Source organism: Streptomyces natalensis ATCC 27448, from assembly GCF_000935125.1.
Taxonomy (GTDB): Bacteria; Actinomycetota; Actinomycetes; order Streptomycetales; family Streptomycetaceae; genus Streptomyces; species Streptomyces natalensis.
Map to the genome: position 1 here is coordinate 230,687 of NZ_JRKI01000008.1, position 115,343 is coordinate 346,029.

General features: G+C 71.7%; 91 protein-coding genes, 1 tRNA gene and 2 pseudogenes (2 of these 94 running past the window's edge). 48 read left to right on the forward strand and 46 right to left on the reverse strand.

Annotated elements, in window-relative coordinates; genetic code table 11:
* The 4 genes in view from SNA_RS05915 to SNA_RS05930 are tightly spaced (at most 35 nt apart) and all read right to left on the reverse strand, a layout consistent with a single transcriptional unit that may run on beyond the window.
* Positions 1 to 1,076, reverse strand: the 5' portion of a protein-coding gene (locus SNA_RS05915; protein ID WP_044363630.1) for an acyl-CoA dehydrogenase family protein. Its footprint begins 82 nt before the window's first position; 1,076 of the gene's 1,158 nt are visible here — the first part of the coding sequence; its start codon is at positions 1,074 to 1,076; the stop codon falls past the left edge of the window.
* Between the two features lie 3 nt (positions 1,077 to 1,079).
* On the reverse strand, positions 1,080 to 2,075 hold the full coding sequence (locus tag SNA_RS05920) for a hydroxymethylglutaryl-CoA lyase (RefSeq protein ID WP_044363632.1): 996 nt from the start codon (positions 2,073 to 2,075) through the stop codon (positions 1,080 to 1,082).
* A complete protein-coding gene (locus tag SNA_RS05925) occupies positions 2,072 to 4,045 on the reverse strand; it encodes an acetyl/propionyl/methylcrotonyl-CoA carboxylase subunit alpha (RefSeq protein WP_044363633.1) in 1,974 nt (657 codons plus the stop codon). The genes SNA_RS05920 and SNA_RS05925 overlap by 4 nt, the downstream gene beginning before the upstream one ends.
* Before the next feature lie 35 nt (positions 4,046 to 4,080).
* Positions 4,081 to 5,697, reverse strand: coding sequence for a carboxyl transferase domain-containing protein (locus tag SNA_RS05930; protein ID WP_030067529.1), 1,617 nt, complete (start codon positions 5,695 to 5,697; stop codon positions 4,081 to 4,083).
* A 167-nt stretch (positions 5,698 to 5,864) separates the two neighbouring features.
* Between SNA_RS05930 and SNA_RS05935 the strand changes: the two genes are divergently transcribed.
* The 5 genes from SNA_RS05935 (at position 5,865) to SNA_RS05955 (ending at position 10,483) form a co-directional block, all read left to right on the forward strand.
* Positions 5,865 to 6,491, forward strand: coding sequence for an SACE_7040 family transcriptional regulator (locus tag SNA_RS05935; protein ID WP_044363634.1), 627 nt, complete (start codon positions 5,865 to 5,867; stop codon positions 6,489 to 6,491).
* Positions 6,492 to 6,631: 140 nt separating this feature from the next.
* Positions 6,632 to 7,789, forward strand: coding sequence for an acyl-CoA dehydrogenase family protein (locus SNA_RS05940; protein WP_044363635.1), 1,158 nt, complete (start codon positions 6,632 to 6,634; stop codon positions 7,787 to 7,789).
* A 23-nt stretch (positions 7,790 to 7,812) separates the two neighbouring features.
* Positions 7,813 to 8,700 carry an acyl-CoA thioesterase gene (locus tag SNA_RS05945; protein WP_030067526.1) on the forward strand — a complete coding sequence of 296 codons (888 nt, stop codon included), beginning with the start codon at positions 7,813 to 7,815 and terminating at the stop codon, positions 8,698 to 8,700.
* A 194-nt stretch (positions 8,701 to 8,894) separates the two neighbouring features.
* A complete protein-coding gene (locus tag SNA_RS05950; protein WP_030067525.1) occupies positions 8,895 to 9,359 on the forward strand; it encodes a MerR family transcriptional regulator in 465 nt (154 codons plus the stop codon).
* Positions 9,360 to 9,367: 8 nt separating this feature from the next.
* On the forward strand, positions 9,368 to 10,483 hold the full coding sequence (locus tag SNA_RS05955) for an aldo/keto reductase (protein WP_420823460.1): 1,116 nt from the start codon (positions 9,368 to 9,370) through the stop codon (positions 10,481 to 10,483).
* 282 nt (positions 10,484 to 10,765) lie between these two features.
* On the opposite strand, the gene SNA_RS05960 is transcribed toward SNA_RS05955, so the two are convergent.
* Complete coding sequence (locus SNA_RS05960; RefSeq protein WP_044363636.1) at positions 10,766 to 11,563, reverse strand: phosphatase; 798 nt, start codon at positions 11,561 to 11,563, stop codon at positions 10,766 to 10,768.
* Between the two features lie 205 nt (positions 11,564 to 11,768).
* Between SNA_RS05960 and speB the strand changes: the two genes are divergently transcribed.
* Complete coding sequence (speB, locus tag SNA_RS05965; RefSeq protein WP_030067522.1) at positions 11,769 to 12,752, forward strand: agmatinase; 984 nt, start codon at positions 11,769 to 11,771, stop codon at positions 12,750 to 12,752.
* 84 nt (positions 12,753 to 12,836) lie between these two features.
* On the opposite strand, the gene SNA_RS43630 is transcribed toward speB, so the two are convergent.
* The 3 genes from SNA_RS43630 to SNA_RS05980 form a co-directional block, all read right to left on the reverse strand.
* The gene (locus SNA_RS43630) at positions 12,837 to 13,292 is read right to left on the reverse strand and encodes a hypothetical protein (protein WP_241779555.1); all 456 of its coding nucleotides are present in this window, start codon (positions 13,290 to 13,292) and stop codon (positions 12,837 to 12,839) included.
* Between the two features lie 237 nt (positions 13,293 to 13,529).
* On the reverse strand, positions 13,530 to 15,734 hold the full coding sequence (locus tag SNA_RS05975) for a YhgE/Pip domain-containing protein (protein WP_044363638.1): 2,205 nt from the start codon (positions 15,732 to 15,734) through the stop codon (positions 13,530 to 13,532).
* The gene (locus tag SNA_RS05980) at positions 15,706 to 16,536 is read right to left on the reverse strand and encodes an ATP-binding cassette domain-containing protein (RefSeq protein WP_030067518.1); all 831 of its coding nucleotides are present in this window, start codon (positions 16,534 to 16,536) and stop codon (positions 15,706 to 15,708) included. The genes SNA_RS05975 and SNA_RS05980 overlap by 29 nt, the downstream gene beginning before the upstream one ends.
* A gap of 348 nt (positions 16,537 to 16,884) precedes the next feature.
* Between SNA_RS05980 and SNA_RS05985 the strand changes: the two genes are divergently transcribed.
* The 3 genes from SNA_RS05985 to SNA_RS05995 all read left to right on the forward strand — a co-directional run bounded on the left by SNA_RS05985 (position 16,885) and on the right by SNA_RS05995 (position 25,463).
* Positions 16,885 to 19,704 carry a discoidin domain-containing protein gene (locus SNA_RS05985; protein ID WP_063894067.1) on the forward strand — a complete coding sequence of 940 codons (2,820 nt, stop codon included), beginning with the start codon at positions 16,885 to 16,887 and terminating at the stop codon, positions 19,702 to 19,704.
* 218 nt (positions 19,705 to 19,922) lie between these two features.
* Positions 19,923 to 23,897, forward strand: a complete 3,975-nt coding sequence (locus SNA_RS05990) for an ABC transporter ATP-binding protein (protein WP_044363641.1) — start codon at positions 19,923 to 19,925, stop codon at positions 23,895 to 23,897.
* 81 nt (positions 23,898 to 23,978) lie between these two features.
* Positions 23,979 to 25,463 (forward strand): S28 family serine protease, encoded by a 1,485-nt coding sequence (locus SNA_RS05995; protein ID WP_044363643.1) that lies wholly within the window; start codon positions 23,979 to 23,981, stop codon positions 25,461 to 25,463.
* Positions 25,464 to 25,523: 60 nt separating this feature from the next.
* Here SNA_RS05995 and SNA_RS06000 read toward each other — a convergent pair whose 3' ends face one another.
* Positions 25,524 to 27,374, reverse strand: coding sequence for a glycoside hydrolase family 3 protein (locus tag SNA_RS06000; protein WP_044363646.1), 1,851 nt, complete (start codon positions 27,372 to 27,374; stop codon positions 25,524 to 25,526).
* Between the two features lie 191 nt (positions 27,375 to 27,565).
* Positions 27,566 to 28,408, reverse strand: coding sequence for a sugar phosphate isomerase/epimerase family protein (locus tag SNA_RS06005; RefSeq protein ID WP_044363648.1), 843 nt, complete (start codon positions 28,406 to 28,408; stop codon positions 27,566 to 27,568).
* Between the two features lie 305 nt (positions 28,409 to 28,713).
* Between SNA_RS06005 and SNA_RS06010 the strand changes: the two genes are divergently transcribed.
* The 5 genes from SNA_RS06010 to SNA_RS06030 all read left to right on the forward strand — a co-directional run bounded on the left by SNA_RS06010 (position 28,714) and on the right by SNA_RS06030 (position 35,878).
* Positions 28,714 to 29,865: a Gfo/Idh/MocA family protein gene (locus SNA_RS06010; RefSeq protein ID WP_030067517.1), complete on the forward strand. Its 1,152-nt coding sequence runs from the start codon at positions 28,714 to 28,716 to the stop codon at positions 29,863 to 29,865.
* A complete protein-coding gene (locus tag SNA_RS06015) occupies positions 29,763 to 30,989 on the forward strand; it encodes a dihydrodipicolinate synthase family protein (RefSeq protein WP_078969727.1) in 1,227 nt (408 codons plus the stop codon). Before SNA_RS06010 ends, SNA_RS06015 begins: the two co-directional genes overlap by 103 nt.
* Positions 30,986 to 31,864 carry a sugar phosphate isomerase/epimerase family protein gene (locus tag SNA_RS06020; RefSeq protein ID WP_078969709.1) on the forward strand — a complete coding sequence of 293 codons (879 nt, stop codon included), beginning with the start codon at positions 30,986 to 30,988 and terminating at the stop codon, positions 31,862 to 31,864. The genes SNA_RS06015 and SNA_RS06020 overlap by 4 nt, the downstream gene beginning before the upstream one ends.
* A 265-nt stretch (positions 31,865 to 32,129) precedes the next feature.
* Positions 32,130 to 34,412, forward strand: coding sequence for an SF1B family DNA helicase RecD2 (gene recD2 / locus SNA_RS06025; protein WP_044363652.1), 2,283 nt, complete (start codon positions 32,130 to 32,132; stop codon positions 34,410 to 34,412).
* Positions 34,413 to 34,588: 176 nt separating this feature from the next.
* Positions 34,589 to 35,878 (forward strand): citrate synthase, encoded by a 1,290-nt coding sequence (locus SNA_RS06030; RefSeq protein WP_030067510.1) that lies wholly within the window; start codon positions 34,589 to 34,591, stop codon positions 35,876 to 35,878.
* Positions 35,879 to 36,325: 447 nt separating this feature from the next.
* Here SNA_RS06030 and SNA_RS06035 read toward each other — a convergent pair whose 3' ends face one another.
* Both SNA_RS06035 and SNA_RS06040 read right to left on the reverse strand, forming a co-directional pair.
* Positions 36,326 to 38,635 carry a heavy metal translocating P-type ATPase gene (locus SNA_RS06035; RefSeq protein ID WP_044363654.1) on the reverse strand — a complete coding sequence of 770 codons (2,310 nt, stop codon included), beginning with the start codon at positions 38,633 to 38,635 and terminating at the stop codon, positions 36,326 to 36,328.
* Between the two features lie 5 nt (positions 38,636 to 38,640).
* A complete protein-coding gene (locus tag SNA_RS06040) occupies positions 38,641 to 38,964 on the reverse strand; it encodes a heavy-metal-associated domain-containing protein (protein ID WP_030067509.1) in 324 nt (107 codons plus the stop codon).
* Between the two features lie 149 nt (positions 38,965 to 39,113).
* Between SNA_RS06040 and SNA_RS06045 the strand changes: the two genes are divergently transcribed.
* Both SNA_RS06045 and SNA_RS06050 read left to right on the forward strand, forming a co-directional pair.
* Positions 39,114 to 39,848 (forward strand): DedA family protein, encoded by a 735-nt coding sequence (locus SNA_RS06045; protein WP_078969710.1) that lies wholly within the window; start codon positions 39,114 to 39,116, stop codon positions 39,846 to 39,848.
* A gap of 40 nt (positions 39,849 to 39,888) precedes the next feature.
* Complete coding sequence (locus tag SNA_RS06050; protein WP_030067507.1) at positions 39,889 to 40,467, forward strand: GNAT family N-acetyltransferase; 579 nt, start codon at positions 39,889 to 39,891, stop codon at positions 40,465 to 40,467.
* A 48-nt stretch (positions 40,468 to 40,515) separates the two neighbouring features.
* Here SNA_RS06050 and SNA_RS06055 read toward each other — a convergent pair whose 3' ends face one another.
* Positions 40,516 to 41,553 carry a Gfo/Idh/MocA family protein gene (locus SNA_RS06055; protein ID WP_044363656.1) on the reverse strand — a complete coding sequence of 346 codons (1,038 nt, stop codon included), beginning with the start codon at positions 41,551 to 41,553 and terminating at the stop codon, positions 40,516 to 40,518.
* A 172-nt stretch (positions 41,554 to 41,725) separates the two neighbouring features.
* Between SNA_RS06055 and SNA_RS06060 the strand changes: the two genes are divergently transcribed.
* Positions 41,726 to 42,766 (forward strand): LacI family DNA-binding transcriptional regulator, encoded by a 1,041-nt coding sequence (locus tag SNA_RS06060; RefSeq protein WP_030067506.1) that lies wholly within the window; start codon positions 41,726 to 41,728, stop codon positions 42,764 to 42,766.
* 18 nt (positions 42,767 to 42,784) lie between these two features.
* Here the strand turns inward: SNA_RS06060 and SNA_RS06065 are convergent, their stop codons facing one another.
* The 5 genes from SNA_RS06065 to SNA_RS06085 form a co-directional block, all read right to left on the reverse strand.
* The gene (locus SNA_RS06065) at positions 42,785 to 43,708 is read right to left on the reverse strand and encodes a 2-dehydropantoate 2-reductase (RefSeq protein WP_044363658.1); all 924 of its coding nucleotides are present in this window, start codon (positions 43,706 to 43,708) and stop codon (positions 42,785 to 42,787) included.
* Positions 43,709 to 43,760: 52 nt separating this feature from the next.
* On the reverse strand, positions 43,761 to 43,967 hold the full coding sequence (locus tag SNA_RS06070; protein ID WP_044363659.1) for a helix-turn-helix transcriptional regulator: 207 nt from the start codon (positions 43,965 to 43,967) through the stop codon (positions 43,761 to 43,763).
* A gap of 374 nt (positions 43,968 to 44,341) precedes the next feature.
* The gene (locus tag SNA_RS06075) at positions 44,342 to 45,751 is read right to left on the reverse strand and encodes a sugar porter family MFS transporter (protein ID WP_030067502.1); all 1,410 of its coding nucleotides are present in this window, start codon (positions 45,749 to 45,751) and stop codon (positions 44,342 to 44,344) included.
* Positions 45,752 to 45,753: 2 nt separating this feature from the next.
* Positions 45,754 to 46,773 (reverse strand): Gfo/Idh/MocA family protein, encoded by a 1,020-nt coding sequence (locus tag SNA_RS06080; protein WP_030067501.1) that lies wholly within the window; start codon positions 46,771 to 46,773, stop codon positions 45,754 to 45,756.
* A 60-nt stretch (positions 46,774 to 46,833) separates the two neighbouring features.
* Positions 46,834 to 47,754: a sugar phosphate isomerase/epimerase family protein gene (locus tag SNA_RS06085; RefSeq protein ID WP_030067500.1), complete on the reverse strand. Its 921-nt coding sequence runs from the start codon at positions 47,752 to 47,754 to the stop codon at positions 46,834 to 46,836.
* 307 nt (positions 47,755 to 48,061) lie between these two features.
* Between SNA_RS06085 and iolC the strand changes: the two genes are divergently transcribed.
* The 6 genes from iolC to SNA_RS06115 all read left to right on the forward strand — a co-directional run bounded on the left by iolC (position 48,062) and on the right by SNA_RS06115 (position 55,793).
* A complete protein-coding gene (gene iolC / locus SNA_RS06090; protein WP_044363660.1) occupies positions 48,062 to 49,054 on the forward strand; it encodes a 5-dehydro-2-deoxygluconokinase in 993 nt (330 codons plus the stop codon).
* 127 nt (positions 49,055 to 49,181) lie between these two features.
* Positions 49,182 to 50,069, forward strand: a complete 888-nt coding sequence (locus tag SNA_RS06095; RefSeq protein ID WP_044363662.1) for a Cgl0159 family (beta/alpha)8-fold protein — start codon at positions 49,182 to 49,184, stop codon at positions 50,067 to 50,069.
* A gap of 66 nt (positions 50,070 to 50,135) precedes the next feature.
* Complete coding sequence (gene iolB / locus SNA_RS06100) at positions 50,136 to 51,038, forward strand: 5-deoxy-glucuronate isomerase (RefSeq protein ID WP_030067495.1); 903 nt, start codon at positions 50,136 to 50,138, stop codon at positions 51,036 to 51,038.
* Positions 51,035 to 52,918 carry a 3D-(3,5/4)-trihydroxycyclohexane-1,2-dione acylhydrolase (decyclizing) gene (gene iolD, locus SNA_RS06105; protein ID WP_030067494.1) on the forward strand — a complete coding sequence of 628 codons (1,884 nt, stop codon included), beginning with the start codon at positions 51,035 to 51,037 and terminating at the stop codon, positions 52,916 to 52,918. The genes iolB and iolD overlap by 4 nt, the downstream gene beginning before the upstream one ends.
* A gap of 35 nt (positions 52,919 to 52,953) precedes the next feature.
* Positions 52,954 to 54,447 carry a CoA-acylating methylmalonate-semialdehyde dehydrogenase gene (locus tag SNA_RS06110; protein ID WP_030067493.1) on the forward strand — a complete coding sequence of 498 codons (1,494 nt, stop codon included), beginning with the start codon at positions 52,954 to 52,956 and terminating at the stop codon, positions 54,445 to 54,447.
* Between the two features lie 233 nt (positions 54,448 to 54,680).
* Entirely contained in the window at positions 54,681 to 55,793 is a 1,113-nt protein-coding gene (locus SNA_RS06115; protein WP_030067492.1) for a hypothetical protein, read from the forward strand.
* 387 nt (positions 55,794 to 56,180) lie between these two features.
* Here SNA_RS06115 and SNA_RS06120 read toward each other — a convergent pair whose 3' ends face one another.
* Positions 56,181 to 57,206: an alpha/beta hydrolase gene (locus SNA_RS06120; protein ID WP_030070518.1), complete on the reverse strand. Its 1,026-nt coding sequence runs from the start codon at positions 57,204 to 57,206 to the stop codon at positions 56,181 to 56,183.
* A gap of 232 nt (positions 57,207 to 57,438) precedes the next feature.
* On the opposite strand from SNA_RS06120, the gene SNA_RS06125 reads away from it, so the two are divergent.
* Positions 57,439 to 59,586 carry an FUSC family protein gene (locus SNA_RS06125; protein ID WP_030070519.1) on the forward strand — a complete coding sequence of 716 codons (2,148 nt, stop codon included), beginning with the start codon at positions 57,439 to 57,441 and terminating at the stop codon, positions 59,584 to 59,586.
* A 218-nt stretch (positions 59,587 to 59,804) separates the two neighbouring features.
* Positions 59,805 to 60,956, forward strand: a complete 1,152-nt coding sequence (mreB, locus tag SNA_RS06130) for a rod shape-determining protein (RefSeq protein ID WP_030070520.1) — start codon at positions 59,805 to 59,807, stop codon at positions 60,954 to 60,956.
* 48 nt (positions 60,957 to 61,004) lie between these two features.
* Here mreB and SNA_RS06135 read toward each other — a convergent pair whose 3' ends face one another.
* Positions 61,005 to 61,799: a TetR/AcrR family transcriptional regulator gene (locus tag SNA_RS06135; protein WP_241779556.1), complete on the reverse strand. Its 795-nt coding sequence runs from the start codon at positions 61,797 to 61,799 to the stop codon at positions 61,005 to 61,007.
* A 215-nt stretch (positions 61,800 to 62,014) separates the two neighbouring features.
* Here SNA_RS06135 and SNA_RS06140 point away from each other — a divergent pair, with 215 nt between their 5' ends.
* From SNA_RS06140 to SNA_RS06150, 3 genes are all read left to right on the forward strand, one after another.
* Complete coding sequence (locus SNA_RS06140) at positions 62,015 to 63,298, forward strand: FAD-dependent monooxygenase (protein ID WP_044363667.1); 1,284 nt, start codon at positions 62,015 to 62,017, stop codon at positions 63,296 to 63,298.
* Positions 63,299 to 63,790: 492 nt separating this feature from the next.
* Entirely contained in the window at positions 63,791 to 64,264 is a 474-nt protein-coding gene (locus SNA_RS41065) for a hypothetical protein (protein WP_052808883.1), read from the forward strand.
* Positions 64,265 to 64,395: 131 nt separating this feature from the next.
* On the forward strand, positions 64,396 to 64,740 hold the full coding sequence (locus SNA_RS06150; protein WP_030070523.1) for a hypothetical protein: 345 nt from the start codon (positions 64,396 to 64,398) through the stop codon (positions 64,738 to 64,740).
* Positions 64,741 to 64,971: 231 nt separating this feature from the next.
* Here the strand turns inward: SNA_RS06150 and SNA_RS06155 are convergent, their stop codons facing one another.
* The 5 genes from SNA_RS06155 to SNA_RS06175 all read right to left on the reverse strand — a co-directional run bounded on the left by SNA_RS06155 (position 64,972) and on the right by SNA_RS06175 (position 69,070).
* A complete protein-coding gene (locus tag SNA_RS06155; protein ID WP_044363671.1) occupies positions 64,972 to 65,280 on the reverse strand; it encodes a hypothetical protein in 309 nt (102 codons plus the stop codon).
* 633 nt (positions 65,281 to 65,913) lie between these two features.
* Entirely contained in the window at positions 65,914 to 66,213 is a 300-nt protein-coding gene (locus tag SNA_RS06160; RefSeq protein ID WP_030070525.1) for a hypothetical protein, read from the reverse strand.
* A 221-nt stretch (positions 66,214 to 66,434) separates the two neighbouring features.
* On the reverse strand, positions 66,435 to 66,953 hold the full coding sequence (locus tag SNA_RS06165) for a hypothetical protein (RefSeq protein ID WP_044363674.1): 519 nt from the start codon (positions 66,951 to 66,953) through the stop codon (positions 66,435 to 66,437).
* Between the two features lie 718 nt (positions 66,954 to 67,671).
* A complete protein-coding gene (locus SNA_RS06170) occupies positions 67,672 to 68,391 on the reverse strand; it encodes a chaplin (protein WP_051877484.1) in 720 nt (239 codons plus the stop codon).
* 490 nt (positions 68,392 to 68,881) lie between these two features.
* Positions 68,882 to 69,070: a hypothetical protein gene (locus SNA_RS06175; RefSeq protein ID WP_030070527.1), complete on the reverse strand. Its 189-nt coding sequence runs from the start codon at positions 69,068 to 69,070 to the stop codon at positions 68,882 to 68,884.
* Between the two features lie 1,470 nt (positions 69,071 to 70,540).
* Between SNA_RS06175 and SNA_RS43635 the strand changes: the two genes are divergently transcribed.
* The 3 genes from SNA_RS43635 (at position 70,541) to SNA_RS06190 (ending at position 72,815) form a co-directional block, all read left to right on the forward strand.
* A complete protein-coding gene (locus SNA_RS43635) occupies positions 70,541 to 70,783 on the forward strand; it encodes a hypothetical protein (RefSeq protein ID WP_052808884.1) in 243 nt (80 codons plus the stop codon).
* A 356-nt stretch (positions 70,784 to 71,139) separates the two neighbouring features.
* Positions 71,140 to 71,421: a hypothetical protein gene (locus tag SNA_RS06185; RefSeq protein WP_030070934.1), complete on the forward strand. Its 282-nt coding sequence runs from the start codon at positions 71,140 to 71,142 to the stop codon at positions 71,419 to 71,421.
* A 386-nt stretch (positions 71,422 to 71,807) separates the two neighbouring features.
* Positions 71,808 to 72,815, forward strand: coding sequence for an alpha/beta fold hydrolase (locus SNA_RS06190; RefSeq protein ID WP_078969711.1), 1,008 nt, complete (start codon positions 71,808 to 71,810; stop codon positions 72,813 to 72,815).
* Positions 72,816 to 73,057: 242 nt separating this feature from the next.
* On the opposite strand, the gene SNA_RS06195 is transcribed toward SNA_RS06190, so the two are convergent.
* From SNA_RS06195 to SNA_RS06210, 4 genes are all read right to left on the reverse strand, one after another.
* Complete coding sequence (locus SNA_RS06195; RefSeq protein ID WP_030070930.1) at positions 73,058 to 73,387, reverse strand: hypothetical protein; 330 nt, start codon at positions 73,385 to 73,387, stop codon at positions 73,058 to 73,060.
* A gap of 129 nt (positions 73,388 to 73,516) precedes the next feature.
* Entirely contained in the window at positions 73,517 to 73,804 is a 288-nt protein-coding gene (locus SNA_RS06200; protein WP_044363688.1) for a hypothetical protein, read from the reverse strand.
* 247 nt (positions 73,805 to 74,051) lie between these two features.
* A complete protein-coding gene (locus SNA_RS06205) occupies positions 74,052 to 74,303 on the reverse strand; it encodes a hypothetical protein (RefSeq protein ID WP_030070926.1) in 252 nt (83 codons plus the stop codon).
* Positions 74,304 to 74,696: 393 nt separating this feature from the next.
* Positions 74,697 to 74,769: transfer RNA gene (locus SNA_RS06210), tRNA-Arg, on the reverse strand.
* Between the two features lie 303 nt (positions 74,770 to 75,072).
* Here SNA_RS06210 and SNA_RS06215 point away from each other — a divergent pair.
* The 7 genes from SNA_RS06215 to SNA_RS06245 all read left to right on the forward strand — a co-directional run bounded on the left by SNA_RS06215 (position 75,073) and on the right by SNA_RS06245 (position 84,409).
* The gene (locus tag SNA_RS06215) at positions 75,073 to 76,821 is read left to right on the forward strand and encodes a dynamin family protein (RefSeq protein ID WP_241779557.1); all 1,749 of its coding nucleotides are present in this window, start codon (positions 75,073 to 75,075) and stop codon (positions 76,819 to 76,821) included.
* Positions 76,818 to 78,896: a GTPase gene (locus SNA_RS06220; RefSeq protein WP_241779558.1), complete on the forward strand. Its 2,079-nt coding sequence runs from the start codon at positions 76,818 to 76,820 to the stop codon at positions 78,894 to 78,896. Before SNA_RS06215 ends, SNA_RS06220 begins: the two co-directional genes overlap by 4 nt.
* A 226-nt stretch (positions 78,897 to 79,122) precedes the next feature.
* Positions 79,123 to 79,617 carry a single-stranded DNA-binding protein gene (locus tag SNA_RS06225; protein WP_078969712.1) on the forward strand — a complete coding sequence of 165 codons (495 nt, stop codon included), beginning with the start codon at positions 79,123 to 79,125 and terminating at the stop codon, positions 79,615 to 79,617.
* A gap of 342 nt (positions 79,618 to 79,959) precedes the next feature.
* Entirely contained in the window at positions 79,960 to 81,339 is a 1,380-nt protein-coding gene (locus tag SNA_RS06230; protein WP_198534988.1) for an LAETG motif-containing sortase-dependent surface protein, read from the forward strand.
* Between the two features lie 240 nt (positions 81,340 to 81,579).
* Positions 81,580 to 83,244, forward strand: coding sequence for an energy-dependent translational throttle protein EttA (ettA, locus tag SNA_RS06235; RefSeq protein ID WP_030070917.1), 1,665 nt, complete (start codon positions 81,580 to 81,582; stop codon positions 83,242 to 83,244).
* A gap of 5 nt (positions 83,245 to 83,249) precedes the next feature.
* Complete coding sequence (locus tag SNA_RS06240) at positions 83,250 to 83,684, forward strand: acyl-CoA thioesterase (protein ID WP_030070915.1); 435 nt, start codon at positions 83,250 to 83,252, stop codon at positions 83,682 to 83,684.
* Positions 83,681 to 84,409, forward strand: a complete 729-nt coding sequence (locus SNA_RS06245; protein ID WP_044363693.1) for a DUF8010 domain-containing protein — start codon at positions 83,681 to 83,683, stop codon at positions 84,407 to 84,409. The genes SNA_RS06240 and SNA_RS06245 overlap by 4 nt, the downstream gene beginning before the upstream one ends.
* A 109-nt stretch (positions 84,410 to 84,518) precedes the next feature.
* On the opposite strand, the gene SNA_RS06250 is transcribed toward SNA_RS06245, so the two are convergent.
* The 8 genes from SNA_RS06250 to SNA_RS06280 form a co-directional block, all read right to left on the reverse strand.
* Entirely contained in the window at positions 84,519 to 84,923 is a 405-nt protein-coding gene (locus SNA_RS06250; protein WP_030070911.1) for a globin, read from the reverse strand.
* Positions 84,924 to 85,002: 79 nt separating this feature from the next.
* Positions 85,003 to 86,616, reverse strand: coding sequence for an FHA domain-containing protein (locus SNA_RS06255; RefSeq protein ID WP_063894069.1), 1,614 nt, complete (start codon positions 86,614 to 86,616; stop codon positions 85,003 to 85,005).
* Positions 86,567 to 86,863, reverse strand: a complete 297-nt coding sequence (locus SNA_RS44650; protein ID WP_157879864.1) for a hypothetical protein — start codon at positions 86,861 to 86,863, stop codon at positions 86,567 to 86,569. The genes SNA_RS06255 and SNA_RS44650 overlap by 50 nt, the downstream gene beginning before the upstream one ends.
* A 103-nt stretch (positions 86,864 to 86,966) precedes the next feature.
* Positions 86,967 to 88,340: a protein phosphatase 2C domain-containing protein gene (locus SNA_RS06260; protein WP_030070907.1), complete on the reverse strand. Its 1,374-nt coding sequence runs from the start codon at positions 88,338 to 88,340 to the stop codon at positions 86,967 to 86,969.
* Between the two features lies 1 nt (position 88,341).
* A complete protein-coding gene (locus SNA_RS06265) occupies positions 88,342 to 90,870 on the reverse strand; it encodes a serine/threonine-protein kinase (RefSeq protein ID WP_241779559.1) in 2,529 nt (842 codons plus the stop codon).
* Positions 90,867 to 92,261 carry a hypothetical protein gene (locus tag SNA_RS06270; protein ID WP_044363695.1) on the reverse strand — a complete coding sequence of 465 codons (1,395 nt, stop codon included), beginning with the start codon at positions 92,259 to 92,261 and terminating at the stop codon, positions 90,867 to 90,869. The genes SNA_RS06265 and SNA_RS06270 overlap by 4 nt, the downstream gene beginning before the upstream one ends.
* Positions 92,262 to 92,447: 186 nt before the next feature.
* Entirely contained in the window at positions 92,448 to 93,452 is a 1,005-nt protein-coding gene (locus SNA_RS06275) for a glutamate ABC transporter substrate-binding protein (protein ID WP_044363697.1), read from the reverse strand.
* Positions 93,453 to 93,497: 45 nt separating this feature from the next.
* The gene (locus SNA_RS06280) at positions 93,498 to 94,901 is read right to left on the reverse strand and encodes a hypothetical protein (protein ID WP_420823461.1); all 1,404 of its coding nucleotides are present in this window, start codon (positions 94,899 to 94,901) and stop codon (positions 93,498 to 93,500) included.
* Positions 94,902 to 95,249: 348 nt separating this feature from the next.
* Between SNA_RS06280 and SNA_RS06285 the strand changes: the two genes are divergently transcribed.
* Together SNA_RS06285 and SNA_RS06290 are read left to right on the forward strand one after the other, a co-directional pair.
* Entirely contained in the window at positions 95,250 to 95,939 is a 690-nt protein-coding gene (locus SNA_RS06285; RefSeq protein WP_030070894.1) for a FadR/GntR family transcriptional regulator, read from the forward strand.
* A 214-nt stretch (positions 95,940 to 96,153) separates the two neighbouring features.
* Positions 96,154 to 96,522: a hypothetical protein gene (locus SNA_RS06290; protein WP_063752909.1), complete on the forward strand. Its 369-nt coding sequence runs from the start codon at positions 96,154 to 96,156 to the stop codon at positions 96,520 to 96,522.
* A 23-nt stretch (positions 96,523 to 96,545) separates the two neighbouring features.
* Here the strand turns inward: SNA_RS06290 and SNA_RS06295 are convergent, their stop codons facing one another.
* The 8 genes and pseudogenes from SNA_RS06295 to SNA_RS06330 form a co-directional block, all read right to left on the reverse strand.
* Complete coding sequence (locus SNA_RS06295; RefSeq protein WP_044363706.1) at positions 96,546 to 97,526, reverse strand: N-acetylglucosamine kinase; 981 nt, start codon at positions 97,524 to 97,526, stop codon at positions 96,546 to 96,548.
* Entirely contained in the window at positions 97,517 to 98,770 is a 1,254-nt protein-coding gene (locus SNA_RS06300) for a 6-phospho-beta-glucosidase (protein WP_030070888.1), read from the reverse strand. Before SNA_RS06300 ends, SNA_RS06295 begins: the two co-directional genes overlap by 10 nt.
* Before the next feature lie 18 nt (positions 98,771 to 98,788).
* Complete coding sequence (locus SNA_RS06305; protein ID WP_030070886.1) at positions 98,789 to 99,694, reverse strand: carbohydrate ABC transporter permease; 906 nt, start codon at positions 99,692 to 99,694, stop codon at positions 98,789 to 98,791.
* Positions 99,695 to 99,700: 6 nt separating this feature from the next.
* Positions 99,701 to 100,664, reverse strand: a pseudogene (locus SNA_RS06310) (carbohydrate ABC transporter permease).
* Between the two features lie 71 nt (positions 100,665 to 100,735).
* Positions 100,736 to 102,073 (reverse strand): extracellular solute-binding protein, encoded by a 1,338-nt coding sequence (locus SNA_RS06315; protein WP_030070884.1) that lies wholly within the window; start codon positions 102,071 to 102,073, stop codon positions 100,736 to 100,738.
* 69 nt (positions 102,074 to 102,142) lie between these two features.
* A complete protein-coding gene (locus SNA_RS06320) occupies positions 102,143 to 103,279 on the reverse strand; it encodes an ROK family transcriptional regulator (protein ID WP_030070882.1) in 1,137 nt (378 codons plus the stop codon).
* Positions 103,280 to 103,523: 244 nt separating this feature from the next.
* Positions 103,524 to 103,862 (reverse strand): hypothetical protein, encoded by a 339-nt coding sequence (locus SNA_RS06325; RefSeq protein WP_044363708.1) that lies wholly within the window; start codon positions 103,860 to 103,862, stop codon positions 103,524 to 103,526.
* Positions 103,863 to 104,111: 249 nt separating this feature from the next.
* Positions 104,112 to 105,200 (reverse strand): mechanosensitive ion channel family protein, encoded by a 1,089-nt coding sequence (locus tag SNA_RS06330; RefSeq protein ID WP_030070878.1) that lies wholly within the window; start codon positions 105,198 to 105,200, stop codon positions 104,112 to 104,114.
* A 300-nt stretch (positions 105,201 to 105,500) separates the two neighbouring features.
* Here SNA_RS06330 and SNA_RS06335 point away from each other — a divergent pair, with 300 nt between their 5' ends.
* Positions 105,501 to 106,037, forward strand: a complete 537-nt coding sequence (locus tag SNA_RS06335; protein ID WP_018088296.1) for an HNH endonuclease — start codon at positions 105,501 to 105,503, stop codon at positions 106,035 to 106,037.
* 48 nt (positions 106,038 to 106,085) lie between these two features.
* Here the strand turns inward: SNA_RS06335 and SNA_RS06340 are convergent, their stop codons facing one another.
* The gene (locus SNA_RS06340) at positions 106,086 to 109,040 is read right to left on the reverse strand and encodes a glycoside hydrolase family 84 protein (RefSeq protein WP_044363724.1); all 2,955 of its coding nucleotides are present in this window, start codon (positions 109,038 to 109,040) and stop codon (positions 106,086 to 106,088) included.
* A 499-nt stretch (positions 109,041 to 109,539) separates the two neighbouring features.
* On the opposite strand from SNA_RS06340, the gene SNA_RS06345 reads away from it, so the two are divergent.
* The 7 genes and pseudogenes from SNA_RS06345 to alc form a co-directional block, all read left to right on the forward strand.
* Positions 109,540 to 109,809 carry a hypothetical protein gene (locus tag SNA_RS06345; protein WP_030070870.1) on the forward strand — a complete coding sequence of 90 codons (270 nt, stop codon included), beginning with the start codon at positions 109,540 to 109,542 and terminating at the stop codon, positions 109,807 to 109,809.
* A 6-nt stretch (positions 109,810 to 109,815) separates the two neighbouring features.
* On the forward strand, positions 109,816 to 111,996 hold the full coding sequence (gene malQ, locus SNA_RS06350; protein ID WP_044363726.1) for a 4-alpha-glucanotransferase: 2,181 nt from the start codon (positions 109,816 to 109,818) through the stop codon (positions 111,994 to 111,996).
* An 84-nt stretch (positions 111,997 to 112,080) separates the two neighbouring features.
* The gene (locus SNA_RS06355; RefSeq protein WP_030070864.1) at positions 112,081 to 112,329 is read left to right on the forward strand and encodes a hypothetical protein; all 249 of its coding nucleotides are present in this window, start codon (positions 112,081 to 112,083) and stop codon (positions 112,327 to 112,329) included.
* 267 nt (positions 112,330 to 112,596) lie between these two features.
* Entirely contained in the window at positions 112,597 to 113,601 is a 1,005-nt protein-coding gene (locus SNA_RS06360) for an acyl-ACP desaturase (protein ID WP_030070862.1), read from the forward strand.
* A 156-nt stretch (positions 113,602 to 113,757) separates the two neighbouring features.
* A pseudogene (locus SNA_RS43640) lies at positions 113,758 to 113,913 on the forward strand (VapC toxin family PIN domain ribonuclease); the annotation flags it as partial.
* A gap of 96 nt (positions 113,914 to 114,009) precedes the next feature.
* Complete coding sequence (locus tag SNA_RS06365) at positions 114,010 to 114,957, forward strand: LysR family transcriptional regulator (RefSeq protein WP_044363728.1); 948 nt, start codon at positions 114,010 to 114,012, stop codon at positions 114,955 to 114,957.
* Positions 114,958 to 115,083: 126 nt separating this feature from the next.
* On the forward strand, positions 115,084 to 115,343 hold the 5' end (the start) of the coding sequence (alc, locus tag SNA_RS06370) for an allantoicase (protein ID WP_030070859.1). It continues 886 nt past the right edge of the window; the window shows 260 of its 1,146 coding nt (coding positions 1–260); the start codon lies at positions 115,084 to 115,086; the stop codon falls past the right edge of the window.

Sequence of the window (115,343 nt, forward strand, 5' to 3'; positions counted from 1 at the left end):
CACATCCGGGCGACGGGGTACTCGTTCATGAAGCCGTAGCCGCCGTGGATCTGGGTGGCCTCGCGGGCGTTGTCCACCGCGATCTCCGAGGAGTAGAGCTTGGCGAGCGCCGCCTCCTTCTTGAAGGGTTCGCCGTGGACGAGGCGGGAGGCGGCGTCGCGCCAGGCCAGCCGGGCGGTGTGGGCGCGCATCTCCATGTCGGCGAGTTTGAACTGGATGGCCTGGTTGGCGGCGATCGGACGGCCGAAGGCGCGGCGCTCCTTGGCGTAGGCCACCGACTCGTCCACACAGCCCTGCGCCAGCCCGGTGGCCAGCGCCGCGATGGCGATCCGGCCCTCGTCCAGGATGCGCAGGAACTGGGCGTAGCCGCGGCCCTCCTCGCCCAGGAGGTTGGCGGCCGGGACCCGGACGTCGGAGAAGGACAGTTCGCGGGTGTCGGAGGCGTTCCAGCCGACCTTGGAGTACGGGGCGGAGACCGTGAAGCCGGGTGTGCCGGACGGGACGATGATCGAGGAGATCAGCGGGCTGCCGTCGGCCTTCCTGCCCGTGACGGCGGTGACCGTGACCAGGCCGGTGATGTCCGTGCCGGAGTTGGTGATGAAGCATTTGCTGCCGTTGATCACCCAGTCTCCGCCATCGTCCCGTACCGCCGTCGTCCTCGTCGCGCCCGCGTCCGAACCGCCGTCCGGTTCGGTCAGTCCGAAGGCGCCGAGCAGCTCGCCGCTGCACAGCCTGGGCAGCCAGGTGCGCTTCTGCTCCTCGGTGCCGAAGCGGTAGAGGGGCATGGCGCCGAGCGAGACGCCGGCCTCCAGGGTGATGGCCACCGAGGAGTCGACCCGGGCCAGCTCCTCCAGGGCGATGCCGAGCGCCAGATAGTCGCCGCCCATCCCGCCGTACTCCTCCGGGAAGGGCAGTCCGAACAGCCCCATCTCGCCCATCTGACGGACGATTTCGTATGGGAACTCATGCCGTTCGTAGTAGTCGCCGATCTTGGGGGCGACAACGTCGTGTGCGAACGCCTCGACCGTGCGCCGGAGTTCTTCCAGCTCGTCGGGCAGGCGGTGATCGAGGGACATCGGTCACTCCTTGTGGGAGTCGGGGCTGAGGGCGCGCAGGGTGCGCGAGGGGCTGGGGCGGCCCAGGGCCGTGGCCATCCAGGTGCTGGTGGCGGTCAGCCTGCCGAGGTCGACACCGGTGTCGATGCCAAGGCCGTGGAGCATCCACACCAGGTCCTCGGTGGCGAGGTTGCCGGTGGCGCTCTTGGCGTACGGGCAGCCGCCGAGGCCGCCCGCCGAGGCGTCGACGGTGGTGATGCCGTGCTGGAGGGCGGCGAAGGTGTTGGCGAGCGCCTGGCCGTAGGTGTCGTGGAAGTGCACGCCCAGGCCGGAGGCGGGCACGCCCGCCTCGTTCAGGGCGCCGAGCAGCCGCTGGACGTGGCCGGGGGTGGCCACGCCGATGGTGTCGCCCAGGCTCAGTTCGTCGCAGCCCATGTCGAGCAGCGCACGGCATACCCGCACCACCTGGGCGACGGGCACCGGGCCCTCCCAGGGGTCGCCGAAGCACATGGAGAGATAGCCGCGGACGTGCACGTCATCGTCCTTGGCGCGGGCGACGACCGGTGCGAACATCGCCAGCGCCTCGTCCACGGTGCGGTTGAGGTTGGCCCGGGCGAACGACTCGGTGGCGCTGGCGAACACCGCGATCCGCCGGGCGCCCAGGGCCAGCGCCCGGTCCAGTCCGCGGTCATTGGGCACCAGGACCGGCAGGCGGTGCGGATCGAGATCACCGAGCAGCGGGAACAGGGCCTCGGCGTCGGCGAGTTGGGGGACCCACTTGGGGTGGACGAAGCTGGTGGCCTCCACCACGGGCAGGCCCGCCGCGGCGAGCCGGTGGATGAACTCGGCCTTGATCTCCGTGGGGACGACGGCCTTCTCGTTCTGGAGGCCGTCGCGCGGGCCGACCTCGTGGATCCGTACGCGGGCGGGCAGGCCCTCCGCCCGGATCTCCATCGGCAGGCCGGGCACGGGGAGGCCGGACGCGGAGGCTCCGCCCGCGGGGGTGTGGTCTGCGGTCATGACGCGGGCTCCTCGGCGGGTTCGTGCGGGGCGACGACGGCCAGGACCTGGTCCATGGCGACGGTGGTGCCCGCGGTGACCTCCAGCTCGGTGACGGTCCCGGCGTGCGGTGCGGCGATGACGTGCTCCATCTTCATCGCCTCCACCACCAGCAGGCCCTGCCCGGCCGTGACCTCCTCGCCGACGGCCACCTTGACGACGGTGACGGTGCCGGGCATCGGTGCGGCGAGGGCGTCCAGGCCGTGCCCCGCCGCGGCCCCGCTCAGCGTGGCCGCCAGCGGGTCGTGGTCCTGGACGTGCCAGGAGTCGCCGTCCCGGCCCAGCCAGTCGCCGGCGCGGTGGAAGGTGTGCAGCACGCCGTCGACGGTGACCCGCACACGGTCCTCGGTGACGTCGAGGGGCGCGCCGGGCCGCAGGTCGTAGGGGACGGGGTCGTGGCCGGGCACCCGCAGCCAGTGGCGCACCGGGGCGGGCGCGCCGCCCAGCCGGAAGCCGCTGGGCACGTCGAACGGGTCGCACCAGCCGCCCGCCGGCACCCCGGGCTCCAGGGCCCGCTGCCGCACCGCCGCGGCCGCCGCGTAGACCTCCGGCGGCACGGCGCCGTCCACCAGGGCGGCCGCTTCCCGCTCCACCAGCCCGGTGTCCAGCTCGCCACAGACCACATCGGGGTGGGCGAGCAGCCGGCGCAGAAAGCCGGCGTTGGTCGTCACCCCGAGGGTGACCGTCCGCGCCAGCGCCGCCCGCAGGGTGCGCAGCGCGGCCGGGCGGTCCGGTCCGTACGCGATGACCTTGGAGAGCATCGGGTCGTAGAGGCTGCCCACCTCCGCGCCCCGGGACAGGCCGGAGTCCGTACGGATCCCGCCGCCCTGCGGTTCGTGCAGGGACAGGACCGTGCCGCCGGTGGGCAGGAAGTCGCGGGTGGGGTCCTCGGCGCAGATCCGGGCCTCGACGGCGTGGCCGGTCAGGGCGATGTCCTCCTGGGCGAAGGGCAGCCGCTCGCCCGCCGCGATCCGCAGCTGCCACTCCACCAGGTCGTATCCGGTGATCAGTTCGGTCACCGGGTGCTCGACCTGGAGGCGGGTGTTCATCTCCATGAAGTAGTAGGCCGAGGGGTCCTTGCCCGGGACGATGAACTCGACGGTGCCGGCGCCCCGGTAGCCGCAGGAGCGCGCCGCCTGGACGGCGGCCTCGCCCATCGCGGCCCGGGTCGCCTCGTCGAGCAGGACGCTCGGCGCCTCCTCGACGACCTTCTGGTGGCGCCGCTGGAGGGAGCATTCGCGCTCGCCCAGGTGGATGACGTTGCCGTGGCCGTCGGCCAGCACCTGGATCTCGATGTGCCGGGGGCGGTCGATCCAGCGCTCCACCAGGAGGGTGTCGTCGCCGAACGAACCGCGGGCCTCGCGCCGGGCGGCGGCGATCTCCTCGGCGAGCAGCGCTTCCTCACGGACCAGCCGCATGCCCTTGCCGCCGCCGCCCGCGGACGGTTTGAGCAGCACCGGCAGGCCGATCTCCCGTGCGGCGGCGGCCAGTTGCGCATCGTCCAGGCCGCTGCCGGAGGAGCCGGGCACCACCGGCACCCCGGCAGCCCGGACCGTCTCCTTGGCCCGGATCTTGTCGCCCATCAGATCGATGGCCTCGGCGGACGGCCCGATGAAGACCAGCCCGGCCTCGGCGCAGGCGCGGGCGAAGCGGGCGTTCTCGGCGAGGAAGCCGTAGCCGGGGTGGACGGCCTGCGCACCGGTCCGCGCGGCCGCCGCCAGCAGGGCGTCGACGGACAGATAGCTCTCGGCGGCCGGTGCGGGCCCGATCCGTACCGCCGTATCGGCCTCCCGGACGTGCCGGGCGCCCGCGTCCGCATCGCTGAAGACGGCCACCGAGCGGATGCCGAGGGCGCGCAGCGTACGGATGACGCGGACGGCGATCTCGCCGCGGTTGGCCACCAGGACCGTGTCGAACATGGATGTCGCCATCCCTCTCGTGGTCATCGCGTTGGGGGTCACGGGGATCACATCCGGAAGACGCCGAAGCCGGGCTCGCCCAGCGGGGCGTTGGCGCAGGCGGTCAGGGCCAGCCCCAGCACCTGCCGGGTCTCCATCGGGTCGATGACCCCGTCGTCCCACAGCCGCGCCGTGGCGTAGTAGGCGCTGCCCTGCGTCTCGTACTGCTCGCGGATCGGCGCCTTGAACGCGGCCTCCTCCTCGGCGCTCCACTCCTCGCCCCGCGCCTCCAGCTGGTCGCGCTTGACGGTCGCGAGGACGGACGCGGCCTGCTCACCGCCCATCACCGAGATCTTGGCGTTCGGCCACATCCACAGGAAGCGGGGGGAGTAGGCGCGGCCGCACATCGAGTAGTTGCCCGCGCCGTACGAGCCGCCGATCACCACGGTCAGCTTGGGGACCCGCGTACAGGCCACCGCCGTCACCATTTTCGCCCCGTGCTTGGCGATGCCGCCGGCCTCGTAATCCCGGCCGACCATGAAGCCGGAGATGTTCTGGAGGAACAGCAGCGGAATGCCGCGCTGATCGCACAGCTCGATGAAGTGGGCGCCCTTCTGGGCGGACTCGGAGAAGAGGATGCCGTTGTTGGCGACGATGCCGACCGGATGGCCGTGGACATGGGCGAAGCCGGTGACCAGCGTGGTGCCGTATTCGGCCTTGAACTCCGCGAAGCGGGAGCCGTCGACGATCCGGCCGATCACCTCCCGGACGTCATAGGGCGTACGGGAATCCGTGGGCACCATGCCGTAGAGACCGGCCGGATCGAGTGTGGGCTCCTCGGCGGTGCGCACCGTCCAGGGCAGCGGGGCGCGCTCGCCGAGCGTGGAGACGATGGTGCGCACGATGCGCAGCGCATGGGTGTCGTCCTCGGCCAGATGGTCGGTGACGCCGGAGGTGCGCGAGTGCACCTCTCCGCCGCCCAGCTCCTCGGCGGTGACCACCTCACCGGTGGCGGCCTTCACCAGCGGCGGGCCGCCCAGGAAGATCGTGCCCTGGTTGCGCACGATCACCGCCTCGTCGCTCATCGCCGGGACGTAGGCACCGCCGGCCGTGCACGACCCCAGGACGGCGGCGATCTGGGGGATGCCGGCGCCGGACATCCGCGCCTGGTTGTAGAAGATCCGCCCGAAGTGCTCGCGGTCGGGGAAGACCTCGTCCTGCATCGGCAGGAAGGCGCCGCCGGAGTCCACCAGATACAGACACGGCAGACGGTTCTCCAGGGCGATCTCCTGGGCCCGCAGATGCTTCTTGACCGTCATCGGGTAGTACGTGCCGCCCTTGACCGTGGCGTCATTGGCGACGATCACGCATTCGCGGCCGGAGACCCGGCCGATCCCGGCGATCACCCCGGCGGCCGGTGCGGCCCCGCCGTACATCCCCTCCGCGGCCAGCGGCGCCACCTCCAGGAAGGGCGAGCCGGGATCCAGCAGGGCGTCCACCCGGTCGCGGGGCAGCAGTTTGCCGCGCGCGGTGTGCCGCGCCCTGGCCTTCTCGCCGCCGCCCAGCCGGGCAGCCGCGAGGGTGTCGCGCAGCCGGCCGGTCAGCTCGCGGTGCGCGGCCTCGTTGGCCCGCCAGGAGTCGGACGCCGGATCGGCGTGACTCCCCAGCACCGGTGCCTGCTCCATGTCCACGAGCCCCCTTGCCCGTCGTCGTGCAGCGTCATCCCGCGTGGTCGTTCTGCCTGCGGGTTTCCTCGTACGGCGCTCCTCGCACCACCGTTCGAGTTAGTGGTCGTTAACGTCGTACGCCTTCAGGTTAACGACCACTAACCCGGCTGTCTACAATTGGCCGCATGAGTAATGCGCATGCCCCCGCCGCGACCAGCCGCCGTGAGCAGATCCTCAAGGAGGCGGCCCGGCTCTTCGCGGAGCGCGGGTTCCATGGCGTCGGGGTGGACGAGATAGGGGCCGCCGTGGGCATCTCGGGCCCCGGCCTCTACCGCCACTTCGCAGGCAAGGACGCGATGCTGGCCGAGCTGCTGGTCGGCATCAGCGAGCGGCTGCTGGAGGGCGGGCGGATGCGGATCGCGGAGGGCGGCGACAGCCCCGAGGCGGTGCTGGACGCCCTGATCGACGGCCATATCGACTTCGCGCTGGACGACCGCCCGCTGATCACCGTGCACGACCGCGAGCTGGACCGGCTGCGCGAGGCCGACCGCAAGCGGGTCCGCCAGCTCCAGCGGCAGTACGTCGAGCTGTGGGTGGAGGTGGTCCGCCAGGTCCACCCCGGCCCCTCCGAGTCCCAGGCCCGCGCCGCCGTGCACGCCGTCTTCGGCCTGCTCAACTCCACCCCCCACCTGGGCCGCCCCGGCTCCCTCCCGGGCCGTACGGAAATGGCCGAACTGCTGCACCGGCTGGCGCTGGGTGCCTTCGGGGCGGTGGCGACGGTGGAGCCGGCGGAGGCGGTCCGGCCGGTGTAGCGGGCCGGAGGCGGGGCACGGTGGCGTACGACTCGTCGAACACCTCTGGACAGCCCTGGTGACCGGCCGGTAGCTTTCGCCGGGTACAGAAGCTGAGCAAGCGCTTAGCCAGCGGCGGCGGTCAGGGAGGCGACGCAACTATGCGCCGTACGGTGTTCAACGAGGACCACGAGGCGTTCCGCGAGACGATACGGGCCTTCATCGAGGCCGAGGTCGTACCGGTCCACGACGAGTGGTTCGCCGCCGGCCAGGTCCCGCGCGAGTTCTACTACAAGCTCGCCGAACTGGGCGTCTTCGGCATCCGCGTCCCCGAGGAGTACGGCGGCGCCGGCATCGACTCGCACAAGTTCGAGGCCGTGATGTACGAGGAGACCGCCCGCGCCGGCGTCACCTTCGGCGGCTCCGGCGTCCACGTCCTCCTCGGCCTGCCGTACATCCAGATGCTGGCCACCGACGAGCAGAAGAAGCGCTACCTGCCGAAGTTCGTCAGCGGCGAGGAGATGTGGGCGCTGGCGATGACCGAGCCGGGCACCGGCTCCGACGTCGCGGGCATGAAGACCACCGCGAAGCTGTCGGCCGACGGCACGCACTACGTCCTCAACGGCGCCAAGACCTTCATCACCGGTGGTGTGCACGCCGACCGCGTGATCGTGTGCGCCCGCACCGCCGCGCCGCGCGAGGACGACCGCCGCTTCGGCATCTCCCTGTTCGCCGTCGACACCACGTCCGAGGGCTACTCCGTCGGCCGTAAGCTCGACAAGCTCGGCCTGAAGGTCTCCGACACCGCCGAGCTGGCCTTCGTCGATGTGAAGGTGCCGGTCGAGGACCTGCTCGGCGAGGAGAACAAGGGCTTCGCCTACCTGGGCCACAACCTCGCCTCCGAGCGCTGGGGCATCGCCTTCGGCGCGTACGCACAGGCCAAGGCCGCCGTCCGGTTCGCCCAGCAGTACGTGCAGGAGCGCACCGTCTTCGGCAAGACCGTCGCCTCGTTCCAGAACACCAAGTTCGAACTGGCCGCCTGCCAGGCCGAGGTGGACGCCGCCGAGGCCGTCGCCGACCGCGCCCTGGAGGCCCTCGATGCCGGCGAGCTGACCGCCGCCGAGGCCGCGTCCGCGAAGCTCTTCAACACCGAGGTCGCCCACCACGTCATCGACCGCTGCCTCCAGCTGCACGGCGGCTACGGCTTCATGAACGAGTACCCGATCGCCCGCCTGTACGCCGACAACCGCGTCAACCGCATCTACGGCGGCACCAGCGAGGTCATGAAGTCGATCATCGCCAAGTCGATGGGGCTGTAGGAACCCGGCCAGGCGATCCGTACGTGAACGACGCCCTGAGCTCCCTCCTCGATCTGCTCGCCCTCGAACGGATCGAGGAGGACATCTTCCGCGGACAGAGCCGCGCCTCCCTCGTCCCGCGCGTCTTCGGCGGCCAGGTCGCCGCCCAGGCGCTGGTCGCGGCCGGGCGGACGGTCCCCGCCGACCGGCCGCCGCACTCCCTGCACGCCTACTTCCTGCGCCCGGGCGACCCCGGCGCGCCCATCGTCTACACCGTCGACCGGATCCGCGACGGCCGGTCCTTCACCACCCGCAGGGTCGTCGCCGTCCAGCACGGTCAGCCGATCTTCCATCTCTCCGCCTCCTTCCAGGCGGACGAGGAGGGGCTGGAGCACCAGGAGCCGATGCCACCGGCACCGGATCCGCTCGAACTGCCCACCGCCGCCGAGATGCTGCCCCGCTACGCCGACCGGTTCACCGACCCGGGCGTCGTCGACCGGCTGCTGGAGTCCCGGGCCGCGATCGATCTGCGGTACGTGGACGAGCCGCCGTTCGGCACCGTCGGCGAGGCCCGCGAGCCCCGCTCCCAGGTCTGGTTCCGCACCCAGGGCAAACTCGACGGGGACACCGCGATCCCCCGCCCGCTCCTGGACATCTGCCTGGTCACCTATGTCTCCGACATGACCCTGCTCGACTCGATCCTGCTTGCCCACGGCCGGGGCGGCTGGGCGGTCGGCGATGTGGTCGGCGCGAGCCTGGACCACGCCATGTGGTTCCACCGGCCGCTGCGCGCCGACGACTGGCTGCTCTACGACCAGGAGTCCCCCACCGCCCAGGGCGGCCGCGGCCTGGGCAAGGGCCGCATCTTCACGGCCGACGGACAGCTGGCGGTATCGGTCATTCAGGAAGGCGTCATCCGGGTACCCCGGTAGGCGGCGGAAGGTCAGGGCCTGCCCGAGGCGCCGGGCGGGCCCTGAGCGCACGTGGTGCACATGCGCTTGCTTCACGTGCACGTGTTCCGAGGGCACTTGCTTCACGTGCACGTGTTGCGGGAGCGCTTGCTTCACGTGCACATGTTGCGGGAGCGCTTGCTTCAAGTGCACTTGAAGCTTCTAGCGTTGCCCGCATGACGGTGACCGACAGCACCCCCGTGAAGTCCCCGCCCGTGGACGTCTGTGTGTCCGCGGGGCCGGACCATCCGCGACCCGACGGCCAGGACCGCTACACGATCAGCGAGACCGCGGCGTACACCGGGCTCAGTGCGCCGACCCTGCGCTGGTACGAGGAGATCGGGCTGATGCCGCATGTGGCGCGGTCGCACACCGGTCAGCGCATCTTCGGCAACCGCGACCTGGACTGGCTCGCCTTCGTGCGCAGGCTGCGGCTGACCGGGATGGCGGTCGCCGACATGGTGCACTTCGCGGAGCTGGTCCGCCGGGGTGAGGTCACCTTCGACGAGCGGCGGAAGATTCTGGAGCAGACCCGGCGTGACGTCGTCGCGCGGATGGCGGAGCTCCAGGACACCCTCGTCGTACTCGACGCCAAGATCGACTTTTATGCGGGCGCCCACCGGGCGCCGGAAGGGGCCTGAGCGCCATCATGAGCAACTCCAACGACATGGGCGACGCCAACGACATGAGCAATGTCAACGACTTGACCAACGCCAACGACTTGGGCAACGCCAACGACTTGAGCAATGCCGTCGAGCAGATCGGCAAGGTCGAACTGGGCTCCGGCGGGCCCCTCGTCGGCGTCCAGGGCTTCGGCGCCATGGGCATCAGCGCCGCCTACGGACAGACCGACGACGCGGCGGCCCGCGACACTCTGGAGGCCACCGTCGAGGCGGGCGTGACCCTCATCGACACCGCCGACATGTACGGCGTCGGTGCCAACGAGGAATTCCTCGCGCCGTTCGTCGCCGCGCACCGCGACGAGATCACCCTGGCCACCAAGTTCGGCATCGAATACCGTGCCGACGACCCGAGTTACCGGGCCATCCGCAACGATCCCGGCTATATCAAGACGGCCGTCGAGGCGAGCCTGCGCCGCCTGGACGTCGAGGTCATCGACCTCTACTACATGCACCGCCGCGACCCCGCCGTCCCGCTGGCCGAATCCGTCGGCGCCATGGCCGACCTCGTACGGGAAGGCAAGGTCAAGCACCTCGGGCTGAGCGAGGTCACCGGTGCCGAGCTGCGCGAGGCACACGCCGTGCACCCGATCGCCGCCCTGCAAACGGAGTGGTCGGTCTTCAGCCGGGACGTCGAGCGCAGCGCGGTGGGCGCGGCCGCCGCGCTCGGGGTCGCCTTCGTGCCGTACTCGCCGCTCGGCCGGGGCTTTTTGACCGGTGCCTTCACCGATGCGAGCACGGAGCTCTCCACCAGCGACTTCCGGCAGTTGCTGCCGCGCTTCAGCGGCGACAACGCCAAGGCGAACGCCGCTCTCCTGGCGCCCCTGCACAAGATCGCGGCCCACCGTGGCGCCACGACGGCGCAGATCGCCCTGGCGTGGGTGCAGCAGCGGGCCCAGGTGCACGGCCTGACGGTGGTGCCGATCCCCGGAACCCGCAAGCGCAGCCGCCTCCTGGAGAACGCCGCGGCCACCCGGATCGTCCTGACCGCCGAAGAGCTGGCGCTGCTGGAGCCGATCGCGGGCCAGGTGGCGGGCGAACGCTACTCGGACATGTCCCTTACGTCCGCGGCGCGGGAGGGGTAGGGGCTGCGTACGTCCCCTTGGTGCGTACGCACCCTGAGAGGAAGGGCCGGGAAGATCAGGGAAGGGCTGAGACGGCGCCGAGCGCAGGACCTCGTCGATGCGTTGCCAGAAGCTCCGGAAGTCGGCGGCGGCGCCTCGATCCTGCGCGTACTGGTCGGAATGGGCCAGGAGTACCTCCATCTGCTCGGGGGTGATCAGGAAATGGGCGCCGCCGTCGGGCCGGTTCCCCGCCCTGACGGCGCCTTTGGCAACCCGGCGGCACTCCGGCGGTCTGACGGTGCCTCAGGCCAGCTCGGCGGCATTCAGCAGATACGCGGTCAGCGGATCGTAGTAGCGCGGGCTGACGACATGGTCGTCCAGCGGGATGGTCACCTGGAGCGTGCCCTCGGCCTCGCCCAGGAACAGTGCCGGGTCGTTGCAGTCCGCGAAGCCGATGGTGTCGATCCCGCGCTGGCCCGCGCAGCCCGCCCAGCCGTGGTCGGCCATGACCAGATCCGGCTGCGGGGCGCCGTCCCGCTCCAGCTGGTCCAGGATCGCCGACATCGGGGCGGGGGAGTGGGTGTGCCACAGCGTCGCCCCGCGCTCCAGTACGGCCACGTCCGCGAACTGCACCACCAGGCCGTCCTCCGCGGCCAGCACGCCCGGCACCGTCATGATCTCGCAGCCCTTGGCGCGCAGCGCCTGCGCCGTCATCCGGTGCACATCCAGCAGCCCGCCCGGGTGGCCCGTCGCGAACAGCACCCGGTGCCGGCCCGCCGCCGCCTTGCGCAGCACCGCCGCCGCCCGCTCCAGCGCGTCCACCGTCAGCTCCGGGTCGATGGTGTCCTGGCCCTGCCGGTGATGCGGATCGTCGCTCACTCCGCAGCGCTCGGCCATCACGGCGAGTACATCCTGCTCGTCCGTCCACCGCTCGCCGAATTCCAGCCCGAGCCAGTAGTGGCGGTCGCCGTTGGCGAGGCTCCGGTAGTGGGAGAGGTTGTTCTCCCGGGGGGTGGCAACGTCACCGGCGATCCGGGTGCGCACCAGATGGTCGACAAGTTCGGTGCGCGAGGGGGCGGAGGGTTCAGCGGCTATCGGCATAGCGCCATTGTGCCCGTACGGATCGAACGGGGCGGCGGAGTTCCGTACCGCGGACGACGCCGGGTGCGGCGGGGGCGCCCGGTCGCCCTGCGTGCTGTCGCCTGGCCGCGACGGGCGCGCCCCTGGCCAAAACGTCGAATGGGTGTCGATCATCGTGCGCAAATGTCCATGGGCCGGCCCGGCGCCGCTCCCTACTCTCACCCTCATGACCACCGCAGCAAGCGCATCGCACCAGCCCGTGGGCCCCGTCGACTCCTCCCGCATCCCGCGTTACGCAGGCCCGGCGACCTTTGCCCGTCTGCCCCGCCTCGACGAGGTGGGTACGGCCGATGTGGCCGTCGTCGGCGTCCCCTTCGACACCGGTGTCTCCTACCGTCCCGGCGCCCGCTTCGGCGGTAATGCCATCCGCGAGGCGTCCCGTCTGCTGCGCCCGTACAACCCGGCTCAGGACGCCTCCCCGTTCGCCCTCGCCCAGGTCGCGGACGCCGGTGACATCGCCGCCAACCCGTTCAACATCAACGAGGCCGTGGAGACCGTCGAGGCCGCCGCCGACGATCTTCTCGGCACCGGGGCCCGGCTGATGACCCTCGGCGGCGACCACACCATCGCCCTGCCCCTCCTCCGCTCGGTCGCCAAGAAGCACGGCCCGGTGGCGCTGCTCCACTTCGACGCCCACCTGGACACCTGGGACACCTACTTCGGCGCCGAGTACACCCACGGCACGCCGTTCCGCCGCGCCGTCGAGGAGGGCATCCTCGACACCTCCGCGCTCTCCCACGTCGGCACCCGCGGTCCGCTCTACGGCAAGCAGGACCTCACCGACGACGAGAAGATGGGCTTCGGCATCGTCACCTCGGCCGATGTGATGCGCCGCGGTGTCGATGAGATCGCCGACCAGCTCCGTCAGCGCATCGGCGACCGCCCCCTCTACATCTCCATCGACATCGACGTGCTCGACCCGGCCCACGCCCCCGGCACCGGCACCCCCGAGGCCGGCGGCCTGACCTCCCGCGAGCTGCTGGAGATCCTCCGCGGGCTGGCCTCCTGCAACCTGGTCTCGGCCGATGTCGTCGAGGTCGCGCCGGCGTACGACCATGCGGAGATCACCTGCGTGGCCGCCTCCCACACGGCGTACGAGCTGACCACGATCATGTCGCGGCAGATCGCGGCGGCCCGGCAGGGGGAGTAGGCGCCACACCGGGGGCCGGGGGCCGGGGGCCGGGGCGGGTGCCTCGGCCTCGTCCGGAGGCGTTCGGCCGCCGCGGTCGGACGCCTACGGACGTGGCCGGTGGTACCTGCGGTAGACCTCGACGGCCGACTCCGGCGGGAAGTTGGGTACGGCCGTCACGCCGCCGTCGCGCTTCGCTATGACGACATGGCTGCCGCCGGGGTCCCGGGGCATCCCGGCCGGGCCCTCGGGGGCGGGCCAGCTCGCGTGGATCAGATAGCCGACGTCGAATTCGTGGACGAAGAGGCCGGAGGGCCCGCCCGGCGAGCCGACCGGCGGATAGTGCGCGCGGCCGATCTCCAGGGCCTCTTCGGCGGTGTCCGGGATCCGCGGGGCCACGGAGGCGGCGCCGACGGGCGGGCCGTCCGGCGGATACGGAGGCAGGGGCGGGGGCGGCGCCGGGATCCCCGTGCTGCCGGATGCGGTCATCGCGGCGGATGCGATCTTCGCGCTGGATTCGGTCATCGCGTCGGATACGGACCTCGCGCTGGATTCGGTCATTGCCGTCCACCCTCCCGAGTCATCGTCGTCCCCCTGCCGGGTCGTCGCCGTGCCCCCTCCGCGGGGCCGGTCAACTGACAGCTCCACGGGCTCGGTCACCTGCCAACCAACCTAACCGGCACCACTGACAATCGGCCGGGGCACGGCCCTCGGATGCGCCCGGGCGGGCGGCGCGAAGTTCCGCGCCGCCCGCCCGGGGCTCCCTTGTCCCGTACGGTGACGGGCTCAACTCGGCTGCTACAGGCTCAGCTCCGGGTGCAGGTCCTTCATCCGCACGACCTGCCGGGCGCGCGCCGTCAGCGCGGTGAGCGCCAGCGCCCCCACGGTGAAGGCCACCAGGACGGCCGAACCCTGCCAGACGATGCCGAGATCGCCGCCGGTGATCAACCGCCGCAGCCCGTCGACCACATAACTCATCGGCAGGAACGGGTGGATGGCGGCGAAGAAACCGGGGCTGGTCTGCACCGGGTAGGTGCCGCCGGCCGAGGTCAGCTGGAGCATCAGCACCACCAGGGTCAGCACCCGGCCGGCCGGGCCGAACTGAGCGCCGAAGAACTGGATGATGGCGGTGAACGCGGCCGTTGCCAGCAGAAGGAATCCGACGGTGGCCGTCGAGCGGGCCATCTCCAGGCCGAGGCCCCAGTGCAGGACGGCCATCAGGGCCAGCACCTGGACCACGCCGATGGCGAAGGCCGGCAGCCAGGACCCGAGCGCGATCCGCCAGCCGGGCGCACCGGCTGCCAGCGCCCGCTTGCCCAGCGGCTGGAGCAGCATGAACGCGACCATCGCGCCGACCCAGAGGGACAGCGGGATGAAGTACGGCGCCAGTCCGGTGCCGTAATTGGGCGCCTTGTGCATCGACTTGGCGGCCAGCTCGACCGGGTCGGCCATGACCTCGGTGCGGGCGTCGCGGTCCTTCTTGTCGTAGTCCGGGATCTTGGCGACCCCGCTGTGCAGCCCGTCGGCCAGCTGATTGCTGCCGTCCTTGAGCTTGAACAGGCCGCCGCTGAGCTTCTCGGCACCGTCTGCGGCGGTGCCCAGCTTGTCGTGCAGCTCTCCCGCGCCGTCGGTCAGTCGGCGGTTGCCGTCGGCGACCTGGCCGGTGCCGTCGGCGACCTTGCCCGCGCCGTCGGCGAGCTCACCGAGCTTGTCGGCGAACAGGGCCGCACCCTGGGAGACCTTGTGGGCACCGCCGTTGAGCGCGTTGATCTGGCCGATTGCGGTGTCGGCCCGGTCCGCGATGCCCGGCGCCTGCTGGGCGACCAGCACGGCGCCCTGGTGCAGCTCACGCAGCTTCTCGTGCCACTGGGTGAAGTCCGCGTGGGCGATGGTGTCGTTGACCTTCTCCGCCAGATCGGCGGCCGCGGCGGTACCGGTCGCGATCCCCTTGAGCTTGGCGCAGTCGGCGTCGGTGGAGACGAGTCCGCCGCAGCGCTCCTGGTACAGGCTCGCGGCGTTGTCGGCGTTCGTACGGGCCTGCTGGGCGGCCTTGGCGGAGTTCCCGGGGAGCTTGCCGAGGTCGTCGTCGAGCTTCTGGCTGAGGTCGGCGACGATCTGCGCCTTCTCGCCGATGTCCTTGCCGTGCTCGCGCAGGAAGGGGAGGTCCTTCCTGGCGATGCCCTGCACCTTGTCGGCGAGCTGCTGGGTGCCGTCCGAGACCTGGCCGGCTCCCCGGCTCAGCTCCTCGGCCTTGGCGCCGGCCGCTGCCGCGCCCTTGCTGACGCCCTTCGCTCCCTTGTCGACGGCTCCGGCGCCCTGGCTGAGCTGACCGGCCTTGTCGTGCAGCTTGCCCGAGCCGTCGTCCAGCTTGCCGAGGCCGTCGGCCAGTTGGCCGGTCTTGTCCTTGGCCGTGCCGAGTCCGTCGTCGACCTTCTTCGCGCCGTCCGCCGCCTCCGCGGTCCTGTCGTGCAGATCGGAGAACGACACAAAGATCTTGTCGAGGAAGGCCCGCGACGACTTCGCCGAGGTCTTGGCCCGGATCTCGGAGAACACCGTCTTCGAGATGGAGCCGACGATGTAGTTGTTGGCGTCGTTCGTCCGGACCTGGAGCGCGCCGGTCTGCGGGGAGTCACCGGAGCTGGACGCGATCCGCTGGCTGAAGTTCTTCGGAACGGTCAGCGAGAGGTAGTACGTCCCCTCCTCCAGACCCTTGGCGGCGTCCGCGGAGCTGACCTCCTCCCAGTCGAAGGTGTCGCTGTCCTTGACGCTCTTCGCCAGATCGCTGCCCGCGGTGATCTTCTTGCCGTCGGCGGTGGCCCCCTGGTCCTCGTTGACGAGCGCCACCGGGATCTTGTCCAGACGGCTGTAGGGGTCCCAGAAGGAGCACAGGTAGAGGGCTCCGTAGAGCAGCGGGATCAGCATCAGGGCGACGAGGCCCAGCCGGGGGAGCTTTCCCCTGCCGAAACGCCTGAGTTCAAGCGCGGCCAGTTTCGGCGAACGCATGCGGTGCTTCCTCCTTGTCCTGGGTCTCGGTGGTCGGGTGCGCGGTGCTTCGGTCCGCGGCGCCGCGGGGCTCGTCGGCGGCGGCCGGCCCGGCGCCGGTGGTCCGTTCGCTGTCGAGGGACGCCGTGTGCACGATCAGCGCGTCCGCCGGGGCATCGCTGCCCGCCGCGACGACGGTGGTGCCGGCCAGCGCGAGATCCCGCAACAGCTGCCAGGCCTGGGCGCGCTCGGGCGGGGACAGCTTCAGGTCGACGTCGTCGACGGCCAGCAGCCGCGGGGCGTGCATCACCGCGAGCGCGATGGACAGCCGCAGCGCCTCGATCCGCTCCAGATCCCGGACCGTCGTCCGCAGCCCCTTGGGCAGGACGTCGGGGTCGAGTCCGGCCGCCGCCAGGGCGGCGTCGATCCGCGCCCGGGTGGCCTCCTTGTGACGGCGCCCCCAGGGCAGCGAGCCCTTGAGGCGGCGGCCCAACAGGGCCTGTTCCTTGAGGTGTTCACCGACCGTGAGGGCCGGTTCGAGCTCGGCGACGCCCGCCACGTGGGCGATGGCGGTGCGGCCGCGCACCGTCCCCATCCGCTTGGGCAGCGGGAACCCGGCGACCGTCGCCTGGCCCTCGGTGATCCGCATCCGCCCGGTGAGCGCGAGCAGCAGACACGTACGGCCGGATCCCGAGGGGCCCTGGACGGCGATCAGCGCGCCCGGGTCCGCGGAGATGTCGACACCTCTGAATACCCACCCCCGTGGGCCCTCCACTCCGATTCCCCTGGCGTTGATCGCCGCCCCCTGACGGGTGGTGTCCACAACCCCTCCTTTGTTCTGACTGGTCAGTCTAAAAGTGTGCCGCAAGTGTGGCCCCATTGACCAATCGGAGCGATTTGGTTCGGCCAAGTTGGGGCCTGGGATGGCCGATTTTCGGTGCCTGCTGCCCCGGTGACCGATGGCTGTGGCCAAACGGGGTACCCCGGGCGGGCCCGGCGTTTTAAGGTGCCCAGACGTTCGCGAGGCGCGGGACGGGCCTTTCCTTCCTCAAGAGGGGAGGGGCATCCCGGGCGGTCTGCCGGCCTGCCCTCGCGGTATCCGAAGAGGTGTTCAGGGCGCTCGTGCCGGAGCATGGGGTATGGGCGGCCCGCGCACGTACGACGGAGAGCCATGGATCACTCCCCACACCCGACGAACCGGCCCGCACCGGCCCCGGCGCGCCCCCGGCCGCCCCGGCCCGCATCCCGCCGGACCCGCAAGCTGATCGCACCGCTGCTCGCCGCCGCCGTCGTCGCCGTCCTGGCGCCCGCCTCGGTCCCGGCCGCGGGGTCCGTCGCGGATGCGGCCCCCGCTCCGGCCGCGTCCCTGCCGCCGGACGGCTCCTGCATGCGGCCCGGCTGGACGGCCACCGCCACGCGTATCGACCCGAAGGACACCCACCACGCCTTCGTCGGCAATGGCTATCTGGGGCAGCGGGTCCCGCCCAACGGCACCGGATATGCCGCCCCCGGCGGGGCAACCGGCTGGCCGCTCAAGACCCCCGCCTACGACGGATCCTTCGTCTCCGGGCTGTACGCCAAGGGGCCGAAGGACGTCGCGGGCCGCCAGGCCATCGCGGCGCTCCCCACCTGGACCACGCTGAACGTGACCACCGGCGGCACCCATCCCGACACCTTCTCCTCCACCACTGCACCCGGCCGCATCTCCCACTACCGCCAGACCCTCTCCCTCCGCTGCGGCTTTCTGCGCACCTCGCTGACCTGGACCGCCGCCGACGGCCGCGCCACCGACCTGGTCTACGACGTCCTCGCCGACCGCACCGACGCCCACACCGCCGCCGTGCGGCTGCGGATGACGCCCCACTGGACCGGCCACGCCACCGTCACCGACCTCCTCGACGGCCGCGGCGCCCGCCGGATCGCGCCCACCCACACCGCCGCCACGGCCGACGGCACCATGGACGTCGCCTTCCGCACCGACGGCACCCGCACCGACGGCGCGGTGGCCTCCACGCTGCGCACCGGCCCCGGAATCCCCACCGCCCGCACGCCACGTCCGGGCCCTTCGGGCCGCCTGACCAACCGCCAAAGCCTCTCCTTCCCCGTACGCTCCGGCCGCCCCTACGAGCTGACCAAGTACCTCGGCGTCGACACCGCACTCACCTCCCGCTCCCCGCGTGCCGCGGCCGACGCCGCATCCCAGCGGGCCGCGCGCCGCGGCTGGGACGCCCTCTTCGCACGGCACACCGCGGCCTGGCAGCGGCTGTGGCGCTCCGACATCGAGGTGACGGGGCACCGCGCCCTTCAGTCCTGGGTGCGCGCCGCGCAGTACGGGCTGCTCTCCAGCACCCGCGCCAACAGCCGCAACAGCATCGGCCCCACCGGCCTGACCAGCGACAACTACGCCGGCGAGATCTTCTGGGACGCCGAGACCTGGATGTACCCCGGCCTCCTGGCCACCCACCCCGCCCTCGCGCGGTCGATCGTCGACTACCGCTACCGGACCCGGGCCGCCGCCCGCGCCAACGCCCGCAAGCTCGGCTACGACGGCCTCTTCTACGCCTGGACCAGTGGCAGCAAGGGCGACCTGTGGAACGAGTGCCACAGCTGGGACCCGCCCCACTGCCGGACCCAGAACCACCTCATGGGCGATATCTCCCTGGCCGCCTGGCAGTACTACCTGGCCACCAAGGACACCGCCTGGCTGCGCTCACGCGGCTGGCCGGTCCTCAAGGGCATCGCCGCCTTCTGGGCGTCCCGGGCCACCCGGAACCCCGACGGCAGCTACTCCGTCAAGAACGTCGCCGGACCCGACGAATACAGCAACGGTGTCAACGACGCGGTCTTCACCAACGCCGGTGCGGCCACCGCTCTCCGGCACGCCACGCGGGCCGCCGCCCTCCTCGGCCTGCACGCCCCGGCCTCCTGGAACGCCCTCGCCGACAAGCTGCGGATCCCCTACGACGCCAAGCACCACCGCTTCCGGCAGTACGCCGGCTACCGCGGCACCACCATCAAGCAGGCCGACACCGTCCTGCTGCTCTACCCGCTGCACTGGCCCATGTCGCCCCGGCAGGCGGCAAGCACCCTCGACTATTACGCCGCCCGCACCGACCCGGACGGCCCGGCCATGACCGATTCGGTCCACGCCATCGATGCCGCCGGTCTCGGCGAGCCCGGCTGTTCGACCTACACCTACCTCCTTCGTGCCATCAAACCCTTCGTCCGCGGTCCGTTCGCGCAGTTCTCCGAGGCGCGCGGCACCAAGGCCGGCGCCGACGACCCGCACGCCGGTCGGCCCGCGCAGGACTTCCTCACCGGCAAGGGCGGCTTCCTGCAGACCTTCACCTACGGCCTGACCGGCCTGCGGATGGAGGAGGACCGGCTGCGCCTGGACCCGATGCTGCCGCCGCAGCTCTCCGACGGCGTCACCCTGCACGGCCTGCACTGGCAAGGACGCACCTACGACATCGCCCTCCGCGCGCACCACACCACCGTGCGGCTGACCGCCGGAGCACCGATGCGTATCGCCACCCCGGAGGGCGAGAAGGTGGTCAGCCGCGGCCTGCCCGCGGTCCTCAAGACCCGCCGGCCCGACCTCGCGGCCACCTCCAACGCCGCCCGCTGCGCCCCGGCCAGGGCGACCTCCGAGGAGTCCGGTATGTACGCGGCCGCAGCCGTCGACGGCAACACCGCCACCGCCTGGACCCCGGACACCCCCACGGCCACCCTCACCGTCGACCTTGGCCGGATCACGACCATCGGCCAGATCACTCCGCACTGGACCGCAACCCGCCCGAGGTCCGCCGTCACCCAGGTCTCCCAGGACGGCAGGCACTGGTACGGCACCGGCTACTCGGGACGGACCCCCGCCCGCTACGTCCGCATCGTCGTACACAGCGAGGAGCACGGACCGGGGGGTGGAACCCCGCCGAAGCGTCCGGGCCTCACGGAACTGACGGTCAATACTGTCGCGGTCGGTGACCCGTAGGTCTGTTTCTCTTCGGACGTTGTGTCACTCAGCTTCTTCATGTCACTCAGCGTGACCGATTCGTGGCGTCGGCGCCATCGGGGATTCCCCGTATCCGGCCCCTGACCGATCCCTGAGACGTCACCGACCCCGGATCAGGGACCTCCCCCATTTCCCGGCCATAGGCGATCCGCAGTGTTGCAGCGGGATGAAATCTGCTCCGCGAAGCGTTGCGCGTGATGGCACAGGTCGAGATGCGGGAGGCATCGGTGGCGGGGACGGAAGCGGAACGACGCGGCTGGGCGCGGAGGCTGATGCGCGATTGCTGGCAGTACAAAAAGGATGTGCTGCTGGCACTCGGCGCCTCCCTCGCCGGGATGGCCGTGATGGCGCTGGTGCCGCTCGTACCGAAGCTGATCATCGACGATGTGATCGTCAAGCACGACCGCCCGCTCGCGCCGTGGGCCACGCTGCTCGTCGTCGCCGCGGTCGTCGTCTACGTCCTCACCTATATCCGCCGCTTCTACGGCGGCCGGCTGGCACTCGACGCCCAGCACGATCTGCGCACGCGGATGTTCACCGCCATCGCCCGGCTCGACGGCCGACGGCAGGACGAGCTGAGCACCGGCCAGGTCGTCGGCCGCGCCACCAGCGACCTCCAGCTGATCCAGGGCCTGCTCTTCATGGTCCCGATGATGATCGGGAACGTTCTGCTCTTCCTCATCTCCCTCGTCGTGATGATGGTGCTCTCGCCGCTGCTCACCGTCGTCGCGCTGGCCGTCGCCCCGGCCCTCTGGTACATCGCCAAGCGCAGCCGCGCCCGCCTCTTCCCCGCCACCTGGTACGCCCAGGGCCAGGCGGCCGCGGTGGCCGGCGTCGTGGACGGCGCGGTCACCGGCGTCCGTGTGGTGAAGGGCTTCGGACAGGAGGAGCAGGAGACCGGCAAGCTGCGCGACGTCAGCCGCCGGCTGTTCGCCGGGCGGCTGCGCACGGTCCGGCTCAACGCCCGCTACACCCCCGCTCTTCAGGCCGTTCCGGCACTCGGCCAGGTCGCCATGCTGGCGCTCGGCGGCTGGATGGCCACCCAGGGCCAGGTCACCTTGGGCACCTTCGTCGCCTTCTCCACCTATCTCGCGCAGCTCGTCGGCCCGGTCCGGATGCTGGCCATGATGCTCACCATCGGCCAGCAGGCGCGCGCCGGCGTGGAGCGGGTCTACGAACTGATCGACACCGAGCCGACGCTCCAGGAGCGGCCGGATGCGCACGAACTGCCCGCGGACGCCCCGCCCACCGTCGCCTTCGACGCGGTGACCTTCGCCTATACCCCGGCCCCCACGACGACCACCGAGAGCGCGGGGGACGAGGCGAGCACGGAGAGCAGGAGAGCCCCCCGCCCCGTCCTCGAAGACTTCTCCCTGCGGATCGAAGCCGGCGAAACGGTCGCCGTCGTCGGCACGTCCGGCAGCGGCAAGTCCACCGTCTCCCTGCTGCTGCCCCGCTTCTACGACGTCTCCGCGGGCCGGGTCCTGGTCGGCGGCCATGACGTGCGCGATCTGACGCTGGACTCGCTGCGCGCCGCCATCGGGCTCGTCCCCGAGAGCAGCTTCCTCTTCTCCGATTCGGTGCGCGACAACATCACCTACGGCCACCCTGACGCCACCGACGAGCAGGTGCGTACCGCGGCCCGCGCCGCCCAGGCCGACGGCTTCATCTCCGCACTGCCCGACGGCTATGACACCAAGGTCGGCGAGCAGGGACTGACCCTCTCCGGCGGCCAGCGCCAGCGCATCGCCCTGGCCCGCGCCATCCTCACCGACCCGCGGTTGCTGGTCCTGGACGATGCGACCTCGGCGGTCGACGCCCGCGTCGAGCACGAGATACACGAGGCGCTGCGCGGCGTCATGCAGGGCCGTACCACCCTGCTCATCGCGCACCGCGCCTCCACCCTGGCGCTCGCCGACCGGATCGCCGTCCTGGACGGCGGTCGGCTGGTCGACTTCGGCACCCAGGAGGAGCTGGAGCTGCGATGTCCGCTCTACCGCAGGCTGCTGACCGACCCCGACGAGCTGGGCGGTATCGAGCACGATCCGGCCGGTGCGCTGGCCGGCGGTCTCACCGGCGAGTACACGGCCACCGGGCTGCTGCGGTTCGAGGCGGACGCGCTGGGCGTGGACGAGCTCGAGGCCGACGAGGTCGCGGCGGATCCCGCCGAACGTGCCGCGGCCGACGGCACGCACGCCCGCACGCAGGCCGGCACCATCACCCCCGAGCTGTGGGTCCGCCGCGACCACAACACCGAAACCGGCCCGTCCGCTTCCGCATCCGGGGCCGCCACGGCGGGAGCTCCGGGCATCGGCGCCGCGCTGGCGGGGATGCCCGCGACCCCGGAGCTGCTTGCCAAGGTCGCCGCACTGCCGCCGGCCAGCGACGAACCGGACGTCGACGAGAAGCTGGCCGTGCGCCCCGAGCGCTCCTACGGCCTGCGCAGGCTGCTGCACGGCTTCGGCGGACCGCTGCTGATCGCCCTGGCCCTGGTCGCCGTGGACGCCCTCGCCGGACTGCTCGTCCCGATCCTGATCCGGCAGGGCATCGACGAAGGCGTCCGCCGCGGCCTGCTGGCCGGCGTCTGGACGGCCGCGGCGATCGCCCTGGTCGTGGTGCTGGCCCAGTGGGCCGCCCAGATCGGCTCCAACCGGATGACCGGCCGCACCGGCGAGCGGGTCCTGTACTCCCTCCGTCTGAAGATCTTCGCCCAGCTCCAGCGCCTCGGCCTCGACTACTACGAGCGCGAGCTGACCGGAAAGATCATGACCCGGATGACGACGGATGTGGACGCCCTGTCCACCTTCCTCCAGACCGGTCTGGTCACCGCCGTCGTCTCCCTGCTCACCTTCTTCGGCATCCTCGTAGCCCTGCTCGCCATCGACATCCAGCTGGCCCTGGTCGTCTTCGCCACCCTTCCGCCGCTGATCATCGGCACCTACTTCTTCCGCAAGCAGAGCGTGAAGGCATACGAGCTGGCGCGCGAGCGGATCAGCGTCGTCAACGGTGACCTCCAGGAGAGCGTCGCCGGACTGCGGATCCTCCAGGCATTCCGGCGCGAGGGCCGCGGCGCCGACCGGTTCGCCGCCCGTAGCGCCGCCTACCGCCAGGCCCGGATCCGCGGCCAGTTCCTGATATCCGTCTACTTCCCGTTCGTCCAGCTGCTGTCGTCCGTGGCCGCCGCCCTGGTGCTGATAGTGGGCGCCGGCCGGGTCGGCGACAACACCCTCACGGCCGGCGCGCTGGTCGCCTATCTGCTGTACATAGACCTGTTCTTCGCCCCCGTACAGCAGCTCTCCCAGGTCTTCGACGGCTACCAGCAGGCGTCCGTCTCGCTCGGCCGCATACAGGAGCTGCTGCGCGAGCCGACCACCACCCCGGCCGCCGAGCGGCCGCGCGAGGTGGCGGCGCTGCGCGGCGACATCACCTTCGACTCCGTCCACTTCCACTACGGCAGCGACGGCGACCGGGCCGAGCCGGCGCTGAAGGGCATAGACCTGACCATTCCCGCAGGTCAGACCGTCGCCTTCGTCGGTGAGACGGGAGCGGGCAAGTCCACCCTGGTCAAGCTGGTCGCGCGGTTCTACGACCCGACCGCCGGCTCCGTCCGCGTCGACGGCACCGATCTGCGCGATCTGGACCTGACCGACTACCGCCGCCGGCTGGGCGTCGTCCCCCAGGAGCCGTATCTCTTCGCCGGTACGGTGCGCGACGCCATCGCCTACGGCCGTCCGGACGCCACCGACGCCGAGGTGGAGGCCGCCGCCCGCGCCGTCGGCGCGCACCCCATGATCGCCACCCTGGACGGCGGCTATCTCCACGAGGTCGCCGAACGCGGCCGCAACCTCTCGGCCGGTCAGCGCCAGCTGCTCGCCCTGGCCCGTGCCGAACTCGTCGACCCCGACGTGCTGTTGCTGGACGAGGCCACCGCCGCCCTCGACCTGGCCACCGAGGCCGTCGTCAACCAGGCCACCGACCGTCTCTCCGGCCGCCGCACGGCCCTGGTCGTCGCCCACCGCCTGACCACCGCGGCCCGCGCCGACCGCGTCGTGGTGATGGACGGTGGCCGGGTCGCCGAGGACGGCACCCACGCCCAGCTCCTGGCCCGTGACGGCCGCTACGCCGAGCTGTGGCGCAGCTTCACGGGCGAGGAGGAGTCGGTGGCGGTCTGAGAACGGCCGTGCCCGGCCTGGTGGCCGCTCCGTTGCGCAGATAGGTTCAGCCCGACCTTTGCTGTCCCAAGGGGAGGGTGCATGCGCAAGTCCTTCAGATGGCTGCTGTCGCTCGTCGTGCTCATAGGCACGGTGGGGCTCGGCGGCGCATCATCGGCAGGAGCGGCCACCGCCGCCGAGCCACGGACCACCGACACCGGCCAGGACCAGAAGAGCGCGGACCGGAACAGCACAAACAACAACAGCTCGGACGAAGACATCAAGGACCGCATTCTCGCGATTCCCGGGATGCACTTCGTCGAGGAGAAGCCGGTCGACGGCTATCGCTATTTCGTCCTCGCATACACGCAGTGGATCGACCACCACGACCATTCCAAGGGGACCTTTCAGCAGCGGCTGACCCTGCTGCACAAGTCGGTGAACCGCCCGACGGTGTTCTTCACCTCCGGCTACAACGTCAGCACCACACCGACCCGGAGCGAACCCACCAAAATCATCGACGGGAACCAAGTATCGCTGGAATACCGGTACTTCACCCCGTCGCGGCCACAGCCGGCCGACTGGACGAAGCTGAACATCCGCCAGGCGGCCACCGACCAGCACCGCATTTTCACCGCACTGCACCGGATCTACCGTAAGCACTGGATCGCCACCGGCGGCAGCAAGGGCGGTATGACCGCCACCTATTACCGCCGCTTCTTCCCGCGCGATATGAACGGCACCGTCGCCTACGTCGCGCCCAACGACGTCAACAACGACGAGGACTCGGCGTACGACCGCTTCTTCAAGAACGTCGGGACCGCGCAGTGCCGGACCGCCCTCACCGCCATCGAGCGCGAGGCGCTGGTGCGGCGTACGGAGATGGTGAAACGTTTCCAGGACTGGGCCGTAAAGGAAAAGCGGACCTTCAATACCGTCGGCAGCGCCGACCGGGCCTATGAAGTCATGGTCACGGACCTGGTGTTCGGCTTCTGGCAGTATCAGCCGGCCGAGACAGCCTGCGCCAAGGTGCCCGCGCCCACCGTTTCCACGGACGAGCTGTGGAAGTGGATGGACGAGGTCGGTGGTTTCGCCGGCTACACCGACCAGGGCATGGAGCAGTTCCTGCCGTACTACTACCAGGCGGGTACCCAGCTCGGCGAGCCCGGCTACGGCTATCCGGAACTGGCGGGCCTGCTGAAATACCCGGGCATCAACAATTCCCGGACGTACGTGCCCAAGGACATTCCGATGCACTTCGACAAGCGGGCGATGCCCGATGTCGACCACTGGGTACGCCATCATGCGAACCGGATGATGTTTGTCAACGGCCAGTACGATCCGTGGAGTTCGGAACACTTCGAACTCGGTAGAGGCGCCCGGGACTCCTTTGTCTTCACCGTTCCCGGCGGCAATCACGGCTCCAACATCGCCAAGCTGAAGGACGCCGACCGGACCAAGGCGACCGCCGAACTCCTCGACTGGGCGGGTGTGACACCCGTCGGCGGCAAGCCCACCGCACAGGCCCCGTACGACAGGAAACTGGACCGGCAGGACCTCCGCCGGATGCCGGTTCTGCAACCGTAGCGAAAGGCGCGCTCTCCGCACGGAGAGCGCGCCCTTTCCGGTCCCTGCCGGGCCGCCGGGTCAGTACGACAGACCGTGCCCTATCGGATAGAGCACCGTGTCCGGCGCATCCGCCCGCATCACCGGCACCGGGAGCCGGCCCGTCGGCTTCCGCTGTCCGGCGATCACCCGCACCGCGGCCCGCAGTTCCACATCCGTCCACGAATAGCTCGCAAGTCCCGCTTTGACGCCGCCCAGCTGCGCGATGTCGTACGGATTGCGGACCGCCAGCTGCACCACCGGCTTCCCCGTGGCCAGCAGGGCGTCGATCAGCTGCCGCTGCGGCGAGTCCGCCGTGACGTTGTAGGTGGCCACCACGACCGCATCGCGTTCGCGGAGCGCCGCCACCGCCTGGTCGATCAGCGTCTGCGTCGGCGTGAGCCCGGTGGACAGCGCGGTGGCGGTGAAACCCAGCTCGCCGAAGGTGTTCGCCAGCACCGTCGTGGGCGGGCCTCCGGTCCCCGACGGCGGATCCGCGTCCACGCCCACCACCAGCAGCTTGTTCTCCCGGCGCCGCGACAGCGGCAGCACGCCGCCGTCGTTGCGCAGCAAGGTGGTGGTGCGGTCCGCGATACGGTCCGCCTGCTGGAGATGACGGCGTATCCCGACGACGCGGTCCACCTCCTCGTGCGTGGTGTACGGGTTGGTGAACAGCCCACGCCGGTCCTTCAGGAGCAGGATGCGCAGCAGTTTGGCCTCGATGTCGGCCCAGGACAGCTCGCCCTCCCGCAGCGCCTTGAGGACGGCGCCGTGTGCGACGGAGAGATCGGGCGGATTGAGGAGCTGGTCGACACCGGCCTTGAGGGCCAGGACCGGGGCGCGGGCGTCGCCGTACTTCACCCGTACGCCCTCCATGCCGAGCGAATCGGTCACCACGACACCCCGGTAGCCGAGGCGTTCGCGCAGGATGCCGGTGAGGATCGGGCGGGACAGGGTGGCCGGGTCCTCGCTGGGGTCGAAGGCGGGCACGACGATATGCGCCGTCATGATGGAGTCGATACCGGCGGCGATCGCGGCCTTGAAGGGCGGCGCGTCCAGCCGCTCCCACTGCTCGGCGGTGTGGTGGATGTAGGGCAGCCCGATGTGGCTGTCGGTGTCGGTGTCGCCGTGCCCGGGGAAGTGCTTGGCGCAGGCCGCGACCCCGGCGTCCTGATAGCCCTGCACCTCCGCGGCGACCAGCCGCGCCACCGCCTGCGGGTCGGCTCCGAAGGACCGTACGCCGATGACCGGATTGGCGGCGTTGACGTTCACATCCGCATCCGGCGCATAGTCCTGCCGGATGCCCATCGCATACAGCTCCTCGCCGCCGATCCGGGCGGCCGTACGGGCGTCGCCGCGCGAGCCCGCCGCGCCCAGCGCCATCGCCCCGGGGAAGAGCGTCGCGGGCGCGCCGATCCGGGCCACTATGCCGTGTTCCTGGTCCGTGGAGATCAGCAGCGGTACGGGCACCCGCTGGCCGGTGCCGGCCTTCTGGATGCCGTTGGAGAGGTCGGCGATCTGGTGGGGTTCGCGGGTGTTGTGCGCCCAGCCGAAGTAGATGATGCCGCCGACGTGGTACCTGTCGATCAGTTCGGCGGCGTTGGCGACCCCGATCTCCTTCCGGTTCGCGGCGACATCGTCCGGGTCGGGGTCGGTCGCGGAGTGCCCGTAGACGCGCATCACGAAGAGCTGGCCGACCTTTTCCTCCGGCGTCATCCGCGCGATGAGCCCGCGCAGCCGGGCCTTGGTGGACGGGGTGGGCGCGGCGGAGCGGGGGGAGTCCGGCCGGCGGCCGATGACGGCCCCGGCGGCCTGGGCGGGTGCGGCGCCGGTGGCACAGGCGGCGGCTGCGGCGGCCGCCGCGGTGGTCAGGACGGTACGTCTGGAGTGCATCTGCGCTCCTTCCGGAGGGCTTCCTTGACGACATGAAGGAAACGTCCAAGAAGACACGCATAACCGGAAAGCCATTGCCGGTCAATGACGGGGAACGGGGTGGCGCCCAGGGTTTGCGGGGCGGCGCGGGATGTGTGAAGGACACGCGGAGCCGGGGCGGCCGGACGGGTGAAGACCGCGGGCGGGCCCGGTCAGGAGGCCGGGGCGGCACCGAGGAGACGCCGGAGGTGGGCGCGGCCCGGGGCCAGCAGGGCGGGCAGCTCGGCCGCCGCCGGATACCAGCGCTTCTCGTACTCCCAGCAGAGCCAGCCGCCGGGTGCGGAGCCGTTGCCCAGCGCGGCCAGGACGTCCGAGAGCGGCAGCCGGCCCGCGCCGAGCGGCAGGGGAGTGGTGTCCTCGGCCGACGCCACGTCCTTGACCTGGACATAGCCCAGATACGGCGCCAGCGCGGCATGGGTGTCGGCGGGCGGCTCGCCGCCGAGCCAGCAGTGCAGCACGTCCCACAGCGCACCGGCCCCGGGGTGGCCCACCCGCTTCAGGATCCTGCCCACGGACGCGCCCGTGCGGTGCGAGTCATGGGTCTCCAGCAGGACCCGCACGCCCCGGTCGGCGGCGAGCGGCGCCGCCGCGGCCAGCCGGCGCGCGGCATCCGCCTCCGCCTCGCCCGCAGGGCGGTCGCCGCCACCGGGGAAGACCCGCACGAACCGCGCCCCCAGATCGGCCGCGAGCAGCACCAGCTCGGTCAGCTCCTGCGCCGCCTCGGCCTCGCCCGCGGCGTCCCGGGCCGCGGCCACCCGCGGATATCCGGCGACGGCCAGGACCGACAGGCCGGCGTCCGCGAACTGCCGCCGCACCGCGGCCCGTTCGCGCATCCCCAGCAGCGGATGCACCGGCTCCTCGGGATGAGCCCGCAGCTCGACGCCCTGATAGCCGGCATCGGTGGCCAGCCGCAGCACCTCGGGCACCGGCATGCCCGGCACCCCCAGCGTCGAGAACGCGAACCGCGTCGCCGTACCCGCACCGTCCGTCCGCATGCCCTGCCGCCCCTCGCGCCGACCCGGCGTCACCGCACCGGACGCCGGTCCCGGCCTATCAGGTCCCACCCGAAGCCGTGCCGCCGCGACGCGCCGACGGCGGCGAATCCGGTGCGCCCATGGCACCTTTGACGCACTGTCGACCACCCCTCCCAGCCTTTGCGAAAAGGCTAGCCGCCGCCACTGACAACCGCCGGTGACGCGGTGCGGCCCGTGCCGGCTTCGCCGTCCGGCGCCCCGCACGGGGCTAGGCTCCGGCCCAGGCCGCAGGGATCGAAAACCCCGTCCTGAGAGGGGCCCGGACCATGACACGCACGACCGTACGCATCGCCATGAACGGCGTCACCGGACGCATGGGCCACCGCCAGCACCTGGTCCGCTCCCTCCTCGCGCTGCGCGAAGAGGGCGGCCTCGACCTCGGGGACGGGACGGTGATCTGGCCCGAACCGGTGCTCGTCGGCCGCTCAGAGCACAAGGTGCGGGCCCTGGCCGAACGGCACGGCCTGGCGGAGTTCAGCGGTGACCTCGACGCCGTACTGGCCGACGACAGCATCGACATCTACTTCGACGCCCAGGTCACCGCCGCCCGCGAGGCGGCGGTGAAGAAGGCGATCGCCGCCGGAAAGCACGTCTACGTCGAAAAACCCACCGCCACCGGACTGTCGGGCGCCCTGGAGCTGGCCAGGACGGCGCGCGACGCCGGCGTCCGGCACGGCGTCGTCCAGGACAAACTCTTCCTGCCCGGACTGCGCAAACTGCGCCGCCTGGTGGCGGGCGGCTTCTTCGGCCGGATCCTGTCCGTACGGGGCGAGTTCGGCTACTGGGTCTTCGAGGGGGACTGGCAGCAGGCGCAGCGGCCCTCGTGGAACTACCGCGCCGAGGACGGCGGCGGTATCGCGGCGGACATGTTCCCGCACTGGGAGTACGTCCTGCACGAGCTGTTCGGGCCCGTCAGGACCGTCCAGGCGCAGGTCACCACGCATGTTCCGCGCCGCTGGGACGAGTCGGGGGTGCCCTACGAGGCCACCGCCGACGACGCCGCGTACGGCATCTTCGAGCTGGTCGGCGGGATCGTCGCGCAGATCAACTCCTCCTGGGCCGTGCGGGTGCACCGCGACGAACTGGTGGAGTTCCAGGTGGACGGCACCGAGGGCTCGGCCGTCGCCGGACTGCGCGGCTGCCGGGTCCAGCACCGTTCCGCCACCCCCCGGCCGGTGTGGAATCCGGACATCCCGGCAGACGGAAGCTTCCGCCGGCAGTGGCAGGAAGTGCCCGACAATGACACCTTCGACAATGGATTCAAGGCACAGTGGGAGCTGTTCCTGCGTCATGTCGTACGTGACGAGCCCTGGCAATGGGATCTGCTGGCCGGCGCCCGGGGGGTCCAGCTCGCCGAACTCGGCCTGAAGTCGTCGGCCGAGGGCCGCCGCCTGGACGTTCCGGAGCTGACCCTGTGACCGCCGCCGCGCGGCCTCGCTCCCGTACGGTCCTCGCCGCCGCCCATGTGATCCCCGACCCGGCCGCCGACACCGGAGCCCACTGCCGCGCCGTCCTCGACTGGGACGCCACCCTCGCCTTCCGTCACCACCTGTGGTCGCACGGCCTGGGGGTGGCCGAGGCGATGGACACCGCGCAGCGCGGTATGGGCCTGGACTGGCCGGCCGCCGCCGAGCTGATCCGCCGCTCCGCCGCCGAGGCGCGCACCGTCGGCGGCCTGCTGGTCTGCGGCGCCGGTACCGATCAACTCCCGTCCCACGGCGCCTCCCTGGCGGACGTCCGGGCCGCCTACGAGGAACAGCTCGAACTCGTCGAGCAGTGCGGCGGCCGCCCCGTCCTGATGGCGTCCCGGCAGCTCGCCGCGGCCGCCACCGGCCCCGACGACTATCTGGAGCTCTACGGCCATCTGCTGCGCCAGGCCACCGGACCGGTGATCCTCCACTGGCTGGGCCCGATGTTCGACCCGGCACTGGAGGGCTACTGGGGCAGCACGGACCTCGACGCCGCCACCGCCACCCTCGTACGGCTCGTCGCGGACCATCCCCACAAGGTGGACGGCGTCAAGGTCTCCCTCCTGGACGCCGGCCGGGAGATCGGGCTGCGCCGCCGGCTGCCCGCCTCCGTGCGCTGCTACACCGGCGACGACTTCCACTACCCCGAGCTGATCGCGGGCGACGACCACGGCTTCAGCGACGCCCTGCTGGGGGTGTTCGACCCGCTGGCACCTCTGGCCGCCGCGGCCGTCCGCCTCCTGGACGACGGGGACCGCGACGGCTTCCGGGCGGCCCTGGACCCGACCGTCACCCTGGCCCGGCACCTCTTCCAGGCGCCCACCCGCCACTACAAGACCGGTGTGGTCCTGCTCGCCTGGCTCGCCGGCCACCAGGCGCACTTCCGCATGGTCGGCGGCCTCCAGTCGGCCCGCTCCCTGCCGCATCTGCGGCGCGCGCACCAACTGGCCGACGCACTGGGCCTGTTCCCCGACCGGGAGCTGGCCGCTGCCCGGATGGCCGCGCTGCTCGCGGAGTACGGGACGGAGTGCGGGATGGAGAACGGGGCGGAGAACGGGGCGGAGGACGGATGACCGATGACGGCACCGGGGACACGCGAACGGGTTCCCGTCACCGGGGCGACGGCCTGCTCTCCCGGCTGAGCCTCAATCAGGAGACCGTCCGGCAGTGGTCGCTGCCGGAGCTGGCGGACGGCTGTGCGCGGGCGGGTGTTCGGGGTGTGGGCCTGTGGCGGGCGCCGGTCCGGCAGTACGGGGTGGCCGCGGCGGCGCGGCTCGTACGGGACGCCGGGCTGGAGGTCACCAGCCTGTGCCGGGGCGGGTTCTTCACCGCCGAGGACCCCGGGGAGCGCGCGGCCGCCCTGGAGGACAACCGGGCCGCCATCGAGGAGGCGGCGACCCTCGGCACCGCCACCCTGGTCCTGGTCTCCGGTGGACTGCCGTCCGGCAGCCGCGATCTGCGGGGCGCCCGGGAACGGATCGCCGAGGCGCTCGCGGAGCTGGCACCGTACGCCGCCGAACGGGGCGTACGCCTGGCGATCGAACCACTGCACCCGATGTTCGCGGCCGACCGCTGTGTCGTCTCCACCCTTGCGCAGGCCCTCGACCTCGCCGAACGCTTCGCCGCCGAGCGGGTGGGGGTGGTGGTGGACACCTACCACCTGTGGTGGGACGACACGGCCGGCGCCGGCATCGACCGTGCGGGCGGCGCGCGGATCGCCGCCTTCCAACTGGCCGACTGGGTCACCCCGTTGCCCGAAGGCGCACTTCTGGGGCGCGGACAGCTCGGTGACGGGGCGGTGGATCTGCGGTGGTTCCGGGAGCGGGTGGACGGTGCCGGCTACCGGGGGCCGATCGAGGTGGAGATCTTCAGCCCGGCGCTGTGGGCGCGCGACGGGGCCGAGGTGTTGTCGGAGATCGTGGAGCGGTTCACGATGCACGTGGGGTGAGCCCTTGGCAGTCCCCAGGGGTGGCACTTTGGGTAACCGGAAAACAACGCACCGGAAGTGCAACCGTTGACGGCTCACGGAGGTCATAGCAGGCGTCGGCCTCAACGGGGGAGGAACCGGGGGGATCCGGAGGCCGACGCCGGGGGGAAAAACCGAGGGGCCGGCCACCGGGCGGCCCCTCGGTCGTATCCGGGCACCGCCCGGTGCCCGCCCGGGCTCCGCCGCTGCCGGACGCGTTGTCAGACCCCGGCGGTACGGTCGGGGCATGGTCAACGGATCGGTGGTGGAAGGGGTCCTCGAGCGGATCACCTACGCCAATGAGGAGACCGGCTACACCGTCGCACGGGTCGACACCGGCCGCGGCTCCGGCGATCTCCTCACGGTGGTCGGGGCGTTGCTGGGGGCGCAGCCCGGCGAGTCGCTGCGGATGCACGGGCGCTGGGGCTCCCATCCGCAGTACGGCAAGCAGTTCACCGTCGAGAACTACACCACCGTCCTCCCGGCCACCATCCAGGGCATCCGCCGCTATCTGGGCTCCGGTCTCATCAAGGGCATCGGCCCCCGGATCGCCGACCGGATCGTCGAGCACTTCGGCACGGACACGCTGGACGTCATCGAGAAGGAGCCCGGGCGGCTCGTCGAGGTCCCGGGGCTGGGCCCCAAGCGGACGAAGATGATCGGGGCCGCGTGGGAGGAGCAGAAGGCCATCAAGGAGGTGATGGTCTTCCTCCAGGGTGTGGGCGTCTCGACGTCCATCGCGGTGCGGATCTACAAGAAGTACGGCGACGCCTCCATCTCCGTGGTCCGCAACGAGCCCTACCGGCTGGCCGCCGATGTCTGGGGCATCGGCTTCCTGACCGCCGACCGCATCGCGCAGTCGGTCGGCATTCCGCACGACAGCCCGGACCGGGTCAAGGCGGGCCTTCAGTACGCGCTGTCGCAGTCGACGGACCAGGGGCACTGCTTCCTGCCCGAGGAGCAGCTGATCGCGGATGCGGTCAAGCTCCTCCAGGTGGACACCGGCCTGGTCATCGACTGTCTGGGGGAGCTGGCGGCGGAGCCCGAGGGGGTGGTGCGCGAGCGGGTGCCGGGCAAGGACGGGGAGCCGGTCACCGCCGTTTATCTGGTGCCCTTCCACCGTGCGGAGATCTCGCTGGCCGGACGGCTGACCCGGCTGATGCGCAGCGACGAGGACCGCATGCCGGCGTTCGGTGACGTGGTCTGGGACAAGGCGCTGGCGTGGCTGGCGCGGCGTACGGGGGCCGAGCTGGCGCCGGAGCAGCAGGCCGCGGTGCGGCTGGCGCTGACGCAGAAGGTGGCGGTGCTGACCGGCGGGCCCGGGTGCGGCAAGTCGTTCACGGTGCGCTCCGTGGTGGAGCTCGCCCGCGCCAAGAAGGCCAAGGTGGTGCTGGCGGCGCCCACCGGGCGGGCGGCCAAACGGCTGTCGGAGCTGACCGGCGCGGAGGCGTCCACCGTCCACCGCCTCCTGGAGCTCAAGCCGGGCGGGGACGCCGCCTATGACGCGGACCGGCCGCTGGACGCCGATCTGGTGGTCGTCGACGAGGCGTCCATGCTGGATCTGCTGCTCGCCAACAAACTCGTCAAGGCGGTGCCGCCTGGCGCCCATCTGCTGCTGGTGGGGGACGTCGACCAGCTGCCGTCGGTGGGCGCGGGGGAGGTGCTGCGGGATCTGCTCGCCGGGGAAGGGGCCGCGCGAGGGGGGTCCCCCCGGACGGAGTCTGGGGGAGCGTCGGACAGGGGTGGTGGTCGGGTGGCGGGCGGGACCGTCCCGTCCGTGCGTCTGACCAGGATCTTCCGCCAGGCGCAGCAGTCGGGGGTGGTCACCAATGCGCACCGCATCAACTCCGGGGTGCCGCCGCTGACCACCGGGCTGAAGGATTTCTTCCTGTTCGTGGAGGACGACGCTGAGGAGGCCGCGCGGCTGACGGTCGATGTGGCGGCGCGGCGGGTTCCGGCGAAGTTCGGGCTCGATCCGCGCCGGGACGTCCAGGTGCTCACTCCGATGCACCGCGGCCCGGCCGGCGCCGGTGCCCTCAACGGCCTGCTCCAGCAGGCCGTCACCCCCGCCCGCCCCGATCTGTCCGAGCGCCGCTTCGGCGGCCGGGTCTTCCGGGTGGGCGACAAGGTCACCCAGATCCGGAACAACTACGACAAGGGAAGCAACGGCGTCTTCAACGGCACGGTGGGCGTGGTCACGGATCTGAACGCCGAGGAGCAGCGGCTGACCGTGCGTACCGACGAGGACGAGGAGGTCCCCTACGACTTCGATGAATTGGACGAATTGGCACACGCCTATGCCGTGACGATCCACCGCTCGCAGGGTAGTGAGTATCCAGCAGTGGTGATTCCGGTCACCACCAGTGCGTGGATGATGCTCCAGCGCAATCTGTTGTATACCGCCGTGACCCGGGCGAAACGCTTGGTGGTGCTCGTCGGCTCCCGGAAGGCTCTCGGACAGGCCGTGCGCACCGTATCCGCCGGTCGGCGGTGTACGGCGCTCGATCACCGGCTCGCCGGTGCAGTGTGATGTCACTCCTCTTTCCCAATCGGGGCGAACGGGAGCAGGATGGACACCAGCGCGGCACTGAGTGCCGCGACAGGGCCCTATGGCCGACCCCGAGTGCACATCCAAGGTCCAAATGGGGGAAGGTATAGGCAGTCAGGGCACCTCGAAGAAGAGGCACAACGTCGGTGAGGGATGACGTGAGCGACAACTCTGTAGTACTGCGTTACGGGGACGGCGAATACAGCTACCCGGTCGTCGACAGCACGGTCGGCGACAAGGGCTTCGACATCTCGAAGCTGCGCGCCCAGACCGGTCTGGTGACCCTGGATTCCGGTTACGGCAATACCGCGGCATACAAATCCGCGATCACCTATCTCGATGGTGAACAGGGAATTCTTCGTTACCGCGGGTATCCGATCGAGCAGCTCGCAGAGCGCAGCACGTTCGTCGAGACCGCGTATCTCCTGATCAACGGCGAGCTGCCCACCGTCGACGAGCTGGCGAACTTCAAGCAGGACATCACGTACCACACCCTGCTGCACGAGGACGTCAAGCGCTTCTACGACGGCTTCCCCCGGGACGCCCACCCGATGGCCATGCTGTCGTCGGTCGTCAGCGCGCTGTCGACGTTCTACCAGGACAGCCACAACCCGTTCGACGAGAAGCAGCGCCATATCTCCACGATCCGGCTGCTGGCCAAGCTTCCGACGATCGCGGCGTACGCCTACAAGAAGTCGGTCGGCCACCCGGTCGTCTACCCGAGCAACGAACTCGGCTACGTCGAGAACTTCCTGCGGATGACCTTCTCGGTGCCGGCCGCCGAGTACGACCTCGACCCGGTCGTCGTCAGCGCGCTGGACAAGCTGCTGATCCTGCACGCCGACCACGAGCAGAACTGCTCGACCTCGACCGTGCGCCTGGTCGGCTCCTCGCAGGCGAACCTCTTCGCCTCGATCTCGGCCGGTATCAACGCCCTGTGGGGCCCCCTGCACGGCGGCGCCAACCAGTCCGTCCTGGAGATGCTTGAGGGCATCCAGGCCACCGGCGGCGACGTCGACACCTTCATCCGCAAGGTGAAGAACAAGGAAGACGGCGTGAAGCTCATGGGCTTCGGGCACCGCGTCTACAAGAACTTCGACCCCCGGGCGAAGATCATCAAGGCGGCGGCGCACGACGTCCTCTCCGCACTGGGCAAGTCCGACGAGCTGCTGGACATCGCCCTCAAGCTGGAGGAGCACGCCCTCTCCGACGACTACTTCGTCGAGCGCAAGCTCTACCCGAACGTCGACTTCTACACGGGTCTGATCTACCGGGCGATGGGCTTCCCGACCGAGATGTTCACCGTGCTCTTCGCGCTCGGCCGGCTGCCCGGCTGGATCGCCCAGTGGCACGAGATGATCAAGGAGCCGGGCTCCCGTATCGGCCGCCCGCGGCAGATCTACACCGGCATCATCGAGCGCGATTTCGTCCCGGTCGAGGAGCGCTGACGGCCGCGCCCTGACAGCAGGCCGCGCGTCCTCGTACGGGCACCGAGCGCAGTAGAAAGCGCCCCGCCTCCAGATCCCCCCACGGGTCCAGAGCGCGGGGCGCTTCCCATGTCCCGGGTCGGATTCCCCCCACGGGATCCGTCCGGGCGTTCCGGGTTGCACCGCGATCCGCCGGGACGCGCACATTCGGGAGGGCCGCTCAAAGCTCCCCGGGCGCGTCGCCCCGGCCACGCGTAGCCGTGTCCGATCCCCCAAGATCTGCACGGCCTGTGCAGTGCAAGCCCCGCCGGGGTGCCTGCACCGCCCGGTTAGACTCGCGACCCCCCTCAATGGTTACGTTCCCATGAGTGTGATCTGAGTCTCTTGCCATAAAGGGGCGAATGCGGTCAAGGGTTACGAGCCGGAGATCCGCGCCGTGCCGTATGGGTGTTGTGTCAGTTGTGAGAGCTATGTGAAGGTTCGCAGTCTCAGGCTGTTGGTGACCACGAAGACCGACGAGAACGCCATCGCGGCGCCCGCGATCATCGGGTTCAGCAGCCCGGCCGCCGCCAGCGGCAGCGCCGCCACGTTGTAGCCGAACGCCCAGAACAGATTCCCCTTGATCGTGGCGAGGGTGGCCCGCGCCAGCCGGAGGGCATCGGCCGCCACCCGCAGATCGCCCCGGACCAGCGTGAGATCGCCCGCCTCGATCGCCGCATCCGTGCCGGTGCCCATGGCCAGCCCCAGATCCGCGGCGGCCAGCGCCGCCGCGTCATTGACCCCGTCGCCGACCATCGCGACCGTACGGCCCTCGGCGCGCAGCCGCGCCACGACCGCCACCTTCTCCTCCGGCAGCACCTCGGCGATCACCTCGTCGATGCCGACCTCGGCCGCCACCGCCTCCGCGACCGCGGTGTTGTCGCCGGTCAGCAGGATGGGCGTCAGCCCCAGCGCCCGCAGGGCCCGCACCGCCTCGGCGCTGGTGGGCTTCACCGCGTCGGAGACCGTCAGCACGCCGCGTGCCTCCCCGTCCCAGGCCACCACCACGGCCGTACGGCCCGACGTCCCGGCCGTGGCCAGCGCCGACCGCAGGTTCGGCGGCAGCGCGATCCCAGCCCGCTCGGCCAGCCGCGCCCGGCCCGCCAGCACCCGGTGCCCGGCCACCGTCCCGCGCACCCCCAGACCCGGCACATTCTCGAAACCCTCGACGCCGGGCAGCGCCCCGGCCCGCTCCCGGGCGCCCTCCGCGACGGCCCGCGCCACCGGATGCTCCGAGGCGTGCTCCAGCGCCCCGGCCAGCCGCAGCAACTCGCCCTCCGCGACCCCGTCGGCCGCCACGGCCTCCAGAAGCCGCATCCGCCCGCTGGTGACCGTGCCGGTCTTGTCCAGCAGGACGGTGTCCACCCGGCGGGTCGACTCCAGCACCTCCGGCCCCTTGATCAGAATGCCCAGCTGCGCCCCGCGCCCCGTACCCACCAGCAGGGCCGTCGGCGTGGCCAGGCCCAGCGCGCACGGACAGGCGATGATCAGCACCGCCACCGCCGCGGTGAACGAGGCGGCCGCCTCCGCGCCGGCCAGCAGCCAGCCGGCCAGCGTGCCCACCGCGAGCACCAGCACCACCGGAACGAACACCGCCGAGACCCGGTCGGCCAGCCGCTGCACGGCCGCCTTGCCGCTCTGCGCCTCCTGCACCAGCCGCGCCATCCGGGCCAGCTGGGTGTCGCCGCCGACCCGCGTGGCCTCGACCTCCAGGCGGCCCGAGGTGTTCACCGTCGCCCCGGTGACGCCGTCCCCCGGCGACACGTCCACCGGGACCGATTCCCCGGTCAGCATCGACGCATCCACGGCGGAGGAGCCCGCCACCACCCGCCCGTCCGTGGCGACGGTCTCCCCGGGCCGTACGACGAAGCGGTCGCCGACCGCCAGCTCGCCCACCGGAACGCGCACTTCCCGCCTGCCCGTCGCCCGACCACCGCCCCGGCCGGAGAGCCCTTCGCGCTCGCCCTCTCCATCCCGGAGCACGGTCACGTCCTTGGCGCCCAGCCGCATCAGCGCGCGCAGCGCCGCGCCCGCCCGCCGCTTCGCGCGGGCCTCCAGATAGCGGCCCAGCAGCAGAAACGTGGTGACCCCGGCAGCGGCCTCCAGATAGATCTCCGAGGATCCGGCGGTGGAGGAAAGGGTCAGATCGAAACCGTGCCGCATACCGGGCAGGCCCGCCGTGCCGAAGAACAGCGCCCACAGCGACCAGCCGAAGGCGGCCAGCGTCCCCAGGGAGACCAGGGTGTCCATGGTGGCGGCGCCGTGCCGCAGAGTGGTCCAGGCGGCGCGGTGGAAGGGGGCGCCGCCCCAGACGACGACCGGCGCGGCCAGGGTCAGGGACAGCCACTGCCAGTTGGTGAACTGGAGCGCCGGGACCATGGCGAGCACGATCACCGGCACGGACAGGACGGCGCAGACCGCCAGCCGGTGGCGGAGCGCCGCCAGTTCCTCGTCGGGCGTCTCTCCCGGGGCCTCTTCCGGGGGCGCCTCGGCCGTCGGTGCGGGCTCCGGGGGCGCGGGCCGTTTCGCCGTATAGCCGGTCTTCTCGACCGTCGCGATCAGATCCTCGACCGGGACCCCGTCCGCGCAGGTGATCCGTGCTCGCTCCGTCGCATAGTTGACGGTGGCGGTGACGCCCTCCATGCGATTGAGCTTCTTCTCGACCCGTGCGGCGCACGAGGCGCAGGTCATCCCGCCGATCGCGAGCTCGACCTGTGCCTGTGCGGCCGATGCGGACATACGGGTCAGGCCCGGCCCACGAGTTCGTAGCCGGCCTCGTCGACGGCCGCGCGCACGGCCTCGTCGTCGAGCGGGGCGGTGGAGGTGACGGTCACCAGACCGGTGGCGGCGACGGCCTGCACCGAGGTCACGCCCTCGATCTCGTCGATCTCGGAGGAGACGGCCCCTTCGCAGTGGCCGCAGGTCATCCCGGTGACCCGGTACGTGGTGGTCACCTCACCGGACGGGGCGGCGGACCCGGCACCGGTGCCGCAGGAGCCCTCGGGGGTGCAGCAGGAGCCGTTCGCCGGTGTGGCGGCTGCGCCGGGGGTGGCAGACGTGGCAGTCATGGGATTCTCCTCGTGGTGCCGATGTTTCCTCTTCACTTTATACCCCTAGGGGGTATCAATCCAAGCCCGGTCCGCCACGCGTTGCCGAGCGCCCCGCCACGCGTCAGCCTTGGGGTACGGACTCGGGGCGGAGCCGAGGAGGCGGCCGGATGGATCTCATGGCCTACGGCCTGCTCGCGCTCACCACCCTGCCACCGCTGGTCCCCAACTCCGCGCTCCTTGTCACGGCCGGAGTACTCGCCTCGCAGGGGCAGGCGTTCCTGCCCCTGATCCTGGTGATCGTCGCGGGCAGCGCGCTGCTGGGGGATGTGCTGATGTACCTCCTCGCGCGGCGGTTCGGCGGGCCCGTACGGTCCTGGATGCAGCGCCGCCCCCGCCGCCGGGCGCTGCTGGAGTGGACCTCCGCCCATATCCGGCGCTACGGCCTGCCGTTCGTCATCGGCGTGCGGTTCCTGCCCAGCGGACGCATCGCCGGGGCCCTGGCCTCCGGGGTCCTGCGCTATCCGCTGCGCAAATATGTGATCGGTGCGGGCTTCGCCGAGGCGCTGTGGGCGACCTACTCCGTCGGTCTCGGCTACATGGGCAGCGCCGCCGCGGGCGATCCGTTCTACGCCGCGGGCATCGGCATCGGCGTCTCCTGCGCGGTCGCCGCGGCGGGGTCGGCCCTCCAGTGGATCTCCCGCCGCCGTGCCGCCGTGCGGGCCTCGGCGGACGAGCGCGACCGGGCCGGAGCGGACGGGGCGCACAAGGCCGCGGGGGAGGGCGACGGGGGTGCGGGCGGGGCGGACGACCGTGGCTGCCAACGTACCCCGAAGACCGCTCTGACCAGGGATTTCGATACGGCGAACGGCTGTGAAGGACGGACTCGCAGCCCGCTGTCCTAGTGGCGGCCGATTGTCAGTGGCAGGTCCTACGGTTGACCGCATGACGAGGGGAACAGGCGCACCTCGGGTGCGGATCGAGGAGTGGACGGCGGACGACATCGACCTGCTGCACAGGCTCAACACCCCGGTGATGACCGAGCATCTGGGCGGCCCGGAAACCGAGGCACAGGTGGCCGCCCGGCATGCGCGGTATCTCGCGCTCGACGGGACGGGGCAGATGTTCCGGGTGGTGCTGGCGGCGGACGGGACGGAGCCGGCGGCGGAGACCGGGACGGGAGCGGCGGACGGCGATTCGGCGGGCCGGGCCGGGGAGACGGTGGTGGGCTCGGTCGGCTACTGGGAGCTCACCTGGCGGGGCGAGCGGGCGTATGAGACGGGCTGGGGAGTGCTGCCCGAGTTCCAGGGGAGGGGGATTGCGGCGGCCGCGGCGCGGGAGGTCATAGCCGTGGCCAGGGCCGAGGGGCGGCATCGTGCGCTGTATGCCTTCCCGTCGGTGGCGCATGCCGCGTCCAACGCCGTATGCCGCAAGGCGGGATTCGGCTTCCAGGAGGAGTGCGAGATCGAGTACCCCAAGGGGCGCCGGATGCGGGCCAACAACTGGCGGGTGGAGCTGGGCTGAGGGGGACGGCTGACGGTTGCCGTGCGGGGGCCGCTCACGCGAGGGCGCTCATGTGCCCGTCGCCGTACCGCCGTTACCGCCGGCGCTGCGGAGGTCCGCCACGGCGACCGGCTGCCCGGTCCGGCGGGAGCGGTCGCATGCCTCGGCGACATAGAGCGCCTCCAGCGCGTCGGCGGGCGGGCACGGGTTCGGTGCCCGCCCCGCCGCGACCTCGGCGAAGACGCCCAGCTCCGTGACGTACGCCTCGTGGAAGCGCTCCATGAAGGTGGCGTACGGCGCGGCCGACCGCTGCCACGACAGCTCCGGCTCCGCGGAGGGCAGCGGCGCCCGGTCGTCCAGGCCCACGAAGCGGGCGTCCTTGGAGCCGCAGACCTCCAGACGGACGTCGTGGCCCGCGCCGTTGTAGCGGGTCGCGGTGACGGTGGCCAGGGTGTCGTCGTCGAAGCGCAGCAGCGCCGCGCAGGTGTCGACGTCGTCCCCGTCGGCGAAGAAGGACGCCCCGCGGTTGGCGCCCTGGGCGAAGACCGAGACCACCTCACGTCCGGTCAGCCAGCGCAGGATGTCGAAGTCATGGATGCTGCAGTCCCGGAACAGCCCGCCGGAGGTGGGGATATAGCCTGCCGACGGCGGCGTCCGGTCGCTGGTGCAGGCGCGCAGGGTGTGCAGCCAGCCCAGTTCGCCGGAGCGCAGCGACCGGCGGGCGGCGCGGTAGCCCGCATCGAAGCGCCGCTGGAAGCCGATCTGTACGGGCACGCTCCCGGCCGCGGCCCGCTCCACCACGCCGATCGTGCCGGGCACGTCCAGCGCCACCGGCTTCTCGCAGAACACCGGCACCCCGGCGTCCAGGGCCTGGTGGATGAGCGTGGCGTGCGCGCTGGTCGCGGCGGTGATCACCACGCCGTCCAGGCCCTCCGCGTACATCTCCGCGATGCCCGGGGCGGCCCGTACGCCGAGCGAGGCCGCCAGCGACGCGGCGCGGGTGGCGTCCGCATCCGCGACCACGAGGTCGGTGACGCCTTCCAGGGCGTGGAGGGTCGCGGCGTGGAAGGCGCCGATGCGTCCGGTTCCGATCAGGCCGATCTTCATGGTCGGGTCCTCCCGGTGTGGGTGTTGGAACGGTCCAATGCCTCGTTCCCCGGCACCTTGCATGTCCTGATGTCCGCATGTCAATCCTTGTGCACCAGGGGAGTTGACGAGGACGAACGGGCCGCGGCCGGGCCGTTGACGCCACCGTGGCCCGATGGCAGGATCTCCGCCCATGGAACGGTCCAAAGGGCCTCACGCCCCGACCATCCGCGGCGTCGCCGAGCGCGCCGGCGTCTCCAAATCCCTGGTTTCCCTGGTCCTCCAGGGCTCACCGCGGGTCAGCGACGCCAAGCGGCAGGCCGTCCTGGAGGCGATCGAGGAACTGGGCTACCGGCCCAACGCGGCGGCCCGCAGCCTGGTGGCGCGCCGGACGCACACCGTGGGCGTACTGCTGGACGATCTGCGCAACCCCTGGTTCGTCGAGCTGCTGGACGGGCTGAACTCCGTCCTGTGCGCCCATGGCCTGCGCATGCTGATGGCCGACAGCCGACTGGGCCGCCGTACCGGCGAGGACGTCGCCCGGACGTTCCTGGAGCTGCGGGTGGACGGCGTGGTCGCGGTCGGCACCCTGCCCGACGCCGACACCGCCGCCCTTGCCGAACTGGCCGAACGCCTGCCGACCGTCGTCGCGGGCAGCCACGACCCCCGGCTGCCCGGAGTGGACACCGTCGCCAACGACGACGAACGGGGCGCCCGGCTGGCCACCGAACACCTCATCGGGCTGGGCCACCGCCGGATCGCCCATATCGCCGGGCCGGGCGGCGTCGGCGAGCTGCGCCGGCGCGGCTACGAGACGACGATGCGCGAGCACGGACTCGGCGGGGAGCTGACGGTCGAGCCGGGCGACGGCACCGAGGAGGGCGGCTACCGCGCGGCCGTCCGGATGCTCGGCGGACGCCCGGCCGCGGCCCCCGAACGCCCCACCGCGGTCTTCGCCTTCAACGACTTCTCCGCCGTCGGCGCGCTCTCGGCCGCCCGGGAACTGGGCCTCGAAGTGCCCCGCGATCTCTCCCTGGTCGGCTGCGACAACACCTATCTCGCCCGTATCCGGCACCTGTGGCTGACCACCGTCGACAATGCGAGCCACGACGTGGGACGCCGCGCCGCACAGCGCCTCCTGGACCGTATGGAGCACCCCGCACGGCCCGCCGGCCACGGGTTGGCGGCGCCCTCCCTGGAGGTCCGCGGCTCCACGGCGCCGCCCCCTGGATGAGCGAGTCCGATGCCGCGCTCAGCCCCGCAGTTCGCGGTCGAGCGCGCGCAGCAGGGTGAGCAGCATGCCGTTCAACGGGGTCGCGATGCCGTGCCGTTCACCGGCCCGGACCACCGCGCCGGTGAGGTACTCGTGCTCCAGGGGGCGGCCCGCGAGGCGGTCGTAGAGCATGGAGGAGCCCCCGTCGGGCGGCACCGCCCGGTAGATCTCCAGGGTGTCGGCGATGTCCCGCTCGCCGAGGTCCGCGCCCTCCGCCCGCGCCACGGCCGCCGCCTCGCGCAGCAGATCGCCGGCGAGCGCGGCCATCCCGGGGTCGGTGAAGATGCCCATCCGCTGCTGGAGGAGGGCGGTGAGGGGGTTGGCACCGAGGTTGGTGAGCAGCTTGCGCCAGGCGGCGGTGGTGAAGTCGGCGACCGGCCGCACCGTCGGCTCGCCGCCCGCCAGCGCGTCGGCGAACCGGTCGGCCAACGGGCCCGCGGGGACCTGGAGTTCGCTGGCGATGTGATGCCGGATCCGGCCCGGAGCCAGGCGCTCCGCGGCGATGTACGCCACCGCCGGCAGGATCTCGGTGCCCTCCGGGACGTACGGGGCGACCCGCTCGCGGTGCCCGACGCCGTTCTGTACGACGACCACGGCGCTGCCCGGCCCGCACAGCCGCCGCAGCCAGCCCTCGGCGCTTGCGGTGTCCTGCGCCTTGGTGGTCAGCAGCACCCAGTCGACGGGCGCGACCTCGGCGGGCGCGGTGGCGATCCGTACCGCCGCAGTGCGCTCCTCGCCGCCGGTCTCCACCGTGAGGGTGTCCAGGGGGCTGCGCACGCACACGGTGACGTCGAGGCCGGCCCAGTGGGCGAGGGCGGCGAGATAGCCGCCGATGGCGCCGGCGCCGATCACCGCGATCCTGGCGGGCTCGGGAGGCGGGTCCTGCACTATCGGGTGGGTCATGCGGCGATCGTAGGCCCCGCACCGGGCGGAGCCCACGAGCCGCGGGCGGCGGTCAGTCCGCCCGCTCGCGCCGGCCTCTGTGGCCGGGCCGGCGCTCCACCCAGGCTCTGACGGTATCGGCGAACCAGAACGGTTTGCCGCCCTCCACCAGATCGGGCTCGGGCAGCAGTCCGTGTTTGCGGTACGAGCGCACGGTGTCCGGCTGCACCTGGATGTGTGCGGCGATCTCCTTGTAGGACCAGAGCATTGCCTCGATCATCTCTGTACCTCCTTGGCGCCGTGCGCAGGGCCGGCCCGGGGAGCCGACGAGGTGCTGCGTACGGCGTGTCGATCACTCACGGCTTGATGGCCATTCAGCCTGACGGCCACCTCTCTGACGGCCACTCAGCCTGTGCCCGGTCAACGACGCAGAGTGAGTATCGGGGAGGGGCTGTTGAACGGCTGTGACGGAAGATCCGCGCAACGGTGACAGCCGTGACGGGCATGGGACGGCTGTGACACAACGGTGGCGGGCCGCCCCCGGTTCCCGACCGGGAGCGGCCCGCCATCTGGTGGTGCGGCCGGATGCGGATCAGGCGTACAGCGCCCGCCACGTCTTCTCGCCGGCCCGAAAACCATCAGCCGGCCCGGAATTCACGCCCCCGTAGCCCCCTTCCGCAGTTCGTCCTCCAGGTCTTCCAGAGCCAGTCCCTTCGTCTCCGGCGCATACCGCTTGCAGAAGAGCAGGGACAGCACGCACGCCACCCCGAAGAGCCAGAACGTGGTGCCGGCCCCGACCGCGTCCAGCAGCACCGGAAAGGTCAGCGCGACCGTGAAATTGATCAGCCACATCATGAACACCGCTGTTCCCATGGCCAGTCCGCGGACCGCGAGCGGGAACATCTCGGCGAGCAGCAGCCAGACGCCGGTGTTCAACGTGGCCTGCATAAAGGCCATGTAGAGGACCATCAGCCCCAGGACGAGAAGGCTGACGGCGGGGGAGTGCGGAAGCCGGAATGCGGCGCCCAGCAGTGCGAGGGAGAACGCCATTCCGGCCAGGCCCGTGATCAGCATCGGGCGGCGGCCCACCCGGTCGATCAGTGACATTCCGACGGCGGTGGCGAGGACGGAGATGACGCCGACGGCAATGGTGGCGGTGATCGCGGCATTGGTGCCCAGCCCCGTCGCGGCGAGAATCTTGGGCGCGAAATAGATGACGGCATTGACGCCGGTGATCTGCTGGACGATCGCCAGTCCGACGCCCACCAGGAGCAGCCGCCGGATCCACGGGGTGCGCAGTTCCTGCCAGGCGCCGCGCCGGGCGGTGGCCTCCAGGCCGCGGGCGTGGTCGATCCGGGCCAGTTCGCCGGCGACCTCCTCGGCCGGGAGCGTACGGGCCAGCACCGCGCCCGCCTCGTCCCGGCGTCCCTTGCTGATGTACCAGCGCGGTGTGTCCGGCAGGAAGAACAGCCCGGTGAACAGCGCCACCGCGGGCAGCGCCGCCAGGCCCAGCATCCAGCGCCAGGCCGCCCAGTGGGCGAGCACGGCGTTGATGAGGTAGGCGAGCAGCTGACCGCTGACGATCATCAGCGAGTTGAAGGAGACCAGCCGGCCGCGGATGTGCGGCGGCGCGATCTCCGACAGATACAGCGGGGTGATGACCGAGGCGCTGCCCACGGCGAGGCCCAGGACGAACCGGGCCACGGCCATGAACGGGACGGTGGGCGCGAGCGCCACGGCCAGCGCGCCGCCGATGAACACCGCGCCCGCCCACAGCAGGGAGGTGCGCCGCCCGAGCGCATCGGACATCCGCCCGCCGGCCAGCGAGCCGAAGGCGGCGCCGATCAGCAGGGCGCTGGTGATGACGCCCTCGCCCAGGGAGCCGAGGCCGAAGTGCCGCTCCATGAAGGGCAGAGCGCCGGAGACGACTCCGGTGTCGTAACCGAACAGGGCGCCGCCGAGGGCGGCTATGGCAGCGATGCCGACGAGGAAACGCTGGGTGCGACGGGCCGGGGCGCTCCGGCGTGGCCCGTCGGACGCCAGCTGGCGGGTGGGGGCCGTCATCGTCAGCGGTACAGCGCGGGACGCTCGATCAGTTCCACGGCGACCCGTTCGCCGGACTCCTGGGCGCGCACGCCCGCCGCGCACACCGCGGCCGCCGCATAGCCGTCCCAGCAGCCGGGGCCCTCGACCTCGCCGCGCCGGGTGGCGTTGACCCAGTGCTGCACCTGCCGGTCGTACGCCTCCTCGAAGCGCTCGACGAAACCGGGGGTGATGGCGCCGCCCCAGTGGCCGGCGGTATTGACGAAGACCCCGTGGTCGTCGCCGATCCGGGCGGTCCCGCCCTCGCAGACCGCCTCGCAGACGACCTGGTAGCCGAAGCCGCAGGTGACGAAGAGTTCGGTGTCCACGAGCCGGCCGGCCGCGGTCTCGAAGAGGATCAGCTGCGGGTCGCTCAGCCCTTCCGCCGCGTTGCCGCTGGGGGCCGGGCGCAGCACCCGTACGGCGGTGATCTCGTCGTCCAGCAGCCAGCGGGTGACGTCGATCTCGTGCACCGCGGAGTCGTGGACCGTCATGGCGTCGGTGAAGCCGGGCGGGGTGTCGGCGTTGCGGTGCTTGTTGTGCAGCATCAGCGGCCGGCCGTATGTGCCCCGGTCCAAAAGGGCCTTGAGTTTCCGGTAGCCGGCGTCGTAGCGGCGCATGAAGCCCACCTGGACGCGGCGGTGGCCCAGCTTCTGCTCGGCCTCCATGACGCGCAGCGCGGACGCCGGATCGGGGGTGAGCGGCTTTTCGCACAGCACGGGCAGATCGTGGTCGAAGGCGGTGAGCAGTGCGGCCTCGTGGGCGGGCCCGGGGGAGGCGATGAGGACGGCGTCCACGGCCGGGTCGGCCATCGCGGCGGCCGGGTCCGTATAGGGCACGGCGCCTTCGATGCCGTCGGCGACGCTTTTGACGCGGGCCTCGTCGATGTCCACGACGGCGGCCACCCGGGCGCCGCTGATCACCTCGTCGATACGGCGTACGTGGTCGGCGCCCATCCGGCCGGTGCCGATGACGGCCACGCCCAGCGTTCCCTGCGAAGTCATGTCGTCCCTCAAGTCCTCGTGTGCGGCGGTTCGTTACGGGCTACGGATGCGGGCCCCGGCTCAGGCGCCGCAGGAGCGCAGAAAGCGCCGGGTGCGCTCGGCGATCGGGTACGGCTGGTCGGGCGGGCAGGGGTACATGTCCTGCTCGACGATGGCGAAGAGGTCGACGTCCAGTTCCTGGGCGGCCTCCAGGACGGGCGGCAGCGCCGGGACGCCGAGCGGCGGTTCGCACATCACGCCCTGCTTGACCGCCGGGCCGAAGGGCGTGCCCTTGGCGACGACGTCGGCGAGGATGTCCGGGTCGACCTGCTTGAGGTGCAGGTAGCCGATCCGCTCGCCGTAGGTGCGGATGAGCTTGACGCTGTCGCCGCCGCAGTAGGCGTAATGCCCGGTGTCCAGGCAGAGGTTGACCAGCCCGGAGTCGGTGCCGTCCAGGAGGCGGGCGACATGCTCCTCGGTGTCGATATGGGTGTCGGCGTGCGGGTGCACCACGATCTCCAGGCCGAATGCGTCCTGGACCCGCTTGCCCAGCCACTGCATACCGGTGGTCAGGTGCTTCCAATGCTCCACGGTCAGCTCGCGCGGCTCCAGCTCCTTCGCGGTCTTGTCGTCGCGCCAGAAGGAGGGGATGACGACCAGGTGGCGGGCGTCCATGGCACGGGTGAGCGTGGCGACCTCGCTGACGTGGGCCCAGGTCTTCTCCCAGACGTCCGGGCCGTGGTGCATCGAGGTGAAGATCGTGCCGGCCGAGACCTTCAGGCTGCGGCGGGCGATCTCCTCGTGCAGGACGGCGGGGTCGGTGGGCAGATAGCCGTACGGGCCGAGCTCGATCCACTCGTAGCCGGCGTCGGCGACCTCGTCCAGGAAGCGCTGCCAGGGGACCTGCTGCTCGTCGTCGGGGAACCACACGCCCCAGGAGTCGGGGGCGGAACCGACGCGGATGCGGTCCAGAACGGGCGAGGCGGCACGGGGTGCGGACATGCTGCGGCTCTCCTCTCGCCGGTCGGCGGTGACCGGGAGGCGCTGGGGGCTGGTCGGGGGGTGGGTTGTGGGGCACAGCCTCGCTGGCGCCCCGAGGAGTGTCAAGACTTCGTCCTGACATAAGGACTTAAGGACTTTGTCATGCGGGGCGGCGTTGCCGTCTCGACGTGGAGCCCGGTGCAAGGCATCCAAGGGTGACGTCAGAATGTAAGGACAAACTATTGACAGGGTCTGATCCACACCGTTAGACCTTTCCTCAGAGCCGAACCGCCCAACCCGCCGCGCCGGCCGACCCGAAGGGGCGCATATGACCGAGCCGTACGACCTGATCACGATGGGCCGCATCGGGGTCGACATCTACCCGCTCCAGACCGGCGTGCCGCTGGCCCGGGTGGAGACCTTCGGGAAGTTCCTGGGCGGCTCCGCGGCCAACGTGGCCGTCGCCGCGGCCCGGCTCGGCCGCCGCAGCGCCGTCATCACGCGCACCGGATCCGACCCGTTCGGCGACTATCTCCACCAGGCGCTGCGGGACTTCGGCGTGGACGACCGGTGGGTGAGCCCGGTGGCGGACCTCCCGACGCCGGTCACCTTCTGCGAGATCTTCCCGCCGGACGACTTCCCGCTCTACTTCTACCGCCGCCCCAAGGCCCCCGACCTGGTCATGCATCCCGGGGAACTGGACCTGGACGCCATCGCGGCGGCCCGGATCTTCTGGATCACCGGCACCGGGCTGTGCGAGGAACCCAGCCGCGGCACCACCCTCGCCGCCCTGGAGGCCCGCGCCCGGTCGGGCATCACCGTCTTCGACCTCGACTGGCGGCCGATGTTCTGGGGCGGCGAGGGCGGCGCCTCCGGGGACGGCGGGGCGCGCGGCGCCGAGGCGCGGGCCGCCGCCCGCCCGTTCTACGAAGCGGCGCTGCGCCACGCCACCGTGGCGGTGGGCAATGTCGACGAGGCCGAGGTCGCCACCGGGCTGCGCGACCCCAAGTCCTGCGCGCAGGCGCTGCTGGACATGGGTGTGGAGCTTGCCGTCGTCAAACAGGGGCCCAGGGGAGTGCTGGCCGTCCACCGGGACGGCCGCAGCGCCGAGGTCCCGCCCACCCCGGTCGAGGTCGTCAACGGGCTCGGCGCCGGCGACTCCTTCGGCGGTGCCCTGTGCCACGGGCTGCTGGCCGGCTGGGACCTGGAGCGCACGATGCGCTACGCCAACGCCGCCGGGGCCCTCGTCGCCACCCGGCTGGCGTGCTCCTCCGCGATGCCCACCGCCGAGGAGGTCGATGCCTTTCTCGCCGAGAGGTAGCCCCACGGCCACGGGGTGACAGCCCCAAGGCCGCTCAGCCCGGTGGCGGCCGACGCCCCGGGGCCACCCCACGGCCGTGCCCGCCCCGGCCGCCCCACCCCTGTACGTGAAGAAGGTGAGTTGAGCCTTGACCCCTCGGATCAGCGACCTCCCGGCGCTCCGGGCCCGGCACCCCGAAGCCGTCGCGGAGGCCGCCGCCCGCCGCACCCGCCGCCCCCTGCTCGGCGAGCGCGGCCGGCTGATGATCGTCGCCGCCGATCACCCCGCCCGCGGCGCGCTCGCCGTCGGCGACCGGCAGCTGGCCATGGCCAACCGCCTCGACCTGCTCGAACGCCTGGTCCTCGCGCTCTCGCGGCCCGGCGTGGACGGCGTCCTCGCCACCGCCGACATCCTGGAGGACCTGCTCCTCCTCGGCGCCCTCGACGGCAAGGTCGTCATGGGATCGATGAACCGCGGCGGCCTCGCGGGCGCCTCCTTCGAGATGGACGACCGCTTCACCGGCCACCGCCCCGAGGACCTCGCCCGGCTCCGCTTCGACGCCGGCAAACTGCTGCTGCGCATCGACTTCGGCGACCCCGGCTCGCTGACCACCCTGGAGTCCACCGCCCGCACCATCGACGCGATGGCCGCCCTCGGGCTGCCCACCTTCGTCGAACCGTTCGTCTCCCGCCGGATCGACGGCGCGGTCCGCAACGACCTGAGCGCCGAGGCGGTCACCAGATCCGTGGCCATCGCCTCCGGCCTGGGCGGCACCTCCGCCTACACCTGGCTCAAACTCCCGGTCACCGACGACCCCGACGCGATGGCCCGGGTCTGCGAGACCTCCACGCTGCCCACCGTCCTGCTGGGCGGCGACATCGGGCGCACCGTCGAGGACCAGGAGGCCGCGTACGAGAAATGGCGCAAGGCGCTGCGGCTGCCGACCGTGCACGGGCTGGTCGTGGGCCGCTCGCTGCTCTATCCCGCCGACGGGGACGTGGCGGCGGCCGTCGACACCGCCGTCGGCCTTCTGTGACCCCCGAATCCGCCGGAATCCGCCGGACTTCACTGACTGTCAGTGGTGGGTAGGAGACTTGGAGTTATGAGCGCTGAGAACATGGAATTCCACGTCAAGGCGGGGCAGGCGGCCGACGGTCCCTACGCCCTGGACATCGACCCCGAGCGGGCCGGCTGGGGGCATTCCTCCCTCCGCGTCCTGGATCTGCCGCCCGGCGGCCACCATTCCTTCGCCACCGGGGACAGCGAATGGATCGTGCTGCCGCTGTCCGGCGGCTGCACGGTGCTGACCGACGACGGCGAGATCTTCGAACTGACCGGCCGGGAGAGCGTGTTCAGCGGGGTGACGGACTTCGCCTACGTCCCGCGCGACGCCCATGTCCAGATCGCCGCCGGCGCCGGCGGGCGGTTCGCGCTCACCGGCGCCCGCTGCACACGACGCCTCCCGGCCCGTTACGGACCCGCCTCCGCCGTCCCCGTGGAGCTGCGCGGCACGGGCACCTGCTCCCGCCAGGTCAACAACTTCGCCGCCGCGGACGTCTTCGAGGCCGACAAGCTGATCGCCGTGGAGGTGCTCACCCCCGGCGGCAACTGGTCGTCCTACCCGCCGCACAAGCACGACGAGTGCCGCCCGGGGGAGGAGTCCGAGCTGGAGGAGATCTACTACTTCGAGATCGCGGCCGCGCACGGCACGGCAGGCGTCGGCTATCAGCGCGTCACCCCGTCCGGCCGCGGCCGCGGTACGGAGGTGCTCGCCGAGGTGCGCAGCGGCGACGCCGTGCTGATCCCGGACGGCTGGCACGGCCCGTCCATCGCCGCCCCCGGGCACGCCATGTACTACCTCAATGTGATGGCCGGGCCGGGCGACGAACGCGCATGGCTGATCTGCGACCACCCCGACCACGGCTGGATCCGCGACACCTGGCCCGAGCAGCCCGTCGACCCCCGCCTCCCCCTCTACGAAGCACCCGCAGGAGCCGCCCGATGAACGCCCCGACGACGCGCCGCCGCACGGTCGCCCAGGCCCTGGTGGAATTCCTCGCCCACCAGTACACCGAGCGCGACGGCCGACAACACCGCCTGATCAACGCCTGCTGGGGCATCTTCGGCCACGGTAACGTCGCCGGAATCGGCCAGGCCCTCCTGGAGTCCGGCGAGGCCCTCCCCTACCTCCAGGGCCGCAACGAACAGGCCATGGTGCACGCCGCCGTCGGCTACGCCCGCCAGTGCGACCGGCTCTCCGCCCAGGCCGTCACCACCTCCATCGGACCCGGCGCCACCAACCTCGTCACCGGCGCCGCGCTCGCCACCGTCAACCGCCTGCCCGTCCTGCTGCTGCCCGGCGACAGCTTCGCCACCCGCCTCGCCGACCCGGTCCTCCAGCAGCTCGAAGTCCCCTCCGCCGGCGATGTGTCGGTCAACGACGCGCTGCGCCCGGTGTCCCGGTACTTCGACCGCATCACCCGCCCCGAGGCGCTGATCCCCGCCGCCCTTCAGGCCATGCGGGTGCTCGCCGACCCGGTGGAGACCGGCGCGGTCACCCTCGCCCTGCCGCAGGACGTCCAGGCCGAGGCGTACGACTGGCCCGAGGAGTTCTTCGCCGACCGCATCTGGCGCATCACCCGGCCCGCGCCCGACCCCCGAGCCCTCGCCGATGCCGTACGGGCCATCCGCGGCGCCCGCCGCCCCCTGCTGATCGCGGGCGGCGGCGTCCACCACTCCGAGGCCGAGGACGCGCTGCGCGCCTTCGCCGACACCACCGGCATCCCCGTCGCCTCCACCCAGGCCGGCAAGGGCTCGCTGCGCCACGACCACCCCGCCGACGTCGGCGGCATCGGCCACACCGGCACCGCCACCGCCGACGCCCTGGCCCGCGAGGCCGACCTGGTCATCGGCGTCGGCACCCGCTACACCGACTTCACCACCGCCTCCGCCACCCTCTTCGCCGACCCCCAGGTCCGCTTCCTCAACCTCAACATCGCCTCCTTCGACGCCCACAAGCTCGGCGCCGTCTCCCTGATCGCCGACGCCCGCGCCGGACTCGAAGCGCTCACCCGGGCGCTGTCCGGCCACCGCGTGGCGCAGGAGTACGAGGCGGCCTACGGCGTGGCCAAGGCGGAGTGGGAGCGCCGGGTGGACGCCGCCTACGCCGCCGCGGACGAGACCGTACGGCCTTCCCAGACACAGGTCCTCGGCGCCTTGGACGCCCTCGTCGACGACACCGACATCGTGATCAACGCCGCCGGTTCCCTCCCCGGTGACCTGCACAAACTCTGGCGCGCCCGGTCCCGCAGGCAGTACCACCTCGAATACGGCTACTCCTGCATGGGCTATGAAATCCCCGCCGCCCTCGGCGTCCGCCTCGCCGCCCCCGACCGGCCGGTGTGGGCGCTGGTCGGCGACGGCACCTATCTGATGAACCCCACTGAGATCGTCACCGCGGTCCAGGAAGGCATCAACATCACCCTCGTCCTCATCCAGAACCACGGATACGCCTCCATCGGCGGGCTCTCGGAGCAGACTGGAGGCGAGCGCTTCGGCACCGCCTACCGCTTCCGCGCCAAGGACGGCACCTACACCGGCGCGCCGCTGCCCGTGGATCTCGCCGCCAACGCCGCCTCGCTCGGCATGCACGTCCTGCGCGCCGCCACGGTCGGCGAACTGCGCGCGGCGCTCGCCGAGGCGCGTGGCGCGAACCGCCCCACATGTGTCTATGTCGAGACCGAAACGGCCGACACAGTGCCGGGCGCGCCCGAGGCCCAGGCCTGGTGGGATGTACCCGTTGCCGAGACCGCGACGCGTCCGGCGGCGGTCGCCGCCCGCGCAGCGTACGAACGCCAGGCCGCCGCCCGCCGTCGCCACCTGTGACAACCGCTCGCTTCACCGTACGAAAGGCCCCGAGAATGAAGACCATCAGCCACTGGATCGGCGGCAAGCCCGTCGAGGGCGCCTCCGGCAACTACGGCCCGGTCTACAACCCGGCCACCGGTGCCCAGGAGAAGCAGGTCGCCTTCGCCTCGGTCGAGGAGGTCGACGCGGCCGTCCGCGCCGCCAGGGAAGCGTTCACGACCTGGGGCACCAGCTCGCTGGCCAAGCGCAGTTCGGTGCTGTTCAAGTACCGCGAACTGATCGATGCGCACCGCGAGGAGATCGCCCGGCTGATCACCGCCGAGCACGGCAAGGTGCACTCCGACGCCCTCGGCGAGGTGGCCCGCGGCCTGGAGATCGTCGAGCTGGCCTGCGGTATCCCCGAGAAGCTCAAGGGCGAGCTGTCCACCCAGGTCTCCACCCGCGTCGATGTGGCCGCCATCCGCCAGTCGCTCGGCGTCGTGGCCGGCATCACGCCGTTCAACTTCCCGGCCATGGTGCCGATGTGGATGTTCCCCCTCGCCATCGCCTGCGGCAACACCTTCGTCCTCAAGCCCAGCGAGAAGGTGCCCAGCGCCGCGTTCAAGCTGGCCGAGCTGGCTGCCGAGGCGGGCCTGCCCGACGGCGTGCTGAACATCGTCAACGGCGACAAGGTGGCCGTCGACGCCATCCTGGAGCACCCGGACATCGCCGCGGTCTCCTTCGTCGGCTCCACCCCGATCGCCCGGTACATCCACACCACCGGCACCGCCAACGGCAAGCGCGTCCAGGCCCTGGGCGGCGCCAAGAACCACATGCTGGTCCTCCCGGACGCCGACCTCGACCTGGCCGCGGACTCCGCGATCAACGCCGCCTACGGCTCGGCGGGCGAGCGCTGCATGGCGATCTCCGTGGTCGTGGCCGTCGGCGACACCGCCGACCCGCTGATCGGCAAGATCAAGGAGCGCGCCGACAAGCTGCGCATCGGCCCCGGCGACGACCCGGCCTCCGAGATGGGCCCGCTGATCACCAAGGTCCACCGCGACAAGGTCGCCTCCTACGTCACGGGCGCAGCGGCCCAGGGCGCCGACGTCGTCATCGACGGCACCGGCTACACCGTCAAGGGCTACGAGGACGGCCACTGGATCGGCGTCTCGCTGCTGGACCACGTCACGCCCGAGATGGACGCCTACCGCGACGAGATCTTCGGCCCGGTCCTCTCCGTGGTCCGCGTCGAGACCTACGACGACGCCATCGCCCTGATGAACAACTCCCCGTGGGGCAACGGCACCGCCATCTTCACCCGGGACGGCGGCGCGGCCCGCCGCTTCCAGCTGGAGGTCGAGGCCGGCATGGTCGGCGTCAACGTCCCGATCCCGGTGCCGGTCGGCTACCACTCCTTCGGCGGCTGGAAGGACTCGCTCTTCGGCGACCACCACATCTACGGCAACGACGGCGTGCACTTCTACACCCGCGGCAAGGTCATCACCACCCGCTGGCCCGACCCGTCCGACGGCGGCATCAACCTGGGCTTCCCCCGCAACCACTGACACCCCGCGGGCTCCGTCCGGCCCGCCCCGGACCCCCTGCCGGCCCTCGCCGGAAGGGGGTCCGCCCCCTTTCCCTGCCCCGTGCAGCTCCGGTGGGAGACCGAGGATGGCCGGATTGCTACCGTGCTCCGTTGGCAGAACACCGACATGCCGGCGTGTTCACGCGCCGACGAGCACCGCACCGGCACGGCGGCGGAGCACCGAGACCTCCAGGGGGACCTATGCACCAACCCATGGCGCTCGCCAAGGGCGCCCGAATCACCGGCGGGATCATCTGCCTGCTGTTCTTCCTCTGGACCGCCACCTGGCTCGTCACCGACATCAACGCGTTCGGTATCGACGGCCTCTGGGACACCTGGACCGCCCAGCGCGGCGCCGGCAAGGACCAGGTCACCAACCCGCTCCTGCTCGGCCTCGCCGTCCTTCAGCTGACGGCAGCGTTCGCGGCTCTCGCCGGACAGCGCTCGGCCGGCGGCCTGCTCGCCGTCGCCACCTCCCTGACGTTCGCCGTCGCCCTCCAGACCGTCATCAGCACGGGACAGCACACCAGCGACGACCGGTGGTTCCGCAACGCCGACAACTACTCCTCGACGTTCGAGGGCGTTTTCGTCAGCTCGCTGTTGCTGATCATCGTCTCCGTCATCGCCGGGATCGTGCTGCTGGCGGGTATGCGCGCCTGGCCGCGGCAGAAGCCCAGCGACCCGCCCAAGCGCCCCCTCAAGGCGGCGGGCGTGATCTGCGGTCTGCTGCTCGGGGTGATGGCGCTGTGCTACGTCATCTGGCACATCTATGTACTGGTGCAGTTCGGCAGCGGCTCGCTCACCTCCTTCTACCTCGGCCAGGGAGGCTTGCTCACCTCCCTGACCCAGCTGGCCCCCGGCTGGTACTCGTCGGTCTTCCTGCTGCTGACCGCGGTGGCCGCACTCAACGCCCTGATACGCGGCAACGCCGCCCGCGGCCTTGGCATCGGCCTCGGCATCGTGCTGTTCCCCGGCGCCGTCCTGGCCGTCATCGCCATGGTGAGCACGGACACGCTCTTCAAGATCGGCAACGAGTTCCCGGGCCTGGATCTCCTCAGCAACGCCCAGCTGCTGCTGGATCTGTTCGGCTCGGTGGCGCTGGTGGCACTCCTGGGCCGGGGCGAAGCGGTGGCCCCGGCATGGTCCCCGCCGATGGCTCCGCCGATGGCTCCGCCGATGGCTCCGCCTGGGCCGCCGATGGGTCCGGCCATGGCTCCGCCCGGTCCGCCGATGGCTCCGCCCGGCCCGCCGATGGGTCCGCCGATGGCTCCCCCCGCGCCGCCGATGGCTCCGCCGCAGGGTGGGTTCGGGCCGCCCCAGCCGTGATTCTGTGCCCGCCTGGCGGCGGGATCGAGGTGGGTTTCGGGGTTGGTCGCCGGGTGCGTCTGGTGGGTGCGGGGCCGGTCTTCCACGACTTCGTCGCTCCAGCCCGGCCCCTCCCGCCCGGTTTGGCGGCCACCCCGGGGTGGTGGGGTGGGGTGCGTGGCGGGTTGCGGCGGCCCTGTACCCGGCGGCCGTCGTTGTTTGTACCTTTCTCCCCCTGGCCGGGAGGTCGACGGCGGCGGGGAGGCGGCAGGCTGTAGGGACGAAGTCCTGGAAGCCTGACGCCGCACCCACAGCAACGGACAGTCGACCGCGGCGGCCGCCCCCCGCCCGCCGAAGGCGGGCACACAGCAACCCCTACGACGCCGCAGAAAACAACGTGGGGAGAAATCAGGCCGTAGGCCCCCGCATGTGGGCGCTCACCCACTGCATCGTGCCCTCGCCGAGGCCCTGGACATACGTCGCCGCGCTGTGCGTCCCGTTCGGGACGATCTGGAAGCGTGTCTTGACGGGCCCGTGGCCGTACTGGGCGATGAAGCGGCGCACCTTGGGCAGGATGGTGTACTCCTTCGAGCCGTCCTGGAAGGCCAGATAGACCTCCGGTCCGCCGCGCGCTATCAGCCGACGGGCCAGGACCTCGGGGTTGTTGGCCAGTTCCTCGCGGGCGTGACCGTTCCAGAGGGGGGAGTCGGGCACGATGTCGGGGCCGTTGGGGATGGCCACCTTGAACGTTCCGGGGTTCTGGAGCACGTTCTTGAGCGCAGCGAACCCGCCGGACGAAGAGCCCATGATCGCCCAGGCGTCGCGGGTCTTGAGGGTGCGGAAGTTCTGCCGTACGAGATCGGGCACGTCCTTGCTCAGCCAGGTGCCGATCTTGGGCTGGCCGGGGATGTCGCTGCCGTCGTAGTACTGCTTGTCATTGGGGTTGAGCACCGGCATGACGACGATGAACGGCAGGCTGGTGCCCTTCTGGGACCACGTGGCGAGGCTCTCCTCCAGCTTGAGGTCCGAGCCGATCCAGTAGTTGACGGGGTAGCCGTAGGAGCCGGGCAGCGCCTCCATCACCGGGAAGCCCTTGTTCGCGTTGCGCTTCTCGTAGTACTCCGGCGGCGCCCACACCCATACCTTCCCGGTGAAGCCCGACTTGGCGCCGTGCAGGGTGGTCACGCCGATGGGGGTGTTCCGACCGGCGCCGCCGACCCGGCTCTCCTCCTTGAACGTGATCGGACGCGTGGGGAACTCCACCAGCGACCGCTTGTTCTTCCCGTGCGCTGCTGCCTGCGAGGCGGTGCCCGGCCCGGGGTCGGCGAAGCGCACCGGGGCCGCCTTGGGCGTGTCGGTCCCGCAGCCGGCCGTACTGGCGAGAACGGTCAGGGTGATCAGGGCGATCACCGGGGTGAACAGGGCTTTGCGCACGACGCCTTCTCCTTGCTGGCCGACCGGGTCGGACCCCGGTCGGCCAGCAAGAGGGGAGGGCGCAGCGGGAAGGTTTCCTGTGCGAGGTGTCGGATTCGTCGCACCGGACCGCGAGGTTCCGGGCGCATGGCCCTGACCTGTGGCGTTTACGGTCAGCGGACGCCAGGTTTACCGGTATTTTCCCGGTACGGGCGGCGCGGGCGGGCACTGTACGTGCCCCTATTCTCTCGGTATGACCTGGTCCAGCGCGCTGAAGCAGACCGCCCGCTCCGGACTGACCATCGAGCGCGCCAAGCTCACACCGGTGATCGCGGTGCGCGGCGCGGCCGGCGTGGCCCTCGTCATCGGGGTGTGCCTGTGGCGCGGCAATCCGGCCCTGGCGGTCTCCTCCGCGTTCGGCGCCTTCGCCTCCGGGCTCGTCACCTTCCAGCGCAGTATGCGACCCCGCCCCGTCCTGGCGCTCGCCGTCGCCGGCGCCCTGGCCGTCTCCACCTTCCTGGGCTATCTGGTCGCCGCCCACCTCCCCGCCTTCGTACTGCTGCTCGCCGGCTGGACCGCGCTCGCCGGGATGGCCTGGGCGGTCGGCCCGGTCTCCGGCCTGGCCGGCACCCTGACCGTGGCGATCATGCTGGTCACCGTCACGCTGCCGACCTCCGTCCTGGAGGCCCTGCAACACGCCGCCCTGATCTTCTGCGGCGGTCTCGTCCAGGCCGCGCTCATCCTCGTCTTCCCGGTACGCCCCTGGGGAGTGCAGCGCGATGCGCTCGCCGATGCGCTGGCCGCCGAGGCCGACTACGCCCGCCGGCTGCGGCACGACCCGGTGGCGCCCTTCGACCCGGCGCCCCTGATGGACGCCCGTCTCGCCTCGGCGGTGACACCCCGTCAGGCCCGGCGGCGCCCCGTCCAGCTGCACGGCCCCCGCGGCCTGGCCGAACGCGTCCGGCCGGTCCTCGCCTCCCTGGCCGACCCGGTCGTCGGCGCCCCGGCCGAGGGCCCCGAACGCGACCGCGCCCGCGACCTCCTCCAGGCCGCCGGCACCGTCCTGGACGCCGTCGCGCACGCCGTACGGCATGACAGCCCGGTACGCCTGCCGCCCGAGGCGATGGCCACACTGGAGGTCCCCGCCTCCGGCCCGATGCTGCACGGCGCCGCCCGCCGCTCCGCCTACCGCCTGATCTCCCTGCTCGCCGACGCCGTCGAACTCACCGATGAGCCCGTCCAGGCCACCCGCCCCACCACCGAGGCGGAACGCGGGCTGGTTGGGCGGGAAGAAGGCAGCCATCTGCTGCGCCCCAGCGTCCCCCGGCTCGTCCCGGTCGCCCTGCGTGCCCTGCACCGCGAGACCCGCTGGTCCTCGCCCGTCTTCCGGCACGCCCTGCGGGTCGGCACGGTCGCCGTCTGCGGCTATCTCCTGGGCACCGCCCTGCCCTTCGGCCACGGTTACTGGGCGCCGCTGACCTCCGTCATGGTGATGCGCCCCGACTTCGGCCAGACCTATGCGCGCGGGGTGGCCCGTTTCATCGGCACCCTCGTCGGCGTCACCGTCAGCGGCGGCCTGCTGGCCCTTGCCCACCCCGGGCCGAACGTATGCGCCGGGCTCGCCGTCGTCTTCGTCTTCCTGATGTACCTGCTGATGCGTACCGGCGTCTCGGTCACCTCGGCCTGTGTGGCCGGTTACGTCATCTTCCTGCTGGGCATCGCCGGGGAGGGCTGGACCCAGACCGTCGAGGAACGCGTGGTGCTCACCCTCCTCGGCGGGCTGCTCGCGATGCTGTCGTACGCGCTGTTCCCCGCCTGGGAGACGCCCAGGCTGCGCGACCGCCTCGCCGAATGGCTGATGACGAACGGGCGTTATGCGCTGGCGGTGCTGGACCGTTACGCCCGTCCCGCCGAAGGCCGCCCCCGCCAGGTCCGCGAGGCCCTCCTCGACGCCCGCGCGGCCCGCGCCGCCTGGGAGGAGAGCGTGGCCCGCGCCGAAAAGGAACCCGTACGCCACCGCGGCCTCTCCCGCACCGCGGCCACCGCCGCCGGCGCCGCCCTGGCCACCATGGGCCGGGTCACGATGATCATGGAGGCCCACCTTCCCGGCAAGGACGCCGAACCGTCCCCCGGCGCCGCCGCCTTCGCCGCCGAACTCCGCCCCTCCCTCGAACGCGCCGTGCACGCCGTACGGGAACGCGACCGGCTGGAGTGGAGCGCGCTGCGCGCCGTATGGGAGCGCTGGGACGCGGAATCCGCCGGCCAGGGCGTCGCCTTGCGGGCCGCGGGCCTCCTCGTGGACGCCCTCGACGACCTCGCGGCGGCCCTCTCCCGGGGGCGCGGCGGGCGCAAACGGGCGGCGGGCGGAGAAGCGGAGGGAACTATTCCGCCCGCCCAGTAGTCTTCCTGAGTGCCCGCAATGGACGTCATTGGATATCAATGTGTATCAATGAGCGGCATTCGCCTTTGGTGACCCAATAGGTCCGTCTGCGCCACAATGCCCGAAGACCGTTCCCGAGGCGACCGTCCCCGCGGCGTTCGTTCCCCGGGCGGTCGTCGTCCAACTCGATCGTCCCCCGGCGATCGTTGTCCCGTCGAGAGAGAGCACCCGAACTCCCCATGGCGTCCAGCACTTCCTCGAGAACGTCGTCCGGCACATCCGCCGACCGGTCCGGCGCCTACGACATCGGCATCGACCTCGGCACCGCCAACACCCTGGTCTACGCCCGCGGCAAGGGCGTGGTGCTGAACGAACCGTCCGTCGTCGCCGTCAGCGCCACCGGCGAGATCATCGCCGTCGGATCGGACGCCAAGCGCACCATCGGCCGCACGCCGTCCGGGATCAGCGCGATGCGCCCGCTGCGCGAAGGCGTCATCGCCGACTTCGACGCCGCCGAGCGGATGCTGCGCGCCCTGCTGAAGAAGGCCCTGCCCGCCCGCCGTTTCGCCCGGCCCCGGGTGGTCATCTGCGTCCCCTCCGGCATCACCGGCGTCGAGCGCCGCGCGGTGGTCGACTCCGCCCGCAGCGCCGGTGCCCGCGAGGTCCATCTGATCGAGGAGCCGATGGCCGCCGCGATCGGTGCGGGCCTGCCCGTCGACGAGCCCGTCGGCTGCATGGTGGTCGACATCGGCGGCGGCACCACCGAGGTCGCCGTCGTCTCCATGGGCGGCCTGGTCACCGCCCAGTCCGTACGGATCGCCGGCGACGCCCTGGACGCCGCCATCGCCGCGCACATCAAGAAGAAGCATGCGCTGTCCATCGGCGAACGCACCGCGGAGGACATCAAGATCGCCATCGGCTCGGCGGCCCGGATTCCCGCTCCCCGTGCCGCCCCTGACGACGACGGTGACGGCGACGGGGAGGGCGATGATGCCGGTACGCCGCCGCCCCGCAACTCCTTCACCGTCCGCGGCCGCGACCACGTCACCGGCCTGCCCCGCCTCCAGGAAATCACCGAGGACGAAATCCGCGACGCCCTCACCGAGCCGGTCGACGCCATCATCCGCGCCGTCCACCAGACCCTCGACGCCTGCCCGCCGGAGCTCTCCGGGGACATCATCGAGAACGGCATCGCACTCACCGGCGGCGGCGCCCTGCTGCGCGGCCTGGACCTGCGACTGCACCAGGAGATGGGTGTCCCGGTGACCGTCGCCGACCAGCCGCTGGACTGCGTCGTCAACGGCACCGCCAAATGCGTCGACGAATTCGCCGCACTGCGCGGCCTGCTGGCGGGCGCGAAGGAACGGCCGCGCAGGACGGTGCGGTTGTGAAACGGCCGCCCGGGAGGGGGCGGCGGTAAAGGAGCCGCCGGCCGGCGCTCAGGCGGTCGGCGGGCGGCGGCCGCGCCTTCGGGCAGGGGCGGGGGCCTTCGCCCGTCGGGCGATATGCGCCTCCAGGCCGTCCAGGATGCGCTCCAGCCCGAATTCCAGGGACTGGTCGCGGGAATCGGTCTCCTCGGCGGAGGCGAGGGCGGCGGTGAGCGCCGGGAAGCGGTCGGAACGCCCGATGAGCAGTTCGTTGAGGGCCGCGGCCATCACCTGCTCCGGCTCCTTGGCCTGCGCACTGCTCAGCCCCAGCGACGCCGAGATCTGGGTGATGGCCCGGACGTGGCCGGTCACGACGACCACGGCGTCGAGCTGTTCGCCGCCGTTCAGGCCGGTGTCCGACAGGGCGCCGAGGGCGCGTTCGGCCCAGTCGAGCTCATTGGGCCCCATGACGCGCGGGCCGACGGTCGCCTCCAGGAGCCAGGGGTGGCGCCGGAACGCCGCCGCCAGCTGCCCGGCCCACTCGCGCAGCGCGGTCCGCCAGTCGCCGCCGGCCGCCGCCGGAGGTTCGCCCATGGCCGTGTCGACCATCAGCGCCACCAGCTCCGTCTTGCCCGGGACATAGCGGTACAAGGACATCTTGGTGAAGTCCAGTTCGCCCGCGACCCGCTGCATGGAAACCGCTCCGAGCCCGCCGGTGTCGGCGAGGTCCATGGCCGTACGGATGATCCGCTCCAGGCTCAGCGCCGGCTTCGGACCGCGGCTGGGCCGCTCACGCCCGCCCCACAGCAGCTCCACGCTGCCTGCCTGATCCCCGAACACGCTGCGCTTCTCGTCGTCTCCAGCCACCCCCGCATCCTAAAACCGTCTCCGGCCCCGCCCCCGAACCCGCTTCCTCACCTGCCGCCCATTCGGGACGTTTCCGGCATCCGCTTCCGGGACTGTTTCCGGGGTACACAAATAAGTGTCCAGCGGATACAGTATCCACCAGACGCAGTTTCTGTCCGGTCGGGCGACAGTGAACCGACCGCTGCACAAGGGGGGAACGAGCACTGATGAACGGAATGACGAACGGCACGGCGAACGGAACGGTGAAACCCGCGGACCTACCCCAGACGGTCCTGATCTCCGGCGCCAGCGTGGCGGGCCCGGCGCTGGCGTACTGGCTCGCGCGCTACGGCTATCGGCCCACCGTGATCGAGGTGGCCCCGTCCCTGCGCGGCGGCGGCTTCGCCGTGGACTTCCGGGGGGAGGTGCACACGTCCGTGCTGGAGCGCATGGGCCTCCTGGGCGAAATCGGCCGACGGGCCACCGGCGGCGGCAGTCCGATGGCCTTCATCGATGCCGAGGGGCGCCAACTGGCCGCACTCCCACCGGAGTTTGCGGGCGGCGACCTCGAAATTCTCCGCTCGGACCTCTCCCGCATCCTGTACGACCACAGCCTGCGCGCCCCCGCCGACGAGACCGGCTCCGCCACCGCCGCCTCCACCACCTACCTCTTCGGCGACTCCATCACCTCCCTTACCGAGTCCGACGACGGCGTCCGCGTCACCTTCGAGCGGGCCGCGGCGCGCACATTCGACCTCGTCGTCGGTGCCGACGGGCTGCACTCCACGGTCCGCCGCCTGGCCTTCGGCCCGGAGCGGGACTTCGTCAGCCACCTCGGCCACTACGTGGCCGGCTGGGACCTGCCCGCCGATGCCACCGACCTCGGTGCCCGCCCGGTCGGCTATTCCGAGCCCGGCCGGCTGGTCACCGTCGGCCGTACGCCCCGGCGCGCACACGATCCGGGCTACACGGGCGAGATCTTCTGCGTCTTCGCCTCCGAGCAGGAGCTGTCCTACGACCGGCGCGATCCGGACGCCCAGAAGAAGGCCATAGCCGAGGCGTATACGGGATGCGGCTGGCGGACGCCGGAGCTCATCGACACCCTGTGGGCCGCGGGCGACCTCTATTTCGACTCCATCAGCCGAGTCGACGTGCCCCACTGGTCCACCGGCCGGATCGTCCTCCTCGGCGACGCCGCATACGGTGCCACGGTGGGCGGTATGGGCACCGGATCCGCGCTGGTCGGCGCCTATGTCCTGGCGGGCGAACTGGCCCTGGCGGCGGGCGATCACGCCAGGGCCTTCGCCCGCTACGAACAGCAGCTGCGCCCCTATGTGACCCCCTGTCAGGAAGGTGGCCGTGGCACCGGCGAATTCCTGGCCCCGGCCACTCAGGAGGCCATCGACGCACGCAACGCCGCCCTGAACGACCCCGCCATGGTCCGAGCCATGCTCGACCAGGGGAACACCCTCTCCACCGGCATATCCCTTCCCGACTACGCGGCCCTGGTGGCGCCCTGAGCTCTGGACGGGCAGGGCTGCCGGCGGCACCTCGAAAAGGAACGCAAGGCAGGAGAGTTGATTTCGCTGTCGTAAATATGACTACCGAGGTCACCGCTCAATTACCGCCGATGAGCAAATGAGTGACGGTGTATCGGTTCCCGTGACCCTCCCATGGGGACATCTCGTTGCCCCTGCGGAAGGGGCAACCGCAAGCCCGATCGGCAGACCCCGTCAACGGGCCAATCGACGAGCCGAATCAATAAGCCCATGAATGCGCCCAATGAATGAGATCAGGGAGGGGATGTGACATGATTTTCGGGCTGTTTCGGCAGATCGCATCCCGCGGTTCGGGTGATGACCCGCGTAGCACGCCCGAGTTGAGCCCGGTATTGGCCGACACGGGGTGCATAGTGCAGTGAAATCCCAAATGACTACTTTTAGTGTGTATATGCTCACAATAAGTAGTCACGTCAGGGCTCCCTGCACATGTCATGAAGGGTCAAGGGTTCCATGCGCAAACTCCAGCACGTCGCGGTCGTCGTCGTCGCGGTCGCCGGTCTGTCCACCCTCGGTACCGGCATCGGCTTCGCCGACGGCGAGCTCCAAGGTTCCTCTCACGGTCCGCAGGTCGCTGCATGGGCCACTTCGCAGTCCGCTGCCGGAGCCACGGCGACGGGCGGCAACTCGTACTCCCCGCACGCCGCGCCCCAGTACGTGGCTCCGGCGCCCGCGCCGCAGCCCGCCCCGCAGGTCTACGCTCCGCCGGCCCCGCAGAGCTACCCGGACCACCACAAGGGCAAGGACGTCGACATCAGCCAGCAGACCAGGTGCAAGTCGCACGACCTGAACATCAACATCCTCGGCCAGGTCGGCCTCCTGAACGGCGCGCTGGGTAACGCGCTCAACGGCAAGGGCCACCCGGGCAAGCAGGAGACCCGCCAGGGTACGAGCATGGGCTGCAACAACTACGCCCTCAGCAAGTAATGGCAAGGGGTCCCGGTGTCCGAGCCGTTGGCGCGGGCACCGGGACCCGCTTTTCGGCCTCCTTCAGCGCCCGGGCGCCGGCCGATTCGCTCGCCATGTCGCCCGGGCATCGATCACAAAGGAATGCAGACATGTTCAGTCGGAAGAAGATCGCAGCCGTCTCGGCTCTCCTGGGCGGCCTCGCCATCACCGGCGCCGGCACCCCCCAGGCGTTCGCGGGAGGATCCGCGGGCGACTGCAACCGCTCCGTCATGGGCGCCGACACCTGCATCCAGAACCGCCAGACCGTCCACACCAAGCACGGCAACTATGTCGTGAAGCAGAAGAAGGACTGCTCGTCGGCCTCCAAGCGCCGCGAGGTGTGGCCCGAACTCGGTCTGCTGAACAACGGGTCCACCAAGGTCGGTCCCGCCATGGACTGCACCAACAGGGCCCCGCTCCCCAAGGGCTTCCGGCCGCCCCACATCGACATCTGAGCCGAGACACCCGACGGCCGGACCGAGGCCCCTCTCTTCCGCTCCCGCTCCCGTGATCTCGTGTTCGTAGGACACAGCGATGCCGCGCGGCCCGCGCGGCATCGCTGGCGTCTGCGGCACGAACGCAGCCCGACGCCGACGACACCCCGGCAGTCCGCTCGGCCCCCGAAGAAGGCATAGCAAGGCCCCGGTGCCCGGCCTGTGGCTCGGGCACCGGGGCGCGGTTGCGGATTACTTGTTGAAGGCGCTGTTGTTGCAGCCCATGCTCGAGCCGATGTTGGTGGACTGAGACCCGGAGTTCCCCTCGCCGTTGAGCAGGTTGCCGCCGAGACCGTTGGCGATACCGACCTCGCCGAGGATGTCGACGTTTGTGTCGCGCGACTGGCACTGGGTGGTCTGCTTGATGTCGAACGTGGCGCCGCCCGACTTGCCGCCGCCCATCCCGCCGCCCATTCCGTCGGCGAGGGCGGAGCTGGCACCGAGGAAGCCGACGCTGCCGAGGAGTGCGGCCACTACAGCAGCCTTGCGAAGCTTACTCATTTCATCTCCGGAAGATTGTGTCGATGCGATCCGTTTCAGACCGACTTCGTACAGTTACGGGAGGGTAATAGGAAATAACCTGGTATCTCTTGGCGACGCGCCGATTTCCCCCAACGACTCGACGGTGAACCGAATTACGCGACCGCCGCGAACCCTCATTCTGAGTGAGTCAGAGCGTCGGTCAGCCGCACCGTCCGCAAGATTTCCTTCCCAACTCCCTTACGCAGGACGGTAAAAGAGCGGAACCGGACGCAACCGAAGGCCCATGCCTCAAAGGCGGCGCATGCCCCGAGCGGGAAATCGAAGCCATCAAACGAGAATTCGGAATAGGGATTCCTATTCGTCGCGAAAAAAATATGGTCCGAACGTCCGGAGGTGCCGCGTCAACTCGCCGCCGCCTGGCCCTCATCGATTCCGCCGACAACGTCCACGCAGCCGCTTCCCGTTCACTGCGTGCTTCCGTCGACGTCGCCGGCCGACCTGGCGTCAAGTCATTGCCGACGGCGGCCGGAAGGCGGCACACGCCCGCCCTGTGGCGTGCGTGCCACCGTGTGCTTCCCGGAAGTTTCGGCGCAAGGCAATGGGCCCCGGCCCCGAGCCTTTGGCTCGGGTGCCGGGACCCATTTCGGCTGCTTACGCGTCGAAGGCGCTGTTGTTGCAGCCCATGCTCGAGCCCATCTTCGTGGACTGCCCACCTGCGTCGCCCTCGCCGTTGAGCGCGTTACCCAGCACGCCGTTGAGGATTCCGACCTCGCCGAGAACGTCGACGTTCAGGTCGTGAGATCTGCACTTGCTGCCCTGGGTGATCTTGAACTTGCCGCCGCCCATGCCGCCGCCCATTCCGCCGCCGTCGGCGTGGGCGCTACCGGCGCCAAGGAAGCCGATGCTGCCGATGGCGACTGCCACGATGGCAGCCTTGCGAAGCTTGCGCATTTCATCTCCGGTGATCGAGCCGATGCGATCTGTGACAGATCGACTTCGTACAGTGACTGGAGGCTAATACGAAATATGCTGAAGTAGCCAAGCGACGCGCCGAATTCCATTGGCCCTCGCTCACGGATTCGCCCGCGAGCCACCCCGCATGCGAACGGGCCCTTCGGGGATCACCCCCGAAGGACCCGCGATGAGCAAGGTGTGTGACTGTCCCTGCGGCCTTACCCCTTGGCAGTGGCGAAGGCGTTGGCCTGGGTGTTGGCCTGGGTGCAGCTGAAGCCATGGGTCTCGGGGGTGTTGAGCACGCCGACCGGGACGTTGGCGTCGAGCAGCGTCTGCGGGCTGCACTCCTGGTAAGGATGGAAGAGGTTGCTCTGCTCTCCCAGCAGGCCCCCCGGACCTCCGTGCCCTCCCTGCGGGGCCGGCGCAGGGCCGACATGCGGCGAGAGCGACGGGTTGAACTGCGGGCTGACTTGCGGATTGACCTGTGGCGCGGACTGCTGCGGGGCTGCGGGCTGCGGGGCCGCCTGCTGCTGCGGACCGCCCTGCGAGCCGGCGGAGTGCGACGTCGCCTGTGAAGCGCTCCAGGCGGCGGTCTGCGGGGTGTCCTGCTGCGGGACGGGCGGCGGGGCGGCGCTGTTGTACGCGACGGGAGCGTCGGCAGAGCTCGCGCCGACGCCGATGGCGGTCAGACCGCCGGCCGCTGCGACGGCGAGCGCGACCTGGTGAAGCTTGCGCATGGAACCCTCGGCCCTTCATTACCTGTGCATGGAAATCTGGTTACTTATTGCAGTCTTGTGCGCTCTGAAAGTGGCAATCCTGGGGCTTCACACCCTGCGCACCCCCGTGCCGGGCCCGGTGGAACCTGCCGTAGGCCCGCGACGGCATCCCCCGCGCTGTCCTCCCACGCGCCGCGAAGCCGACGGTGAAATCCCATCGCCTCTCCTCTGCTTCGCGTTGGGCGACAGTGCCGCGAGCGGTCGCCGTGCGCCGCCCTCGGCGCCAGGGAGGAGCATTTCCCCGGCAGCACCCGGCGGGCCCAATTCACTGCTCTCTCCCAGCGCGCAACGAGATTTCCCCCGGCCCGGTCACGGGAGCCGCGGCGGGGTCACCCATTTGCCGACTGACGTAAATCATTTGGGGTGTTGGTGGGCTCGCCTGTGCGGGAGCAGCCGGGAGCGGCTGGGGCCGGGTCGCTTCAGGGAAGCCTGCGGCGCGCCGCAGACGCCTCGGCGATCCCTCAACGGCAGCCGCCAGGTGGCGTCGGTGGTCGGGCAGTTGAGGGAGGGGCGGCGTTACGGTGCCGCGGCCGAACGGTCACGGGCGGGGTCGGCGGTCCCAGGCAAACCGAGCGGACACATGCGTATGCGGTCACATGAGTGTGGGGCCCGGTGGATTCCGGGCCCCACACTCAGATATGACGGAGAGACGGCCGTGGGCGGCCGTCGCTACCTCCGCTCAGTCGCGGGCGGCGGCCCGGCGGCCCCGGCGGTAGAGCAGGACGCCGCTGATGACCAGCGCGGCGCTGACCGGAATCCCCAGGGCAATCCTTTCTTCCGCACCGGTCTTTGCCAGCTGGGGGAGAGCGGGAACCGCGTGGGGGTGGTGTCCGATCGCGGGTGTGGTGACCGGGGGCGCCATCTGGTGGTGGCCCTGGGACACATGCTGACGGTGGTGCTCCGACGACTTGTGGTGGTGGTGATGGTGCTGCGGCGGCGTGTGACTGCTCTGCTTGTGGTGGTGCCGGTGGCCCGGCCCCTCGACGTTGGCGCAGCGGTTGCCGAAGGCGGGGTTGAGAATGCCGATCACATCCCCCGAGTTGCCGCACGCGTTCACCGGGATGTCCACCGGAATCTGCACGAGATTGCCGGACAGGACGCCCGGAGAGTGTGCGGCCACGCCTTTGGCCTGGGCTCCGCCCCCACCGTGGCCGTGGTGGTGACCGCTGACGTTGACGCAGGTGTTGTGGAAGGCTGCGTTGAGCGCTCCGACGAACCCGACCGTATTGCCGCAGACGTTGATCGGAATATGGACGGGTACCTGGAGCACGTTGCCGGACACGACGCCCGGAGAGCCGATGGCGGCCCCCTTGGCGCCGCTGTCGGCGACGGTCGTGCCCGCGCTCGCGAGCAGCAGGCCGCCGGCGGCAGCCGAAGCGGCGATGACCTTAGTGATCACGTTTCTCCTTCGTGGCAGTGCGGTCACGACCGCGGACCGCACAGGACTCAACGAGTCCGAGGCGAGTAAGCCACGAATCCGGCATTTCGATCACTCTTTCAGCCTGGCGCATACGCCCAATTGGCTGAGCAGAGGCAGATATTCGGAATATAGGGAGAGATGTTTTCCCTTGGTGCTGCTCACTTCCGGGCAAGGGTACTCAAGCGCTGTGAACTGTGAGGGTATTCCGGCGAATTCCGGAGCGGATGCGGATCCGTCCTCCCGCGGCAGTTGCGGTCGGCGGAACATGCCAAAAGGCGGCGGCAGATCGCTTTGCCGGCGGCGCAGTTCGCGTACGGCGCCGTTCGCCAGGCGGCCGTCCGGCAGACCGGAAGTCCACCGGACGACGACGGCCGCCGACCGAGGGGAGGCGTTACCCACCCCGTCTTACAGGCCCGTTCGTCCTCGCGGGCACGCATACCGCGGCCGGTGCGCCGACCGCGGTGACTCGTCAGTGGGGAAGGTCGATCGGCGGCCAGTTGCCGAGGTGCAGCGGACCGACGTCGGAGGAGAGCTTCAGGGGGACGCCGATGAGGGCTGGCACGTTCTGGGTGACGCCCGGAGGGTCGGCGTGGGCGGGGAGGGAGAGTGTCCCGGCGAGAGCGAGGGCTCCCACAAGGGCGGCGAGTGCACGGCGCATAGCGGCTCCTGCTTCACGTTGTGTCGATGGGCAATGCTGCTTGCGCGGCCACCCTTCCACCCGTGCGCAGCAGCCTCCGACGCCCACGCCAGGCCGTCACCTGATCGCACGAGGGTGAACCGTCGGCCGTGGAGCAGGCGCGCCCAACTGCTGGATTGGCCACCAGCTCCAGGTAACTGACGGGAAATCAGTCCTGGGTTGTTATCGCGGTCCGGGTTCCGGATCAGCCGCTGCGAGATGGCGCTCGTCGACCGCCTCGGCGAGGGAATGTCGCACGGCGTCGATCAGATCATATGGAGAACTGCGCGCTCGGCCCTGGGTTCTCGGTCGTGCCCCGGTGTCACGGGAAAGGCCATGTGGCGATTGGGAGTTCGGTCCGCTCGCGGTGACCGGTAGCCCGATAATCCGGACGTCGGCAAATGGGTGACGGAGCTCCGGCTCCCGTGACCGGACCAGGGGAAATCTCGTTGCCCGCTGGGAGAGAACAGCGAATGGGCCCGTGGGCCGCCGCCGGAAATTGCTCCTCCTTGGTATCGGGGGGTGGTGTGTGGTGACCCCGCCGCAATGTTGTCCGACACGAATCAGAGGAGAGGCGATGGGAGCCGCCGTCGGCTTCGAGGGGTGTGGGAGAGCAGTGCAGTGGGTGTTGTCGCGTTCGTGCGGGAGGCTCCCACCGTGGTCCGGCACGGGGGTGCGCAGGGTGTGAAACCCCAGGATTACCACTGATAGCGCGCACAAGACTGAATAAGTAACCAGATTTCCATGCACAGGTAATGAAGGGCCGAGGGTTCCATGCGCAAGCTTCACCAGGCCATGCTCGTCGTCGCGGCGGCGGGGGGTCTGTCCGCTATCGGTGCCGGCGTCAGCCATGCCGATTCTCCCGGATATACCGGGGCCGCCGCTCCGGCTCCCGCTCCGCAGGCGGCCGCTCCCGCTCCCTATGCCGCTCCGCAGCAGGCGGCTCCTGCTCCGGCTCCCGCGCCGGCTCCTGCCCCTGCCCCGGCTCCCGCGCCGGCCCCTGCGCCGGCCCCCGCTCCCGCTCCCGCGCCGGCCCCCGCCCCTGTCTACGCCGCTCCGCAGCAGGCTCCTGCCCCTGCCCCGGCTCCCGCGCCGGCCCCTGCGCCGGCCCCCGCTCCCGCGCCGGCCCCTGCCCCGGCCCCTGTCTACGCCGCTCCGCAGCAGGCGGCCGCCCCGGCCCCGGCCCCCGCTCCGGCTCCTGCGCCGGCCCCCGCACCGGCGCCTCCGCAGCCCGCCCCGCAGGCGGCTCCGCCGGCTCCGGCCCCGGCCCCCGCCCCGGAGCCGCCCGCTCCTCAGGCGGCTCCGCAGGGGGATGGCTCGCACGTCGCCGCATGGGCCTCATCGCAGGGCGCCGCGCACGCTTCCAGCTCGCAGTCCTCTCCGCAGCAGGAGGCCGCCGCCCCGCAACAGAGCGCCGCCCCGCAGCAGTCGGCCTCCCCGGTCACCCCGCAGGTGGCGCCGCAGGCGGCCCCGACGGTCAAGCCGGAGGTCGCCCCGCAGGTGGTCGTTCCGCAGATGGTCCAGCCGCAGACCGTTCCGCAGGTCGGGCCGCAGGTCAACCCGCAGTTCAACCCCGCGGTGAACCCGCTGGTCGACCCTACGGTCGCGCCGGCCGTCCCGCCGTTCTCCCAGCTGGGGGTCGGGCGTCTCATGGCGTCTCCGGTGGGACAGGTCGAGCTGCCCCACGTTTCCTGACCGGGTCACGAACGGCCAGGTGTGGCCCCGCCTTTGGAGCGCAGCGACTGCGCCGGCGGGGCCGCTCGGCCGCCACTCAACGCCCGACGGAGCCGGCCCGCGAGCCGCGTCTGTGAGCCCGTCATAACGGCCCGGTTCCCGTAGGTCTGCCCGCGGGTCGGCGCCTCCCCTCCGGTCCGTACGGGGAGCGCAGCCCGAGGCCCAGGCCAACGTCCCGTTCGGACCGATCGCCGCCGCCTCGGGGCGTCGCCCGAGGTCGGGGCGGTGCGGGGCATTCCGTCGGTCATTTCTCACTGCTCGTCACTGCAAGAAGTCGATCTGCCGCAGATCGCATCGCTCGATTCAACGGAGAAGAAATGCGCAAGCTTCAGAAGGCCGCCTTCGTGGGCGCCCTCCTCGGCAGCGTCGCCGCCTTCGGCGCCGGTACCGCCTACGCCCACGGTGAGGGGGGTGCGCATGATGGCGCCACCCTCGATCAGGGCGTCGAGTGCCGGACGCACGACATGAACGTTGACGTCCTCGGCGATGTCGGGGCCGTCAACGGCGCGCTGGGCAACGCGCTGAACGGCGAGGGCTCCCCGGGTGCGCAGCCCACGCACCTCGGTGCGGACATGGGCTGCAACAACAACGCGGGCTGAACGCCGGCCGTCGCGTAGCTCGCGCGGATCGCACAGCGAGATAGCGGGAAGGCGCCCCGGCTCCGAGCCACTGGCCCGGAGCCGGGGCCCTTTCGTGCCTTCTTCGTGTCCTCCAACGGGCCCGGCGGACGGCCGAGGGAGGGAGCTCTCGGCGGGGTTCGGGGCGGTGTTTGCGGATCGGCGAACGGGGCTTTGGATCAAGGGAGTTGGCATCCGGTACCCGCGCCTCGGTCATCCGGTCGGCCGGCGAGCCGCGGGCCCCTCGCGGCGGTATCCAGCCCCGTATGCGGCCACCGACACGCCTGCCGAAGGCCCCGTAGGCGGAATGCGGAGTAATGGTGCAATCATGGACATTCCGCCATCCTTCCCTTCACCCCGGGGGCACTATGCGCTCTGACATCGGCGTCGCGCAGGACTCACCCGTGGCGGCGTCCGTTCCGAGGCCGCCGGAAGAAGTCCGGGTGGAGGAGCGGGTGCTCGCCTTCGAAGGCTTCACGTATCACTGCCGGATCCTCCATCAGGACTCCCCGCAGACGGTGCCGTTGGTGATGCTGGGCGGTTCCGCGCAGAACCGGCACGCATGGCGGCGGCACGAGAAGTGGCTGACCTCCTGGAGCACGATGGTCACGGTGGACCTCCCGGGATACGGGGAGGCGGACTTCCTGCCCGCCTCCTACGGGCTGGACTTCCTCGCCGCGGCCGTTCAGCACATGCTGACGGAACTGGACATGCCCGAGGTCAACCTCATCGGATCCTGCTTCGGCGGGGCCGTCGCCCTGCGCTTTGCCCAGCAGTACCCCGGCTTTCTTGCGCGGCTCGGCCTGGTCGGCATGACCAAGGTCATTCCCGATGACTACGCCGAGGCCGTACCGCGCTGGAAGCGCATGCTGGAGCGCGGCGAGCGGGCACGGATCGCCACCGAACTGGTCCAGCGGTTCATGTCGCCGCCGGGCACCGGTCCGGTCCGCAGGCACGAGGTCGTCTCCCGGCTGCTGTATGCGCAGTTCATGGGGCAGTCGGACGACGAGATCAGGATGTCGGTGGAGCACAACACGCGGCTGATGGGGCACGAGTGGTACCGGCCGATGCCGGCGGCAGCCGTCCCGTCGATGGTGGTCACCGGGGAATACGACACGCTCTGCACGCCCCCCATGGGCCGCGAGGTGGCCGCCGCACTGCCCAGCGCGTCCTTCACGACCATCAAGGAGGCCGACCATCTGGCCCCGGTGGAACGGATGACGGAGTTCTGCGACCTGATCGCCAGGTTCTGTACGGGGCAGCCGCTGGCGGGTCTGCCGTACTGCAACCCCGTCGAGACGCTGGGCACCGCCGTGCGGGCCTTCGCTGACGGGACATCAGGCATGCCTGCCGCGGCGGCGCTTGCGCGTCTCTGAGGCCACCTGCCGCGCTCGTGCGGCGGGCAAACGGTGAAGGGACGCAGACGGTGAATGGCCGGTCCGGGAGTTACCCGGTCCGGCCATTCATCGTTCGTGGGGTGTTCAGTGGGCCTTGGCCCTCCGGCGGAACGAGGGGGCGGCGGGTGCTGCGGTCCGCTCGGCGCCCGTCGTAGCGCGTCGGCCGGCGCGGGCCGGGACCCGGCCCCGCCGAAGGCTCGTATCGCAGCGTCCGGAGTGCGTCATCCGAGACCTTGGGGCGGCTGGAATCCCTGGGGCGGGGCTTCCGGTGCCGAGTTGGAGCAGGACACGGCGGGGCCGACCCGGGTGCTCCCCTGGTTCAGCAGGCCGGGCGCGGGCCACTCCAGCGGCTTCACCCCCTGGCAGTTCTGCGTCTGGTGGACGATGTATCTGCCCTCGTCGCCCTTCTGCATGCAGGTCATGTTGCCCTGAAGGTCCCGGGAGCAGGTGCCCGCGGATCCTCCGGCATACGCCTGGGTGGCGCCGGTGCAGGTCACGGCGAGGCCGCCGAGGAGAGCCGAGACCGCTGCGATCTTCTTCCGACTGAACATGTGTGTGTTCTGTTCCTTTGTGATCGATGCCCGGGCGCACACCGTGAATCGGTGTGCGCCCGGGCTCTGGGGAAAGGAGAAGGGGGCCCGGCGCCTGGCCCGCAGCCGGGACGCCGGGCCCCCTTTCCGTTACTTGCCGCCGCCGTCGAGGGCGCTGTTGTTGCAGCCCATGCTCGAACCGATCGGCGTGGCCTGGCCGCCCGAGTTGCCCTCGCCGTTCAGGGCGTTGCCCAGCAGGCCGTTGAGGACGCCGACCTCGCCGAGGACGTCGACGTTCAGGTCGTGCGAGCGGCAGTGCGAGCCCTGGGCGATGTCGAACTGGTTGCCCTGGCCGCCTGCGTGAGCGGTGCCGGCGCCGAGGAAGCCGACGCTGCCGAGGACGGCGGCCACGACGGCAGCCTTACGAAGCTTGTGCATGGTCATCTCCGGTAGTTTGAGCGGTTGCGATCAGCTACTGATCGACTTCGTACAGTTACGGCAAGCTAATACGAAATGATCGCAACCGCGGAGCGACGCGCCGGATTTAGTGACGTATGACTATTGACGGGGCATCTGTCCGGATTGAACGCGCCCCGTCCTGTGGTCGCGCGGCATGCGAACGGGCCCTTCGGGGGGTGGCTCCCGAAGGGCCCGCGGCGCGCATCGCGCGGCCGTCGCGCCGGTCCTACTTCTTGGCGAAGGCGTGGTTGAACTGGGCACAGTTGGTGCCGAACGTGTTGGGGACGTTGAGCACGCCGAACGGGAGGTTGTTGTCAACCAGCGTCTGCGGGCTGCACTCCTGGTACGGACGGAACATGCCGCCCTTCCCGTGGTGGCCGGCATTACCGTCGGCGTAGGCGGTACCGGCACCGGCGCCGATGGCGGACAGGCTGCCAGCCGCTGCGGTGACGATCACGACCTGTTGAAACTTGCGCATGGAACCCTCGGTCCTTCATTGCCTGTACATAGAGGCCTGATTGCCTGCTGTGACTGGGCGCACACTAGCAGTAGTCATCTGAGGGGATCCACACCGCTGGCCGTCCCGTGTCCGGTGTATTCGGGGGGTTTGGGGCGTCGTCGTTCGTCCGGCGGATCCGGTGGGCGCGTGCGGTGTGCCGACTTGCCGTATTCCTCGGCCGAGTTCGGGTGCGGCAAAGGCTGCCGGGCGGTGTCGCCGGTGCGCGAGTACGGCGCGGAGGGGTAAGGCCGGCGGGCGAGTTGTCATTGCGGAGTGCTCGTCGGGAAGTCCGTAAATCCCGAACTCCGTACGCCTGAATTCGGTAAACCTGAAGGCAGTGAAAAGGCCCTCCCGTGGGAGGGCCTGCGAGAGCGCCCCCGGCAGGACTCGAACCTGCGGCCAAGCGCTTAGAAGGCGCCTGCTCTATCCACTGAGCTACGGGGGCCAGGTGGTGGACGTGGATCACGGACCGCGGACAAGGATAGGGGTCCGGCTACCTCGTACCGGTTGCTTCACCTCCGTGGCACGTTGTGGAGGTTCGGTGAAGCGATCCCGATAATCGCAGGCAGGTACGAATCCTGCACGGTTTTTGGTGTCTCGCGGGGCGGGTGTTGTGCACTCGTTATGCCTGCATCTCAGTTGTCCCGATCGTCTCATGGGTCACTTGTCCCGTTCTATGTGGATTCCTGCGGCGCGCACACGGGGTCATACGCTTCAAAAACCCATCGAAATTGGGCATTCTGCACATGTGGCGACCTTGGATGTACGACCCCGGCTCCTCGAAGCGCTGTCCGTACTGCGCGATCGCGTCGACGCCGCACGCTTCCCGCTGCCGCTACGGGGCGCTCCCCGCGCCCGGCGCAACCGCTCCGAGCTGCTCGCCCAGCTCGACGACTATGTGATTCCCCGGCTGCGGTCACCGCAGGCCCCGCTGCTCGCCGTGATCGGCGGATCCACCGGGGCGGGCAAGTCCACCCTGGTCAATTCGCTGGTGGGACGGCGGGTGTCGGAGGCAGGGGTGCTGCGGCCGACGACGCGTACCCCGGTGCTGGTCTGCCATCCCGACGACCAGCGCTGGTTCGCCGGGCAGCGGGTGCTGCCGCAGCTGACCCGGGTGTGGGTGCCCGAGCAGGACGACGGCGGCGGCCACGGCGAGGGCGCCGGGGCCGACCGGCGGGCCCCGGGGGAGGCGGAGTACGACTACGAGGAGGAGGCGGCCGGCGGCCCGTACGGGAGCGAGCAGGCGATGCCCACCGTGCGGATCGAGACGGATCCTGCGCTGCCCAGTGGGCTGGCGCTGCTGGACGCCCCGGACATCGACTCGCTGGTGGCCGGTAACCGGGAGCTGGCCGCCGAGCTGATCTGCGCGGCCGATGTCTGGGTGCTGGTGACCACGGCGGCCCGGTACGCGGACGCGGTGCCCTGGCATCTGCTGCGTACGGCCAAGGAGTACGACGTCACGCTGGTGACCGTGCTGGACCGGGTGCCGCATCAGATCGTCACCGACATCTCCGCGCGGTACGCCGAGATGCTGCACCATGCCGGGCTCGGGCAGGTGCCCCGGTTCACCATTCCCGAGCTGCCCGAATCGGCGGGCGGCGGCAGCGGGTTGCTGCCGGCCACGGCGGTCGCCGCGCTGCGAGGCTGGCTCGAGCGGCACGCCCAGGACCCGGTTGCCCGCCGTGCGGCGGCCGATCGCACGGCCTCCGGGGTGATCGCCTCGCTGCGCAGCCGGTTGCCCGCGCTGGCCGGTGCGGCCGCCGCCCAGCACGCCGCGGCGCTGCGGCTGAGCGGCCGGGTCGAGGAGGCGTACGAGCAGGCCGCGGAGCGGGTACGGCAGGAGGTCGCGTCCGGCGAGGTGCTGGCCGGGGACGCCCGGGCGCACTGGCACGGACACGGGTCCGGCGGACGGCCGGAGGAGCTGCTGGATGCCCTGACGCAGGGGTTGACCTCGCTGCTGGCCTGCGCCGTCGAGGAGGCGGACGAGCGGGCCGCGGAGTCCTGGCGGCGCGATCCGGCGGCGGAGGACCTCGCCGAGCCGGCGGCCGCGGCCGCCGAGGGAGCGGCGGACCGGATCGGTGTGACGGTGCGGCGCTGGCGGCGCTGTCTGGAGGAACTGGCCGAGGAGGAACGGGGAGAGGCGCGCGGCGGGCCCGGGGGCGAGCGGGCGGCATCGGCGTCGCCGGAGGAGTCGGCGGCCCTGCTGGCCGCGTCGCTGCTGGGCGGCCGGCGCGCCCGTACGGCCGGAGAGAACCTCGCCGAACTGCTGGGCGCCCAGGCCGCGCTGCGGCTGTGCGACCGGGGCAGCCGGCTGCTGGCGACGTATCTGGCGCGCGCCCTGGACGGCGAACGCGAGCGGCGGCTGGCCCCTCTGGACCGGCTGGCCGTACCGCCCGAGCAGCAGGCCGAGCTGATCGCCGCGCTGTCGGTGCTCCAGAAGGAGACGCAACGGGAGATGGAGCGGATGCGGGAGGCGGAGAGGGTGGTGTCGGGGTGAGGGGTTCCGAGGTGGCGCCGGGTGCGGAGGGGGAGGAGATGGACGAGGTGGACAGGGCCGCGGCGGACTGGGACACGGCGGAGGAGCCGCGGAGTTGCGGGGAGGCGGGGAGTCCGGAGGATGCGGAGAGCTCGGCGGACGCGGGGACGCCGGTGGGCGCCGAGGAGTGTGCCGAGGGGCGCGCCGGGGCCTGGGACGACGGGCTGATCGCGCGGCGGGTCCGGGGCGGCGCCCGGTCTGCGGTGCGCCCGCCGGGCCCGCGGGACGGCTCCTCCGCGGCGCCCGACGACGAACCGCCGCCGGTGGCGGACCCCGTACGCGCCACCGGGCGCACGGCCGCCCGCGCGGACCGGGACCTCGTCCGCGCCCTGGATGTCATGGCAGACACCGGGGCGGGCGGCGCGCAGGGGCGGACCTACGAGCGGGACCGGGCCCGGGGCGTGCGGACGGCCGAGTTGCGGGCACGGCTGGACGCCCTGCGGGAGCTGATCGCGCTCTCCCGGACCCGGCTCGACGGGGAGACCCTGGCCGAGGCGGGGCGGCTGCTGGACACGGCGGGGGAGCGCTGCCGGCTCTCCGGGGAGTACACCGTGGTCGCCCTGGCCGGAGCCACCGGCAGCGGCAAGTCCTCGTTGTTCAACGCGCTGGTGGGAGCTGAGCGTTCCCAGATCGGGGCGCGGCGGCCGACCACCTCGGAGCCGGAGGGATGCGTCTGGCCGGGCGGACCGGGAGCGGACGGGCTGCTGGACCGCCTGGGCGTGCCGCCCCGGCGGCGGCATCTCGCACCGGACCTCACCCCCGGACTGACCGGGCTGATCCTGCTCGACCTGCCCGACCACGACTCCGCGGACACCGCCAACCGCGCCCAGGTGGACCGGATGCTGACCCTGGTGGACGCGGTGATCTGGGTGGTGGACCCGGAGAAGTACGCGGACGCCGTCCTGCACGAGCGCTATCTGCGGCCGCTGGCGGGCTACGCCGAGGTGATGTTCGTCGTCCTCAACCAGGTGGACCGGCTCCCCGGGGACGCCGCCGACCAGGTGGTGGACGATCTGCGCCGGCTGCTGGACGAGGACGGGCTGGCGCTCGGCGAGCACGGCGAACCCGGTGCCGCGGTGCTGGCACTGTCCGCCGCCACCGGCGAGGGGGTGCCGGAACTGCGCGATGCGCTGGGCCAGTTCGTCACGGAACGGGGGGCGGCGGACCGTCGGCTGGCGGCGGATGTGGATGCGACGGCCGGACGGCTGCGGTCGGAGTATGTCGCGCAGAGCCGGGTGGTGCTGACGGAACGGGCCCGTGCGGAGTTCGAGGACCGGCTGGCGGACGCGGTGGGCGCGGTCGCCAACGGGCGCGCGGTGGAACGCGACTGGCTGCGGCATGCGGAGCGGGCCTGCGGCTCGCCGTGGTCCCGGCTGCGCAGACGGCGGCGGGGGCCGGAGAGCGGGCGGGCGCACACGGTCGCGCAGCGGTCGGTGGTACGGCAGGGCCGGCAGCGGTCCTCGGGCACCGCCGGGGTGGAGCCCAGGCCGGCCGACGGCCGGGCGGCGGCGCGGCCGGTGGTGGAGCAGGCCGTACGGGCGGTGGCGGCGGAGGCCGCGCGGGGGCTGCCGGCGCCCTGGGCGCAGGCCGTGCGCGAGGCGGCCGGCCGGGGCTCAACGGGATTGCCGGAGGCGCTGGACAAGGTGTCGGCCGAGGCGGAGGAGGCCCTGAGTGGCGGGCCGGCCGGGCGGCCGCGGTGGTGGAAGGTGGCCGCCTCGTTGCAGGGGCTGCTGCTCGTCCTCCAGGTCGTCGGGGTGCTGTCGCTGGTGGGCATCGCCGTCGGCGTCGTCGAACCGGCGGCGTGGGTCGCCGCGTTGCTGCCCGCGGTCATCGGGTCGGTGGGCGGCCCGGCGCTGGCGTGGCTGTGCCGGGTCGCCGCACGGGGTCCGGCGCGGCGGTACGGGCAGGAGGCCGAGCGGCGGCTGCGTCACGCGGCGGCGGGCTGCGGCCGGGCCCGGGTCCTGGAGCCGGTCGCGGCCGAGCTGTTGCGCTATCGCGAGGTGCGGGAGCAGTACGCGGTGGCGTCGGGGGTGTAGGTGGCGTCAAGGGCGTAGGGGCGGCGGAGGCGTCAGGGGCGTCAGGGGCGTACGGGGATCCCTCCGCCGGTAGGCACCTCTCACGGGGCTGCGGATCGCCCTCCCGGGTGGCCGAGTTGTCCACAGCCGGGCCGTTGTCCACAGCCCGCCGCGGCGTTTGCGGAAGCCGTGCAGCATGGGATCCATGCACGCGGGACGGCCGCGGATGCCGACGGGGGAGGACCAAATGAACGACACGATGGTGACGCTGGTGGGCAATGCCGCGACGGCGGTGGAGCACCGGCTGACGACGGCGGGGGTGCCGGTGGCGCGGTTCCGGCTGGCGACGCGGGTGCGGCGCTACGACCGGACGCGGGAATGCTGGACGGACGGCGAGACGAGTTTCTACACGGTGCGCTCCTGGCGCGGTCTCGCGGACAATGTCGCGGCGTCCGTGGCGGTGGGCGAACCGCTGGTGGTGCAGGGCCGATTGCGCGTACGCGAAGGGGAGCAGCCGCCCGAGCGGGGCGGGCAGCGGTGGTTCTCGGCGGAGGTCGACGCCGTCGCGATCGGCCATGACCTCGCCCGCGGCACCGCCGCCTTCCGCCGCGTCACCCGGCCGCGTACGGAGCCGCTGCCACCGCAGTCGGGGCCGCCGCCCTCGGAGACAGCGGACGGGGCGCCGCCGGGTGCCGGCCCGGCACCCGGAGTGCCCGATCCGGTTCAGGAGCGATCGGGCTGAGGAAGCGTCACGGTGAGGCGCCAGGACAAGGCGCCAGGACAAGGCTTGAGGACAAGATGCGAGGGTAAAGCGACGCCTTCTTGCCCCTACTGCCCCGATACGTCCAGGCAATTTGTCGATAGGGCCAGCACGGGATGCCTGGAGTCGATAACGATTGCGATTCGGATCGCTTATGGGGTGCCATTCCTGGGGACCGTGATGCGCCCGCTCCATAAGATCCGACGAGTACTCACGGGGGCTGACCACTTCGGCTGTTGAGTCCTGCGTGGTGCGAGGAATCCTTCGGGAACTTTCCGGCGAGGCACCCTCCCCCACCGACAGCCTCGCCCAGAGGGGAAATTCATGCTTGCGATGAAAAGGCGGGGCGCAGCCCGTCTTGCCGCTGCGGTCGTGGCCTCCGGCCTGATCGCGGCGGGTGCGATAGCCACCGCGGGGACCGCTGCGGCGGATGACACGCCCCCCGAGCAGGGCGGCGCCACCGCGACGCTCGGCGGTCTGAAGACCTTCGACCAGGCGATCGTGCACTCCGACGGGCAGGACCAGCGCGTCGGTGCGGGACTCTTCGAGATGTCGGTCGACAACGGCGGGACGCTGCAGACGTACTGCATCGACATCCACAACCCCACCCAGCAGCAGGCGAAGTACCAGGAAGTGCCCTGGAGCGCCTCGTCGCTGCACAACAACGGGGACGCGGGCAAGATCCGCTGGATCCTCCAGAATTCGTACCCGCAGGTCAATGACCTGGCTGCGCTCGCGAACAAGGCCCACGCAGGCAACCTCACCGAGAACACCGCCGCGGCCGGCACCCAGGTCGCGATCTGGCGCTTCTCCGACCACGTCAAGGTGGACGCGGTCGACCCGGCGGCCGAGAAGCTCGCCGACTACCTGGAGAAGAGTGCCCGGAACCTCGCCGAGCCCAAGGCGTCGCTGACGCTGGACCCGCCGGCCGTCTCAGGCAAGTCCGGCGGCAGGCTCGGCCCGGTCACCGTGCACACCAACGCCGACAGCGTCACCGTCTCCCCGGCCGCCGGCCTGCCCTCCGGCGTCAAGGTCGTCGGCAAGGACGGCAAGCCCGTCACCAGTGCCACCGACGGCACCCGGCTGTTCTTCGACGTGCCCAAGGGCGCCGCCGACGGCAGCACCTCGCTGACTGCCCAGGCCGCCACCAAGGTCCCGGTCGGCCGTGCCTTCACCGGCATCGGCGAGCACGCCAAGAGCCAGACGCAGATCCTGGCGGGCTCCAGCGAGTCGACGGTCTCCGCGGCCGCCACCGTCTCCTGGAAGAAGCAGGGCGCCATCCCGGCGGTCACCGCCGACAAGAACTGCGCCAAGGGCGGTGTCGACGTCACGGCCAGCAACAAGGGCGATACGGCGTTCCGCTTCCAGCTCTCCGGCAAGGACTACGAGATCGCACCCGGCACGTCACGGACGGTGACCGTACCGGTGGCCGAGGACCAGCCCTACGAGATCACGATCAAGGGGGAGGGCGGCTTCAAGAAGACCTTCTCCGGAGTCCTGGACTGCAAGACCGCCGGCAACGGCGGCAGCACCCCCGCCCCGAAGCCCAGCCCCGCCACGGGCGGCACCACCGGCGGTCACGGCACCGACCTGGCCGAGACCGGTTCCAGCAGCGCCACCCCGGTGATCGCCGGTATCGCGGTCGTCCTGGTCGTGGTCGGCGGCGGCGCGGTGTTCTTCCTCCGTAAGAAGAAGGCCCACTAGAAGGCCCACCGGGAAGACGAAGGCCCTCTGACACCGGCAGTAGCCGGACGGTCACCCCGCGGCCCCGGAGCGCAGTCCGTGCTCCGGGGCCGCGGACATACGCGTTTCCTTCAGGGCACGGCCGTACGGCAAGATGGGTGTATCTGCCCTCGCGCGGCCACGCCGCATCATGGCCCAGGCGGCGGACCTGCAAACAGACCTGATCGATCCTGAAGATCCAAACCTGCCGGACGGTTTCTCTTGGCTGAGTACATCTACACGATGCGCAAGACGCGCAAGGCGCACGGCGACAAGGTCATCCTCGATGACGTGACGCTGAGCTTCCTGCCGGGCGCGAAGATCGGTGTCGTGGGTCCCAACGGCGCCGGTAAGTCCACGGTGCTGAAGATCATGGCCGGTCTCGAGCAGCCGTCGAACGGTGATGCCTTCCTCTCCCCGGGCTACACCGTCGGCATGCTCCTCCAGGAGCCGCCGCTCGACGAGTCCAAGACCGTGCTGCAGAACGTGCAGGACGGCGCCGCCGAGATCATGGGCAAGCTCCACCGCTTCAACGAGGTCGCCGAGCTGATGGCGACCGACTACAGCGACGCGCTGATGGAGGAGATGGGCAAGCTCCAGGAGGACCTCGACCACGCCAACGCGTGGGACCTGGACACCCAGCTCGAGCAGGCCATGGACGCGCTGGGCTGCCCGCCCGGCGACTGGCCGGTCACCACCCTCTCCGGTGGTGAGCGCCGCCGCGTCGCGCTGTGCAAGCTGCTGCTGGAGGCCCCCGACCTGCTGCTCCTGGACGAGCCCACCAACCACCTGGACGCCGAGTCCGTCCAGTGGCTGGAGCAGCACCTGGCGAAGTACCCCGGCACCGTCGTCGCCGTCACCCACGACCGGTACTTCCTCGACAACGTCGCCGAGTGGATCCTCGAGCTCGACCGCGGCCGCGCCCACCCCTACCCGGGCAACTACTCCACCTACCTCGACACCAAGGCGACCCGTCTCAAGGTCGAGGGCCAGAAGGACGCCAAGCGCGCCAAGCGGCTCAAGGAAGAGCTGGAGTGGGTGCGCTCCAACGCCAAGGGGCGGCAGGCCAAGTCCAAGTCGCGCCTGGCGCGTTACGAGGAGATGGCCGCCGAGGCCGACAAGATGCGGAAGCTGGACTTCGAGGAGATCCAGATCCCGCCGGGCCCGCGCCTGGGCAGCATCGTCGTCGAGGTCGAGAAGCTCAACAAGGCCTTCGGCGAGAAGGTCCTCATCGACGACCTGAGCTTCACCCTGCCCCGTAACGGCATCGTCGGCGTCATCGGCCCGAACGGCGCCGGCAAGACCACGCTGTTCAAGATGCTCCAGGGCCTGGAGACCCCGGACTCCGGCGACATCAAGGTCGGCGAGACCGTCAAGATCTCCTACGTGGACCAGAGCCGCGAGAACATCGACCCCAAGAAGACCCTGTGGGCCGTGGTCTCCGACGAGCTGGACTACATCAACGTCGGCCAGGTCGAGATGCCCTCGCGGGCGTATGTCTCCGCGTTCGGCTTCAAGGGCCCCGACCAGCAGAAGCCGGCCGGTGTGCTCTCCGGTGGTGAGCGCAACCGCCTCAACCTGGCGCTCACCCTCAAGCAGGGCGGCAACCTCCTCCTCCTGGACGAGCCGACCAACGACCTCGACGTCGAGACCCTGTCCTCGCTGGAGAACGCGCTGCTGGAGTTCCCGGGCTGCGCCGTGGTCGTCTCCCACGACCGTTGGTTCCTCGACCGCGTCGCCACGCACATCCTGGCGTACGAGGGCGAGTCGAAGTGGTTCTGGTTCGAGGGCAACTTCGAGTCCTACGAGAAGAACAAGGTCGAGCGCCTCGGTGCGGACGCGGCCCGTCCGCACCGCGCCACGTACAAGAAGCTCACCCGGGGCTGACCGTCGTGCGACACCTCTACTCCTGCCCCCTGCGCTGGTCGGACATGGACGCCTTCGGCCATGTCAACAACGCGGTGTTCGTCCGCTACCTCGAAGAGGCGCGGATCGACTTCATGCGCCGGCTGGCGCCGGGGGACGGCAGCCCGTCGTTCACGGGCGGATCGGTGGTCGCCCGGCACGAGATCGACTATCTGCGGCAGCTGGTGCACCGGCACTCCCCGGTGTCCATCGAGCTGTGGGTGACGAAGATCAGTGCCGCGTCGATGACGATCGCCTACGAGGTCAAGGACGAGGACACGACGTATCTGCGTGCCTCGACCGTGGTCGTCCCGTTCGACTTCGAGCGGGAGCGCCCCCGCCGCATCACCGCGGAGGAGAAGGCGATCCTCAAGGAGTTCCTGGACGACGCCTCGCACCAGGAGGGAGCCGTCGCCGTATGACGGCGCTGCGTCTGGCCGATGCCGGGGAGGCGGCGGATCTCGCCGCCTTCCTGGCCCGGCTGATCCATTACGACCGGGCGGCCGCGGTACGCCTCCAGGCATCCGACGGCGTGCTCGCCGTCTTCGGCCGCCCGCCGTCCTTCGAGGTGCTGGCGATCCGTACGGCACGGCTCGCCGACGAGGACATCGCCCTGGACGTCACCGTCTCGGCCGGTGAACTCCTCGAAGGCGTCGAGGCGTCGGCGGAGGGTGTGCTGAGCGTGCCCGCGTCCGTCACCGGTCCGCCGTGGGCCGGGCTGCTGCCGCCGCGCGGCGGCTGGCGGCGGGTGCCCGGCCTGCCCGAGCCGGAGGCCGTACTGCGTGCGGTGGCCGGGGCGGTCGCCGAATTCCGCGCCCGCGATGCGCAGCTGCCGCCGCAGCACCGCACCCGCGCCGCCCGCGACCGCATCGGCCGCGAGATCTGGTCGCGGACCCTGGGCGACACCCACCTTCCGCTGCGCGCCGCGCACGCCGCCCAGTCGCTGGGCTTTCTGCGGCCCGCCCGCTCGGCGGCCTTCGCCGGAGGTACCGCACCCGGCGGCGACCATGGCGCGCAGCCGCAGCGGCTGAGCCTGCTCGCTGCGGGCGCCTGGCTGCGGCTGAGCACCCCCTACGGGTCGATCGCCGTACGGGCCGGTGCGCAGGGGCTGACGGGGTTGTCGGGGATCACGGTCACGCCGGTCTGAGTGATGACGGTGTGCGGCCCCCGGTGTGCGTCACGCCGCTGGGGCTCGTTCCTCGCATGGCGCAGCGGCGTCCGTGCGGCCGTTCCCGCTGCCTGCCCGATGTACCCCCTCAGTCCGCGGTGTTGATCATCGAGGCCGCGGCATAGGTGAGGTAGTTCCACAGCTGGGTCTCGTGTTCCTCGGCGAGGTCCAGGGAGTCGACGGCGTCGCGCATATGCGTCAGCCAGGCGTCGTGCGCGGCCCGGTCGACGGCGAACGGGGCGTGCCGCATCCGCAGTCTCGGGTGGCCGCGGCCGTCGCTGTAGGTGCGCGGGCCGCCCCAGTACTGCATCAGGAACAGCGCGAGGCGCTCCTCGGCCGGGCCCAGGTCCTCCTCCGGGTACATCGGCCGCAGCAGCGGGTCCTGTGCGACGCCCTGGTAGAAGCGGTGCACCAGACGACGGAAGGTCTGCTCGCCACCGACCTGTTCGTAGAAGGTCTGCTCCTGAAGCGTGCCGCGTGGAATCTTGTTCACCCGTCCATGGTGGCAGATGAGCGCAGGGGCGTGACCGGCAACGGTCACGCCCCTCTCGGCCGACGGGCCCGCCGGTGGGTCAGCCCCGCCGGATGGTCAGCGACGTCCAGGCGCCCACATGCACCCGGTCGCCGTCGTGCAGCGGTACCGGCACATACGGCTGGATCGGGTCCTCGGCGAGGTTGATCGTGGTGCCGTTGGTGGAATTCTGGTCCACCACCGCCCAGCTGCCGTCCTGCTGCTGCACCAGCAGCGCGTGCTGATGCGAGACGCCCGGGTCCTCCGGCGGGCTGCCGAGATCGATGTCCGGGGCCTCGCCGGTGCTGTTGCGGCGGCGGCCGATCGCGATCTGGCCGTTGGCGAGCGACAGCACCTTCTCGGGGGAGTACGCGGGCAGGTTGAGCCCGGCCGCCTCCGGGCCGCTGCGGCCCATCATCGCCATGAAGTACTCGCGGTCCGGCGCGACGGCCACCACCCAGCCGTCACCGACGACCGGCTGCGGACCCTGCGGCGGTGCGGCGGGACCCGGGCCGGGGCCGCCGTTCCACTGCTGCTCGGGCGGCGGGCCCTGCTGCTGCGGATGCTGCGGGTCGTAGGGGCCGGGCTGCTGCTCGAACGGCTGCTGTTGCGGCTGCTCGAACGGCGGTTGCTGCTGGGGCTCGTACGGTCCCGGCTGCTGCGGCGGGAACGGCGCGGGCGGCTGCTGCTCGAACGGGGCCTGCGGGCCGGGGCCGGGCGCGGGCGGGGCCATCGGCATGGCCGCGGCCTGCTGCGCGTTCGGGGGGTTCAGCGTCCAGTCGTCGCCCTGCTGCGGCGGCGGGGGACCGGGCTGGCCGACCGGGCCGGGGCCGGGCATGCCGGGACCGGGCATGCCGGGCGGCGGGCCGGGCTGGCCGGGGAAACCGCCGGGGCCGGGCATGCCGGGCGGCGGACCCTGGTGCGGCTGCTGCTCGTACGGGGCCGGGGCCTGCGGCTGCTGCGGCGCGGGCGGCGGGAAGCCGTAGCCGCCCTGACCGCCGGGGCCCGGGGCGGGGCCGGGTCCGGGTGCCGGGTGCGGGAAGCCGTAACCGCCCTGTGTGCCGGGTCCGGGCTGGCCGGGCGGCGGCGGGGCGAAGCCCCCGGGGGGCGTCGAGGACGTCGTGGAGTTGGTCAGGAAGCTGTAGCGGCAGGTGTCGCAGAACGGCGCGTTCGCCGTACGGGGCGTACCGCACTGCGGGCACGTCTCGGACGGCGCGGGCGGCTGCTGCTCGAACGGGGCCTGCGGACCGGGGCCGGGCGCGGGCGGCGGGAAACCGTAACCGCCCTGATCGCCCTGGGGGCCGGGGCCCGGGCCGGGGCCGGGCGCGGGCGGTGGGAAACCGTAACCACCCTGATCGCCCTGGGGGCCGGGGCCCGGGGCGGGGCCGGGGCCGGGCGCCGGCGGCGGGAAGCCGTAACCGCCCTGCGGGCCGGGACCTCCGGGGCCGGGCATCCCTGGCGGCGGGCCGGGCATCCCGGGCGGCGGACCCTGCGGGTCGGCGGGCGGCGGGCCCTGCTGCTGAGGCGGCGGCGGGCCGGGCTGGCCGGGCGGCGGGGTGTTCAGGAACCCCGCAGGCAGGGAGGGCGGCGGGGGGACAGCGCCTGCCATCCGGTGGCCGCACACCTCACACCAGTCTTCGGCCACCGACTGGTGTCCGTTCGGGCAGGTGGGCATGTCGGGTCTTCCCCCTCCGTACCTTTTCTTCGGGTGGTACTGCTTGGTACTGATTGCGGTTGTCTCGTCGGTTTTCCGTACGGTGCTGCGTACGGCGGGCGGTGGTCACCGGGCGCTTCCCAAGGGTCTTCCCGTCCGCGCCGGCCACTTTCGCCCGCAGTCGCACAGTACCGGTCGCCCTCTCGGCGGCGCCCACCACCTTCGCAAGAAGTTTCGCAGGCACGGCATTCCGGCAGGCAACGGGCATTGCCCGCCCGACGGTTGACTTATGGCGGTTTCGGGTGGTCTGTATGCCTGGTTCTGTTTGCCTGGCTCCGTTTTCCTGACTCGGTCTGTATGCCTGACTTCGCCTAGCTTCCCGAGGGCACCGCGAACGGCACCACCGCCACCGTCACATTGTCGTGGCCGCCGCCGTCGAGGGCGTGGGTGACCAGCGTCCGGGCGGCGTCCAGCGGCCGGGCGGGCGAGTCGACGGGCAGGACGGCGGCCATCTGGGCGGCGGAATCGGCGTAGTTCCACAGGCCGTCCGTGCAGACGACGACCACACCCGGACCGTCCGGCTTGAAGGTCACGGTGTGCGGTTCGACCTCGTAGGCGTCCGCGCCGAGCCACCCGGTGATGGCGTGTGCCCGTTCGTCGGCATTCGCCTCCGCCTCGGACATCAGGTTGTTGGCGACCATCTGCGCGGCCCAGGAATCGTCCTCGGTGAGCCGGGCCGGGGGCGCCGTACGGTCGTTGGGGATCCAGTACGCGCGGCTGTCGCCGACCCATCCGATGGTCAGCAGGCCGCCGCCGATCGCCGCGCCCACGAATGTGCAGGCCGGGGCGTTTTGCTGACGGTGCTCGTCATGGGCCAGGGACGGGTCGGCGGCCAGCGCGTCGACCGCCGCCGACGCGGACAGGATGGCCTCGTGCATCGCCTGCTGGGGGTGCGTACCGCGCGGCAGCGACCCCAGCAGCGCCTCGCCGGCGGCCTCGGACGCCGCCCGGGACGCCTCGTCCGGGCGGGTGGCCGAGGAGACGCCGTCGCAGACCACCGCGACGACGGCGGGCGAGCCGTCGGGCAGTGCGGTGGCCCGCAGGGCGAAGAAGTCCTCGTTGCGGTGGTGGCGGTGGCCGCGGTCGCTGACGGCCGCGACACCTGCCAACGCGTGCTCCATGTGGTTGCGTTCGCGGGGCTGGGCGCGGCCGCAGTGGTCGCAGAAGCCGTCGGGGGTCAGCGCGCCGGCGTGGCAGACACCGCACAGATGCAGGGTGTCGGTGGCCCGTTCGGCCTCCTGGTCCTCCTCCGGGGCATCGGGGGTGCCGTCGGCGGAGGGTTCGTCGGTGACGGTGGCGGGCACCTCGTCCGGGGCGTCCTCGGCGGCCGCCGGGGCGGTCCGCGCGGCGCCCGCCGCGGCGTCGGCCACCACTTCGTATCCCGCGACCCGGGGGTCGACGGGCCGCTGCGCGGGGTCGCCCGCGGCCGGGCCGTCCGTGGCCCGCTCGCCCTCCGCCGCGAGGTTCGCGTCCGGAATCCGCGTCGTGGGGTCGGGAGGCGGCGGACCGGCCGGTGCCGCGGCGGGTGCCCCGACCGTGGGTGCGTACGACGGGGGCGGCGGCACCGCCCCGTAGCCCGCCGCGGCGGGCACCACGAGATCCGCACCGCACCGTCCGCAGAAGTTGTCCCCCGCGTCGAGCGGCTCCGCGCAGCTCCGGCAGCGGGACGGCCCAGTCACACCCATGTCACACCCACGTCCTGGGGCGGAAACGGTTGGCCCGCTCCACCAGCTCGATCCTTTCCTCGCCACGCTGCGCCAGCCGCGCCAGCAGGCGGTACGACCTCTCCAGCCCGAACCGCAGCCCGCGTTCGTCCAGCGGGCTGCCGAGCAGCGACGGGAGCTTGGGCGAGGCCCGCCCGCCGTCCGTCCGGGCACCGTGGCTACCGGAGAGTACCCAGTCCAGGGCGCTGCCCAGTACCTCGGTGGCCAGTTGTGCGCGACGACCGGCGTCCAGTCCGAATTCCGCCAGCCGTGCCACCTCTTGGGCGGCGGCCGCAAGATCACCGAGCAAAGGGTCGTGCGGAGTGCGCTGCCGCAGCCGGGCGCGCACCGCCGCGATACGCGCGGGGGTGTGGTGAACGGACGCCTCCGGTACGGCTTCCAGCGCCGCGACCGCGCCCGGCCGGTCGCCCGCGGCCAGGCACACCCGGGCCAGTCCGAACGCGGCGCCGACCCAGCCGTGGTCCATCGCCCACACCAGGCGGTAGTACTCCGCGGCGGTGTCCAGCTGGCCGAGCAGCTCGGCGGCGACGGCCAGCGCCAGCTTCGGGGCGAGTTCGCCGGGGAAGGCGTCGTAGACCGCGTCGAAGGACAGCGCGGCGCTCTCGTGGTCCCCGCGGGCCAGCGATACCAGGCCGTGGTTCCACACCACGCGCCAGTCGCCGCCCCACCGGGCGCCGGGCTCCGTCTCGATCTCGCGCAGCAGGGCCTGCGCCCCCGGGCCGTCGCCGGCCTCCAGATGGGCGCGCAGTTCGCGCAGTCGCAGCTCCAGGGAGTCGACGGGTTCCGCGCGCAGCGCGGGCAGCAGCTCTACCGGGGCGACGGTCGTCAGCCCGGCCAGGAAACCGGCGTTGGGGTCGGCCGGATCCACCCGCGGCACCGGCAGCGCGAGCGCGGCGGCGGCCGGGTCCAGGGGGCGCAGCGTGACCGCCCCGGGGGACGCCGTCGCGGCCCCGGGGTCCCCGCCGCGGGCCCCGAGCAGCGAGCCGCCGCCGTCCGCGGGCACCAGCTCCGTGTCCACCACGCGCAGTTCCGGCCCGAACAGCTGCGACGGCGCGGGCCGCGGTGCGCCCGACCGGAGAGCCACCACCTCCCGCAGCACGCCCGTCAGCTGCTCGGCCATCTCCTCCGCGGAGGCGAAGCGGCGCGAGCGGTCCGGGTCCGTGGCCCGTACCAGCAGCCGGTAGAAGGACTCGTACGTGCGGAAGACCTCGATGTGCTCCGGGTCGGGCAGCGAGTCGGCGAAGACATTGGTGTAGCCCTGGAAGTCGAAGGTGAGCACGGCCAGGGTGCGGGCGACGGTGTAGAGGTCGGAGGCCACCGACGGGCCCAGCTCGGCTATTTCGGGCGCCTGATAGCCGATCGTGCCGTAGATCGGGCTTTCGTGGTCGTCCATCCGGCGCACCGCGCCCATGTCGATCAGCTTGAGCTGGTCGTGCTGCTGTATGGCGTTGTCGACCTTGAAATCGCAGTACAGCAGCTGCCGGCGGTGCAGTTCGCCGAGGGCCTCCAGCGCCTCGATGCCGTACGCACACGCCTGATCGACGGGCAGCGGATCGCGCCGCCCCTGGGGTGTGCGCCGGTCGTTGGCGATGTCCTTGAGGGACTTGCCGCCGACGTACTCCATGACGATATAGCCGTCCAGGCTGCCCGTCGCGGGGTCGAGATGCTCCACGAAGTTGTAGATCCGCACGATATTGGCGTGCTCGATCTCGGCCAGGAACCGCCGCTCGGACACCGCGACCGCCAGCGCCTCCTCGTCGCCGGTGTCCAGCAGGCCCTTGAGCACCACCCACCGGTCGGCGACGGCGTGGTCGACGGCCAGATAGATCCAGCCGAGCCCGCCGTGCGCCAGACAGCCCACCACCTCGTACTGGCCGTGCACCATGTCACCGGGCCGCAGCTTGGGCACGAAGCTGTACGGATGGCCGCACTTGGTGCAGAAGCCTTCCGTGGGGCCGGGCCGCCCGCCGCGTCCGCGACCCACCGGCGCCCCGCAGTCGCCGCGGCTGCAGAACCGCTTCCGCTCGGGGACCTGCGGATGTTCCAGTACGGCGGTGTGCGGATCGGGCCGCGGCACCTGCGGCACCGTCACCAGTCCTGCTCCCAGCCGTCCGCGCGCCGACCCGGAGGAGCCGGACGACCCGAAGGCCGCGCCGCCGCCCGTGTTGTGCACCGACACCGGGGCCGCCGGTGACCGCATGCCCCGGGTCGCCTCGGCCGCGGCGCCCGCGCGGCGGCCGGACGCCGCGGGTCCGGAGTCCGTGGCACCGGAGTCCGTGGCACCGTGCCCCGGCGTGCCGGATCCCGCCCGTCCGGTGATGCCCGTGGCCGGCGACGACAGCAGACCGTCGGCCGAGACCACCGGCGGCCGTCCGCAGACCCCGCAGGAGCGCTCGCCGCCCCCGGTGTCCTCGTAACTCCCGTCGCAGCCCGGCCGCTGGCAACGGCCGCCGGCCACGCGCACCGTGGCCGGCCCCCCGCCGTCCGTCACGTCTCCCCCTCGTGCTCCCACTCGTTCCCCCCGTACTCCTCCTGCTCCGGCGCCAGCGCCTCGGCCGCCGCCCGCTGGTAGCGCCACAACGCCTGCTCGGCCGCCCGCAGATCGCACGGCGCGCTCCACAGCATCCGGCGGGCCGTGTCGTACCGCTCCAGCAGCAGCGGGTCCCCGGCCAGGCCGTGGCGCGCGAGCTCGGCCTTGTACGCGTCGAGCCGGCCGCGCAGCTCGGCCCTCACGGCCAGCGGGGCCGTCACCGCCGTCAACGATTCGCGGGCGCGGTGGAGTTCCTCCTCGGCGCGCTCCTCCAGGCTTTCCAGCAGCGGCGACAGCCGGTGCCACTGAGCCCGGCGGCGGTACTCCGCGGCCGCCACCAACTGCTCGTACAGCGCCGTCGAGGGGCCGCTGACCGCCGGCACCTCGGACGCGGCGATCTTGGCCAGCACCTCGCCGCGCGCCTGCCGCGCCTCGGTCAGCGTGCGATCGGCCCGGGAGAGCACATCGCGCAGCTGCATCAGGCGTCGCTCGGCGTCCTGGCGGACATCCAGCACCGCCTCGATCTCCCGCCGTACGTCCTCCAGGGCGCGCGCCGCACGGTCGTAGCGCACGGTGTCCGGCCGGCCGCCACCGGGGGCCGAACTCCCCGTCGAGGACGACACCCAGAACGCCAGCGGATCGGCGATCACCTGCGCGCGCAGCCGGGCCAGTTCGTCCGTGATCCGCTCCAGGTCGTCGCCCGCCGGATGCTCACCGGGGCGTACGCCCACGGAGTGCGCCAGCGAACGCGTCCGCTGAAGCTCGGCCGACAGCAGATCTATCCGGGCCGGCAGCGCGGACCACACCGCGTCGGCGGCGACGATCACATCGAGCGAGCGGGCGTAGAGGCCGTTGATCCGCTCGACGAGCTCCGCCAGGCTGAAGCGCTCCGGCCCTGCGTCAGGTCCGGCCGCTCCGGCCGCTCCGGCCGCTGCTGTCGTTCCTGCCGTTCCTGTCGCTTCGGTCGCTTCGGTCGGTGAGGCCGCGCCGTCCACCGTGAGTCCCGTGCCGTACAGCAGCTCCGACAGCTCCGCCAGATCGTCGGGGGACGGCCAGCGTCGCCGCGCCCGCAGCTCGCGGGCCGTCGCCAACGCGGCGGTGTAGGTGTCGAAATACGCCCACAGGACGGCGATGGACCGTTCGGCCTCGGCCCAGCGCTCCTTGGTGGTGCCCGACAGATCGGCGCCCTCCAGGAGACGGCGGCCCGCGTGGTCCTGCAACGCGAGCAGCGATGTCTCTATCGCCTCGTACTCGGCGCCGAGCCGTGCCAGGGCGCGGTCGGCCTCCTCCCGGCCGGGCACCGGGGTGAGATGCCGCCCCGCGGAACCGGGGCAGGGCCCAGGGACCCCCATCGATCACCTCTCCAATACGCGTGCGGCGCACTGCGGTTGGCGCGCCTGGGTGGCTCGGTGAACTGTTCCCGCCATCCCCTCCCTTCCCATACTGACGGCAACCATCGCTCCGTGCGCTGCCAGGACGGCGCGCGGTGGCCGTCCGGTGGCTGTGCGGTCGCCCTGTGTGTGGCCCGACCGCGCGCTTCAGTCGCTGTATTCGGGCACCGGCGGCCCCGATATTCCGGGCAGATCGGCTCGCAGCCAGGTGCGGTACGCGCGCATCCAGGGGCTGTCGGCGCCACCGCGCCGGTAGTCGTCGAGCACCTTGTTGACCCGGCGCACCAGATCCGTGTCCGCCTTGTTCATCGCCACGCCGTAGGGCTCGTCGGTGAACGGCTTGCCCTTGAGCTCCACCGTCGGATCCTGCGCCGCCTGGGCCGCCGCCAGCGCATTGTCCGTCACCACCGCATCCGCCTGCCCCAGCTGGATCCGCACCAGGCAGTCGAGCTGGCTGGGCACCGTCAGCACCTTCGCGCCGTGCCGCTGCCCGGACAGCGCCGACTCGCCGGTCGAACCCGCCGCCGTGCACACCCGTTTGCCGCGCAGCGAGTCGTCGAACGCCGTCACCGCCGACTTCTTGGGGGCCAGCACCTGCTGCCCGCCCTGGAAGTACGCCGTCGAGAACGCCACCTTCTCCTTGCGCACGCAGTTGATCGTCATCGTCCGGACCACGATGTCGACCGTGCGCTTCTGGAGCGCCGGGATCCGCTGGTTGGTCGGGATCGTCTGGAAGACGACCTTGGCGTCCGGCCCCAGGATGTCCTTGGCTATCGCCCGCGCCAGATCGATGTCGAAGCCCTCCAGCCTGCCGGTTCCGGGATCGCGGTAGCCCCACCGGTAGGTGTTCTGGTCGACGCCCACGACCAGTTGGCCCTTTGCCTTGATCCGCTGCACCGCCGGGCCGTCCGCCGCCGAGGGCCGCAGGCTCTGCGCCGCGGTCGCCGGTGTGCAGTGCGATGCGGAGGGCAGCACCGGTGCCGTCCCATGGACGGCCGACGGCGTCCGGTGGCGGTGCGGACCGCCGGCGGGGGCATCGGTGCCCAGCGCGGGCACCAGCACCGCCGCGGCCGCCGCCATCACGCCCACCCCGGCCGCCACCGGCGCCAGCGCGGCGCGCAGATTCACCAAGGCTCGTGAGCGCCTCGTCATGCCCTCATCACCCGCTTCATGTCCCCCCCACCGGGCCCCTGCCCCTCACCGGTACTCCGACAGTCTGCGCGCGATACCCAGCACGGCGCCCACCGCCCCCAGCACCGCCAGCACCCCGGCCCCCACCGCCAGCCCGCCGAGCGCCGCCCGCCCGCCGTCCGCCGCCGACCGGAACTCCTGCTGCTCATGCGCCAACGCCTGCTCCAGCGCGGCATCGACCCGGTCGAACGACTCCCGCGTCGGCCGGTCGTCGCCGATCACCCTGGCCAGCGCCTGCTGGTAGTCGCCCTTGTCGTCCGCCGCCCGCGCCTGGGCGTGCCGCGCCTGCCACTGCCGTATCCGCGCCAGCGCCTCACGCACCGGACGCCGCCCCGCCTCGTCGTCCGCCAGCGCCAGCGCCGTCCCCAGCCGGCTGCCGGACGAGGCCGCGCCCCGCGTACCCGGGCCGGCCAGGTCCGTCATCCCCTTGCGGAAGCCGACCTCGTAGAAGTCCTTCTGATCCGGGGTCAGCACCGCCCCCCGGGCCACCAGCGTCAGATTCTCGTCGCCGCGCGCCTGGAGGGCGTCGATCCGCGCCTCGTTGAGCACCCGCAGCGATCGCGCCCCGCGGTCGTACGACGCGCTCAGGCCCGACCGCGCGAGGGCGTGCCCCGTCACCAGCCACACCAGTACGGCCAGCGCGGCCGCCGTCGCCGCCACCAGGCCGCGGTTGAACACCCGGTTCGTCCGGCGGTAATGGCGCCGCTGTGCCCAGGCCAGCGCCGCGAGGGCCGCCGCCCCGGCCACCAGCGCGCCCCACGGCCAGGTCTTCGCCGCGTCGTAGTCCGCCGCCAGCCGGTCGTTCTCCGCGTCGTACAGGGCCCGGGCGGCGGGCAGGAGTTCCCCGCGCATCCGGCCGTTGGCGTACCGCAGATAGGCGCCCCCCAGGGGCAGCCCCTGCCGGTTGTCCGTCCGCGCTGTCTCGATCAGCCCCGCATACTGCGGCAGCGTGCTGTTGAGCCGGGCGATCTGCTCTCCGGCCCGGTCGGACTCCGGGGTGCCGGCCGAGGCCCGGACCAGCAGCCGGGCCGCCGTGGCAAGGTCGTGGTCATAGCGCGCGCGGGTCGCCCGGCTCTCCTCCCCGCCCGCCAGGAACCCGCCGGCGGCCGTCGTGTCCGCATCCGCCAGCGAGCGGTAGATACGCGCCGCATCCGCGCTCAGCGGCTGGCTGCGCCCGACCACATCGTCCGCGGCCGCCGCCCGGTCGGCCACCTGCCAGGCCGTGGCCGCGCCGAACACCAGCACCAGCAGGGCGAGTACGGCACCGATCATCCGCAGCCGGCCCGGTTCGGTGACCGCGGCGGCGCGCAGCTCGTCGAGTCCGTCGGCCCATGCCGTACGGCGCCGGGGCGCGGGCGCCGAACCGCCGCCCGGCGACGCGGACACCTGCACGGACAACTCTGCCGACACCGAACCTCCCCCTCCGTCGTCCACGGCCCGCCCTCGCGCGAAGCGCCGGCGAGAACGCTCACGGGAACGGGTGCACGGGCAGCAGTATGTCCCCACCCACTGACAGCCACACCGCGATTGCCCCCATCATTGCCCCGGTCTTTGGGCCTGACGTCGCGGGGGTGGCGCTGGCGCCGGGGCGGGGCCGTGCGGGGCCGGTGCGCGGCCGGTCTGGGGGTCCGTCTCCGGCCTCCTCCGTTGCCAAGGGCCGCACTAGAGTTGCTCCCGAGGGCCCTGCACCGGACGAGGGCCGGAGAGACACCAGATGTCAGGACATCCGCCCGCCCCGGACGACCGGAGAGTGATCACGTGCAAGCGGTCCGCAAGGGCAGGGTGTCGCTGGTGGAGACGGCGACCGACGAGATCCGCGACCAGATCGTCACCGGCGTCTGGCCGGTGGGCAGCCGCATCCCGCCCGAGAGCGCGCTCTCCGAGGCCCTGGGCGTCAGCCGCGCTTCCGTCCGCGAGGCGGTCCGTTCCCTCGTCCACTCCGGCCTCCTCGAACCCCGGCAGGGCGACGGCACGTTCGTGATCTCCGACGACGACAGCGCGGTCGCCCTGCGCCGTCGGCTGGAGCGGGCCGAACTCACCCATGTCACCCAGATCCGCCAGGGCCTGGACGTCGTCGCCCGCCAGGCCGCGAAGCACCGTACGGATGCCCAGCTCGCCGGCATCGAAGCCGCGCTGGTCCGCCGCAAGGCCGCCCTGGCCGCACAGGACGCGGACGCCTTCACCGCCGCCGATGCCGACTTCCACATCCTCGTCGCGGACGCCGGGGCCAACCCCGTGCTGGCCGACATCTACCGCTCGCTCAGCGCCGCCCTGCGCGAGGAACTCCGGCGCGCCGCCTGCCTCGACACCGCCACCGCGGCCCCCACCGACCCCCACTCGCGCCTCGCCGACGCCATCCGCGACCGGGACCCGCAGGCCGCGGTGGACGCGGCGGTCGTGCTGCTCGCCGGGCATGTGCGCGATCTCGCGCTGCCGCTGGACGACTGACGGGACGACTGACCGGGACGACTGACCGGGGTGGCCGACGGGCGCCCCGGCCGGGCCGGTCAGGGCGCGTTTCGTGCTCCGCGCGCCCCTTCCTTCGCTCCCGCGCGCCGCTTCCGAAACCCTCTTCGATCCAACTACTCTAAGTGACGAAGTTGATTCGGCACGTCAGTGACCGGCGCGGCCCGGCCCGCGCCCGGCATCCCGGAGGTTCCTCATGCGTTGCGTCACCCAGCTCCTCAAACCCCTGGCCGCCGCCACCACCCTCGGCGCCGCCGCCCCCGGCCACACCCGGCCGGCCAGCGGATTCCTCACCATCGGCACGAGCACCTATATCGACCCCGAAGGCCACTACCCGATCGCCCACTCGCCCGGCGGCGGTCCCACCCTCGTCATCAACGACACCGATCGCCATGTCACGGTCATCACCGAGCGCAATCACGGCCCCACCACCGCCCCCGACATCGTCGTGGCCCCGGGCGACCGCATCGAGACGTTCCGGGGACACAGCGTGCAGGTGGGCTGGGGCCAGGTGATGGGACCGAGCATGGGCCAGGTCATGGGGCGGGGCACGGGGGAGGGGTGAGGTAGCGGGGCCGCGGGGCGCGGTCATTCCCAGGCGCGCCGCACCCGCTCGTACGCCGTCGCGTCGGCGCCCGCCCGGTCCAGGGCGGAGAGCGCCGCGCCCAGGACCGGCGGGGCGGTGACCACCATGGGCACGGCTTTGGGGGCGCGTTCGGCGAGGAGGCTGGCGATGCGGTCGTGGAGGAGGGGGTGCCGGGCAGCCAGGACGCCGCCGCCGAGGATGACGGGGGTGGGCTCGCCGAGGAGCCCGAGGCGGTCCAGGGCAACGGTGGCCAGGAGGACGACCTCCTCGGCCTGACGGGCCACGATGCCGCGGGCGACGGGGTCGCCGGCGGCGGCCACACCGAAGAGAACGGGGGTGAGTTCATGGCGTCGGCCATCGGGGACGGCGCGCAGGTGGAGGGCCTCGATCAGCTCCCGCATGGTGGCGCACCCGAAGTGGGCGGGCAGCGCACGGGCCAGCGCGGTCGGCTCGCCGCGGCCGTCCTCGGCACGGGCCGCATGCCACAGCGCCTCGTCGGCGAGATACGCACCGCCGCCCCAGTCGCCGGAGATCCGTCCGACCGCGGGGAAGCGGGCGGTGGCGCCGTCCGGGCCCAGGCCGGCGCAGTTGATGCCGGCGCCGCACACCACCGCGACCCCGGTCCGTGTGCCGTCGTCCGGCAGACCGGCCCGGAGCAGCGCGAAGGTGTCGTTGGCGACGGTCACCGAGTGCGCCCAGCCGCGCCCGGAGATCTCCGCCGTCAGCGCGGCCTCTTCGGCGGCGAGGTCGGCGTTGGCGAGATAGGCGGCGAGGTGGCCGACGGGGCTCGCCGTCCCCGCCTGTGCCAGGACGGCGGCGATCAGCGGCGCCAGGACGTCCACGGCCCGGTCGGCGCCGACCGCCTGTGGCTGGAAGGGGCCGCCGCGGGCGGTCCCCAGCAGCCTTCCGTCGGTGGTCACCAGCGCCACGTCCGTCTTGCTGTTGCCCGCGTCGATGGCGAGCGCCGTGCCGGTCAGGCCCACGACAGATGCTCCCGGTTGTGCGCGATCAGCTGGTCGGTGAGCCGGTCGGCGTAGTCGCTCTGGCCGATGAGGGGATGGGCCAGGAGCGCGTCGAAGACCCGGTCCCGGCCGCCCTTCAGCGCGGCCTCCAGGGCCAGCTGTTCATAGGCGGTGACATGGGCGATCAGGCCCGTGTGGAGGGGTTCCAGGGGGCGTACGGGCAGCACCTCGGGGCCGTCGGCGCCCACCGCCGCCGGTACTTCGATCACCGCATCGTCGGGAAGGAAGGGAAGCGCACCATGGTTGACGGTATTGACGATCTGGCGCTCGCCGGTGTCGCCCAGCAGGGCCGCGGTCAGCGCCACTGCCGCCTCCGAGTAGTACGCCCCGCCGCGCCTGCCCAGCAGCTCGGGCTTCTCGTCCAGGGCGGGATCGCCGTACATGCCCAGCAGTCGCTCCTCCAGGGCCGCGACCTCCGCCGCGCGGGACGGTTTGCCGCGCAACTCCCGTACCACCGCATCGTGTTGGTAGTAGTAGCGCAGGTAGTACGAGGGGACGACGCCGAGGCGGTCCAGGAGGGAGCGGGGCATCCGCAGATCGTCGGCCACCGCGTCGCCGTGCTCGGCCAGGAGCGCGGGCAGGACGTCCTCGCCGTGGACGCGGACCGCCCGCTCCCAGGTGAGGTGGTTGAGCCCGACGTGGTCCAGTTCGACGTCCTGCGGGGGCACCCCCAGCAGCCTGGCGAACTTCCGCTGGAAGCCGATCGCGACATTGCACAGGCCGACCGCCTTGTGGCCGTGCGTCAGCAGGGCGCGCGTCACGATGCCGACCGGGTTGGTGAAGTCCACGATCCAGGCGCCGGGACTGCGGCGCCGTACCCGCTCGGCGATGTCGAGGACGACGGGCACGGTCCGCAGCGCCTTGGCCAGTCCGCCCGCACCGGTGGTCTCCTGGCCGACGCAGCCGCACTCCAGCGGCCAGGTCTCGTCCTGGTTGCGGGCGGCCTGCCCGCCGACGCGGAGCTGGAGGAGGACGGCATCGGCGCCGTCCACCCCGGCGTCGAGATCGTCGGTCCACGAGATCCGGCCCGGATGGCCCTGTTTGGCGAAGATCCGCCGCGCCAGTCCGCCCACCAGCTCCAGCCGGTCGGCGGCCGGATCGATCAGGACGAGTTCATCCAGCGGGAGCGCCTCGCGCAACCGCGCGAAACCGTCGATGAGTTCGGGGGTGTAGGTCGAGCCGCCGCCGACCACGGCGAGCCTGATGTGCTTCATATGCGGGGATCAGCCCTTCACTCCGGTGAGCGTGACGCCTTCGACGAAGGCCCTCTGTGCGAAGAAGAAAACGAGCATGACCGGCGCCATGACCAGCAGCGTTGCGGCCATGGTGAGGTTCCAGTCGACGCTGTGGGCGCTCTTGAAGGACTCCAGGCCGTAGGAGAGCGTCCAGGACGCCGGGTTCTGTGCGGCGTAGATCTGCGGGCCGAAGTAGTCGTTCCAGCAGAAGAAGAACTGGAAGAGGGCGACGGCGGCGATGCCGGGCCGGGCCATCGGGACGATGATGCGCAGCAGGGTGCGCAGTTCACCGCAGCCGTCCACGGCGGCGGATTCGATGTACTCGCGAGGGATGGTCAGCAGGAACTGCCGCAGCAGAAAGATGGAGTAGGCGTCGCCGAAGGCCATCGGGATGATCAGCGGCCACAGCGTCCCGGCGAGATGCAGCTGCTGGGCCCAGACCAGATACATCGGGATGACGATCACCTGCGGCGGCAGCATCATCGTCGAGATGACCAGAACCATCGCCGTCCGGCGGCCGCGGAAGCGGAAGCGGGCCAGGGCGTAGGCCACCGGGACCGCCGAGCACACCGCGAAGAGGGTGCCCAGCCCCGCGTACATCAGGGAGTTCTTCCACCAGTCGAGGAAGCCGGGCGTACGGAAGACCGTGACGTAGTGGGACCAGTGCCACCCGGTCGGCCACAGCGCGCCGCTCATCGCCTGGTCGTCGCCCATCACGGACGTCAGAAAGACGAACACGAAGGGCAGCACGAAGAAGAGCGCGGCCGCCACGGCCAGGGTGTGGACGGCGATCCAGTGCAGTATCCGCCGGCGCCGGGCGCGCGCCGCCGGGCCGGCGGCGGGGGCGGGCACACGGGGCGGCGCGCCGGGCGGGCTCAGGGTCGTGGTGGTCATACCGGATCAGTCCTCCACCGGAAGCAGGCCCGCGCGCCGGCGCATCAGCAGGCTGGTGGCGGCCATGGCGATGACGAAGAGCACCAGCGAGAGCGCGCAGGCCGCGCCGGTGTTGAAGTTCTGGAAGCCGAGGGAGTAGACGAGCTGCGGCACGGTCAGCGTCGAGTGGTCCGGATAGCCGGGCTGGATGACGGTGCCCGGCCCGAGGGACACCCCGGAGGCGAGCTTCCCGGCGACCAGCGCCTGGGTGTAGTACTGCATGGTCTGGACGACGCCGGTGACCACCGCGAACAGCACGATCGGCGTGATCGACGGCCAGGTGACGTACCGGAACCTCCCCCCAGGCGCCCGCCCCGTCCAGCTCCGCCGCCTCGTACTGCTCCTTGGGCACGTCCAGCAGCGCCGCCATGAAGATCACCATCAGATCGCCGATGCCCCACAGCGACAGCAGGACCAGGGACGGTTTCGCCCAGTGGGGGTCGTTGAACCACGAGGGCGCCGGGATGCCGAGCGCGCCGAGGATCTCGTTGACGGGCCCGGTGCCGGGGTTGAGGAGGAAGACGAAGGCGACGGTCGCCGCCACCGGGGGAGCCAGATAGGGCAGATAGAACGCCGTACGGAAGAACCCGGCGCCCGCCTTGATCTTGGTGACCAGCATTCCGATGCCCAGCCCGAAGACGACCCGCAGCGCGACCATCACCACGACCAGCCACAGGGTGTTGCCCAGCGCGGGCCCGAACAGTGGCATCTGCGTCAGCACATAGGTCCAGTTCCGCAGGCCCACAAAAACCGGCGGCTCGATCTGGTTGTAGTGCAGGAAGGAGAAATAGACCGTGGCGAGCAGCGGATAGCCGAAGAAGACGCAGAAGCCGATGAGCCAGGGGGAGAGAAAACCGAGGGTGCGCAGGCGCTCGCGGCGCCGCTTACGCCGCAGCGCGGGGGCGGGGGCAACCGCCGGGAGATGAGCCATCGCGTTCTCCGTCGTTCCGTCGGATGTCGTGGCGCGATATCCGTTCGGTGTGCGTTCGGTGTGCGTTCCTTTCAGTTCTCGGACTGGAGGTTGTCGGCGTCGATCTGTGCATCGAGGTCGCGCAGGCCCCGGTCCAGATCGGGGACCCTTCCGGCCTCGACGGCGTACGAGAAATCCTGGAGCGCGGTGATGTACTGCGCGCCGTTGTCGGACGGCGGAATCGCGGCGCTGTGCGGATTCCCGGCGATCTTGACAAAGGTACGGAATGCCGGATCGGCGTCCAGCTTGGGCGACTTCAGCGCGGCGAGCGTCGAGGGCACGTTATGGATGGCATTGGCGAACCGCACCACCTGGTCCGTGTCCACGGTCAGGAACTTCACCAGCTCCCATGCCGCATTCTGATGCCGGCTGCTGTGCGCGATCCCCGCGACCGTACCCGTCAGATAGCCCCGGCCGTACGTATCCGCCCGGTCATCCGGTACCGGCATCGGCGCGGCACCCCAGGCGAACGGCGCCTTGTGCTGCTTGAGCATCAGTCCGCGCCATTCGCCGTCCATATGCATCGCCAGCTGCTGTTTCAAGAAGGCGTTCTGCGACGACATCTCGTCCCCGAACCGGGTGCGGAACCTCTCCAGCACCGCATAGCCGCCCTGCGCCGCGATCAGCCCGCGCGCGGTGGCGAAGAACTGCCGGGTGCGCGGATCCCCGGCCAGCTGCGCCTTGCCGTGACGGTCGAAATAGGCCGGGTCCCACTGGGCGAACAGCCGGTCCGGACTGTTCTGGTAGAGCCGGAAATCGGGCATGAAGCCCACCCTGGTGTACGTACCGTCCCGGGCCCGCCGGGTGAGCTTGACGGCATCCCGTTTCAGCTCCGACATCGTCCGCGGCGGCCGGGAAATTCCGGCCTTCTTGAAGGCGTCCTTGTTGTAGTACAGCCCGTAGGCGTCGGCGAGCAGCGGCAGCGCGCACTGCTTACCTTCGTAACGGGTATAGGCGAGCAGGGATTTCGGGAAGACCTTGGTCTTGTCCACGCCCGTCCGCTTCATGAAGGGGTCGAGATCCGCCCACATTCCCGATGAGCAGTACTGCCCGACATTGCTGGTGGTGAACGACGACACCACATCCGGCGCCTCGTCCCCGCCCGCCCGCAGCGCCTGGTTCACGGTCTCGTCGGTGACATCGGCGACCGTCTTCACCCTGATGTTGGGGTGCAGTTTCTCGAACCGGGCGATGCTGTCGTCGATCGCCTTCACCTCGCCCGGCTGCGACCACCCGTGCCAGAACCGGAGCGTGACCGGTTTCGTCGGATCGTCGCGGTCACTGCCGATGCTCGGCCGGGCGCATCCGGAGAGCAGCAGCCCTAAAGCACACAGCCCGACTGCGCACGCCCTCGCTGCGCACGCCCTCAGTACGCACGCCCTCAGTGCATCCGACTTCAGTGCATACGACTTCACTGCGTATGGCATGACGGACGCCCCTCACCCCGTATCGAAAACCGCATCACGCGCCTCGGCGAGCGCCGTCCGCAGCGCGCCGATAAGGATCGGATTTCCCTCGATATCGCTGATCCGCAGTTCCGGACGCGGCAGCGCGAGCCCGGTGAATTCCTCCTCGACCAGCGCCCGCAGTTCCTCCCCGCCGGCCTGCGGGACCTCGCCGGAGAGCACCACCAGCCGCGGATCGACCACCGCGACCACCGCCGCCAGCCCGGTGGCCAGCCGTCGCGCCACCTCCGCCCGTACGTCCTCGCGCGCCAGCGCCGCCGCGGCCGTACGGACCCCGGGGGCGCCGTACTCGTGCGCCAGCGCCACGACGCTGGGGGAGCCGACCAGCCGCTGGAAGCCGCCGCCGGCGTCCGGCCGCGCCGCGCTGCGGTCGCCGCCGCGGGCCAGCGGAGCGCCGGGCAGCGGCATATAGCCGATCTCGCCCGCACCCCCGGTGGCGCCGCGCAGCAGCTGCCCGCCGAGCACGATGGCGGCGCCGACCCCTTCGTCCACCCACACCAGCACGAAGTCGTCGAAGTCCTGGGCGGCGCCGTCGTGCTGCTCGGCCACCGCCGCCAGATTGACATCGTTCTCGATCACGATCGGCATGCCCAGCACCTGCGCCAGCTCCTCCTTCAGGGCCCGCGAGTGCCAGCCCGGCAGATGCGGCGCATAGCGCAGCCGCCCGGTCCGCGGGTCCAGCGCGCCCGGCGTGCCGATCACCGCCCCGTGCAGCTGCTCCCGGCCCAGCCCGGCCTCGGCCAGTGCCCCGTCCACGGCCGAGGCCACCAGACGGGCCGTGCGGTGCGGCGCCCCTGCGTCCACCGCGTCCGTGCCGACCCGCGTCTCCCCGAGCACCTGCCCGGTGATATCGGCGACGGCCGCGGTGATGCCCAGCTGGTCCACGGCAAGCGCGGCCACCCGACCGGCCGCCGGATCGACCTCGTACAGCTGCGCATTCGGTCCCGGCCGCCCGATCACACTGCCGGTCGTCCGCACCAGCCCGGCGGCCTCCAGCCGGGCCAGCAGCTGGGAGGCGGTCGGCTTCGACAGTCCGGTCAGCTCGCCGATCCGGGTCCGCGTCAGCGGCCCCTGGGAGACCAGCAGATCGAGCGCCGCCCGGTCGTTCATCGCGCGCAGCACCCGCGGTGTCCCGGGCGTCACCTGCGCCCCGTGTCCCCCCGCGCCCATCGCACAGCCCCCGTCTGTTAGGAAACCTTCCAATCGGTGATGAGGAAGGTAGGGCGCACGTCAGGGGCTCGTCAATGGGCGCGGCGGGGGGAGTTCGGGGGCGAGCCCGGCACGCGGAGGGGCGCACCGGCCGAAGCCGGTGCGCCCCTGTTGGTCCGTCAGCGCGTCGGAAACCCGGGCTCGGTCAGCCCTCTTCCCAGCTCACGCTGCCCACGCCCGTACCGCCGGAGCAGGTGGCGTCGGAGGTGTCGCGGGCGCCGGGGTTGAGGGTCTTCCACGGCCCCGTCTGGTCGGGCCACCAGCCACAGACCACGGTGGCGCGGAAGGCGATGGTGCGGTTGGTGTTGTTGGTGCAGTCGGCGGTGCCGGTGCGACCGTCGGTCGTGGTGGTGCAGCTGAGGTCGTTGGTGATACGGGCCGCGGGTGCGGCGGAAGCGGGTGCGGCGGCGGTCAGCGCCACCGCGCCGCCGATCATCAGAACCGAAGCGACGGCCCCCGTGGCCATGCGATTGCGGAACTTCATGGAGAAGTCTCCTTGTCCGTCGATGTGTTGCTGTCGTGCAGCCGTACTGCCTTGCTGTCGTACTGCCTTGCCCTGTGGTGCTGTGTGGTGTCGGCGCTGACATCACGGACACGCTTCAGGGCGGGGCGCCGTATGACAGGCAGGCATGTGACCTGCGTCACATGAATGCGAAGCGGGCGGACCACCTGGGGCCCGCCCGCTTCACGACTGCTTCCGGACTGCTTCTCGGCTGTCCCGGCTGCTCCCCGGCTACTTCCCGAGCGCGGGGCTCGACAGCGGCTCGGTGGCCGTCGACTGGGGCGAGGACGGGTTGTTGAGCGCCGACGGGGCGGCCACGGCGGCCGTCGGGTCGGCCGGTGCCGCCTCTTCCTCCTCCTCGGGGGCCGGGCGCGGGGCGAGGTGGACACCGGCCTCGTCGAGGGCGTGCTTGATCCGCCAGCGCAGTTCGCGCTCCACGCCGGCGGACTTGCCGGGCATGGTCCGGGCCGAGACGCTGAGGGTGACGGTGTCGAGGTGGACCTCGCTCAGGCCCAGGACCTGCACCGGCTCCCACAGCAGCTCGTTCCACGGCTCCGACTTGGACATCACCTCGCCGGCCGCCGTGATGACCTCCCGGGCGCGCCGCAGGTCCTGGTCCGCGGCTATCACCACATCCACCCCGGCCGTGGACCAGCCCTGGCTGAGGTTGCCGATCCGCTTGACCTCACCGTTGCGGATGTACCAGATGGCGCCGTTGGGGCCGCGCAGCTTGGTGACCCGCAGGCCGACCTCGATGACCGTACCGGTGGCCACGCCCGCGTCGATCTCGTCGCCGACGCCGTACTGGTCCTCAAGGATCATGAAGACGCCGGAGAGGAAGTCGGTGACGAGGTTGCGGGCGCCGAAACCGATGGCGACACCGGCCACTCCGGCGCTGGCGAGCAGCGGTGCGAGGTTGATCTGGAGAACGGACAGGACCGTCAGCGCGGCCGTTCCCATGATCACGAACGAGGCGACGCTGCGCAGGACCGAACCGATGGCCTCGGAGCGCTGACGGCGGCGCTCGGCGTTGACGAGCAGCCCGGCGAGCGCGGTGCCCTCGGCGGCGGCCGCGGTGCGGTTCATCCGTTCGATGAGCTTGGTGAGAGTGCGGCGTATCACATGCCGCAGTACCACCGCGATCACCACTATCAGCAGGATCTTCAGGCCGGATTCGACCCACGTTCCCCAGTTCTCCTGCACCCAGCCGGCGGCGTTGGTGGCCTTCTGGGTGGCCTCGTCGAGCGAGGTGGACGCGGCCCCGCCAGGTGTCGCGGCATTCAGGGGCGCGGTGGCGGCCGTCGAAGCGGACCAGTACACAGCAAAACCTTCCGTGTGGGGCAGCAGACCCGGGCCTCGGTGGTACCGCGCGGACCGGGCAGAATCACCACACTAACGGGGCAACCGACGCGGTCCGTGCCCTTGTTCGAGTCTCAGGGGTCCCGGGACGGCTGGAAAGACGCCGTTGTGCCGGGAAGCGTGCCGGTGTGATCCGGATGTGGTGGAAAACACCTCCGGCCCGTTACTCGGTCATGGTGGCGCTCCGACCAGGCACCGGGGGACACTGGGGGAGATCGTCCCGGCGCGAGCCACGCGCCGCCGGCGTACAAGGAGGCACCCGTGCCGCATGTCCTGGTCCTCAACGCGTCGTACGAGCCGCTCGGCGTCGTACCGCTCCGCCGCGCGCTCATCCTCGTACTCAATGAGAAGGCTGTGAGTCTCGAGGAGTCCGGCGCCCTGATGCACAGTGCAACCCGCGTCATACCGGCTCCGAGTGTGGTCCGCCTGAAGCGGTTTGTGCGGGTGCCCTTTCGTGGCCCCGTGCCCCTGACCCGCCGGGCGCTGTTCGCCCGTGACGGCGGGCGCTGTATGTACTGCGGTGGCGTCGCAACCAGCGTCGACCACGTCATCCCGCGCAGCCGGGGAGGTCAGCACACCTGGGAGAACGTGGTCGCCGCGTGCCGCCGCTGCAACCACGTCAAGGCCGACCGCCATGTCGCCGAGATCGGCTGGCGGCTGCGACACCAGCCCGCCCCGCCGTCAGGACTGGCGTGGCGGATCATCGGTACGGGGCATAGGGACCCGCGCTGGCTGCCCTACTTGCAGCCGTACGGCGCGGATGACGCCCTGGCCCGGATCGACGCCGTATCGGCGTAGGCGATCCGGGCCTTTTGCACGGTGGCCGCGGCCCGCTCGGGGCCGCGGCTATTCGTGCACCGCATATGCCTGCACGGACCACAGCGAATACCCGAACCGCGTGGCCCGCTGATCGCCCTGGATGCGCACATAGCGGGTGTCGGGGGCGTCCATCCGGACCGACTCGCGGCCGCCCTTGCCGTCGCGGACGACGGCCGCGGTGTGCCAGCTGCGGCCGTCCGCGGAGACCTCGATGCGGTAGCGGGCGGCGTAGGCGTCCTGCCAGTTCAGGACGACCAGGCCCAGGCGAACCGGGCGGCGGAGCCGGAACTGGAGCCAGGCGCGGTCGTCGGCCTGCGATGACCAGCGCGTTTCCGGGTCGCCGTCGGTGGCGGCGGACGCCGGGAAGTCGTCCGTCTCGTCACCGGACGAGGTCGCGTCGGCGCCGCGCGCCAGGTCCTGGCCGCCGGTGCGGGGATAGACCCGTACGGTCAGCGTCTGCTGCCCGCCCGCATAGCTGATGGGGATGGTGTACGTGCCGGAGCGGGCGTCGTCGGGGACGTCGACGGCGATGGGGACGGTGGCGGTGCCGCCGCGCGGCGCGGTGACCGTCCCCGGTGCCTCCACCTTGAACCCCTTAGGCGCCTTGACCTGGAGTTTTTCCCGGACGTCGGCGGGCCGGCGGGAGTAGATACGGGCGTCGACCCGCGCCGTGCCGCCGGTCTGCGCATCTGACTCCTTGCGGGCCAGTTCGAGACCGGCCGGCGGGGTGTCGCCGAACCACGGGGCGAGGGCGTGCACGGACGGCGCCGCGGTGCCGTCCGCCCAGGACAGCCGCACCGCGTCGGCGCGCAGGCCGGGCGTCTGCGACTCGGTCCAGCCGGTGGGGGAGAGCGCGCCCAGGCGGCGCCAGCCCTCGCCCGGCACGTGCGCCTCCAGCGACACCGCGCCCGCTGACGGGCCGGGATCGGTCAGCGCGGTGACCGCGGTGAGCGGACGGGCCCGCGCGAAGGGGACGGTCAGCGAGGTGGGGGCGGCGCCCTCGGTGGGCCGGGGGCCGTCGGCGCGTGCCCCGGTCCAGGCGTTGGCCTCGGTCATCGCCCGCTCCAGGAACGGCGCCAGCACGCCCTTGCCGACCGTCGCCGGGCTGCCCTCGCTCTCCGTGCGCAGCCGCTGCGCCGTCCGCTGCGCGGTCCAGGCGGCATCGCCGTCGCCGTGCGCCTGTGCCATCAGGGTGTCCACGGCCGCCTCGCCCGCGCGCCCGTAGCGGCCCAACTGCTCGGCCCAGGGCCGTACTTCGGCCGCCAGGTCGCCGGTCAGCCGGTCCGGGGCGGAGGCCATGGTGGCGAACGCGGCCCGCAGCGCCTTGGCCGCCTCGGCGAGGTCCGCGTCCTTGCCGGGGCGGCCGTGGTTGACGGCGGCCTCGCGGGCCTTCCAGAAGCGGTCCATCAGGGGGCGCAGATACCCCGACTCCTCGCGGTTGAGCACGGAGGAGGAGTCGTTTCCGGCCAGGGCGCGCAGCGCGGCGCGAGCGCCGGGGTCGGCGCCGGCGAGATCGTCGATGGCGGCGTCCCAGGACTCCGCCGGACGGTAGGCGCGCGGGTTCCAGGCGTAGTCGGCGGTCGTGAACAGCGGGATACGGGAGGCCACCGGCTGCTCCATGGCATTGGCGAGCAGCGCGGCGGAGCCGGTGGCCAGGGCCGGGTCGCGGCCGCTGCAGGGGCCCAGGAAGATCCGGTCCTCGGCGTAGTCGTTGACCGGGTAGTTGTCCATGGTGACCAGGGGCCGGCCGAACACCTGGCGGATGGTGGACAGTTCGCTGCCCGTGATGGTCCGCGGCAGCACGCCGACGCCGGTCCAGGCCACCTCCACCCCGTCGCCGAGCGCCTCGGCCAGCGCCTGCCGGTAGGCCGTCGAGCCGTTCTGGTAGTACTCGGTCGGCATCACCGACAGCGGCGCGCCGCCCGGGTGGCGTGCGGCGAGATGGTCGGCGAGCGCACGCGCGATGCGGGCCTGCGCCTTGGCGGCCGCGGCGGGCCCCTTGCCGAAGGTCTCCTCGTCGGCGTCGCAGTGCCATTCGCTGTAGCTGACGTCCTGGAACTGGAGCTGGAAGGAGCGCACCCCCAGCGCCCACATGGCGTCCACCTTGCGCCGCAGCGCCCGCAGATCCTCCTCGGAGGACATGCACATCGCCTGGCCGGGCGCGACGGCCCAGCCCAGCGTGACGTGGTTGGCGCGGGCCCGCTCCGCCAGCGCCCGGAAGTCGGCCCGCTGCGCGGCCGGATAGGGCTCGCGCCACCGGGCCTGGCGGAACGGGTCGTCACCCGGCGCGTACAGATAGCGGTTCTGCTTCGTACGCCCCATGAAGTCCAGCTGCGCCAGCCGCTGCGCCCGGCTCCAGGGCTCGCCGAAGAAACCCTCGGTGATCCCGCGCACCGCCGTGCCCGGCCAGTCCCGTACGAGGGCCGACGCGAGCTGGTGCCTGCCGTGGGGCGCGTCCGTGACCAGCTGCCGCAGCGTCTGCGCGGCGTGGAAGAGGCCGTCGGGGCCGACGCCGTCGAGGGCGACGGTGTCGCGGCCGCCGGTCTGGCCGACCGCGAGGCGGTAGCCGCCGGCGGGCAGATCCCCGCGGGCGGGCGCCTTCAGCGCCCGCAGCGCGTCCTTGGCCGCGCTCCCGCCGACGTAGAGCACCGGCCCGCCGGCGGGCGGCCGCTCACCCGGCGCCACCTCGTGGACCGTGCGCACGCCCGCCCGGCGCAGGATGCCGCGCACCACGTCCAGGGCGTACGGATCGGTGTCCGGCGCCGCCACCAGCGCCGCCTCACCACCGAGCGGGACCGCGTCGGCCAGCTCCCGCATCGACTGGGGGCGCGGCCAGACGGCGGGCAGCGCACCCGCGCCGGCCGGGCGGTCCGGCTGGTCGGGGGCACCGCGGGAGGGGCCCTCGGGCGCCGCCTGGGCACTCGGCGCCCCGCCGAGCAGCCCGGAGATGACGGCGGCGGCCAGCGCCGTGGTCCCCGCCACGCGGGCGCGGGCGCCCGCGCCGCTTCTGCTCCCCCTGCCGGTGGTCTTCCCCGCTCCTCTGTCGGTGTCCCCGGTCGTTCCGGATGTCCCGGTAGCTCCGAATCTCCCGACGCCCCACACGCCCCGGACCCGCACGGCCGCTCCTCGTCCCCGTCTTCTACCGCTCGCCGGTTCGTACCGGCCCCCCTTTGTGCCGCCGACGCCCGTTCGGACAGACCTTCGGCCGGTGGCTCCCATTGTGGCGGTACGGGGGGCTGCGGTGCGAGGGCGGGGTGCCCGGGGGAGGGGGTGCCGGGCGACCGCCGCATGCCCGCCGCCCGCAGAACTTCCGCCGCGATGCCCGTTTTGTCAGCCTCCTCTGCGTCACCCGAACGCCCCAACCGTGAAATCGCCTGCGAGCGGGCTGTGAGCTGAGACACGTTTAATGGGTAAAAGCGTCTGCGATCGTGTCTGGTGGGTAGGGCAGACCTGTCCCATTACCGATGAACGGGAGGCCCTCGTGGCCGCATCCGCTCAGCTGCTGCTTGATGCGCTGTCCGCCAAACCGGGCGACGCGCCGACCGAACCCGACCTCTTCGACGGGGTCACCGGCCCCGACTCCGGGCTGGAGGGCTCCGGCACCCTCAGCTTCGCCGAGCCGCCGCTCACCAGTGAGCCGCCGCTCGCCGACGCCGCACCCCTGACCAGCGAGGTCCCCATCTCCGCCGAGCTGCCGCTGACCAGTGAGCCGACGGCCACCGGTCTGGGCACGGAGTCCATGGAGGTCTGAGGACCCATGGGCCGCGAGCGGCTTGCCCGGCTGCACGGCATCGCCCCGTCCTATCGGCCCGCGCCGGGCCTCATCCGCCACATCGGCGACGACACCCTCATCGCCGTACTCGCCGCCTTAGGTGTCGACGCCTCGACACCCGATGCGGTCCGCGCAGCCCTGGCCGCCTCCGCGGACACGGCCGGCCGCACCCTGCTCCCCGGCACCGTCGTGGCCCGCCCCGGCCGCCCGCCCGACCTCGGCGCCCTGCCCGCCGGCACGGCCCTGCGCGTCACGACCGAGGACGGCGAGGAGGCCGACCCCGGCCCCGGGAACCCGGCGGCCCACCTCCCCCCGGGCGTCCACACCCTCCATGCGCACGCCCCCGACGGCCGCACCGCCCGCGCCCGGCTGATCGTCGCCCCCGACCGCGTCCCCGCCCCGCCGGACCGCACCCACGGCTTTCTCGTCCAGCTCTACTCCCTGCTCTCCGGCCGCTCCTGGGGCATGGGCGACCTCGGGGACCTCGCCGATCTCGCCGCCTGGTCCGGACGTGCCCTGGGCACCGGCTTCGTCCAGCTCAACCCGCTGCACGCCGCCGTCCCCGGCCCGCCCGCCGACCCCTCCCCCTACCGGCCCTCCTCGCGTCGCTTCCCCGACCCGGTCCATCTGCGCATCGAGCACATCCCCGAGTACGCCCAGCTCACCGGCCCCGACCGCCGGCGGGCCGACGACCTCGCCGCCCGCGCCGGCACCCTGCGCGGCGACGTCCTCGAACGCGGCGCGCTGATCGACCGCGACGCGGTCTGGGAGCTCAAGCGCGAGGCCCTGGAGCTGCTGTGCGCGGTGCCGCTCTCACCGGGGCGGCGCGCCGCGTACTGCGACTTCCTCGCCGAACAGGGCGCGCCCCTGGAGGACCACGCCACCTGGTGCGCCCTCGCCGAACGGCACGGATCCGACTGGCGCGCCTGGCCCGCCGGGCTGCGCGACCCCCGCTCACCGGCCACGGCCCGGGCGCGCCAGGGGCTGCTGGACCGCATCGACTTCCACTGCCGCCTCGCCTGGCTCACCGACCAGCAGCTGGCGGCCGCCCAGCGCGCCGCGCGGGAGGCCGGGATGGGCATCGGCCTGGTCCACGACCTCGCCGTCGGCGTCCACCCCACCGGCGCCGACACCTGGGCCCAGCAGGACGCCTTCGCCGCGGGGATGTCCATCGGCGCACCCCCCGACGCCTTCAACGCCCGCGGCCAGGACTGGGGCCTGCCGCCCTGGCGCCCCGACGCCCTGGCCGCCACCGGCTACGCCCCCTACCGCGGGCTGCTGCGCTCCCTGCTGCGGCACGCCGGGGCGCTGCGCATCGACCACGTCATGGGCCTCTTCCGCCTGTGGTGGGTCCCGGCGGGCCGCCCGCCGACCGAGGGCGCGTACGTCCACTACGACGCCGAGGCGATGCTGTCCCTGCTGGCCCTGGAGGCCCACCGGGCGGGCGCCTGTGTGATCGGCGAGGACCTGGGGACGGTCGAGCCCGGCGTACGGGAGACGCTGGCCGAGCGGGGGGTGCTGGGCACCTCCGTGCTGTGGTTCGAACGGGACTACGCCGTGGACGGGGACGGCGCGGATCCGGATGGCGCGGGCCCGGACGGCGCGGAACCGGAAGGCGTGGATCCGGACGGGCCCGCCCCGGAGGCCGCCGCCCCCGATACCGACGCCCCGGCCCCATCCGCCCCCGACGCCCGCATCCTCGCCCCCGAGGAATGGCGCGAGGGCTGTCTGGCCACCGTCACCACCCACGATCTGCCGTCCACCGCCGCCCGGCTCAGCGGCGAGGACATCGCCCTGCGCGCCCGGCTCGGCCTGCTGGCCGGCCCGCCCGGACGCGAACGCGCCCGCGCACGCCACGAGCTGGCCGAATGGCTGGCCGAGCTGACCCACCGCGGTCTGCTCCCCGAGGGACCGGCCGACGAGGAGGCCGTGGTCAAGGCCGTGCACCGCTTTCTGCTGCGCACCCCCGCCCGCCTCGTCGGCGTCTGGCTCCCGGACGCGGTGGGCGACCGCCGCCCCCAGAACCTCCCCGGGACATGGGACGAGTACCCGAACTGGCGCCTTCCCATCGCCGCCCCCGACGGCCGCCCGCTGACCCTGGAGGAACTGGCCGCCTCGCCCCGACTGCACGCCCTGATGCGGGAATTGGGCGACGGCGGCCGCTGAGGGCCGCCGCGCCCTCCCCGGGCCGGGGCCCCTGCACGCCACCCCGGACGCGCGGGGTGGAGGGGCGTCCGCTACGTTGACACCGTGAGCAACCAGGTCAAGAAGAATGCCCTGCGCGCCGGAACCATCACTGCCGGTACCGCGCTACTGATGCTGATGTCCTCCCCGGCGTTCGCGGTCATGCCCGACGACGGCGACGACCCGGGCCCGGGCCTGAACGTGGCCGAGACGCTCGGCCTCTACGTCGCCGCCCCCATCGTGCTCTTCCTGGTGATCGCCGGGCTGGTCATGGCCGGCGACAAGACCCGCAAGCAGGGCGACTCCAAGAGCTGACGCCAGGGGCGCACGGTCGCCCCGCCGACGTCCACAGGGCGCCCACCGGTTCCTACGAACCGGTGGGCGCCCTTTTGTATGCCCCGCGACATCGGGAGGCGTTTTCGCAGGTGAAAAACGGGTTGCGGAGTGGCTATCGCGCGGTTTTCCGCCGTTTTGGGCGGGCTCCGGTCTTTAACCGGACCCAACCTACGATGACGTAACCTACGGCCCCGTAGGTCCCCCGCCTACGGTCCCGTAGGTTTCGTCGTCCCCCGGAGTTCCCCCGTGACCATCGCCCCCGCCCAGCACAACGGAGAGCGCGGCCAGGCCGCCTGGACCGACGCCCAGCTCCTCTACGCGCTCGAAGAGGTGGTGGAGAAGGAGCTCAACCGGCATCTGACGGTCGCCAAGGACTGGATGCCGCACGAGTACGTCCCCTGGAGCGACGGGCGGAACTTCCCCGGCCAGCTGGAGGGCGGCGAGCCCTGGGCCGTCGAGCAGTCCAAGGTCACCGACATCGGCCGGACCGCGCTGGTGGTCAACCTCCTGACCGAGGACAACCTCCCCAGCTACCACCACGAGATCGCCACCCTCTTCGGCCGGGACGGCGCCTGGGGTACCTGGGTGCACCGCTGGACCGCGGAGGAGGGCCGGCACGGCATCGTGATGCGCGACTATCTGCTCACCAGCCGGGCCGTCGACCCCGACGAGCTGGAGCGGTTCCGTATGGCCCATATGGCGGAGGGCTTCGAATCCGACAACTCGCACAGCATGCTCCACTCGGTGGCCTACGTCGCCTTCCAGGAGCTGGCCACCCGGATCTCGCACCGCAACACCGGCCACCACTCCGGCGACCCCGTCTGCGACCGGATGCTGGCCCGGATCGCCACCGACGAGAACCTCCACATGGTCTTCTACCGCAATCTGCTCTCCGCGGCCTTCGAGATGGCCCCCGACCAGACCATGTGCGCCGTACGCGATGTCGTCACCGGCTTCCGGATGCCCGGCCACGGCATGCCCGGCTTCGAGCGGGCCGCCGCCCGGATGGCGCTCGGCGGCATCTACAACCTGCGCATCCACCACGACGATGTGCTCCAGCCCGTGCTGCGCTTCCTCAAGGTGCTGGAGATCGGCGGGCTGGGCCCCGCCGGGCTGCGCGCCCAGGAGGAGCTGGGGGTCTTCATGAACGGCCTGGACGGGCAGGCGCGGAAGTTCGAGGAGCGGCAGGCGGCGATCCAGGCGCGGAAGGCCGCGGCCCGGGAGCGCGAATCTTTCGGTTCGGCTAAATAAAAGGGTCGCAATAATTCGCTGGATCTGATGTTTGGTGGGCTGCCACGGCGGATCCGTCCACGCCATCCACGGAGAGGAAACCGTGGCAGTCCTGGAGAGCGCCCGCGCCCATCAGGAAGAAGCGCGCCCGCCGTCCATGCGGGACGCGGGGCGTCGTACCGGCAGCTCCTGGCGGGTGCGGTGAACGTAGCCCTCGCCGCCGACCATGACACCGATGCCGTCCTTGCCCTCGACCGTCGCGACTTCCGGGCTGTGCGCCCGCTTGGTCGTCACAAGGCGTTCCGGATCCTGCCTGACGATCTTCCGCTCTGAAGCCGAACGGCGCGTGGACGCTGAAATGCCGCTTGGCGATCACGCGGGCGTCGCGCTCGGCGCCGGGGGCCGGCGCTGACTGCGTACGCTGCCCGCATGGCCGACTGGGACGTCAAGAAGCTGCGGATCCTGCGCACCCTCCAAGAGCTGGGCACGGTCACCGCGACCGCCGAGGCGCTGCACATGACGCCCTCGGCGGTCTCGCAGCAGCTGACGGGTCTGGCCAAACAGCTCGGCGTCACGCTCCTGGAGGCACACGGCCGGCGGGTACGGCTGACGGACGCCGCGCAGCTGGTGCTGCGGCATGCCGAGGCGGTGTTCGCCCAGCTGGAGCGGGCGGATGCGGAACTGCTCGACTACCTCCAGGGCGAGGCCGGACAGGTGCGGGTCGGCGCGTTCTCCACCGCCATCCCCGCCCTGGTGGTGCCCGCCGTCCAGGAGCTGCGCCGTACGCATCCGGGGCTGTCGGTCGCCGTACGGGAAGCGGAGGCGGAGGCCGCGTACGAGCTGCTCGCGGAGGGCAGCGTGGATCTGGCGCTCTCGCTGGCCGCGCATGCGCCCACCCCGCGCGACCCGAAGTTCAGCCGGGTCCAGCTGCTGGCCGACCCGCTGGACGTGGCCCTGCCGGCCGGTCATCCGCTGGCCGCCGAACCGGGGCTGCGGCTGGCGGATCTGGCGGGCGAGCCCTGGATCTTCGGCAGCAGCGGGCCCTGGTCGCAGATCACCACCACGGCGTGCGAGAGCGCCGGCTTCGTCCCGGAGCAGGCGCATGCGGCCGCGGACTGGGGCGCGATCTTGTCGATGGTCGCGGCCGGAATGGGCGTGGCGCTGGTGCCGCGGATGGCGATGGCGGCCGGCACCGTCTCCCGCACCGAGCGGGGCGGCTCCGGGGTGGCCCTGCGGGTGCTGCACGCCGACCAGCCGCGCCGCCATGTGGTGGCGGCCGCCCGTCGCGGCTCCGAGGGCGCGCCGGGGCTGGCCAGGGTGCTGGCGGCGCTGCGCCAGGCGGCGGACCAGTCGCAGGGCGAAGCTCACATCCGCTGACGGTTTAATCCACGGGATTGTTAAGTTTTCACTGAACATAACTGTCAAGAACTTTCGATGGACCTGTGGGGTGGGGTCCTGCGACCGTGGACGGGTCCACAGCTCGCTCCTCACCGAAGGGCAACGATGACCGCCACCCCGGCCGCCGACTCCACCGATCCGCACGCCAACGACGCCAACCCGTACGGCGGCGGCGACCCCTACGCCGACTACCGCGGTGGGGACTTCCCCTTCACCTCGCTCGTCGACCTCGCCGACCGCCGCTTCGGCGCCGGTGTGATCGCGGCGAACGACGAGTTCTTCGCCGAGCGCGAGAACCTGCTGAAGCCGGCTCCGGCGGTCTTCGACCCCGAGCACTTCGGTCACAAGGGCAAGATCATGGACGG

Excerpts from the sequence above, each read along its gene's own strand:
- SNA_RS05920 (WP_044363632.1), bottom strand. The coding sequence starts at position 2,075 with ATGACCGCAGACCACACCCCCGCGGGCGGAGCCTCCGCGTCCGGCCTC.
- SNA_RS05925 (WP_044363633.1), bottom strand. The coding sequence starts at position 4,045 with ATGGCGACATCCATGTTCGACACGGTCCTGGTGGCCAACCGCGGCGAG.
- SNA_RS05930 (WP_030067529.1), bottom strand. The coding sequence starts at position 5,697 with ATGGAGCAGGCACCGGTGCTGGGGAGTCACGCCGATCCGGCGTCCGAC.
- SNA_RS05935 (WP_044363634.1), top strand. The coding sequence starts at position 5,865 with ATGAGTAATGCGCATGCCCCCGCCGCGACCAGCCGCCGTGAGCAGATC.
- SNA_RS05940 (WP_044363635.1), top strand. The coding sequence starts at position 6,632 with ATGCGCCGTACGGTGTTCAACGAGGACCACGAGGCGTTCCGCGAGACG.
- SNA_RS05950 (WP_030067525.1), top strand. The coding sequence starts at position 8,895 with ATGACGGTGACCGACAGCACCCCCGTGAAGTCCCCGCCCGTGGACGTC.
- SNA_RS05955 (WP_420823460.1), top strand. The coding sequence starts at position 9,368 with ATGAGCAACTCCAACGACATGGGCGACGCCAACGACATGAGCAATGTC.
- SNA_RS05960 (WP_044363636.1), bottom strand. The coding sequence starts at position 11,563 with ATGCCGATAGCCGCTGAACCCTCCGCCCCCTCGCGCACCGAACTTGTC.
- speB (WP_030067522.1), top strand. The coding sequence starts at position 11,769 with ATGACCACCGCAGCAAGCGCATCGCACCAGCCCGTGGGCCCCGTCGAC.
- SNA_RS43630 (WP_241779555.1), bottom strand. The coding sequence starts at position 13,292 with ATGACCGAATCCAGCGCGAGGTCCGTATCCGACGCGATGACCGAATCC.
- SNA_RS05975 (WP_044363638.1), bottom strand. The coding sequence starts at position 15,734 with ATGCGTTCGCCGAAACTGGCCGCGCTTGAACTCAGGCGTTTCGGCAGG.
- SNA_RS05985 (WP_063894067.1), top strand. The coding sequence starts at position 16,885 with ATGGATCACTCCCCACACCCGACGAACCGGCCCGCACCGGCCCCGGCG.
- SNA_RS05990 (WP_044363641.1), top strand. The coding sequence starts at position 19,923 with ATGGCACAGGTCGAGATGCGGGAGGCATCGGTGGCGGGGACGGAAGCG.
- SNA_RS05995 (WP_044363643.1), top strand. The coding sequence starts at position 23,979 with ATGCGCAAGTCCTTCAGATGGCTGCTGTCGCTCGTCGTGCTCATAGGC.
- SNA_RS06000 (WP_044363646.1), bottom strand. The coding sequence starts at position 27,374 with ATGCACTCCAGACGTACCGTCCTGACCACCGCGGCGGCCGCCGCAGCC.
- SNA_RS06005 (WP_044363648.1), bottom strand. The coding sequence starts at position 28,408 with ATGCGGACGGACGGTGCGGGTACGGCGACGCGGTTCGCGTTCTCGACG.
- SNA_RS06010 (WP_030067517.1), top strand. The coding sequence starts at position 28,714 with ATGACACGCACGACCGTACGCATCGCCATGAACGGCGTCACCGGACGC.
- SNA_RS06015 (WP_078969727.1), top strand. The coding sequence starts at position 29,763 with ATGGGATCTGCTGGCCGGCGCCCGGGGGGTCCAGCTCGCCGAACTCGG.
- SNA_RS06020 (WP_078969709.1), top strand. The coding sequence starts at position 30,986 with ATGACCGATGACGGCACCGGGGACACGCGAACGGGTTCCCGTCACCGG.
- recD2 (WP_044363652.1), top strand. The coding sequence starts at position 32,130 with ATGGTCAACGGATCGGTGGTGGAAGGGGTCCTCGAGCGGATCACCTAC.
- SNA_RS06035 (WP_044363654.1), bottom strand. The coding sequence starts at position 38,635 with ATGTCCGCATCGGCCGCACAGGCACAGGTCGAGCTCGCGATCGGCGGG.
- SNA_RS06040 (WP_030067509.1), bottom strand. The coding sequence starts at position 38,964 with ATGACTGCCACGTCTGCCACCCCCGGCGCAGCCGCCACACCGGCGAAC.
- SNA_RS06045 (WP_078969710.1), top strand. The coding sequence starts at position 39,114 with ATGGATCTCATGGCCTACGGCCTGCTCGCGCTCACCACCCTGCCACCG.
- SNA_RS06050 (WP_030067507.1), top strand. The coding sequence starts at position 39,889 with ATGACGAGGGGAACAGGCGCACCTCGGGTGCGGATCGAGGAGTGGACG.
- SNA_RS06055 (WP_044363656.1), bottom strand. The coding sequence starts at position 41,553 with ATGAAGATCGGCCTGATCGGAACCGGACGCATCGGCGCCTTCCACGCC.
- SNA_RS06060 (WP_030067506.1), top strand. The coding sequence starts at position 41,726 with ATGGAACGGTCCAAAGGGCCTCACGCCCCGACCATCCGCGGCGTCGCC.
- SNA_RS06065 (WP_044363658.1), bottom strand. The coding sequence starts at position 43,708 with ATGACCCACCCGATAGTGCAGGACCCGCCTCCCGAGCCCGCCAGGATC.
- SNA_RS06070 (WP_044363659.1), bottom strand. The coding sequence starts at position 43,967 with ATGATCGAGGCAATGCTCTGGTCCTACAAGGAGATCGCCGCACACATC.
- SNA_RS06075 (WP_030067502.1), bottom strand. The coding sequence starts at position 45,751 with ATGACGGCCCCCACCCGCCAGCTGGCGTCCGACGGGCCACGCCGGAGC.
- SNA_RS06080 (WP_030067501.1), bottom strand. The coding sequence starts at position 46,773 with ATGACTTCGCAGGGAACGCTGGGCGTGGCCGTCATCGGCACCGGCCGG.
- SNA_RS06085 (WP_030067500.1), bottom strand. The coding sequence starts at position 47,754 with ATGTCCGCACCCCGTGCCGCCTCGCCCGTTCTGGACCGCATCCGCGTC.
- iolC (WP_044363660.1), top strand. The coding sequence starts at position 48,062 with ATGACCGAGCCGTACGACCTGATCACGATGGGCCGCATCGGGGTCGAC.
- iolB (WP_030067495.1), top strand. The coding sequence starts at position 50,136 with ATGAGCGCTGAGAACATGGAATTCCACGTCAAGGCGGGGCAGGCGGCC.
- iolD (WP_030067494.1), top strand. The coding sequence starts at position 51,035 with ATGAACGCCCCGACGACGCGCCGCCGCACGGTCGCCCAGGCCCTGGTG.
- SNA_RS06110 (WP_030067493.1), top strand. The coding sequence starts at position 52,954 with ATGAAGACCATCAGCCACTGGATCGGCGGCAAGCCCGTCGAGGGCGCC.
- SNA_RS06115 (WP_030067492.1), top strand. The coding sequence starts at position 54,681 with ATGGCGCTCGCCAAGGGCGCCCGAATCACCGGCGGGATCATCTGCCTG.
- SNA_RS06125 (WP_030070519.1), top strand. The coding sequence starts at position 57,439 with ATGACCTGGTCCAGCGCGCTGAAGCAGACCGCCCGCTCCGGACTGACC.
- mreB (WP_030070520.1), top strand. The coding sequence starts at position 59,805 with ATGGCGTCCAGCACTTCCTCGAGAACGTCGTCCGGCACATCCGCCGAC.
- SNA_RS06140 (WP_044363667.1), top strand. The coding sequence starts at position 62,015 with ATGACGAACGGCACGGCGAACGGAACGGTGAAACCCGCGGACCTACCC.
- SNA_RS41065 (WP_052808883.1), top strand. The coding sequence starts at position 63,791 with ATGCGCAAACTCCAGCACGTCGCGGTCGTCGTCGTCGCGGTCGCCGGT.
- SNA_RS06150 (WP_030070523.1), top strand. The coding sequence starts at position 64,396 with ATGTTCAGTCGGAAGAAGATCGCAGCCGTCTCGGCTCTCCTGGGCGGC.
- SNA_RS06155 (WP_044363671.1), bottom strand. The coding sequence starts at position 65,280 with ATGAGTAAGCTTCGCAAGGCTGCTGTAGTGGCCGCACTCCTCGGCAGC.
- SNA_RS06160 (WP_030070525.1), bottom strand. The coding sequence starts at position 66,213 with ATGCGCAAGCTTCGCAAGGCTGCCATCGTGGCAGTCGCCATCGGCAGC.
- SNA_RS06165 (WP_044363674.1), bottom strand. The coding sequence starts at position 66,953 with ATGCGCAAGCTTCACCAGGTCGCGCTCGCCGTCGCAGCGGCCGGCGGT.
- SNA_RS06175 (WP_030070527.1), bottom strand. The coding sequence starts at position 69,070 with ATGCGCCGTGCACTCGCCGCCCTTGTGGGAGCCCTCGCTCTCGCCGGG.
- SNA_RS06185 (WP_030070934.1), top strand. The coding sequence starts at position 71,140 with ATGCGCAAGCTTCAGAAGGCCGCCTTCGTGGGCGCCCTCCTCGGCAGC.
- SNA_RS06190 (WP_078969711.1), top strand. The coding sequence starts at position 71,808 with ATGCGCTCTGACATCGGCGTCGCGCAGGACTCACCCGTGGCGGCGTCC.
- SNA_RS06195 (WP_030070930.1), bottom strand. The coding sequence starts at position 73,387 with ATGTTCAGTCGGAAGAAGATCGCAGCGGTCTCGGCTCTCCTCGGCGGC.
- SNA_RS06200 (WP_044363688.1), bottom strand. The coding sequence starts at position 73,804 with ATGCACAAGCTTCGTAAGGCTGCCGTCGTGGCCGCCGTCCTCGGCAGC.
- SNA_RS06205 (WP_030070926.1), bottom strand. The coding sequence starts at position 74,303 with ATGCGCAAGTTTCAACAGGTCGTGATCGTCACCGCAGCGGCTGGCAGC.
- SNA_RS06225 (WP_078969712.1), top strand. The coding sequence starts at position 79,123 with ATGAACGACACGATGGTGACGCTGGTGGGCAATGCCGCGACGGCGGTG.
- SNA_RS06230 (WP_198534988.1), top strand. The coding sequence starts at position 79,960 with ATGCTTGCGATGAAAAGGCGGGGCGCAGCCCGTCTTGCCGCTGCGGTC.
- SNA_RS06245 (WP_044363693.1), top strand. The coding sequence starts at position 83,681 with ATGACGGCGCTGCGTCTGGCCGATGCCGGGGAGGCGGCGGATCTCGCC.
- SNA_RS06255 (WP_063894069.1), bottom strand. The coding sequence starts at position 86,616 with ATGCCCACCTGCCCGAACGGACACCAGTCGGTGGCCGAAGACTGGTGT.
- SNA_RS44650 (WP_157879864.1), bottom strand. The coding sequence starts at position 86,863 with ATGCCCGTTGCCTGCCGGAATGCCGTGCCTGCGAAACTTCTTGCGAAG.
- SNA_RS06260 (WP_030070907.1), bottom strand. The coding sequence starts at position 88,340 with ATGGGTGTGACTGGGCCGTCCCGCTGCCGGAGCTGCGCGGAGCCGCTC.
- SNA_RS06270 (WP_044363695.1), bottom strand. The coding sequence starts at position 92,261 with ATGGGGGTCCCTGGGCCCTGCCCCGGTTCCGCGGGGCGGCATCTCACC.
- SNA_RS06275 (WP_044363697.1), bottom strand. The coding sequence starts at position 93,452 with ATGACGAGGCGCTCACGAGCCTTGGTGAATCTGCGCGCCGCGCTGGCG.
- SNA_RS06290 (WP_063752909.1), top strand. The coding sequence starts at position 96,154 with ATGCGTTGCGTCACCCAGCTCCTCAAACCCCTGGCCGCCGCCACCACC.
- SNA_RS06305 (WP_030070886.1), bottom strand. The coding sequence starts at position 99,694 with ATGACCACCACGACCCTGAGCCCGCCCGGCGCGCCGCCCCGTGTGCCC.
- SNA_RS06320 (WP_030070882.1), bottom strand. The coding sequence starts at position 103,279 with ATGAACGACCGGGCGGCGCTCGATCTGCTGGTCTCCCAGGGGCCGCTG.
- SNA_RS06325 (WP_044363708.1), bottom strand. The coding sequence starts at position 103,862 with ATGAAGTTCCGCAATCGCATGGCCACGGGGGCCGTCGCTTCGGTTCTG.
- malQ (WP_044363726.1), top strand. The coding sequence starts at position 109,816 with ATGGGCCGCGAGCGGCTTGCCCGGCTGCACGGCATCGCCCCGTCCTAT.
- SNA_RS06365 (WP_044363728.1), top strand. The coding sequence starts at position 114,010 with ATGGCCGACTGGGACGTCAAGAAGCTGCGGATCCTGCGCACCCTCCAA.